Origin of the sequence: Bacillus sp. HU-1818 (genome assembly GCF_022695965.1) — a bacterium.
GTDB classification, from domain to species: domain Bacteria; phylum Bacillota; class Bacilli; order Bacillales; family Bacillaceae; genus Bacillus; species Bacillus atrophaeus.
Window position 1 is genome coordinate 346,030 of record NZ_JAAPBE010000004.1, and the last position, 115,343, is coordinate 461,372.

Annotated in this window: 99 protein-coding genes, 5 tRNA genes, 2 pseudogenes and 1 other annotated feature (2 of these 107 only partly in view); of the genes and pseudogenes, 42 read left to right on the plus strand and 64 right to left on the minus strand. The window is 42.8% G+C overall.

Annotated elements, in window-relative coordinates; all coding sequences use genetic code 11:
- The 6 genes from GXP75_RS16695 to GXP75_RS16720 all read right to left on the minus strand — a co-directional run.
- Positions 1-681, minus strand: partial view of an ABC transporter permease gene (locus GXP75_RS16695; protein WP_242557328.1) — the 5' portion only. The gene continues 12 nt to the left of window position 1, outside the view; only the first 681 of its 693 coding nucleotides appear in the window; its start codon is at positions 679-681; the stop codon falls past the left edge of the window.
- Between the two features lie 15 nt (positions 682-696).
- Positions 697-1,620: an ABC transporter ATP-binding protein gene (locus tag GXP75_RS16700; protein WP_242557329.1), complete on the minus strand. Its 924-nt coding sequence runs from the start codon at positions 1,618-1,620 to the stop codon at positions 697-699.
- 88 nt (positions 1,621-1,708) lie between these two features.
- Positions 1,709-2,644, minus strand: a complete 936-nt coding sequence (locus GXP75_RS16705) for a HAMP domain-containing histidine kinase (protein ID WP_242557330.1) — start codon at positions 2,642-2,644, stop codon at positions 1,709-1,711.
- Between the two features lies 1 nt (position 2,645).
- A complete protein-coding gene (locus tag GXP75_RS16710) occupies positions 2,646-3,326 on the minus strand; it encodes a response regulator transcription factor (protein ID WP_150224502.1) in 681 nt (226 codons plus the stop codon).
- 252 nt (positions 3,327-3,578) lie between these two features.
- On the minus strand, positions 3,579-3,869 hold the full coding sequence (locus GXP75_RS16715) for a hypothetical protein (protein WP_242557331.1): 291 nt from the start codon (positions 3,867-3,869) through the stop codon (positions 3,579-3,581).
- 84 nt (positions 3,870-3,953) lie between these two features.
- Entirely contained in the window at positions 3,954-4,115 is a 162-nt protein-coding gene (locus GXP75_RS16720; RefSeq protein WP_214917483.1) for a tryptophan RNA-binding attenuation protein, read from the minus strand.
- A 106-nt stretch (positions 4,116-4,221) separates the two neighbouring features.
- Positions 4,222-4,472 (minus strand) — a binding site (T-box leader).
- 198 nt (positions 4,473-4,670) lie between these two features.
- Between GXP75_RS16720 and GXP75_RS16725 the strand changes: the two genes are divergently transcribed.
- Positions 4,671-4,856, plus strand: coding sequence for a hypothetical protein (locus tag GXP75_RS16725; protein WP_061571026.1), 186 nt, complete (start codon positions 4,671-4,673; stop codon positions 4,854-4,856).
- Positions 4,857-4,900: 44 nt separating this feature from the next.
- On the opposite strand, the gene GXP75_RS16730 is transcribed toward GXP75_RS16725, so the two are convergent.
- The 9 genes from GXP75_RS16730 to glnK form a co-directional block, all read right to left on the minus strand.
- Positions 4,901-5,818 (minus strand): macrolide 2'-phosphotransferase, encoded by a 918-nt coding sequence (locus tag GXP75_RS16730; RefSeq protein WP_242557332.1) that lies wholly within the window; start codon positions 5,816-5,818, stop codon positions 4,901-4,903.
- Between the two features lie 319 nt (positions 5,819-6,137).
- A complete protein-coding gene (garD, locus tag GXP75_RS16735; RefSeq protein ID WP_242557333.1) occupies positions 6,138-7,673 on the minus strand; it encodes a galactarate dehydratase in 1,536 nt (511 codons plus the stop codon).
- A gap of 97 nt (positions 7,674-7,770) precedes the next feature.
- Entirely contained in the window at positions 7,771-8,472 is a 702-nt protein-coding gene (locus GXP75_RS16740; protein ID WP_003327965.1) for a FadR/GntR family transcriptional regulator, read from the minus strand.
- Between the two features lie 70 nt (positions 8,473-8,542).
- Positions 8,543-9,910 (minus strand): glucarate dehydratase, encoded by a 1,368-nt coding sequence (gene gudD, locus GXP75_RS16745; protein ID WP_242557334.1) that lies wholly within the window; start codon positions 9,908-9,910, stop codon positions 8,543-8,545.
- Between the two features lie 36 nt (positions 9,911-9,946).
- The gene (locus GXP75_RS16750; RefSeq protein WP_242557335.1) at positions 9,947-11,320 is read right to left on the minus strand and encodes an MFS transporter; all 1,374 of its coding nucleotides are present in this window, start codon (positions 11,318-11,320) and stop codon (positions 9,947-9,949) included.
- A gap of 93 nt (positions 11,321-11,413) precedes the next feature.
- Positions 11,414-12,880 (minus strand): alpha-ketoglutaric semialdehyde dehydrogenase GucD, encoded by a 1,467-nt coding sequence (gene gucD, locus GXP75_RS16755; RefSeq protein ID WP_242557336.1) that lies wholly within the window; start codon positions 12,878-12,880, stop codon positions 11,414-11,416.
- Positions 12,881-12,914: 34 nt separating this feature from the next.
- Complete coding sequence (gene kdgD, locus GXP75_RS16760) at positions 12,915-13,841, minus strand: 5-dehydro-4-deoxyglucarate dehydratase (protein WP_214917495.1); 927 nt, start codon at positions 13,839-13,841, stop codon at positions 12,915-12,917.
- Positions 13,842-14,084: 243 nt separating this feature from the next.
- Positions 14,085-15,041, minus strand: a complete 957-nt coding sequence (glnL, locus tag GXP75_RS16765) for a glutamine utilization two-component system response regulator GlnL (RefSeq protein WP_214917497.1) — start codon at positions 15,039-15,041, stop codon at positions 14,085-14,087.
- 8 nt (positions 15,042-15,049) lie between these two features.
- Positions 15,050-16,285 carry a two-component system sensor histidine kinase GlnK gene (glnK, locus tag GXP75_RS16770; RefSeq protein WP_242557384.1) on the minus strand — a complete coding sequence of 412 codons (1,236 nt, stop codon included), beginning with the start codon at positions 16,283-16,285 and terminating at the stop codon, positions 15,050-15,052.
- A 325-nt stretch (positions 16,286-16,610) separates the two neighbouring features.
- On the opposite strand from glnK, the gene GXP75_RS16775 reads away from it, so the two are divergent.
- From GXP75_RS16775 to mmuP, 4 genes are all read left to right on the plus strand, one after another.
- A complete protein-coding gene (locus GXP75_RS16775; RefSeq protein ID WP_214917499.1) occupies positions 16,611-17,594 on the plus strand; it encodes a glutaminase in 984 nt (327 codons plus the stop codon).
- A gap of 24 nt (positions 17,595-17,618) precedes the next feature.
- Positions 17,619-19,061, plus strand: a complete 1,443-nt coding sequence (locus GXP75_RS16780; RefSeq protein WP_214917501.1) for an alanine/glycine:cation symporter family protein — start codon at positions 17,619-17,621, stop codon at positions 19,059-19,061.
- Positions 19,062-19,204: 143 nt separating this feature from the next.
- Complete coding sequence (mmuM, locus tag GXP75_RS16785; RefSeq protein WP_242557337.1) at positions 19,205-20,137, plus strand: homocysteine S-methyltransferase; 933 nt, start codon at positions 19,205-19,207, stop codon at positions 20,135-20,137.
- Positions 20,138-20,268: 131 nt separating this feature from the next.
- The gene (gene mmuP, locus GXP75_RS16790) at positions 20,269-21,681 is read left to right on the plus strand and encodes an S-methylmethionine permease (protein WP_242557338.1); all 1,413 of its coding nucleotides are present in this window, start codon (positions 20,269-20,271) and stop codon (positions 21,679-21,681) included.
- A gap of 38 nt (positions 21,682-21,719) precedes the next feature.
- Here the strand turns inward: mmuP and GXP75_RS16795 are convergent, their stop codons facing one another.
- The 3 genes from GXP75_RS16795 to gamR all read right to left on the minus strand — a co-directional run bounded on the left by GXP75_RS16795 (position 21,720) and on the right by gamR (position 24,200).
- A complete protein-coding gene (locus GXP75_RS16795; protein ID WP_242557339.1) occupies positions 21,720-22,787 on the minus strand; it encodes a branched-chain amino acid aminotransferase in 1,068 nt (355 codons plus the stop codon).
- Between the two features lie 272 nt (positions 22,788-23,059).
- On the minus strand, positions 23,060-23,335 hold the full coding sequence (locus GXP75_RS16800) for a DUF1648 domain-containing protein (protein ID WP_242557340.1): 276 nt from the start codon (positions 23,333-23,335) through the stop codon (positions 23,060-23,062).
- 157 nt (positions 23,336-23,492) lie between these two features.
- Entirely contained in the window at positions 23,493-24,200 is a 708-nt protein-coding gene (gamR, locus tag GXP75_RS16805) for a transcriptional regulator GamR (protein WP_242557341.1), read from the minus strand.
- 219 nt (positions 24,201-24,419) lie between these two features.
- Between gamR and nagB the strand changes: the two genes are divergently transcribed.
- The 3 genes and pseudogenes from nagB (at position 24,420) to gltP (ending at position 26,845) form a co-directional block, all read left to right on the plus strand.
- Complete coding sequence (gene nagB / locus GXP75_RS16810; protein WP_242557342.1) at positions 24,420-25,175, plus strand: glucosamine-6-phosphate deaminase; 756 nt, start codon at positions 24,420-24,422, stop codon at positions 25,173-25,175.
- A 24-nt stretch (positions 25,176-25,199) separates the two neighbouring features.
- Positions 25,200-25,262, plus strand: a pseudogene (locus tag GXP75_RS21660) (PTS glucose transporter subunit IIA); the annotation flags it as partial.
- A 332-nt stretch (positions 25,263-25,594) separates the two neighbouring features.
- Complete coding sequence (gene gltP, locus GXP75_RS16815) at positions 25,595-26,845, plus strand: glutamate-aspartate/proton symporter GltP (protein WP_242557343.1); 1,251 nt, start codon at positions 25,595-25,597, stop codon at positions 26,843-26,845.
- 58 nt (positions 26,846-26,903) lie between these two features.
- Here gltP and trhO read toward each other — a convergent pair whose 3' ends face one another.
- The 5 genes from trhO to GXP75_RS16840 all read right to left on the minus strand — a co-directional run bounded on the left by trhO (position 26,904) and on the right by GXP75_RS16840 (position 33,780).
- Positions 26,904-27,872: an oxygen-dependent tRNA uridine(34) hydroxylase TrhO gene (gene trhO, locus GXP75_RS16820; RefSeq protein WP_061571011.1), complete on the minus strand. Its 969-nt coding sequence runs from the start codon at positions 27,870-27,872 to the stop codon at positions 26,904-26,906.
- A 199-nt stretch (positions 27,873-28,071) separates the two neighbouring features.
- Complete coding sequence (locus GXP75_RS16825) at positions 28,072-28,956, minus strand: helix-turn-helix domain-containing protein (RefSeq protein ID WP_242557344.1); 885 nt, start codon at positions 28,954-28,956, stop codon at positions 28,072-28,074.
- Positions 28,957-29,086: 130 nt separating this feature from the next.
- Positions 29,087-30,427: an erythromycin esterase family protein gene (locus GXP75_RS16830; protein WP_242557345.1), complete on the minus strand. Its 1,341-nt coding sequence runs from the start codon at positions 30,425-30,427 to the stop codon at positions 29,087-29,089.
- Positions 30,428-30,568: 141 nt separating this feature from the next.
- A complete protein-coding gene (locus GXP75_RS16835; protein ID WP_242557346.1) occupies positions 30,569-33,250 on the minus strand; it encodes a S8 family peptidase in 2,682 nt (893 codons plus the stop codon).
- 248 nt (positions 33,251-33,498) lie between these two features.
- The gene (locus GXP75_RS16840; RefSeq protein WP_242557347.1) at positions 33,499-33,780 is read right to left on the minus strand and encodes a hypothetical protein; all 282 of its coding nucleotides are present in this window, start codon (positions 33,778-33,780) and stop codon (positions 33,499-33,501) included.
- Positions 33,781-34,099: 319 nt separating this feature from the next.
- Between GXP75_RS16840 and gdhA the strand changes: the two genes are divergently transcribed.
- On the plus strand, positions 34,100-35,482 hold the full coding sequence (gene gdhA / locus GXP75_RS16845; protein WP_214917520.1) for an NADP-specific glutamate dehydrogenase: 1,383 nt from the start codon (positions 34,100-34,102) through the stop codon (positions 35,480-35,482).
- Between the two features lie 43 nt (positions 35,483-35,525).
- Here gdhA and GXP75_RS16850 read toward each other — a convergent pair whose 3' ends face one another.
- The 4 genes from GXP75_RS16850 to GXP75_RS16865 all read right to left on the minus strand — a co-directional run bounded on the left by GXP75_RS16850 (position 35,526) and on the right by GXP75_RS16865 (position 38,463).
- On the minus strand, positions 35,526-36,320 hold the full coding sequence (locus GXP75_RS16850; RefSeq protein WP_061571006.1) for a phosphatidylserine decarboxylase: 795 nt from the start codon (positions 36,318-36,320) through the stop codon (positions 35,526-35,528).
- Complete coding sequence (locus GXP75_RS16855) at positions 36,313-36,801, minus strand: DedA family protein (protein ID WP_061571005.1); 489 nt, start codon at positions 36,799-36,801, stop codon at positions 36,313-36,315. The genes GXP75_RS16850 and GXP75_RS16855 overlap by 8 nt, the downstream gene beginning before the upstream one ends.
- Positions 36,792-37,325, minus strand: coding sequence for a CDP-diacylglycerol--serine O-phosphatidyltransferase (gene pssA / locus GXP75_RS16860; protein ID WP_003327934.1), 534 nt, complete (start codon positions 37,323-37,325; stop codon positions 36,792-36,794). The genes GXP75_RS16855 and pssA overlap by 10 nt, the downstream gene beginning before the upstream one ends.
- A 265-nt stretch (positions 37,326-37,590) precedes the next feature.
- On the minus strand, positions 37,591-38,463 hold the full coding sequence (locus GXP75_RS16865; RefSeq protein ID WP_214917521.1) for an alpha/beta fold hydrolase: 873 nt from the start codon (positions 38,461-38,463) through the stop codon (positions 37,591-37,593).
- A 437-nt stretch (positions 38,464-38,900) separates the two neighbouring features.
- Between GXP75_RS16865 and GXP75_RS16870 the strand changes: the two genes are divergently transcribed.
- The gene (locus GXP75_RS16870; RefSeq protein ID WP_242557348.1) at positions 38,901-39,674 is read left to right on the plus strand and encodes a SurA N-terminal domain-containing protein; all 774 of its coding nucleotides are present in this window, start codon (positions 38,901-38,903) and stop codon (positions 39,672-39,674) included.
- A gap of 38 nt (positions 39,675-39,712) precedes the next feature.
- Here the strand turns inward: GXP75_RS16870 and purT are convergent, their stop codons facing one another.
- Complete coding sequence (gene purT, locus GXP75_RS16875; RefSeq protein WP_242557349.1) at positions 39,713-40,867, minus strand: phosphoribosylglycinamide formyltransferase 2; 1,155 nt, start codon at positions 40,865-40,867, stop codon at positions 39,713-39,715.
- A 114-nt stretch (positions 40,868-40,981) separates the two neighbouring features.
- Positions 40,982-42,037 (minus strand): iron-containing alcohol dehydrogenase family protein, encoded by a 1,056-nt coding sequence (locus tag GXP75_RS16880; RefSeq protein ID WP_242557350.1) that lies wholly within the window; start codon positions 42,035-42,037, stop codon positions 40,982-40,984.
- Positions 42,038-42,099: 62 nt separating this feature from the next.
- On the opposite strand from GXP75_RS16880, the gene GXP75_RS16885 reads away from it, so the two are divergent.
- The gene (locus tag GXP75_RS16885; RefSeq protein ID WP_233529657.1) at positions 42,100-42,828 is read left to right on the plus strand and encodes a LuxR C-terminal-related transcriptional regulator; all 729 of its coding nucleotides are present in this window, start codon (positions 42,100-42,102) and stop codon (positions 42,826-42,828) included.
- Between the two features lie 35 nt (positions 42,829-42,863).
- Here GXP75_RS16885 and GXP75_RS16890 read toward each other — a convergent pair whose 3' ends face one another.
- Positions 42,864-43,316 (minus strand): helix-turn-helix transcriptional regulator, encoded by a 453-nt coding sequence (locus tag GXP75_RS16890; protein WP_063638660.1) that lies wholly within the window; start codon positions 43,314-43,316, stop codon positions 42,864-42,866.
- Positions 43,317-43,519: 203 nt separating this feature from the next.
- On the opposite strand from GXP75_RS16890, the gene GXP75_RS16895 reads away from it, so the two are divergent.
- From GXP75_RS16895 to GXP75_RS16930, 8 genes and pseudogenes are all read left to right on the plus strand, one after another.
- Complete coding sequence (locus GXP75_RS16895; protein WP_242557351.1) at positions 43,520-45,475, plus strand: T7SS effector LXG polymorphic toxin; 1,956 nt, start codon at positions 43,520-43,522, stop codon at positions 45,473-45,475.
- A gap of 12 nt (positions 45,476-45,487) precedes the next feature.
- Positions 45,488-45,904, plus strand: a complete 417-nt coding sequence (gene cdiI / locus GXP75_RS16900) for a ribonuclease toxin immunity protein CdiI (protein WP_106273174.1) — start codon at positions 45,488-45,490, stop codon at positions 45,902-45,904.
- Between the two features lie 250 nt (positions 45,905-46,154).
- Positions 46,155-47,180, plus strand: a complete 1,026-nt coding sequence (locus GXP75_RS16905) for an ADP-ribosylglycohydrolase family protein (RefSeq protein WP_242557352.1) — start codon at positions 46,155-46,157, stop codon at positions 47,178-47,180.
- An 85-nt stretch (positions 47,181-47,265) separates the two neighbouring features.
- On the plus strand, positions 47,266-47,952 hold the full coding sequence (locus tag GXP75_RS16910) for an AraC family ligand binding domain-containing protein (RefSeq protein ID WP_214917533.1): 687 nt from the start codon (positions 47,266-47,268) through the stop codon (positions 47,950-47,952).
- On the plus strand, positions 47,943-48,110 hold the full coding sequence (locus tag GXP75_RS16915) for a hypothetical protein (RefSeq protein ID WP_214917535.1): 168 nt from the start codon (positions 47,943-47,945) through the stop codon (positions 48,108-48,110). Before GXP75_RS16910 ends, GXP75_RS16915 begins: the two co-directional genes overlap by 10 nt.
- 95 nt (positions 48,111-48,205) lie before the next feature.
- On the plus strand, positions 48,206-49,111 hold the full coding sequence (locus GXP75_RS16920) for a hypothetical protein (protein WP_214917538.1): 906 nt from the start codon (positions 48,206-48,208) through the stop codon (positions 49,109-49,111).
- 44 nt (positions 49,112-49,155) lie between these two features.
- Positions 49,156-50,039 (plus strand): annotated as a pseudogene (locus GXP75_RS16925) (glycoside hydrolase domain-containing protein); the annotation flags it as partial.
- Between the two features lie 67 nt (positions 50,040-50,106).
- The gene (locus GXP75_RS16930) at positions 50,107-50,535 is read left to right on the plus strand and encodes a hypothetical protein (RefSeq protein WP_061669504.1); all 429 of its coding nucleotides are present in this window, start codon (positions 50,107-50,109) and stop codon (positions 50,533-50,535) included.
- 153 nt (positions 50,536-50,688) lie between these two features.
- Here the strand turns inward: GXP75_RS16930 and GXP75_RS16935 are convergent, their stop codons facing one another.
- Positions 50,689-50,928 (minus strand): DUF2651 family protein, encoded by a 240-nt coding sequence (locus tag GXP75_RS16935; protein ID WP_214917541.1) that lies wholly within the window; start codon positions 50,926-50,928, stop codon positions 50,689-50,691.
- Positions 50,929-51,338: 410 nt separating this feature from the next.
- On the opposite strand from GXP75_RS16935, the gene glpT reads away from it, so the two are divergent.
- The gene (gene glpT / locus GXP75_RS16940; RefSeq protein WP_214917542.1) at positions 51,339-52,673 is read left to right on the plus strand and encodes a glycerol-3-phosphate transporter; all 1,335 of its coding nucleotides are present in this window, start codon (positions 51,339-51,341) and stop codon (positions 52,671-52,673) included.
- A 166-nt stretch (positions 52,674-52,839) separates the two neighbouring features.
- Positions 52,840-53,739 (plus strand): glycerophosphodiester phosphodiesterase, encoded by a 900-nt coding sequence (locus tag GXP75_RS16945; protein WP_214917544.1) that lies wholly within the window; start codon positions 52,840-52,842, stop codon positions 53,737-53,739.
- Positions 53,740-53,758: 19 nt separating this feature from the next.
- On the opposite strand, the gene GXP75_RS16950 is transcribed toward GXP75_RS16945, so the two are convergent.
- A complete protein-coding gene (locus GXP75_RS16950; RefSeq protein ID WP_214917826.1) occupies positions 53,759-55,384 on the minus strand; it encodes a Na/Pi cotransporter family protein in 1,626 nt (541 codons plus the stop codon).
- Positions 55,385-55,827: 443 nt separating this feature from the next.
- On the opposite strand from GXP75_RS16950, the gene GXP75_RS16955 reads away from it, so the two are divergent.
- Complete coding sequence (locus GXP75_RS16955; RefSeq protein WP_003327906.1) at positions 55,828-56,088, plus strand: hypothetical protein; 261 nt, start codon at positions 55,828-55,830, stop codon at positions 56,086-56,088.
- Between the two features lie 158 nt (positions 56,089-56,246).
- Here GXP75_RS16955 and cypC read toward each other — a convergent pair whose 3' ends face one another.
- On the minus strand, positions 56,247-57,497 hold the full coding sequence (gene cypC, locus GXP75_RS16960) for a CYP152 family fatty-acid peroxygenase CypC (RefSeq protein WP_242557385.1): 1,251 nt from the start codon (positions 57,495-57,497) through the stop codon (positions 56,247-56,249).
- A 266-nt stretch (positions 57,498-57,763) separates the two neighbouring features.
- On the opposite strand from cypC, the gene blaOXA reads away from it, so the two are divergent.
- On the plus strand, positions 57,764-58,567 hold the full coding sequence (gene blaOXA / locus GXP75_RS16965; RefSeq protein WP_242557353.1) for a class D beta-lactamase: 804 nt from the start codon (positions 57,764-57,766) through the stop codon (positions 58,565-58,567).
- Between the two features lie 49 nt (positions 58,568-58,616).
- Here the strand turns inward: blaOXA and GXP75_RS16970 are convergent, their stop codons facing one another.
- From GXP75_RS16970 to GXP75_RS16985, 4 genes are all read right to left on the minus strand, one after another.
- Entirely contained in the window at positions 58,617-58,808 is a 192-nt protein-coding gene (locus tag GXP75_RS16970; protein WP_003327903.1) for a YbxH family protein, read from the minus strand.
- Between the two features lie 35 nt (positions 58,809-58,843).
- Complete coding sequence (locus GXP75_RS16975) at positions 58,844-59,092, minus strand: sigma-G-dependent sporulation-specific acid-soluble spore protein CsgA (protein ID WP_010787490.1); 249 nt, start codon at positions 59,090-59,092, stop codon at positions 58,844-58,846.
- Positions 59,093-59,322: 230 nt separating this feature from the next.
- Entirely contained in the window at positions 59,323-60,711 is a 1,389-nt protein-coding gene (locus GXP75_RS16980; RefSeq protein WP_150224296.1) for an amino acid permease, read from the minus strand.
- 474 nt (positions 60,712-61,185) lie between these two features.
- Positions 61,186-61,620, minus strand: a complete 435-nt coding sequence (locus GXP75_RS16985) for a MarR family winged helix-turn-helix transcriptional regulator (protein ID WP_003327900.1) — start codon at positions 61,618-61,620, stop codon at positions 61,186-61,188.
- 205 nt (positions 61,621-61,825) lie between these two features.
- On the opposite strand from GXP75_RS16985, the gene GXP75_RS16990 reads away from it, so the two are divergent.
- The 3 genes from GXP75_RS16990 to GXP75_RS17000 all read left to right on the plus strand — a co-directional run bounded on the left by GXP75_RS16990 (position 61,826) and on the right by GXP75_RS17000 (position 63,922).
- The gene (locus GXP75_RS16990) at positions 61,826-62,230 is read left to right on the plus strand and encodes a CidA/LrgA family protein (protein WP_214917552.1); all 405 of its coding nucleotides are present in this window, start codon (positions 61,826-61,828) and stop codon (positions 62,228-62,230) included.
- Complete coding sequence (locus GXP75_RS16995; protein WP_003327898.1) at positions 62,200-62,892, plus strand: LrgB family protein; 693 nt, start codon at positions 62,200-62,202, stop codon at positions 62,890-62,892. The genes GXP75_RS16990 and GXP75_RS16995 overlap by 31 nt, the downstream gene beginning before the upstream one ends.
- Before the next feature lie 187 nt (positions 62,893-63,079).
- A complete protein-coding gene (locus tag GXP75_RS17000; RefSeq protein WP_242557354.1) occupies positions 63,080-63,922 on the plus strand; it encodes an aldo/keto reductase in 843 nt (280 codons plus the stop codon).
- 336 nt (positions 63,923-64,258) lie between these two features.
- Here GXP75_RS17000 and GXP75_RS17005 read toward each other — a convergent pair whose 3' ends face one another.
- The 3 genes from GXP75_RS17005 to GXP75_RS17015 are packed head-to-tail and all read right to left on the minus strand — an operon-like array spanning position 64,259 to position 73,778.
- Entirely contained in the window at positions 64,259-65,701 is a 1,443-nt protein-coding gene (locus GXP75_RS17005) for a pyridoxal phosphate-dependent decarboxylase family protein (RefSeq protein ID WP_242557355.1), read from the minus strand.
- Between the two features lie 55 nt (positions 65,702-65,756).
- The gene (locus tag GXP75_RS17010) at positions 65,757-72,767 is read right to left on the minus strand and encodes a non-ribosomal peptide synthetase (RefSeq protein ID WP_242557386.1); all 7,011 of its coding nucleotides are present in this window, start codon (positions 72,765-72,767) and stop codon (positions 65,757-65,759) included.
- 33 nt (positions 72,768-72,800) lie between these two features.
- Positions 72,801-73,778, minus strand: a complete 978-nt coding sequence (locus GXP75_RS17015; protein WP_242557356.1) for a SagB/ThcOx family dehydrogenase — start codon at positions 73,776-73,778, stop codon at positions 72,801-72,803.
- Positions 73,779-74,020: 242 nt separating this feature from the next.
- On the opposite strand from GXP75_RS17015, the gene GXP75_RS17020 reads away from it, so the two are divergent.
- Positions 74,021-74,851, plus strand: coding sequence for a MerR family transcriptional regulator (locus tag GXP75_RS17020; RefSeq protein ID WP_150224291.1), 831 nt, complete (start codon positions 74,021-74,023; stop codon positions 74,849-74,851).
- A gap of 5 nt (positions 74,852-74,856) precedes the next feature.
- Positions 74,857-75,864, plus strand: a complete 1,008-nt coding sequence (locus tag GXP75_RS17025) for a serine hydrolase domain-containing protein (RefSeq protein ID WP_242557357.1) — start codon at positions 74,857-74,859, stop codon at positions 75,862-75,864.
- Positions 75,865-76,094: 230 nt separating this feature from the next.
- On the opposite strand, the gene skfG is transcribed toward GXP75_RS17025, so the two are convergent.
- The 19 genes from skfG to GXP75_RS17120 all read right to left on the minus strand — a co-directional run bounded on the left by skfG (position 76,095) and on the right by GXP75_RS17120 (position 93,225).
- A complete protein-coding gene (gene skfG, locus GXP75_RS17030; protein ID WP_242557358.1) occupies positions 76,095-76,610 on the minus strand; it encodes a sporulation killing factor biosynthesis/export protein SkfG in 516 nt (171 codons plus the stop codon).
- A gap of 488 nt (positions 76,611-77,098) precedes the next feature.
- Positions 77,099-78,271 (minus strand): MFS transporter, encoded by a 1,173-nt coding sequence (locus GXP75_RS17035; RefSeq protein WP_242557359.1) that lies wholly within the window; start codon positions 78,269-78,271, stop codon positions 77,099-77,101.
- A 129-nt stretch (positions 78,272-78,400) separates the two neighbouring features.
- Positions 78,401-78,703 carry an ArsR/SmtB family transcription factor gene (locus GXP75_RS17040; protein WP_003234907.1) on the minus strand — a complete coding sequence of 101 codons (303 nt, stop codon included), beginning with the start codon at positions 78,701-78,703 and terminating at the stop codon, positions 78,401-78,403.
- Between the two features lie 216 nt (positions 78,704-78,919).
- Positions 78,920-79,282, minus strand: a complete 363-nt coding sequence (locus GXP75_RS17045; RefSeq protein ID WP_214917573.1) for a Na-translocating system protein MpsC family protein — start codon at positions 79,280-79,282, stop codon at positions 78,920-78,922.
- 59 nt (positions 79,283-79,341) lie between these two features.
- Complete coding sequence (locus GXP75_RS17050) at positions 79,342-79,632, minus strand: DUF6407 family protein (RefSeq protein ID WP_242557387.1); 291 nt, start codon at positions 79,630-79,632, stop codon at positions 79,342-79,344.
- A 62-nt stretch (positions 79,633-79,694) separates the two neighbouring features.
- The gene (locus GXP75_RS17055) at positions 79,695-80,228 is read right to left on the minus strand and encodes a carbonic anhydrase (RefSeq protein ID WP_242557360.1); all 534 of its coding nucleotides are present in this window, start codon (positions 80,226-80,228) and stop codon (positions 79,695-79,697) included.
- Positions 80,229-80,304: 76 nt separating this feature from the next.
- On the minus strand, positions 80,305-82,920 hold the full coding sequence (locus GXP75_RS17060) for a DUF2309 domain-containing protein (RefSeq protein ID WP_242557361.1): 2,616 nt from the start codon (positions 82,918-82,920) through the stop codon (positions 80,305-80,307).
- A gap of 14 nt (positions 82,921-82,934) precedes the next feature.
- Positions 82,935-84,452 carry an NADH dehydrogenase subunit 5 gene (locus tag GXP75_RS17065; protein ID WP_242557362.1) on the minus strand — a complete coding sequence of 506 codons (1,518 nt, stop codon included), beginning with the start codon at positions 84,450-84,452 and terminating at the stop codon, positions 82,935-82,937.
- A gap of 895 nt (positions 84,453-85,347) precedes the next feature.
- Positions 85,348-87,150 carry a glutamine--fructose-6-phosphate transaminase (isomerizing) gene (glmS, locus tag GXP75_RS17070; RefSeq protein ID WP_242557363.1) on the minus strand — a complete coding sequence of 601 codons (1,803 nt, stop codon included), beginning with the start codon at positions 87,148-87,150 and terminating at the stop codon, positions 85,348-85,350.
- Positions 87,151-87,581: 431 nt separating this feature from the next.
- Positions 87,582-88,928, minus strand: a complete 1,347-nt coding sequence (glmM, locus tag GXP75_RS17075) for a phosphoglucosamine mutase (RefSeq protein ID WP_061570982.1) — start codon at positions 88,926-88,928, stop codon at positions 87,582-87,584.
- Between the two features lie 23 nt (positions 88,929-88,951).
- The gene (gene cdaR, locus GXP75_RS17080) at positions 88,952-90,391 is read right to left on the minus strand and encodes a CdaA regulatory protein CdaR (RefSeq protein ID WP_242557364.1); all 1,440 of its coding nucleotides are present in this window, start codon (positions 90,389-90,391) and stop codon (positions 88,952-88,954) included.
- Positions 90,384-91,205, minus strand: a complete 822-nt coding sequence (gene cdaA / locus GXP75_RS17085; RefSeq protein WP_003327879.1) for a diadenylate cyclase CdaA — start codon at positions 91,203-91,205, stop codon at positions 90,384-90,386. Before cdaA ends, cdaR begins: the two co-directional genes overlap by 8 nt.
- A gap of 177 nt (positions 91,206-91,382) precedes the next feature.
- Positions 91,383-92,009: an anti-sigma-W factor RsiW gene (gene rsiW, locus GXP75_RS17090; protein ID WP_242557365.1), complete on the minus strand. Its 627-nt coding sequence runs from the start codon at positions 92,007-92,009 to the stop codon at positions 91,383-91,385.
- A gap of 13 nt (positions 92,010-92,022) precedes the next feature.
- On the minus strand, positions 92,023-92,586 hold the full coding sequence (gene sigW, locus GXP75_RS17095) for an RNA polymerase sigma factor SigW (protein ID WP_003327877.1): 564 nt from the start codon (positions 92,584-92,586) through the stop codon (positions 92,023-92,025).
- Positions 92,587-92,815: 229 nt separating this feature from the next.
- Positions 92,816-92,887: transfer RNA gene (locus GXP75_RS17100), tRNA-Gln, on the minus strand.
- Positions 92,888-92,891: 4 nt separating this feature from the next.
- Positions 92,892-92,976 (minus strand) — tRNA-Tyr (locus GXP75_RS17105).
- A 19-nt stretch (positions 92,977-92,995) separates the two neighbouring features.
- Positions 92,996-93,068 (minus strand) — tRNA-Thr (locus GXP75_RS17110).
- A 3-nt stretch (positions 93,069-93,071) separates the two neighbouring features.
- A tRNA-Val gene (locus GXP75_RS17115) sits at positions 93,072-93,147 on the minus strand.
- Between the two features lie 3 nt (positions 93,148-93,150).
- Positions 93,151-93,225: transfer RNA gene (locus GXP75_RS17120), tRNA-Glu, on the minus strand.
- A gap of 183 nt (positions 93,226-93,408) precedes the next feature.
- On the opposite strand from GXP75_RS17120, the gene GXP75_RS17125 reads away from it, so the two are divergent.
- From GXP75_RS17125 to GXP75_RS17185, 13 genes are all read left to right on the plus strand, one after another.
- Positions 93,409-93,864, plus strand: a complete 456-nt coding sequence (locus GXP75_RS17125; protein WP_214917608.1) for a 2-thiouracil desulfurase family protein — start codon at positions 93,409-93,411, stop codon at positions 93,862-93,864.
- Between the two features lie 15 nt (positions 93,865-93,879).
- On the plus strand, positions 93,880-94,362 hold the full coding sequence (locus GXP75_RS17130) for a GNAT family N-acetyltransferase (protein ID WP_150224280.1): 483 nt from the start codon (positions 93,880-93,882) through the stop codon (positions 94,360-94,362).
- A 107-nt stretch (positions 94,363-94,469) separates the two neighbouring features.
- Positions 94,470-95,387, plus strand: coding sequence for an N-acetylmuramic acid 6-phosphate etherase (gene murQ, locus GXP75_RS17135; RefSeq protein ID WP_214917613.1), 918 nt, complete (start codon positions 94,470-94,472; stop codon positions 95,385-95,387).
- A 12-nt stretch (positions 95,388-95,399) separates the two neighbouring features.
- The gene (locus GXP75_RS17140; RefSeq protein ID WP_214917615.1) at positions 95,400-96,251 is read left to right on the plus strand and encodes a MurR/RpiR family transcriptional regulator; all 852 of its coding nucleotides are present in this window, start codon (positions 95,400-95,402) and stop codon (positions 96,249-96,251) included.
- 27 nt (positions 96,252-96,278) lie between these two features.
- Positions 96,279-97,646 carry a PTS transporter subunit EIIC gene (locus tag GXP75_RS17145; RefSeq protein WP_214917617.1) on the plus strand — a complete coding sequence of 456 codons (1,368 nt, stop codon included), beginning with the start codon at positions 96,279-96,281 and terminating at the stop codon, positions 97,644-97,646.
- A 60-nt stretch (positions 97,647-97,706) separates the two neighbouring features.
- Positions 97,707-99,044 (plus strand): penicillin binding protein PBP4B, encoded by a 1,338-nt coding sequence (pbp4b, locus tag GXP75_RS17150; RefSeq protein ID WP_214917619.1) that lies wholly within the window; start codon positions 97,707-97,709, stop codon positions 99,042-99,044.
- Between the two features lie 45 nt (positions 99,045-99,089).
- The gene (locus tag GXP75_RS17155; protein WP_242557366.1) at positions 99,090-101,018 is read left to right on the plus strand and encodes a glycoside hydrolase family 3 protein; all 1,929 of its coding nucleotides are present in this window, start codon (positions 99,090-99,092) and stop codon (positions 101,016-101,018) included.
- Positions 101,019-101,033: 15 nt separating this feature from the next.
- A complete protein-coding gene (locus GXP75_RS17160; RefSeq protein ID WP_242557367.1) occupies positions 101,034-102,278 on the plus strand; it encodes an exo-beta-N-acetylmuramidase NamZ family protein in 1,245 nt (414 codons plus the stop codon).
- A 342-nt stretch (positions 102,279-102,620) separates the two neighbouring features.
- Positions 102,621-104,216: a bacillibactin transport transcriptional regulator Btr gene (btr, locus tag GXP75_RS17165; RefSeq protein WP_242557368.1), complete on the plus strand. Its 1,596-nt coding sequence runs from the start codon at positions 102,621-102,623 to the stop codon at positions 104,214-104,216.
- An 87-nt stretch (positions 104,217-104,303) separates the two neighbouring features.
- The gene (locus GXP75_RS17170; protein ID WP_010787453.1) at positions 104,304-105,257 is read left to right on the plus strand and encodes an iron-hydroxamate ABC transporter substrate-binding protein; all 954 of its coding nucleotides are present in this window, start codon (positions 104,304-104,306) and stop codon (positions 105,255-105,257) included.
- 18 nt (positions 105,258-105,275) lie between these two features.
- On the plus strand, positions 105,276-106,280 hold the full coding sequence (locus tag GXP75_RS17175) for a FecCD family ABC transporter permease (protein ID WP_214917627.1): 1,005 nt from the start codon (positions 105,276-105,278) through the stop codon (positions 106,278-106,280).
- A gap of 4 nt (positions 106,281-106,284) precedes the next feature.
- Positions 106,285-107,289: an iron ABC transporter permease FeuC gene (feuC, locus tag GXP75_RS17180; protein ID WP_242557388.1), complete on the plus strand. Its 1,005-nt coding sequence runs from the start codon at positions 106,285-106,287 to the stop codon at positions 107,287-107,289.
- Positions 107,290-107,292: 3 nt separating this feature from the next.
- Positions 107,293-108,045 carry an alpha/beta hydrolase gene (locus GXP75_RS17185; RefSeq protein ID WP_242557369.1) on the plus strand — a complete coding sequence of 251 codons (753 nt, stop codon included), beginning with the start codon at positions 107,293-107,295 and terminating at the stop codon, positions 108,043-108,045.
- 10 nt (positions 108,046-108,055) lie between these two features.
- Here GXP75_RS17185 and GXP75_RS17190 read toward each other — a convergent pair whose 3' ends face one another.
- The 5 genes from GXP75_RS17190 to GXP75_RS17210 form a co-directional block, all read right to left on the minus strand.
- The gene (locus GXP75_RS17190; RefSeq protein WP_242557389.1) at positions 108,056-108,976 is read right to left on the minus strand and encodes a bile acid:sodium symporter family protein; all 921 of its coding nucleotides are present in this window, start codon (positions 108,974-108,976) and stop codon (positions 108,056-108,058) included.
- A gap of 183 nt (positions 108,977-109,159) precedes the next feature.
- Positions 109,160-110,593, minus strand: a complete 1,434-nt coding sequence (locus GXP75_RS17195; RefSeq protein WP_214917632.1) for a SulP family inorganic anion transporter — start codon at positions 110,591-110,593, stop codon at positions 109,160-109,162.
- Positions 110,594-110,895: 302 nt separating this feature from the next.
- Entirely contained in the window at positions 110,896-111,942 is a 1,047-nt protein-coding gene (locus tag GXP75_RS17200; protein ID WP_214917635.1) for a zinc-dependent alcohol dehydrogenase, read from the minus strand.
- On the minus strand, positions 111,917-112,867 hold the full coding sequence (locus GXP75_RS17205; RefSeq protein ID WP_242557370.1) for an inositol monophosphatase family protein: 951 nt from the start codon (positions 112,865-112,867) through the stop codon (positions 111,917-111,919). Before GXP75_RS17205 ends, GXP75_RS17200 begins: the two co-directional genes overlap by 26 nt.
- Positions 112,864-114,132: an aspartate aminotransferase family protein gene (locus GXP75_RS17210; protein WP_242557371.1), complete on the minus strand. Its 1,269-nt coding sequence runs from the start codon at positions 114,130-114,132 to the stop codon at positions 112,864-112,866. The genes GXP75_RS17205 and GXP75_RS17210 overlap by 4 nt, the downstream gene beginning before the upstream one ends.
- 345 nt (positions 114,133-114,477) lie before the next feature.
- Here GXP75_RS17210 and GXP75_RS17215 point away from each other — a divergent pair, with 345 nt between their 5' ends.
- Positions 114,478-115,343: the 5' portion of an MFS transporter gene (locus GXP75_RS17215; protein ID WP_242557372.1), read on the plus strand. Its footprint extends 340 nt past the window's final position; 866 of the gene's 1,206 nt are visible here — the first part of the coding sequence; the start codon lies at positions 114,478-114,480; its stop codon lies off the right edge, out of view.

Below are 115,343 nucleotides of genomic sequence, written 5' to 3' on the forward strand. Positions count from 1 at the left end.
CGTTTTATCTACTTTTCTGACAGCCAAGTAAGCAAAAACGAAGCCCGCGGCAGCCAGGGATAAAGGAATATACACAATTGAGGACAGTGAAAATTCCGAGGTTGTTGAACTCATGGCCATGACAATAATAACAGACGAAATAATGGTTGCCGGAACAGAGTATTTACGCATCCCAAAAAAGATGGGCACTAAGCTTGTTCCAGCGGCGCCAAAGGCGAAAACCGCCATTTTCACAGCTTGCTGAGAGACCATATCCGATGTCACTTCCCCGGGAATCACATGATAGATTGAGTTCAAAAAAAAGAAAGCAAAAGCGACAAATGCATTTGATATTAAAATCGTGATAAAGGTCAGTCCGAACGCAATCATCAGCTTGGCTGCCAGCAGTTTTTTTCGGTTAACCGGATAAGTGAACAGCACAAGAATTGTTTTGTTTTTAAATTCCGAAATCACTAATCTTGCAATCAATACCGCCCCGAAGATGATGAAAACCCCTCTGACAAATGTCCCGATGATGAGGAACGATTCATCAATGGTTTGCATGGTCTCCTCGCCTTCCATTTTTTCTACATAGCAGACCATCCATAAAAATCCCAGAAGGATAAGATTTGCGATGATTGCTCCACGCGCATACCAGCCCAGCTTCATTTTCTTTAATTCGATTCTCATTAAATTCCACATTAGCTCCGCCCCTTTTTACGCACTGATGCTGTCACCGTTGATCAGGCTTAGGAAATAGTCCTCCAGCGAGGTATATTTTTTGTTGATTGACTCGATGTCTATATCATTTAGAATCAGTGCTTTTGAGATGGCTGCCTGTGATGCCTCAGAATCATAGATCCGTACGGTTTTATCATTCAATATTTTGAAATTGGCGATGCCCAGTTCATTCTCAAGCACAAAACACGCCTTCGTCCGATTTGTCGTCACCAGCTCAATGTATTCCGTATTTTGCCCTCTGATATTGTCCATGGAAACCTCTTCAAGCAGCCTTCCGTCCCGAATCACTCCGATTGTATCGGCGATTTGCTCTATTTCACTGAGCATATGGCTGGAAATCAGCAGTGTCATGCCATACTCTTTACTCAGCACTTGGAACAAATGTCGGATTTCCTTAATTCCGACGGGATCAAGTCCGTTAATCGGTTCATCTAAAATCAGCAATTCAGGCTTGGTGATAATTGCCCGCGCTATGCCGAGCCGCTGCTTCATACCAAGGGAGAAGGTTTTTACCGCCTTTTCCTCAATATTTTTCAAATTCACCATGCCGAGCACTTCTTGAATTGAATTTTTATTGTGATAACCCATGTACTCACAATGCAGTTCTAAATTCTCTTGTGCTGTCAGTTTTTCATAAAAAATAGGATATTCAATCATACTGCCTATTCTGCCCAGTACTTTGTATGACGTATTTGTCAATTTATGTCCTAGGATTTCAATCTCTCCGCCGGTCGGTTTTACAAGGCTCGTAAGCATTTTCATGACGGTTGTTTTACCCGCGCCGTTCGGTCCTAGAAATCCGTATATTTCTCCTTTTCGTATATGCATATTTACATTTGATACGACTTCTTTGCCTTGAAAGGTTTTGGTGAGGCCGTTGATATTCACAATATAGGTCATTATCTTTCTCCTTCCGTCTGAACCTGTTTTCTATTGTAGCCGTGAGCGGTGTCATTTTTATTTCCTGTTTCTTAAGAAAATCTTACGTTTAATACGTCATTCTTTTTAATGTGATGGTAAACACTGTCCGTTCGTATGGTTTGCTTTGAAGGGAAATAGCACCGCCCATTTGTTCAACAAGCCTTTTTGTAATCGTCAAGCCAAGCCCGCTCCCCTGAAATGATTTATTTCTTGATTCTTCAAGCGTGTACAGCCTTTCGAATACCCGCTCTTGTTCCCGTTCGCCAATCCCTTTCCCCCGGTCCCACACGCTGATATAGACATGCTGCTCATCGCTTGATAACGACAAACCGATAACCTTTCCGCCGCCTCCGTATTGAATCGCGTTTGATAACAGATTTTGAAAAATCCGATCAAGCGCTTCTTCATTCCCCTGCGCATACACCGGAATGTCAGGGATGTCGATTGCAGCCTCATAGCCTTTCGCCTGAACCACGTCATAGAAAGAAAGGATATTCTTTTTACATAGTTCATTCATATGTATTTTTGTAATCCGAATCTCTTTATCTCCTGATTCCAGTTTGGCTAAGTCGAAAAATGAATTCATCAGCCTGATAATTTCATATGTCTTTTGGTGAAGCTTTTCTAATAATGCCTTTCTCTCTGCATCTGCCAGATCCGAATCATTTTGAATCGCTTCGATATAGCCCAGAACGACTGTCAGAGGCGTTTTTAGATCATGTGACATATTGGTCAGCATCCGTTTCATAGAGTGTTCGGTTCTTGTAAATCGGGCTGTGATTTTTTGATTATCATCCAACAGCTGATTGATTTGCACCAAAAGCGCCTGGAGCTTCCGATCGTCAGTCACAAGCAAAATCTGCCCGGCGGAATGCTGTTCGGTCAGGCTGTTTAGTTTTTTTGTTATATACTCGAGGCTCCTGTCGCGGCTTCTCTTCATTTGGTATTGCGCCATATTGACAACCGCCAATATAATCACAGCGCCAATCAATAAAGCTGTCATGCTAAAACTCTCCCAATTTATAGCCGATTCCCCAAAGTGTTTTGATATATTGAGGCGATGACGGATCGTCTTCAATTTTCTCTCTCAGACGCCGCATATGGACGTTAATAATATTTTCGTCGCCATAGTAATCCTCATTCCAAACCGAGCGATAAATCTGTTCTCTCGTAAATACTTTTTTAGGATTAGTAAAGAATAGCTTGATGATCTGCCATTCTTTTGAGGTCAGCTGAATCACTTCATCATTTTTTGTGATAAGGACATTTTCAATATCAAGCGTCAGCTCATGTACGCGAATGATATTCGTTTCTGCCGGTTCATTTACGGCATACTGTGTCGCTCTTCGGATTGCGGCCTTTACTCTTGCGGACAGTTCGATCATTGAAAACGGCTTGGCGATATAATCATCCGCGCCGAACCCCAGACCCAGCGCCTTTTCCACATCACCGTCTTTAGCGGAAATGATCAAAACCGGAATCTTGCTTTGCTCTCTTATGATTTTCAACAAATCCATCCCATTCAGCTTAGGCAGCATCAAATCTAACAGGATCAAATCAAACGCATTCTGCCGAAACAGCTGAATGCCCTCTTCGCCGTCAAAAGCATGAACTACGCGAAACCCTTCCTTTGTTAAATAATGATCAACCACTTCACTGATTGACCGGTCATCCTCCACAAGCAAAATCTGCTGCATTTTCTCCACCAACCTCTTTAAAAATAAGAAACACACGTTTAATTACATTAAGTGTAATCAAAAACGTGCGTCTTTTATATAACATATTATGTTTTTTCTTGATCCGTTTCCAATATTCCATAAAGGTAATCACTATCAATACAACCAGACATCCCGTCCATTGAATTCGGCTGAAATGCCCGCCAAGATACAAAGCGCCCAGCAGAATTGTAATGACCGGTCCCGGGAGAAAATGCGCTATCAACGGAATAACCCGCCGCTGTTTTCGCCCCCAAATAAACAGCCCATCGCTATGCTAGCAGCAGACATTCCATAAGCATTCAGACGGATGCCTCTGATGTGATGGACTAGATGGCCGGAAAGGACCAAGCAGCATGCATATACCACTGAAGACAGGATGATCAACGCCGTACAGAACAGGTTCGATTTGAATAGCTGTGCCTGAAAAACAAAGCCGCGTCGGACGTTGCACCCTGAGCGTACGCCCGCTTCATCAAAATTGGCTTTGAAGCGAAACAGACGGTGCCGCAAACCAGAAGGGCCACTCCTATGACAGCCTGACGAACCTGACTCTCCTCAACTTGACTCATCTCAGCCCACTTACCTCCGTTATCTCTATTTGTTTAAATGTTTTTTGATAAAATGCAGCAGGGTGTTTCCTTGAGCGGTGAGAATGACGCCTTTTCCGTCGCATTTCGGACAAGGCTTTCCATCTTCCTCCCCCGTTCTTTTACAATGCGGGCAAGTTAATTCTAAATCATCTAAAGCGATTACCATGCTTATTCCTCCTTTTTGATTGATAAGTCTCCTGCACCTGTGTTTTTCCAGCCTTCTTCCATGGCCGTCACCTCCTTTAAAAACACAAAAAAAACCCCCATCCATATCAAAGGACGAGGGTTTCGCGGTACCACCTTTATTAACAGCTCAAAAAGCCATTCACTCATAAGTACAGAAAACGTAAGTTTCGATACTCCTCTCTTGGTAACGGGGAGAGAATCCCGGCAGCGCCTACTATTGTTTCGGCGATGCAATTCAGAAGCCCATTCGGTATCAGGGGAGGATCGGTTCTCAGCAGCCACCGACTCTCTGGACCCCGCACACTGATACGTACTTACTCTTCCTCCAGATTGTTGATCCGTTCTTTATTTGTAAAATTTATAATACTCCGTGAGTTAAAGGAAGTCAATCCGAAATTTCTTCGATCCTTTTGGTTTTTTTCAATATGGGCCGACTGCATATTTGATGTTTAAGAATACCAGTTTCAAGGAAACCAGTCATTACATAGGGTGATCATTTTAAAAAAATCACTACAACTGCAAAGAGGTGAAGCATATGAACGCTACAGCTAAAAAGTCGATGCTGAAAGGTGTCATTCTTGCGCTGGCAGTCTTGTTTTTAGTGTGTACGCACGTTGTAAATCTTTATGTTTGGCTTATTTTCATGTTTGCCGGCATAGTTGGTGATAAATTCATAACCGTTCAGGAAAAACGAAAAGAAGCTGAAATGGAATCCGATTAACCATCGCCCGGCCTCATGACCGCCCGCTTGCCGGAGCGATCATTTCATTGATCCAAGCCAAGCGCCCCCCGCGCCATTTCCATATGATCATCTTGTTTTGTCTGCAGCGCAAACTTTGCGATATCGATCGGATAGGCAGCCTGCATTTCTGTAATATGCTCCTGCATCCCCTTCCAGATTCCTCCTCCTTCCTCACCATAATGCCTCAGCAGGCGCGCTGTTTCTTTATCGCCTAAAATCATTTGATACGCGACAAAATCCTTGGCCGGATCGGCGACTTTTGCTTCCGTCCAATCCAGAAGACCTGTCACGCGCTGATTTTTCCCAATCAACATATGCGCGGGATGCAAGTCGCCGTGAATAAGGGCGGAGAACCCCGGCCAGTATGAATCGTCACTCATCCACTTTTGCCATCTTCGCCAAAGGTGATCGGATACGCCCAGCTCTCTCTTTATGTTATCCATGGATTCCGCTATTGACTGCCGGGTATTGTCCGGGCTTAACACTTCAATGCCGGCTTCAGCCGCGGCCGCTGGATCTGTCCCATGTAATTCAGCTAATATGCCGGCAAGCGATCGGACAAAATCATCTGAAGGCGGCTGATGGTCCATATTCCATACATATTGTTTCTCTTCTAGATCAATACCGGCAGCGGGTATTCCGTCAAGCCTTGGATAAGCAATCAGTTCCGGCGTATGAATTCGCCAATCCGGTACGGCGGCCGATAGATGTTTGCGGACAAAGACGAGTGCATTGCCTTCTGCGGCGGCTCTTTCAACCACATCATGCCGGCGCGGTTTTCGCAGTACCCATGGCACACCGGTGTCATCATCCGCAAATACAACTTGAAAATCCATACCCGTTTCATTTATTTGCGCGCTTTCACGGTTTACCATAAGGCCATTTTTATGTGCAAGTCTTACAATTTCCTCAATGGACTGTTGTTCGTTCTGATTTGTCATCTGCTTTTCCCCTTTTCCCTATTTGCTAACACATAAGGCTCCGCCTGCGGTTCAGGATAATGGAGAAGGATTTTTGAAGACACAAAAAAAGAAGGCAGCATAGCCTTCCCCTATTTCATACAATATTAGGGCTCCTAATTATAGGCAGGCCAATCCCGATTCCCCCGCACACAGGCAAAGACTTTGTTCACTATTTAATTAGTGTGACAAAGTGTGAAACGGAATCTTATGAATGCCATACCAGAACCCCTCCGTTCTTTATAAGTTAAGACCATTTTACAATACATTCCATTTAATAACTACTGTAAATCTAAATCAATCAAGTCACCGGCGATGGATTAAAGAGACACAAATCATTGTGAAGCCCCCAATGGTCGGCCCACGTTTGTTTGCGGCCGCTGGCGACGTCCACGATCAACCGGAATATTTCCCAGCCGATTTCTTCTATACTCGCCTCACCCGTTGCGATTCGTCCGGCATTCACATCTATTAAATCTCCCCATTGCTCTGATAACGAATGCCGGGTTGATACTTTAATCACCGGCGCTGCTGCCAGACCGTACGGCGTTCCTCTTCCTGTCGTAAATACCTGCACATTCATGCCGGCCGCAAGCTGAAGTGTTCCGCAGACAAAATCACTTGCCGGAGTCGCCGCGAACAGTAAGCCTTTTTGATCCGCCTTTTCACCGGGACCCAGCACGCCGGAAATAGGGCTTGTGCCTGACTTCGCCACAGATCCCAATGATTTTTCCACCACATTTGATAAACCGCCCTTTTTATTGCCCGGCGATGGATTGGCGCTTCGATCCGCTTCCCCACGCTGTAAATAGCTGTCATACCACTTCATTTCATGAATAAGTGAGTGCCCGACCTCTTCATTGATTGCCCGCGGCGTTAATAAATGGATGGCATCTCTTACTTCCGTGACTTCTGAAAATAAAACAGTCGCCCCCGCCCGAACCAACAAATCAGATGCATACCCTACCGCCGGATTGGCCGTGACGCCGGAAAACGCATCGCTTCCGCCGCATTGCAGGCCGATCACCAAATCAGAAACAGGACAGGTGACACGGGTTCTGCTGTTTAGTTTAATTAACCGCTCTTCCGCCATTTCCATTATGGATTGAATCATATTCGTAAAGCCTTGCTGGTCTTGTAATGAAATGATATTTGCAGGTTCGCCGTCAGGCACAATTCTTGCGGGAAGGAGTTTTTCACAGCCTAAGCCGACCACCATTACTTCCCCGCCGAAGTTAGGATGCTTTGCCAAGTTTTGAATCGTGCGGATGGGGATTACGGCATCCGGCGCATTGATCGCCACACCGCATCCATATTGATGATGTAACGGCACGACATCATCAACGTTAGGGTATTTCGGAAGGAGGTCTTCTTTGATGCGTTTTACCGCATAATCAAGGACGCCGATGACGCATTGAACACTGGTGGTAATTCCGAGGATGTTTTTTGTCCCCGCGCTCCCGTCCTCGTTTCGATAGCCATCAAATGTATATCCTTCAAGGGAGGGCAGCGGGCTGGGCACTCTGGTTGCAATGGGCAGGTCCTCTAATACCGGAGGGGCGGGCATTCTTACAAGTGTTTCTTGCAGCCAGCGTCCCCGATTGATCTGCCGGTCGGCATATCCAATCACTTCTCCGTAACGTACAATAGCAGCACCTTGTTTCAAATCAGTTAAAGTCACTTTATGACCCTGCGGAACATACTCCTCAAGCGTAAGGCCGCATGGAAAATCAGTACCTGCCGGCAGCCCTCTGTCATTTACAATAATCGCCACGTTGTCATTTGCATTCACTTTGATGTAAAGCGGCGATTGATTTTGTTTGAGGTTCAAAACCATTAGAAAAACACTCCTTCCATATATTCGTAAGCGCTTTCCACACTCCTTATAAAAAAAGCCGCAAAGATGAAATCCAATCTGCGGCTGGTGTGTACGGCTATTTTCCGTCCATGCCTTTTATGATCTTGTCACGCACAAATTTCAAATGCTCATACATGTGATAATGGGCTTGATAAGGATCTCTTTTGGCAAGGGCGTCATAAATTTGTTTATGATATTCAACCGTAACGTCCCTTTCTCTGTACGGGATTTGACTGTCTATTTTCGCATGGGTGATCAGCAAGGATTGAATCATTCCTTCGACAACCGGGTTATTGGCGCTCAAAGCAATAATTCTGTGAAATTCTTTATCCGCTTCACCGTAATTATTGTCTGTGCTATTGGCGATGTCGTCGATGGTTTTCTTTAAACGCTTGAGCTCATCTTCGTTTATTTTCTCCGCGGCAATCGTCACCAATCCAAGCTCTAATGCCATCCGCGCTTCTATGATAGCCGGCAGATTATCAAGTGCTAAAGCAAGCATGACGGAAAACGGGTGCATGCCGATTTTATCGTTGAAATAGGTTCCGCCGCGGGTTTTTCTCGTAATCACGCCAAGCGTTTCAAGCGAACTTAATGCTTCTCGAAGGACAGGCCTGCTGACATGTAAAATGTCCATCAATTCCATTTCGGTCGGTAATTTATCTCCTGCCTTCAATTGGCCGCTTGATAATAAGTGGACGATCCGTTCAATCACCTGTTTAGCTAATGTTTTACGATTGACTGAATCCACTTTCAGTTCTTCTAAACCTTCATACACGAACAACTCCCCCTTCAGTTGTTCAATTGTAAGACAAAATAAAACTTATTACAATATTTAGAATCAATTCTTACCGAACGAGACAAGGCCGTTTGTGGTTAAACTCCCAGTTATTGATCAAAAACTGCATAGGAACCGCGTCATTGCGCGCGCCTACATTCATTTTTTGATACAGCGCATTCGCCTTCTCCACTTGTTCCATATCAATGTCAATCCCAAGCCCCGGCTTATTCGGCACCTTCACATAGCCATCGACAATCTCAAATGGCTGTTTCGTTAAACGCTGCCCATCCTGCCAGATCCAATGGGTATCAATCGCAGTAATCCGGCCCGGAGCTGCGGCTGCCACATGGGTAAACATGGCGAGTGAGATGTCAAAATGATTGTTAGAATGAGAGCCCCACGTCAATCCCCAATCATGGCACATTTGCGACACCCGCACAGAACCCTGCATCGTCCAGAAATGAGGATCGGCTAACGGAATATCGACGGCATGCAATTGAATCGCATGCCCCATTTCCCGCCAGTCGGTCGCAATCATATTGGTTGCGGTCGGCAGCCCTGTCGCGCGGCGGAATTCAGCCATCACTTCGCGAGCGGAATAACCGTTTTCTGCCCCGCATGGGTCTTCGGCATACGCAAGCACGCCATGCTGTCCTTTACATAATTCGATCGCTTCGTCTAATGACCATGCCCCGTTCGGATCTAGGGTAATTCTCGCATCAGGAAAACGTTTGGATAACGCGGTGATGGCTTCCATTTCTTCCTCTCCCCGCAGTACGCCGCCTTTCAGTTTGAAATCCTGAAAGCCGTAGCGTTCATGAGCGGCTTCCGCAAGGCAGACAATAGCCTCAGGTGTCAATGCTTCCTCGTGGCGAAGACGGAACCACTTACAATCTGACTCATGATCGCTTTGATACGGCAGTGACGTCCGTTTACGGTCACCGATGTAGAATAGATAGCCGAGCATCTCCACTTTATCCCTCTGCTTGCCTCCTCCCAGCAAAGCCGCGACCGGTTCATTGAGAAATTTGCCCAGCACATCTAACAATGCCGCTTCCAATGCTGTCACGGCGTGAACCGTTGTACGCAAATCAAACGTTTGGATACCGCGGCCTCCGCTATCCTGGCCTGCAAACTGCTTTCTGACCGTTTGCAAAATCAACTGATACGCGCCGATTGATTTTCCGATCACAAGCGGCTTTGCCAGCTCCAGCGTGCGACGGATTTTTTCTCCGCCAGGCACCTCACCGACGCCCTGATTCCCGCTGCTGTCTGTTAAAATAACAATATTCCGGGTGAAAAACGGGCTGTGGGCTCCGCTTAAATTCAAAAGCATGCTGTCGTGACCCGCTGTTGGAATAACCTTCATTCCAGAAATTGACGGAACATTCGATCTATTTTCTTTTTGAACCTGCTCCTTTATTGGTGAACTCATTTTTCATCCTCCTCATGTAAAGCGCTTTCAAAATTGTTAGACAGGCAGTGATTGATCGGGGTTTTGCTCTTGTTTCTTTAACACGACCCGTTTGATCGGCCCGACAAGCAGCAAATAGCTGAGAATCGCCGCGATCGCGTTAGCGCCTACAAAGACGAGCGCGCCATTAAATGATCCCGTTGCGTTTACAATATAACCGATAATAATCGGGGTGGTGATAGAAGCGATATTGCCAAATGTATTAAACAAACTGCCGCTTAATCCCGCACACTCTTTCGGAGACGTATCGGAAACAACAGCCCAACCCAACGCGCCGAAGCCTTTTCCGAAAAACGCGAGTGACATGATCACAACGACAAGCCAAGCAGATTCTGTATAGTTGCAGATGATCATACTGCAAGACAGCAGCATCCCGATAATGATCGGCACTTTTCTGGCAAAAGTGAGTGAACGGCTTTTTTTCAGTAAAAAGTCAGATACGATGCCGCCAAGCACTCCGCCTGCAAATCCGCACAGCGCCGGCATCGAAGCCACAAATCCCGCTTCAAGGATGGACATTCCGCGGGCTTGAACCAGATATACCGGAAACCATGTCAGAAAGAAATAGGTGAGCGTTGTAATGCAATATTGCGCGATGTACACGCCGATTAACATACGGTTCGTTAATAATTGTTTGATATACGGCCATTTGGATTCCTTTTTCTGCTTGCTTTCTTCCCGACTGTCATCCATTGAAATCAGCCCGCCGCCTTTTTCAATATACTCGAGTTCAGCTTGGTTGACCTTCGGATGCTTTTTCGGTTCATACACCGTTTTAAGCCAAACAAAAGTTAGAAGGATTCCCGCGACACCCATGACAACAAAGACAGAATGCCAGCCGAAAGAATGGGTGAGCCAGCCCATTAAAGGAGAAAAAATAACGATAGCGAAGTATTGAGCTGAATTAAAGAAGGCTGAAGCCGTGCCGCGCTCAGCGCTTGGGAACCATGAGGCTACTACTCTGCCGTTCCCCGGAAATGACGGCGCTTCAGAAATTCCCACCAAAAAACGCAGTGTAAACAGCAGGATAATAGCAGTCCCAGCGGAAAAAAATCCAATCGCGCCTTGCAGCAGCGTAAAGAATGACCAAAAAAAGATGCTTAAGGCGATAATGGTTTTAGAACCGAAACGATCAAGCAGCCAGCCTCCGGGAAGCTGCGCGATGACATATGCCCAGCCGAAAGCGGAAAAAACATACCCCATGGCGACTGAATCCAATCCAAGGTCTTGCTGGACAGCATCACCCGCAATGGAAAGCGTCGCGCGGTCCGCGTAATTGATTGATGTCACAACAAACAGCATAAATACGATGAACCAGCGCACAGAAGTTTTTTTGCCCGCAGGTGAAAAATTCGCATTGTCTTTTTTCATAACATCTTCTCCTTTATCAATTTAGAGAAAAATATGCTGGCCGGTAATAGAGATTGGAAAGAGACAACCGCCCCTTTCCAACGCAAGGGATCATTACTGTTTAATAAAAACCGTTTTAATCGCCGTGAAAAAGTCTTTAGCCGCCTCGCCCTGTTCGCGGGAGTGGGAGCTTGATTGTTTGAGGCCGCCAAAAGGAGCCTGAAGTTCAACCCCTGCGCTTTCTGCGTTGACCCGAACAAGTCCTGCTTCAATATCATCTATAAAAGACAGCATATGGCCGATGTTTTGCGTGAAAAGCGAAGCACTTAGTCCAAACTTCACGTCATTGGCGATATCTAAAGCCTCTTCCATTGTGTCGACCTTCAATAAGGCGATGACCGGTCCGAAAATCTCTTCCTGGGCAATGGTCATGTCAGAGGTGACGTTGTCAAAGATTGCGGGCTGAACATAGTAACCATTTTGATAGTCTCCAGCCTCCAGCTTTTCCCCCCCGATCAAAAGGGAAGCGCCCTCTTGTATTCCTTTTTCGATATAGGAAAGGCAATGATCAAGCTGATTCTTGCTTGCGATCGGTCCCATCCATACATCTTCTTTTAAGCTGTTACCGATGGTAATGTCTTTAGTGCGCTGTATTAATTTTTCTTTGAATCTGTCGTAAACCTCACTTTGTACAATGACACGGCTGGTGGCTGTGCACTTTTGGCCGGTCGAACGGAATGCTCCGGTAATCGCGGCTTCCGCGGCGGCATCAAGATCGGCTTCATTTGTTACGATGATCGGATTTTTCCCGCCCATTTCAAGCTGGTACTTGGCTCCCCGTTCTAAAGCGGCTTGCCCGATGATTTTTCCAACCTGGTTCGATCCGGTGAATGTGATGCCGTTCACTCCATTATGCTCGGCAAGTCCTTGGCCGACGACTGATCCCCGGCCTGTCACCAAATTGATAACGCCCGCCGGAAGCCCCGCTTCTTCAAAGCATGTGATGATTTTCGTACAGGTAATGGCTGTTTCTGTCGCTGGTTTAATGACAACGGTATTGCCGTACACCAATGCCGGAGCCATTTTCCAAATCGGGATTGCGACCGGGAAGTTCCATGGAGAAATAACGCCGACCACCCCGAGAGGAACACGGGTTGTAAACATCAGGGCGTCTTTGTCAGTAGACGGGATGACATCGCCTGTTTTGCGCATGCCTTCTCCGGCAAAATATCGAAGAATGGCAATCCCTCTGGCGGTCTCCCCTTTTGCTTCCGGCAGTGTTTTACCCATCTCGTGTGTAGCGCAGGCTGCAATTTCATCCAGACGCTGTTCCATGATATCCGCCGTTTTGTACAAGTATTGGCCCCGCTCAGCGCCAGACAGCTTTCTCCATGCCGCTTTCGCTTCATTTGCAGCCGCTACGGCCCGGTCCACATCTTCAGCCGTCGAGTTTTGCACATAGCCCACAAGATCATGGATATCAGCCGGATTCTCGATCTTTACCATATCGCCTGAGTGGGATTTGACCCACTCTCCATTAATATAATTGAGGTATGTGTTTTTTTCCGTCATCACAGACATGCCAATTGCCCCTTTCCTGTTTTGAAATTGATCGTCACACCGTTGCGGCTTTTTTGGGAAATCGGTCTGCCGCCCGTTTTAAAATTGTTTCTAATTGTTGATAATGCTCTTTTTCTACCGGTCCGACTGGCGGTCTGGCTGTATTTCTTACATTCATCCCCATGATCTCCATACCGGCTTTAATCAAAGAGACAGCGTATCCATTTCTTTGTTTTCGAATATCGTTGATAGGCAGGATTACATGCTGATAAAGTTCCTTCACCAATTGCTGGTCTCCGTTTTTTAAGGCTTCAAAAAACATTCTTGAAATGTGCGGAATATAATTGGAGATTGCTGAAGAGTAAGAGTGAAAGCCGATCGGCATATAAGCCGGCATCGTCACTTCAGCCATCGGCATCCCGTTGAGCCAACCTAAACGGTCTCCTATCGTATAAGCGAGATTAATATTCAAATCCATGTTCCCCAGACCGTCCTTCACGCCCACAAGCTGTTCAAGCTCCGTCAGACGTTCGACCTGCCGGAGAGAAAGCACCGCGTTATCACGCTGATAGAGAATAGCGTTAAGGTCCGTGCTTTCAATAATCGTCTTCACATATTGGTATAAGCCTTCCTGCTCGCCATGCACCAGGTAAGGAGGCAGAATCAAATAACCGTCCGCGCCTTTTTTCTGAGATATTTCCGTCCAATCCAGCGCTGTACTGAGATTGCCTCCCACTCCTGTGTATACGGGGACCTTTCCGCCGGCTGCCGAAACCGCGACTTCCACCATTTGCTCATATTCTTTCTGACTGAGTGATTGAAATTCACCAGATCCGCAAGCGATAAAAATCGCCTCCAAGCCCTCTTCTAACAAAAACTCGATATTTTGAAAAAGGGCTTCCTCCTCTAATTTGCCTTGCGTGTTAAAAGGAGCAACTGGAAAACCTAAAATTCCTGTTGGTGCTTTCCTTATACGGCTCATCATATAACCCCCTATAGTTTGTGGTGATTTGCTTCAGAAATATGAAAGCGCTTTATAAACAAACCTCTGAAACTCTCTCCTTTCCCTTCAGTCTTTTGTTTTATTGTAAGACAAATAAACAATATGTCAATATCTTTATTTTCAGATTTCTTTGTCTTTGTGGGGAAAAGATCAGGGGAATTCTGTGCTCCAAGGAATATTCAGCACAAAAAAAGACAGCCGATCGAGACCGGCTGCCAGTGTTTACATCCTTCTTTCTCTTCCGTTTCTGAAATTCTCACACAAATACTTTGCTTCCAAAAAGAACACGTGAATGAATTTTTTTGTATTCACTCTTGCAGGTGCGACAGGTCTTTTATCATTGGATTGCATTTCTTTCATTTTCAGGCTGACGACCGGAAAATCAAAGAATTTCGATGCGTAGTTTTCAAACTTAGGATTTGAAAAATCTGTTGTGCCTAACGAGGCAAAATGGTGTAACGAATGGATAATGGCTCTGCGTATACGTTGTTCCGAAGCTTTCGTTTCCCGATTAATATCAGCCTGTGATGCCGCCGCCCCGAGTTTTCGTTCTGCGACATTTGTGAAGATCTGTTTTAAAGACGGCATGTTTTTTTCAAAAGGCGCGGCTTGTTCATACTCAAATAAATACTGAAGAATCGCCATTAAGTCGTGTGCTCCGCTTTCTCCCATAATGCCCAGCTCTGATAGAAGAAAGGTTCCGGTTTCTTTTACGCTTTTGCCATTTTTATTTTGAGGGCGGGCATTTGCAGGTTCATTCCGATTGACCAGCCGGCTTAAGGAGTTTTGAATATCTCCAATTGAGCGTTCCAATTCCACCCGTTCTCTCACCTTTCGCAGAACGCTTATCATTTCAATACGGTTAATGGGCTTATGGATAAAATATTCAATCCCGAGAGAATATGCTTCTCCTACCATTTCCTTTGCTTCCACTTGCGAAATCATCACCATTTTTCCAGAGTAGGAGTCTTTAAGATGGCGTATCGTCTCAATGCCGTCGCGTACAGGCATTAATAAATCAATTAACAAAATATCGACCTTTTTAAAATGCAGCGTATGCCCTTCCACTTGGCATCCGTCCTCTGCCTCACCCGCCACTTCTCCCAAATCTTCATCTTCTATGATCTGTCTCAGGATGGAACGAACCGCACGGTCATCATCCGCTATAAAAAAACGCATATATGGAATCACCCTTTCTGAATCAAATGCCGGGCCGGCAGCCTGATGGTAAAAACCACACCACCGTTTTGCTTGTTTTGAAACCTGATGTCTCCGTCAAGCTCTGTCACGATTTCCTTTACATATGAGAGTCCGATTCCTGTCGAGGGAGTGCCAAATTCGTCATATTTTGAGGTAAACCCGGGATCAAATACAATCTCTCCGATTTTCTCAGGAATGCCGGGACCATTGTCTTCCACCTGAAATTCTACCATACCTCCTTCAAGCTCACGAAGCCTAAGGACGACCATTCCCTTGCCCCCCATTGCTTCAACCGCATTAGCCGTCAAGTTATTAATAATAGAAAGAATGATAAATACATGATAATCGGTATGCTTTCCCTCTATCGAATAGTGAAACGCAATATCTTTTCCCAAAGATTCCGCATACTTTTCATTCATTCGAATGACAAGCTGAATTAAATCGGCGGCATTCATATAATCTCTGAGACTTTCATTTGAAATCAGTTTTGATAGACCGGCAAATATTCTCTGATTGTCTTTTTTCACTTCATGAATCTCACCGGCCAGCCTTAAGATTCTGCTGCTGAGCAGCTCATCTTTCCCAGTCAATTCCCGGTACAGCTGGTACGATTCGTTCGTCACGTGTTCTGTCGTTTTCAGCGTTTTTTTCAATTGAACCGTTTCCTCGTATAAATTCGATACGATCATCAGCATGTGCTCATTTTGTCTTCGGGTTTGCTTTTCCCTTGATTGCGCCTCATACAGCTTCATCACATTAAAAAAGCTAAGAACGATAAACGTGTGGGAAATGGAGATCACCGCAATATCTGTTATTTTTTCCGGTGTCACAACCGTCCGATAGATGAAAAATTGCACGGCCAGCTCGATGCAATCAGATGCAATTTCGATCATAAACCCAATAAAACCAAGCATAAACGGCCGATCACGAAAACGCTTTACCTTTAAGAAATAAAACAAACATGCATATGTAAGGTAAAAGAAAAAGCTGGACGATTGTTCACTCAAAACGGAAATCAATTCGGCATGTTCCCCGCCGTATAATTCAAGGAACACACGAAAGGCGACAACCGCTGTTCCTGTCAAAAGCCCCGGCAACACCGCCGGCACATGTCTTAACAGTAATAAGAAAAAGAAAAAAGCCGGTGCGCCGAAGCTGATTCGGAATTCTTCATTCAGTGGATAAAATTTCAGTTCGCCGGCAAGCGGCACGGTAATCAGCATGAGAGCCAAAATATAACCGTCTTTTTTCAGAAAATACTCAAGTTTTATCGTGATCACTTCCTCCTTTTTTATTTTGGATAGTTAACTGAATACCTGCAAATCTCTTTTGACCCAGTATGGAAGCACGGACCTCCTTTTTATAAATCCATCGGCTTATTTTAAAAATGTTTTTGTCGTATTTTGTATGATTCTGTAGTTGTCATTATACAGTAAATATACCTTTTCCATTTCATGAAAACGTTTAACACCCTTCCGCTGCTGCTTCTCTCACATTTTGATCTGCTTCCCTCATATTAACGAACACATAATAGCTAGGAGGAATTTTATGAAAGAACTCGTAAAGGAGCGCCCTGAAACAACGGATTGGGCTGCACTTCTAAATGACTGGGTAAACCATTACCGCCCCTTTGCCGCCAATGGCCGAAGCGCGAATTATATCCCCGCTTTAGGAAAAATCAATGACTCACAGCTCGGCATTTGTATAACAGAGCCCGACGGAAAGATGATACATGCCGGCGATTGGAAAGTCCCTTTCACGCTGCAAAGCATCTCAAAAGTGATCAGCTTTATCGCAGCATGTATGAGCCGCGGTATTTCCTATGTGCTCGATCGTGTTGACGTTGAGCCGACCGGTGATGCGTTTAATTCCATCATCCGGCTGGAAATGCACAAGCCGGGAAAACCATTTAATCCTATGATCAACGCAGGCGCCATTACCATCGCCTCTCTTCTTCCCGGAGAATCGGCACACGATAAATTAGAGTATCTTTACTCCATTATCGAGAGAATGATAGGCAAACGGCCCGGAATTCATGAAGAAGTCTTCCGGTCTGAGTGGGAAACCGCCCATCGAAACAGGGCGCTTGCCTACTATTTAAAAGAAACAAACTTTTTGGAAGCAGAGGTTGAAGAGACATTAGAGGTGTACCTTAAACAATGCGCCATGGAAGGCACTACGGAAGACATCGCCTTGATCGGATTGATCCTCGCCCATGACGGCTATCACCCGATCCGGCAACAGCAAGTAATTCCGAAAGACGTGGCAAAACTGGCCAAGGCATTAATGCTGACATGCGGCATGTATAATGCCTCAGGCAAATATGCGGCATTTGTCGGCGTGCCCGCCAAAAGCGGTGTATCCGGCGGAATCATGGCCTTGGTTCCCCCAAGCGCGAGAAGAGAGCAGCCCTTTCAAAATGGCTGCGGGATCGGCATTTACGGTCCGGCCATTGATGAGTACGGAAACAGCCTGACAGGCGGAATGCTGCTGAAGCATATCGCACAAGAGTGGGAGCTCAGCATTTTTTAAAAAATCAAAACAAGAGGTGATAGGATGCAGCAAATTCTTCAAGAATTCATTGGGTCAACAAATGATTTTCTTTGGTCGAAACTTTTAATTGTATTGCTTCTTTCCTTAGGACTGTACTTTACGTTCAGGCTGAAATTCTTACAAGTCCGTATGCTGAAAGAAATGGTCCGCGTTTTAAAAGAAGGCGCGGCGGCTCGGTCTAAAACCGATATTTCTCCATTCCAAGCGTTTTGTATCAGCATGGCGGCCCGTGTCGGAACAGGAAATATCACGGGAATTGCCATTGCGATTGCTTTGGGCGGACCCGGCGCCATCTTCTGGATGTGGATCATTGCGGTCATTGGTTCGGCTTCAAGCTTTGTTGAAAGTACGCTGGCGCAAGTGTATAAAGTGAAGGATCAAAACGGTTTCCGCGGCGGCCCGGCTTACTATATGGAAAAAGGGCTGAAAAAACGATGGATGGGCGCACTGTTCGCTATTTTAATCACCTTATCGTTCGGTATCGTATTTAACTCGGTCCAATCCAATACGATCAGTATTGCATTTGAAAACGCGTTCGGAACGGACCGCCTCACCTTGGGAATCATCTTAATCATTGTCTTCGGCGCTATTATTTTTGGCGGTATCAAACGGATTGCAAAACTATCTGAATATATCGTTGTTGTGTTAGCCGTGTTATATATCGGAGTAGCTTTCTTCGTTATTCTCACAAACATTACACAACTGCCCGGAGTGCTGTCACTGATCGTGAAAAATGCGTTTGGGTTTGAACAGGCGGCAGGCGGCGCTTTGGGCGCTGCGTTAATGCAAGGTGTCAGACGCGGGATATTTTCAAATGAAGCAGGGATGGGAAGCGCGCCGAATGCAGCCGCAACCGCAACAACAAGCCACCCTGTAAAACAGGGCCTGATTCAGGCATTCGGTGTTCTGACAGATACGTTAATCATTTGTACAAGCACCGCTTTCATCATTTTGTTTTCCGACGCTTATCACCAGCCGGGACTAAGCGGAATCGCATTGACCCAAGCCGCCCTTAGCTCGCACATCGGGCCGTGGGCATCAGGGTTCCTTGCCATCCTGATATTATTATTTGGATTCTGTGCGTTAATCGGAAACTACTATTACGGAGAAACCAATATTGGGTTTTTAAACAAAAATAATAATAAAATATGGTTATTTATCTATCGAATAGGTGTACTGGCAATGGTCGTATTCGGTTGTGTTTCGAAAGTCCAGCTAGTCTGGGATTTGGCTGATTTATTTATGGGCTTGATGGTGGTTGTGAATTTAATTGCCATTTTCTTATTATCAAAAGTTGTTTTTGCTGCATTGCATGACTATATGCGTCAGAAAAAAGCAGGAAAAGATCCCGTGTTCTATAAAAATGTGCTGAAAGACCATGACGGCATTGAATGCTGGGAGCACTCTGAAGCTATAATAGATCCAAAAAATAAACACATATCATAATATAAAGGTGTTCAGATATGACCAATCTGAACACCTTTTATTACTTTAATGGGATGAAAACCTTCATTGACAAATAAGAAGCTGTCCATTACCATTTTCATATATTTTTAAAAAATCAGAAAGGAAGCGTTCAGGTGCATACCATGAATCCTATTACACACATTTTAGATACATTTCCCATGCTCATATTAGACGGCGCAATGGCTACTGAGCTTGAACGCAATGGCTGTGACTTGAATGACAGCCTCTGGTCTGCAAAAATCCTGATGGAGCAGCCCAATCTTATTAAACAGGTTCATACCGATTATTTCGCGGCTGGGGCGGACTGCGCGATTACCGCCAGTTATCAGTCCACGATTGAAGGCTTTGCAGCACGCGGGCTAAGCAGAGCGGAGGCATTGCGGCTTATTCAGAAGTCTGTCCATATCGCGGCGGAAGCAAGGGACGAGTTTTGGGAACAACACAAAAGTTCAGACCGGCCGAAGCCTATTGTCGCCGCGTCGGTCGGCCCTTATGGCGCCTTTCTTGCTGACGGCTCCGAATATCGCGGAGATTACCAGCTGACAGAGGATGAACTGATGGATTTTCATCGGCCGAGGATGAAAGCCCTTATTGAAGCCGGAGCTGATATTTTGGCTTGTGAAACCATTCCATGCCTCTCAGAAGCAAAAGCCATTGTCAGGCTGCTGCAGGAATGTCCCGGAACGTATGCCTGGATCAGCTTCAGCGCAAAAGACGAGGAGCATATCAGCGACGGAACCCCGGTTGCCGAATGTGCAAAATGGATCGATCAGCACGGCCAAGTGGCAGCAGCGGGTATCAACTGCACCCCGATCCAATACATTCCTTCATTAATCAAAGAATGGAAAAAGAATACAGCGAAACCGATCATCGTCTATCCGAATTCGGGCGAGCATTACGATCCGGACACCAAAACATGGAACGGTGCGGCATGTGCAGAGCCATACGAAAAAAGCGCCCGAAACTGGCACAAGTGCGGCGCACAGCTCATCGGAGGCTGCTGCAGAACGACTCCTGAGGACATCAAAGCCATTGCTGACTGGGCGAGGTCTTAAAATCCGCTTGACTTATCGGAATAGTTTGTATATTCTATGCTAAAAGTTGTTTCACCGAAGTCTCGTGTCACCTGACATGAGATTTTTTATTAGATAGGTATAAAAATCGTTCTAAAGAAAGTTGGAAAAAGATGAAATCCGCTAACAACAAGAATGAGACAAACTTTCAGAGAAGTATGAAAAGCAGACATCTCTTTATGCTGTCACTGGGAGGCGTCATTGGCACCGGGCTTTTCTTAAGTTCCGGCTATACGATTCATCAAGCTGGCCCCGCGGGAACCATCCTCGCATATTTAGTCGGTGCCGGAATCGTATATCTTGTGATGCTGTGCCTTGGAGAATTATCCGTTGCCATGCCGGTTACAGGCGCATTCCATACTTACGCAGCGAAATACATAGGACCCGGAACGGGGTTCACTGTCGCATGGCTGTACTGGCTGACATGGACCGTGGCATTAGGCTCTGAGTTCACCGCCTCCGGGTTACTGATGCAGCGATGGTTCCCCCATACCTCAGTCTGGATGTGGAGCGCTGTTTTCGCCCTGTTGATCTTTTTATTAAATGCGTTTTCTGTGAAATTTTTTGCTGAATCTGAATTTTGGTTTTCAAGCATTAAGGTGTTAGCCATTTTATTATTTATCATTTTAGGCGGAGCGGCGATGTTTGGCATCATTCCGATCAAAAATTCAGAATCCGCGCCGATGCTTTCAAATTTCATGGGAGAGGGTGGACTCTTTCCGCATGGTCTTCTTCCAATTTTTATGACCATGCTCTCCGTCAATTTTGCATTTTCAGGCACGGAGCTGATCGGCATTGCCGCCGGAGAAAGCGTTGATCCTGAAAAAAACATACCGAAAGCCATTAAAACAACTGTTTGGCGGCTCGCGCTTTTCTTTGTCGGGACGATATTTGTTCTTTCAGGAATGATTCCCATTAAAGAAGCGGGCGTCATCCAAAGCCCGTTTGTTGTCGTCTTTGACAGAGTCGGCGTCCCCTATGCCGCTGATATCATGAATATCGTGATTTTGACCGCGCTGCTTTCCGCCGCCAATTCCGGGCTGTACGCTTCATCACGTATGCTGTGGTCACTATCTAAAGAGAAAACACTGCACCCTTCCTTTGCGAAGCTCACCTCCAAAGGAATTCCGTTTAACGCTTTGATCTTCAGTATGATCGGCGGTATTTTATCATTATTTTCCAGCGTGTTCGCACCCGGCACTGTCTACCTGGTCCTAGTATCCATCTCAGGGTTTGCGGTCGTTGTGGTCTGGATGGGCATTGCCGCATCCCAATTCATGTTCAGAAAACGTTTTTTGGAAGAAGGCAACAAAGTCACTGATTTAAAATACCGGACTCCTTGTTATCCCGCTGTACCGATCGCCGCGTTCCTATTATGTCTCACGTCCTGCATCGGCATCGCGTTTGATCCGAATCAAAGAATTGCCTTATATTGCGGTGTGCCGTTTATGGCCTTGTGTTATGCAATTTATTACGCGAAGAACCGAAAAAGCCGTTCAGCTGCCAAAGTGACTCATTCAACATAAAAAGAAGAACCTGTGCCGTGCAGGTTCTTCTTTTTTCATCATACTTCCACTACCCAATGAAATGCGTCTTGCTCTTTTCCAAGCTGGATACCGGTGAGGGTCTGATACAGTTTTTCTGCGATTCTTCCGATCTGGCCGTCATTAATCGAAAGCTTCTTCCCATGCCAATTCAATTCCCCGACAGGTGTAATAACAGCAGCCGTTCCCGTTCCAAAAATCTCTGTTATGTCTCCCCGAACCGATGCATCGTAAATCTCTTCTATTGAGACCCGCTCTTCTCTGACAGGAATATTCCAGCTTCGCAACAGATCAATAACGGAAGCGCGTGTGATCCCGCTCAAAATGCTCCCGTTTAACGCCGGGGTGACAACCTCCCCGTTGATAACAAAAAAGATGTTCATGCTCCCTACTTCTTCCACGTATTTCTTTTCAATAGCGTCCAGCCACAATACCTGATCGCATCCTAATTCGTTCGCTTTTTGCTGGGCCTGCAAGCTGGCGGCGTAATTTCCGGAAGTTTTGGCATTGCCCACTCCGCCGTTTACTGCTCTGACGTACTCATCTTCCACATAAATCTTAGCCGGCTCTAATTGGGATGAATAATATGAGCCGACAGGAGACAGCACGATCATAAATGTATAACTCTTTGAAGGCTTGACGCCTAAACATGGTTCTGTCGCAATAACAAAAGGCCGAATATATAGAGACGTTCCCCTTTCCCTCGGCACCCATTCTTTTTCCAAATCAATTAACTGAATCAGCGCCTCCAGCACGACGTCCTCATCCAAAGAAGGCATACTCATTCGCCGGCATGATCTGTTTAATCTTTTTATATTTTGATCGGGACGAAACAGCAAAATCCGGTCATCCGCCGCTCTATAAGCCTTTAGCCCTTCAAAAACCGCCTGGCCGTAATGAAAAACAGAAGCAGACGGGGCTAACGTGACTGGCTCATACGGAGCGATCCTAGGACGATGCCATCCTTTCCCTTCCTCATAATCCATCACAAACATATAATCAGTGAAATATTGCCCGAATCCAAGTGAGGATGGGTCCGGTTTTTCTTTTCTTTCAGTCACCTTAACTCTTTCAATAAGCTTATTCACGATACGCACACCTTTCCATTCGTAGTTGTTTAAATTTTCTGTTAATTTAGATTAACAGATCCTGACCGCCTCTCCTATCAACAGGCTGCTTTATCACCCGGCAGTTTCACTTACTCTCAACCGAGAAGATGATCTTATACTGGATTGCAACAAAGTATTTTCACAATATTCAGTATGATATTTGTTCATTATACAATACATGATTTGTAAGATGAAGGGTGATTAGGGAAAAGAATAAAGAAAAAACAGCCGGGCTCCCTCCGGCTATTTCATTAACGTAACGCTAACCACAAAACAACAATATGAAGGATTAGCAAAACATACACCACATAGCAAAGCCGGGCAGCCGTGTTTCTTAGAAACATAAAAACAATCATAAGAACGGGCAGAACCAAGACACCTATTATCTTATTTATCAACATATCCGGTTGAATAGTTACATCATAATGAATGGGCATATCAGCCGGAAGATACGGATAAAAAGCAATCGACAAGATAAAAGCAATAACAACCGATCCCCACAGCACTCTACTATTCATTAAAAACATACGCACACCTCTTCGTTTTAAAGATTCATACCGCTCGTTGTTTTACTTATCCGCTTTTAAAACTTGCTTTAAATACGAATCACATACTAAAGGGAGTTAAACGATTAAAAATCTGTCGAGCACCGGCACTTAATAAGCGGTTTCTTTCTTCTGAATATTATAAACGATACGTTTGTTCCACCATAAATTTGGTCCGGTCGCCCCTTGTGATAATTTGGGCGTATTCCACGACTTCCTCATTTTCATCATATGTAAGGGACTCTGATAAAAATGCCGGTGTTCCAACGTTGGTTAATAGATGGCCGCTGATCGTTTCATCCGTTAAAATCGGTTCAATAGACTCCGTGCCGCGGCTGATTTGTATATTGTATTTTGTCCTCAGCAAAGCAAACAGCGATCCCGTGCATTCTTCCTGACCCAATCCCGGAGCGGCTTTCCACGGTATATACGACGTGTGATATTGCAAAGGCTCATCTTCCGCATATCTTACTCTGACCAGTTTGTTAACGGGATCATTTACCTCCACTTTCAGAAGCTCCGCGATGGAGTGATCAGCGGGTATCACAACAAGTTCAAGCACCTTTGACTCTGAACGAAGCCCTCTCATTTGTTCTGCAAAACTCGTGATCTTATGCGGAATCGGCGCTTGGATTTTTGCCGCTGACACAAATGTTCCTTTTCCTTGGATTCTCTTAATATACCCCTCCAGCTCCAGCTGCTGTAAAGCCAGTCTCACAGTGGTTCTGCTGACATCATATTGCTCGCAAAACTCACTTTCTGTCGGCAGCTGATCATTTGCCTGGTATTTGCCTGACTTGATCAATTCAATGATTTTAAACTTGATAACTGAATATAGAGCCGTCATAGCGTTCCTCCCTATCCTGAATACATAACGATCTTATATGGTTGTCCCCATAATATCATTTACAAATGATTTATAAAAGATTGGTATTATCCTTTCATAACAAGTATTCTGAAAATGATATTGACAATTCCCTGTTTAAGGTGCTAAATTCGTAGTAACAAATATTCAATTTTCTAATACAAATTTTATATTTTTCTATATCAAAATAGGAGGTGCCACATGAATATTATCATTGCAGATCACTATGATAATCTTTGTAAAGTAAGCGCTGACATTGTAAAGAAGTGCGTTCGAACACAAGAGGCGGCGGTTCTCGGACTGGCAACCGGCAGCACGCCGATCGGCTTGTACAAAAAGCTCATTCTGGATTATCAATCCGGGGATGTTGATTTTTCAAATGTTACTACATTTAATTTGGATGAATATGTCGGGCTCTCTCGCTCGCATCCTGAAAGTTATAACAAATTTATGAAAGATCATTTTTTTCAGCACGTCAATATACACTCGGACAACATTCACATTCCTCAAGGGGATCACCCTCATCTTGAAGCTGAGTGCAAGCAGTATGAGGATCTCATCCGCTGCTCAGGAGGGATTGATCTTCAAATTCTCGGGATCGGCTCTAATGGCCATATCGGCTTTAACGAACCAGGTTCTGATCCGGAAGCCAGAACACGAGTAGTCCGGCTGTCAGAAAGCACAATCCAAGCAAATGCAAGATTTTTTGGCGATACTGCGCTCGTTCCCAGACTCGCGATTTCAATGGGTATCAAAACGATTATGGAATTCAGCAAGCACATTGTCTTATTAGCAAACGGTGAAGAGAAAGCGGACGCGATTCAGCAAATGGCTGAAGGCCCCGTCACTCCGGACATGCCGGCCTCCATTCTGCAAATGCATCAAAATGTAACCGTTATCGTCGATAAAAAAGCAGGGCAAAAATTAAAGAATCAATCTTTATACCGCACATCATAACTTCATGTAGAAAAGGAGACTTCCGTGTTTAAAAAAGCATTCCAAATCTTACAGCAGCTTGGCCGGGCATTAATGACGCCAGTCGCCTGACAAAAATTCAAAAACAGCGGCTTTTAACGTTCGATTTGAATGATATAAAAGAACACGCGGCTTCAGGCGGTTACACCGATGATCTATCCGAATAGAACCGAAGAAGAGATGAAGCGTATACGCATGAACTAATCCCCCTGTAAACGGGGGATTTTTTGGTTCCTCTGTATTCCCTATCATAATGTAAGCGTTATCAAAATAAAATAGTAAAATCCTTTCGACTTGTCAGAAAAATTACACAACTTTAAACAATTAAGGAGGTGATTTCAATCAAATAACGAATGTCCCTACTATGGAAGTTAACACCAGTTTATATGAGGGGGATTGCTTTGAAAAAATTTATTGCTTTTCAGATTTTAATCGCGTTGGCTATCGGAGCAGTTATCGGACACTTTTTTCCTGATTTCGGTATGGCGTTAAGGCCGATCGGAGACGGTTTTATCCGCCTGATTAAAATGATTGTAGTGCCGATTGTATTTTCTACGATCGTTATAGGGGCTGCTGGAAGCGGAAGCATGAAAAAAATGGGCAGTCTCGGTGTGAAAACGATTATCTGGTTCGAAGTCATTACCACCATCGTGTTAGGTCTCGGACTTGTTTTGGCCAACGTATTAAAACCCGGTGTCGGACTTGATCTCTCTCATCTGGCGAAAAAAGATATCGGAGAACTGTCTGGCTATACTGAAAAAGTCATTGATTTTAAACAAATGGTCCTCGACATCATCCCCACTAACATTATTGATGTCATGGCGAGAAATGATTTGCTGGCAGTCATTTTCTTTGCGATATTATTCGGTGTGGCGGCTGCCGGGATCGGAAAAGCCTCTGAACCCGTGATGAATTTTTTTGAAGCCACGGCGCAAATTATGTTTAAGCTGACTCAAATCGTTATGGTCACAGCGCCGATCGGTGTGCTTGCCCTCATGGCCGCTTCTGTAGGCCAATTCGGAATCGAGCTTTTAATTCCAATGCTAAAATTGGTCGGTACGGTTTTTCTCGGCCTGTTCATTATCCTCTTTGTGTTATTCCCGCTTGTCGGTCTCATCTTTAAAATCAAATATTTTGAAGTGCTGAAAATGATCTGGGATCTGTTTCTCATAGCCTTCTCCACCACCAGTACGGAAACGATCTTGCCGCAGCTCATGGATCGGATGGAGAAGTACGGATGCCCGAAAAGAGTGGTTTCATTTGTGGTTCCATCAGGATTGTCTTTAAACTGTGACGGTTCCAGTTTATATCTATCAGTTTCCTGTATATTTCTGGCTCAAGCTTTCAATGTGGATATGTCCGTCTCAGAGCAGCTGCTTATGATGCTTGTGCTTGTTATGACAAGTAAAGGCATCGCAGCCGTGCCTTCAGGCTCACTTGTTGTTCTTTTGGCCACAGCCAACGCCGTCGGGCTGCCGGCTGAAGGCGTCGCCATCATTGCGGGTGTAGACCGTATCATGGATATGGCCCGAACCGGTGTCAACGTACCTGGACACGCGGTAGCCTGCATCGTTGTCTCTAAATGGGAAAAAGTCTTCCGCGAAAAGGATTGGACACCGCCAAAAGATTACGGACAAACAGAAAGTCTCTGATACGAACGTATAAAAAAACCTCTGAGACAACCATGTCTCAGAGGTTTTAACATATATTTTATTCAGCAGACGCCTGATCTTCCGTTTCAATCGCTGCCAGTCTGGCGTTGATTTCTTCGGCAGTCATGCCGTGTTCTTTCACATATAAGTTTCGCGGATTTGTGCGGCATTCGTGGCTGCAGCTGCGCATATATTTGTATTCATTTTCCGGTGTGCAGATCATTTTCTTATTGCATGACGGGTTAGCGCAGTTTACATACCGTTCGCACGGCTCACCCGTAAAGCAGTCTTTCCCCACGATCACATGCTCCACACGGTTGACGGGCACGCTGATTCTTTCATCAAAGACGTAGCATTGACCGTCCCATAGCTTCCCTTGTACTTCAGGGTGCTTCCCGTACGTGACGATTCCGCCGTCAAGCTGGGACACATCCTCGTAGCCCTCTTTCATTAACCAGCCAGAAAACTTTTCACAGCGGACTCCGCCTGTGCAGTAGGTCAGAATTTTTTTGCCTTCGAGGACTTCTTTGTTGTCTTGAATCCAATCCGGCAATTCGCGGAAGGCTTCAATATCCGGTCTGATGGCTCCTCTAAAATGACCTAAGTCATACTCATAGTCATTACGGGCATCAATGACAACCGTATCATCTGACTGCATTTGCTCAAAGAATTCCGGCGGGCTCAAATGTTTGCCTGTGATCTCATTCGGGTCAACGTCATCTTCCAAACGAAGGCTGACAAGCTCATCCCGATGGCGGACATGCATTTTTTTGAACGCGTGGCCGCTGGCTTCATCAATTTTAAACGGCATATCAGCAAACCGCGGGTCCGCTTTCAGCGCCTGCATATATTGCTCAGTTTGTTCGAACGTGCCGGAGACTGTGCCGTTAATCCCTTCTGCTGAAATAAGGATACGGCCTAACAAACCAAGTTCTTTACAAAACGACAAATGCTGAGCCGTAAATTCCTCCGGCTCTTCTATCGGAACATATTTATAATAAAGTAATACTCTGTATTGATTTTCCATTTCAAACACCCTGTTCAATTATAATTAAGTTCTTTGCATACTCTACTATATCATACAGGAAAACACCATAAAGTTGAACATATCAGCCCACGCTCTATTTTTACGCAGAATGGCTGATACATGGGGGCAGAAAAGGATTTTGACCATTTTCATATGATTTTTCCCATTAATTTACTAATAGGTCGATTTGCTGTTTCTCTTACTCCATCTCTTCTTCAAACGATAAATTCACGGGTTCTTCCAAAAGTTCAGAAGCCATTTCCATGTTCGTCGACGGTACATGTTCAGCCACTTCTTCAAAAGACACTTGATCAATCCAAATCTGGCCAGGGCCGGATAATAAAACGCCAAATGAAATCACAGCGCTATTTTCCGGAACATCTAACACAACAGAATAATAATTCCAATTCGTTGTGCCGGTAATCGGCCTATTACTCATATTGTCGAATTGAAGAATATCTCCCGCTGCACTATCCACCCTCATCCAAAGTGAGGAAAATTGCTGAACCTGTTTCGTCTGAATAAACCCAGAGAGCCTGATTCTTTTTCCTATATAACGCCCAGCTTTAAACTGCTGCATCATCGTAGCAAATTCATCGGCATCCTGCACTGTTTTAGACTTTACATACCCCGACGCCTTTCCTTGATGAACATTTTCATGATCAACCCCCATTTCATAATGAAACGGGTGGCTTCCGCTTAATACCCAGCCTTTCACTTTCCTTTCCATCCATGATTCCCCCTTTTTCGATATGATACTCTTCATGATTTTTCGATATTTACCGGGCGGCAGATGATATATTTTCTTAAATGCCCTTGTGAATGCTTCTTGTGATTCAAATTGGTAATGCAGCGCAATATCCAAGATCCGATGGTCTGTATGCAGCAAGGCAGCCGCTGCGTTTGCGAAGCGCCTCCTCTGAATGTAAGAAGTGACAGACATCCCAACCGCAGATTGAAAAATCCTGTGAAAATGGTATTTCGAAAACCCGGCGACATGCGCTATATTCTCGGCCGATATCTGCTCGTGTAAATGAGATTCAATCCACTCGATCGTCTTTTGAATGATTTGTTCATGATACATACAGGTTCACGGCTCCTTTCTTTATTAGAATAAATGACAGCCAGAATGTTTTTTTGATTATTTTTGCGGATATCATAAAAAAATCCCCTGTTGTTGGACAAGGGACTTTAAACTTTGCTAGTATGTCGGACTAGATAATAACAGAAGGAGAAATATGTTCAATCCAAATCACACCGTCATACTGCTCCTTTAATATCATCTCTTCTTCATTGTTCCCCCAGTACAAAGCCGTACGCGGGGTGTAAATCCATGATGTGCCTTTGCGGTTTTTCGTATGAAGGAAATCGACGAAGGTGTATGGGTGCCGGGCACTTTTGAGTAAGGCTTCCAAGCTTGTTGGCTGATGCGAGCTATTGACTGGCGCAATGGTGCCGTCATTACCTAAACTCTCTCCTGAATACGCATAGATGCCAATGGTGTAGGTTTGCTTTTTGATACGTTCCGGCAAATAATCACCCATATTGGGACCATTGGTTTGGATCCAGTCTTTGATTACCTTTGTGTTTTGCTTGCGCAGGTGGTAGTTATGCCCCCATACCATGATTTTTTTATCAGGATATAACTCCTCTGCCACCCACTCCAATTGCTCCGCCATCATCTTGTCGCGCAAAAAGAAAGTCAAATTCTCCATCTGGTCTGGCTCTGGATATATCTCCAGCTTTTCTCTCATTTCTTGTAAAAGATACGTCTCCATGATCTCCATCCTTAATTGGAGGCTATGTTTTACGATATCAAGAGACTTTGGGTGGCGGGGATTTTTAAATGCTGAAGAATGGCTGTCAACAAACTTTAATAACTCACTATATTCCTTAACCAACGCTTCTTTTTTCTTAAGAAATTCTTCAAGAGTGCTGCTGTCGGAAACAAGTTTGAAATACTGATTCTCCGCTTGAGTCAGCTGCTCGGCTTTCACAGGATCAATTTTTTTAAACAAATCATGAACAGACTTGTTGAATTTGCCCGGCATATCTTGAATATCAAAACCGGTCAAAATGAGAGGGTCTCCTTTTTCTTTTTGTTCTTTGATATATTGAAATAATTCCAGCACATCTTCAGTGTGCCAAACACCAAAAATAGAATCCTTCATTAGGCCCCTGGCAGATAATTGATCCATATTGCGATAGGAGGCATTTGTATCGGAAAACCCTGATTCAAATGCAATCACATCATAGCCTAATTGTTCATGAAGATATTTGATCAGACGGACTTTTGTTTGGTTCATTTCGGCGGCGCCATGTGTGGTTTCTCCCAGTTGAACAATTCGTTTATCTTTTAAAACGTTCTTTAAAAATCGCAAATCTTTCTGTGAAGAATCTGACATTTCTATAGGATGCGCGTTTCGTTTGATCCATCGCTCCCAATGTTTGATATCCTTCTCTCCGGCAGCGGCTTGGACTGAGGCAGTCAAGGGGGTGAACAACAAACAAACAGTGAGCAGCAGCATGGTCACTTTCAATAACGTGTTTTTCAATTGAAACCTCTCCTTTTTGATCAATCTATCTTCCTCTTTGTTACGAGATAGATATAACAAAAGTTTCCTTCCCCAAATAAAAAAGCTTGTTGACCTGCCTCAAAAGGCCCGATCAACAAGCTGATTCCAATCAAGCTATCTTTAACTTTCCACTACCACTTTTACAGGTTCACTTTCCTTTTTCGTGGTATCGGTTGCTGTAACGTACAGCACTGTTCCCGCTTTTTGCTTTGCTATCTTAACAGAAAATTTGCCTTTGCTGTCTGCTTTAGCTGATGCCAATCTTTTTTTCGATTTATCCATCACTTTAATATTGGCATTGGCGCTTGCTTTTCCTGTGACAGCCATGTCATTTACCGTGACTGAGTTGACTTCCGGCTTGGCCGGGGGCTGTCCTTCTTTTACGACTGTCTTTATTGATGTTTCAGCTTTTCCTTTTGTTCCTTTCACATGAAGAACCGTGTTTTTCTTTTGCAGCGGGATTTTGACTTGATATGTTCCCTCTGCCCCGGCAGTTGCTGTGCCCAATGTCTTGGTCCCGCTCACCACTTCGATTTTTGTGCCTTCTTTTGCAGAACCTTTGACCTTTTGCTGATTATCGTTCACCTGATTGACTGCCATATCTAATTCAACCGCGCTTACCGCATGGAACGCGTTCAGACGCCCGTTGCCTGAGTACCAGTCAATGCCGGGGATTTTCGGATCTGTAATCGGATCACCGTTTTCATCTGTCGGAGCTTCTCCCCCGCCGTCCACACTGTCAAATGTGATATTATCGGCCGTTTCATCAAGGATTTTTTCAACTTCACTTGGTGTTAAGCTTGGATTTTGAGAAAGCAGCAAACCTGCCGCGGCTGTGACATAAGGAGTGGCCATAGAAGTCCCGCTCATGTATGTCACATTTCCGTTTGGAACAAGGCTTGGAATATCTGATCCAGGCGCCGCCAAATCTAATCCTTCGCCATAATTAGAGAATTCTGATATGACATCAAGCTTATTTGTAGCCCCGACGGAAATGGCATAGCGTGATGAAGCTGGATAACCAACTTCCGGCGCGGCTTCATTTCCGCTCGCTGCAGCCACTGTGACACCGTGAGACGCCGCATAATTCAATGCATACTCAAGCACGCGGCTGTATCCGCCGCCAAGGCTTAGGTTAATGACTTTCGCACCTTGATCGACCGCATATTTAATTCCCAAAGCAATTTGTTCTGTATCTCCCATTCCTGTAGAATCCAACACTTTTACCGGAATGATCTGTGCATGGGCATTCAATCCTGCCATCGAGTAACCGTTATCCTGCTGTGCCGCAATAATTCCGGATACATGTGTGCCATGCCCTTGATCGTCGAGCGCATTATCGTTCCGGCCGACAAAGTTTTTGCCTAAATCTGTACGGACTTTTCCTTTTAAATCAGCTAAAGTGCTGTCGACTCCCGTATCGACAACCGCGATCAGCGTATCTTGTAATGTTTTATTGCCGAGAAGATTTTGCATCGCCTCAAATCTCACATCAGATCCGCTATTTCCGCCATCTTTTCCCGAGTTATGAAGCGGCCATTGATGAGGATATTGAACATCGTTAGAAAGGCTGCGATAGGTTTGCACAGGCTCCGCAAATTCAACATCCGGCATGTCGGACAGCTTCTCCGCCGTGCTTTCTGCTTGAGCTTTAAATGCGCCGTCAGATTCTTTTTCACCATTGATATCCACTGAATACATGTCATCAAACAGCTCATCACTCTTATCCGGGCTGGATACCTCATTTGATTGGATGCCGTAGCCCTTCATGCTTTTTTGCAGAGAGCTCAGGCTTTTTCCATGCTTCATTTTGACAATGACTTTACTCGTTTGGCCGGCGCTTTCCGGCGCGAGCTTTTGTTTGGAAATCAAATAGCCTGACGATTTCCCTTCAAGGTTTGTCAATCCGATCTTTTCAGCCTGTTTTTCCATGTCTTCTTTTATAAAGTCAGGCACAGACTGCAGCGTCAATTTGTAGAGGCTGTTGATCGCTTTTTGTTCTTTTTCTGTTACTGTATGCGAGCTGTTTGCGCCGTTTTCCGCCACGTCTTTAAAGAGCGGCTTTAACGTCACAAGGTTCTGATAAACAGCGTTTCGGTCATCCTTGTTAGCAACCAGATGGGAGACAAGGAATGGCGCTGTTTTATAGTAAAGCCCTGACAGCTTCTTGCCCTCCTCCGTCTTGTTCAGCCATTGGTCTCGAATGGTGCGCAGCTGCGACAGGATCGTCTTTCCTGACTTTTTTTGATCCACACTCAGTTCAACCGGGCACTCTTCCTGAGAAGCCGCCTCTTGATCTGATGGCTGAATTGTGATCCCGTCATAGCTGATCGTATATGTCGCTTTTCCCGGTGCTTCGGATTGCACCTCGCCTTCCGGAGGTTCTTCTTCACCGAGATATTCCACCTTTATGTAGTAAGGCCCTTCCCACGCATGGGGAACGTTAACTTCAGCCTTATGTTCCGCGGCCGTGCTCACTCGATATTGATCAAAAGTGTCATCTTGCTTCGCCTTTTCTTTACTGGAGTAAACAGAAACTGCCAGAAGCTCATTGCTCTTTACTTTCAGCTTCATGTGAGAATCCTTGGAGATTTCCTCTTTTGAAGGAGATATTTTATACATTTGTGACTGCTCAGGTTTTTCTAGTGTTCCCTCTGCTTCTTTGCCTTTGGTCAGGCTGACTGCTTGGTCAATTCCGTTTTCCGCAGCGGCTTTGCTTGCTTTAGCAGGCATAAACAAGCCGAATAGCAGCATACCTGTAAGAACCAATACCAAAAGCGGACTGATTTTCTGATTTTTCATTTGATAACCTCCTGAAAAATTGAATCTTTTAGCAGGTTATCATGAATGCGAATACGCCTTAAACAGTACATAGGACTAGTTTCGAATAGAAGAATAGAGCCGTTTTTTCAAGAGAATCGGTATTCTATGATGGTTTTGTAATCTAATCAGTCTATAATTTATACTGAAAGATAGATAGAAAAAAACACGTTTATAGGACCTGAGAAATCCGAATCTTACATCAAAATTTATGTAAAAAGCGCCTCATTTTATTTTTCTCTCATGACCTGCTGAAAATAAAACCGATACGTATTCCGCAAAAACGTCTCAATAGGCAATTGCACCTCTTGCCGGTACTTACCTATGATAAACGGAAAACGTTCCATTCCTTTTTGCCGCAGCTCATCTGCTTTTTCCGGCTCATTCTCTTTTACAAGCTCACGAATGAGAGTCTCTACAACCGGCCAGCACGCTTCCCGAAGGTTCAGGAGGGCTTCGTGATCGCCCGTATTCTGAAAACGCTGTATCCAGTTCATCAGTTGTTCTTCCATTATTATCACCCCTTACAATGATACGCCGCCCGAAATCATCTGCCAAACTGTTCGTTTATCGTTTGTCAGATTTTCTACATGCGCTCCTGTTTGCATTTGTTTCTATTCTCCCGCATTTATTGAAGCTTTTTTCCCTGTTTTTTCATTTGAATGGTAATTCATCTCATACCAGCATCAGTTTCATCTATTTTCCATATTGATTAGAGATAGCCAAACTTGTAAAATGTACCACAATATGAAATCTAACAAAACATATCAACTTATTTGTCAGATTATCTCCATTATTTTTTAATACTTGATGGAAAAGGAGAACTGAAACATGCCTACCTTAGAAGATGTAAAACAATCCGACTTACAGGCCGCAGCAGATTATGTGAATAAAGTGTATAAAGCTGTGGAGCAGCGCAACCCTCATGAAGCAGAGTTTCTTCAAGCAGTAAAAGAAATATTCGATTCCCTCCCGCCAGTCTTAGCCAAACATCCAGAATACATCAAACACAATATCCTTGAAAGAATCGCAGAACCTGAACGAATGATAACGTTTCGCGTCCCATGGGTTGATGACCAGGGCTGCGTTCAGGTCAACCGCGGGTTCCGTGTACAGTTCAACAGCGCGATCGGTCCTTACAAAGGCGGTTTGCGGTTCCACCCCTCCGTCAATGCCAGCATTACAAAATTTCTGGGATTTGAGCAAATTTTCAAGAACTCCTTAACGGGCCAGCCGATAGGAGGAGGAAAAGGGGGATCAGATTTTGATCCAAAAGGGAAATCAGACGGAGAAGTGATGCGCTTTAGCCAAAGCTTCATGACCGAGCTCTGTAAATACATAGGACCGGATCAGGATGTGCCTGCTGGCGATATCGGTGTCGGGGCGAGAGAAATCGGGTACCTGTTCGGACAGTATAAGAAAATAAAAGGCGGCTATGAGGCCGGCGTATTAACAGGGAAAAGCCCCGGCTTTGGCGGAAGCTTAATCCGCACAGAAGCTACCGGCTACGGCACGGTTTACTTTATGCAAGAGCTATTGAAAGACAATGGACTTACTTTTGAAGGCAGTACAGTTGTTGTTTCCGGCTCTGGAAATGTGGCCATCTACGCGATGGAAAAAGCCGCAGAACTTGGTGCGTCCGTTGTGGCATGCAGCGATTCAAACGGCTATATTTATGACGAAAACGGCATCAGCCTTGATACACTGAAGTGTTTAAAAGAGGTTGAACGCCATCGGCTCAGCGAGTATGTGAAAGAGCATCCGCAAGCGCAGTATGTCGAAGGCGGTTCTGGTATATGGTCCATTCCATGTGACATCGCTTTGCCGTGCGCCACACAAAATGAAATTGACGAGACAGCCGCAAACATTCTCGTGAGAAACGGCGTAAAGGCTGTTGGAGAAGGCGCGAACATGCCATCTACACTGGAAGCCATCGAGGTTTTTAGAAGCAATCAAATTCTTTTCGGCCCTGCGAAAGCAGCCAATGCGGGCGGTGTCTCCGTGTCAGCCCTTGAAATGGCGCAAAACAGCGCCAGATTGTCTTGGCCGGCGGAAGAAGTAGATGCCAAACTGCACGATATCATGGTCAATATTTATCGTGACAGTATGACGGCGGCTGAAAAATATGGCCAGCCGGGAGACCTGATCGCAGGCGCGAATATTGCCGGATTCCTAAAAGTAGCAGACGCCATGGTTTCTCAAGGCGTTATATAAAAGCAAAAAGGCGCCGGGCTTATCAAAAGCCGGCGCCTCTTTATTATTTCACATAGCCAATTGCCTGTCCCACTTGCACTTCCCGTCCTTCTGTCAGGTCAGCGGCCGGCTCAAAAGCATGTTTTTCAAAAATTAAAATGACTGTCGAGCCAAACGAAAAATACCCCAGTTCCTCTCCCAGTTTCAAATGATCCTTGGCACTGGTTTGCACAATGGTATTAATATTCATGGCTCCCACAGGAATCATCAGCATTTTCTGCCTCTCTCCAGTAAGCTCATACACGTAACGATAGTTTTTAGAAAGCACATCCTTGCCATACGTCAGACCTAATTGGTTCACCGGATATGATCGCTTCCCAAGCTCCGCTAACTTTTGATAAGTACAGCTGATCGGGGAGTGAAACCGGTGATAATGTCTGGGACTCAAATACAGAACCGCAAAATAGCCGCCGTTGTAATTGTGTTCCATACTATTAAATCCGGTCAGCTCAGCGAATGAGTAATCCTTCCCTTTCACTCTGTATGTCTGATTCGAATTGATTTTCCCCACTGTCTGAACCACACCGTCAACTGGGCTGACAACGGCGTTTTCCTCTTGAGCAACAGGCCGAAGCTCCAGATTAATATTACGTATAAATAAGGCTGAGAGCGTCTCATATTCAGCCGCAGACCCATTTACGTCATTCCAGTTAATATGATAATACTTTGAAAATAACGGTATCATCGGTTTGCTCATTTTCGATTCACAAAAACGCTTTAATAGCCTGGAGGTTAAAGGATTATTTGTCAGTTCAATGAATGATCGGTAAAAAATCTTTAAGGCTGCATGTTTAAACATTGATAACTCCTATACACTTTCCGATAGTAATAAAAATAAAACACCACAAAAAAGCGCCAATCGCCGCAAATGAGAGATACGTTTTAAACTCCATTTTGCCAATTCCGGAGAAGTAACAGGTCACATGTCTGACACCCGGAATAAAATAACCCAAAATAATCGAGTACGGACCGTATTTCTTCATCCATCTTTCCACTTTCACCATTCTTTTTTCTTTCAGCCCAACCCATTTCCCATACTTGTCTATGAACGGGCGCCCCGCTTTTTTGCCGATAAAATAACTGATAATCATCCCTGCCAGCGCGCCGACAAAGCTGCATAACAGGGCAAGCTCATAATTCAATACATCACTGTTCGTAAAATATCCAACGACCGTCATCATCACCTCATCAGGAATCGGCAAGCCGATAATCCCTAACGTCAGCATAAAAAAAATGGCAATGTAGCCATATTGAGATAACAGATCTTGGACTAACTCCATCTTCTTCTCTCCAAATTTTCAGCTGCATGTTTTTTAAAATGAGGGAATTTTACTCTGCTGACCATTAAGTAAGATAGTATGCATGTACCCAGCACCAGCAATATTGAATTGTTAATAAAACTTAAAATCGTTAAACACATTCCCGCAAAGGGAATCGGCATCCCAATAAATGTCGGCAATTTACTTTGCTCCACATTAAATTTCGATAGGCGAATCATCCCGCAGACGCTGTACGCCAAGGCACAAAAAATGCCGAGAAACGGCAGCGTATACAGTGACACAGAATAGGCCAGCATTGACGGCGCCACACCAAACGTCACCAGATCGGCAAAGGAATCCAGCTCCCTGCCGACATCCGAAACGGCATTCAGTTTTCGAGCTGCCATACCGTCAAAAAAATCAAGAAACATACCGGTAAAAATGAATATGACTGCTGAATGAATGTTATGAAACAATAGGGAATGAATAGCTAAAAGCCCGCAAATAAAATTTCCAATTGTAATCATACTAGGTATATAATTCACAGTTTATACACACCTCCGCTAAAAGAAACCGTTTTATATAAAGCCTTTGATCCTGAATATTTCAAAAGAAGGCAATTGGTTCATAAAAAAGCTTAAATTTATGGAATTCAATTACTTTCATAGAGACTCATGAAAATACATACACCAAATTCTTTCATTATACTACATTTATTAGGATTTGGACAAGGGCAGTCTTTCATTCCGCATACCTATTGGCCAATCTTTCTTACAATCTATAACACTCTCTGGCGTGTTAAAGGGGAAATCATTCCCCCAAAAACGCCAAAACACGTTTATTGACGTACTCAGGCTGCTCCATTGACAGTACATGGCCCGCCCCTTTCACCATCTCTGTTTCAATATGGGGAACTAGTGCCGCGGCCCGCCGCAAAGCCAACTCTCGATCACAAACCACCTCATATTCCCCAGTCATCAACAGCATCGGAACCGTTACCGATTTTAATTCCTGATCAGAAAACACATATGGAAAACCATTTTCTTTCGGCTTCAGTCCTCTTTGCGGATCCTGCCACATGATCCCCGCATGAAACTGCTTTTCAAAGGCGGGATGCAAATCATACCGATCCGCCATCATCCATTGTAAAAACGCTTCAACTCCGTCAGGCTGAGCGAGGCCCATTGAATATTTGTAAAAGTCAGGGTGAAACGGTATAAATGCCTCAGCCGGACTCATGATGACAGCGCGCTCTACTCGCTCAGGTGCTTCCATGACAAAATTCACGGCATGAAGCCCGCCTAGCGAAAGCCCCGCAACATGAGCCTTTTCTAATCCAAGACAATCAAACACCTCCGATAACCAGACGGCATAATCTGTCCTTGTAATGCAAGGCTTGTCAGGCATGCTTTTATTCTTATCACCTATGATATCAACCGCATACGTCCGATAGCGGCTGCTCCAATCCGCTATATTCGGATACCACATCACCGAGCTGAACAAAGCGCCGTGCAGCAATATAAGCGGCGGTGCATCGTTTGGACCGCTCGCTATAATATGAGTTTGGCCGAAACTTGTAGAGACATGGAAAGTGTCATATGCCACTGGCCACAAAGAAAGACTCTCATCATAAGCCTGATAAAAACGCGCACCGCTTTTACTTGTAATTTTATTATGTGACATTGAAATTCCCCTTTCATTTATAAAAGAATTCGAAATGCTAATGCAGGAGACACAATGTTACCCGCAGTATGCATGAAAATACTTATGTACATATTTTTCTTCATCGGAAGTAAAGCCGGCAGCCCCGAAAACAGGTTTCTTCAATAATAAACGGCTTCCAATCCCCTTAATAAAATAGCTGCTATGAAAAGCGCAAGATTGACCCCAGAGCGAGTGCTGCTCTAATCTCTCACGATTTCATATAAGAAAATATACCTAGTTATTATCTCATATTCGCTTTTTCCAGTATATAGTCTTCTAATATAGATTAAAAACATTACGAAACGTTTCAATCCGATTACAAATTGGAAAATTACGCCCAAATGGTTTCTTTTTCACTCAAGATCATTTAGAATGCGCACTAGATCATTTTATTGATTGATGAAAGGAGATACACGATGAAATCATTGATGTCCCCTCTATTAATAGGTGTAATGGCAGTGGCTCTAACAGCTTGCGGATCAAATGACGAAGGAAAAAAAGAAGCAAACGCTGCGGATCAAACAAAAACAGCTCAGACTGAACAGCAGCAGGATCAGGCAAAGCAGATGGAAGCCATGCAGAAAAAGCTGGATAAGCAGAAAACAGATGATGAGAAAACCGTTGCCGTTGTCAATAATGAGAAACTGACGGGCAGTGACTATAACAGCGTGCTGACGTCCGCGCAAACGCAATATCAGCAAAGCGGGCAGGACCCGACTTCAAAAGATGCAGCAAAGCAAATCAAGAAACAAACCATCAACAGCCTCGTCGGGCAGACACTTCTGCTTCAAGAGGCCAATAAAAAAGGCTACAAAGCATCTGATAAAGAAGTCGACAAACAGCTCGCCGAAAGCAAAAAACAGTACAAAAGCAATAAAGAATTTAACGCTGCCCTTAAAAAGGCAGGTTTGAATACAACGAAACTGAAATCAGAACTGGCGGACAACATCAAATACGAAAAATATGTTGAAAAAGAAGTACCGAAAGATAAAGTAACCGATAAAGAAGTGAAAGACTACTATGATCAATACGCTGCCAAGCAAGGCAGCAGCGAAGGCCAAAAGCTTCCAAAGCTGTCTGAGGTAAAAACGCAAATCAAGCAGCAGCTTGAGCAGCAAAAGCAACAGGAAAAGCTTGTGAAACAAGTGGAAAAACTCAAGAAAAACGCGAAAGTGGAAATTAATATATAAGAAAAAAGGCGGTTCCCTTGGGAAACCGCCTTTTTTAATTATTCTACAGTCAAATGATCCAGTGCTTGCTTCGCGTTTTCTCTCGCTTTTTCGACTGTGTCCGCGGCAGAAAGCGCAACCGCCATGCGGCGCCCGATTTTTGTGAGAGGTTTTCCAAATACGCGAACTTGGGTATTCGGCACTGCCAAAGCTTGTTCCAGTCCGCTTACTGTGTAATCCGCCAGCTCTTCCGGCGCTTTCAGCGGGCGGCTCGCTCCCGGCGAAAGCTGTGTAATTTCCGGGATCGGAAACCCTAAGATAGCCCGTACGTGCAGCGCAAATTCTGACAGCTGCTGTGTGACGAGCGTGACCAGCCCTGTATCATGCGGACGGGGGGACACTTCGCTGAAATAAACTTTATCTTTCGCAAGGAAAAGCTCTACGCCGAACAAACCGTATCCGCCAAGTTCGTCCGTAATCGTCTTCGCAATATGCTTCGCCTCTTCAATTTGCTGTTCTGTCATTTGATGAGGCTGCCATGATTCAATATAGTCTCCGTCCTTTTGGACATGTCCGATCGGCGCGCAAAACGCAGTACCGTTCACCGCACGTACAGTAAGAAGCGTGATTTCTGACTCAAAGGGAATAAACTCCTCCACAATGACTCTGCCGTTTTTCACTCTTCCGCCTTCCATTGCCATTTCCCAGCAGCCTTCCAAATCGGCTTCTGAGCGGCACACACTCTGCCCTTTGCCTGAAGAGCTCATAAGCGGCTTCACAACACAGGGAAAGCCGATCTGACCTGCCGCTTGGGTGAATTCTTCATATGTATCCGCAAACTCATAGCCGGCCGTTGACAGACCCAAGGTTTCAGCCGCCAGCCTTCTGATGCCTTCCCGATCCATCGTAAGCTTTGCCGCACGCGCATTCGGAATGATGCGGAATCCTTCTGCCTCAAGCTTTAACAGCTCATCCGTGGCGATTGCCTCCACCTCTGGCACAATCAAATCCGGTTTTTCTTTCTCAATCACTTCTCTGATCTGCTCCCCATTCAGCATATCAACAACATAGCTTTTATGCGCAACTTGCATGGCCGGCGCATGCTCATAACTATCAACCGCCACCGTCTCCACCCCAAGACGCTGCGCTTCAATGACTACCTCTTTCCCCAATTCGCCTGAACCCAGTAACAAAACCTTCTTTGATTGATACATGTCTTTAGCCCTCCTCTATTCACCCACCATTATAAACTGAAATATTAGAAAAATGAATTTTCCAATTAAAAAAGGCAAGATAAGAAACTGCCCTTATTTTGCCTTTTTCACTCTTTATTCTAAAGATTCGATCGCCGCAATGACATCCGCTTCACTAAATGCCCCCATTAAGCATAAAGATTCCTCCGGCTTACAAGCATGTGCGGCAATGTCCCGTTTCGCTTGCTCCTGATTTTCCAGTATGCCTAAATCGCTCAGCTTTACCGGGAAGCCAAGCTTTTGATAAAACGGAATGATCTCCTGAATTTCGTTTGTCCGCGCTTCTAGGGCAAGCTGCACCAATATTCCATACGCGACCTTTTGCCCGTGCAGCACATGATGGGTTTCTTGAATAAAGCTAAGCCCGTTATGAATCGCGTGAGCCCCTGCCATTCTGCCATAGCGCCCCGCATAGCCGCCCACAGTGCCCGCAAGTGTAATAATCGTTTCCAAGACATTCGTTAAGGAAGAGGAGGACTCTCCTTTTTCAATGCTTTCCACCGCCTGAAGGCCTTCGTTCAATAAGATATCGCGAATATAGACGGATTGCCTTAAACCCGCTTGGACCATCAAGGAAAGAGAGTCCTTTGTGTTCCTGACAACCGCTTCCGCTTCATACCACTTGGCGAGAGTATCACCGATTCCGCTTTTGACATATTCAATCGGTGAAGAAAGAAGTAATAACGGATCAACGAGCGTCACATAACTTGAGCGCTTATGATAATCCACCCTGATAAAATTACCTCGTTCATCGTAGATTACGCTTAACGGCGTGCTCGCCGCGCATGTTCCGGGAATCGTCGGAATGGTTATCACTTCTATATCTAAACGATCAGCCGCCGCTTTCGCCGTGTCTAAAACCGTTCCACCGCCAATTCCGATCAAGACATCTGCTGCACCTGCTTCCTCAGCAATCCCGCGGATCGCTTCAGGCGAACTATATCCCTCATGCTGAATCACTTTCCATTCTGAAGGGAACGCCGTATACGTTGTAAACGCTTCATATGATTTATTTCCTGTGACCACGACAGGATGGTGAAATCCATTCAAAAACTCCTGAAGCTCTTTTACGATTCCTTCCTTACATACGTATTGATTCGGACCGCTTCGCACAATATCTTCAGGCTGCATATGAATCTCTCCTCTTTTTTCTACCCATCATCTCACTCTCATGAAAAAGTTGTCAAACATCTATGACGAAAGAATCGCTGATCAGCGCCCCGCCGGATTGGAGGGACGAACTACGTGCCGTTTTGATGAGTAAGGGTAAATGCTGGGGATATATCACACTGCTTCGGTGCAGCGGCGAGCCTTTTTTTCAACCAGAGGAACGCGACCTCCTCGCAGCAGCGGCGCCGGTAATCGGCAATGCCCTGCGGCAGTTCAGGCTGGCACTCCCAAACGGAACAACGCAGCGCATACAAGACACCGGAATTCTGATCATGTCCCGTACACTTGGAATCGTCTCACACAATCAAACAGCCCGGAAATGGCTTACCGTCCTGCGTCAATGGGAGAAAACAGACTCGGAAACACTCCCAAGACCCATTCGGGCCGTCTGCACAAACGCACTGGAGAACTCAACGGCTAAGGTTCTGATCACCATCCCCGACCACCCTTATCTCCTCCTGAAAGCGAGCCTCTTGAAAAGTACGGCTGAACCCGGCCAAATCGCGGTCTCGTTTGAACCCGCCGCTCCGCCGGATACCATGCCGCTCCTGATAGATGCCTGCGGTCTGACCGAACGGGAGACAGACATTACGGACCGCATTATACGAGGGCTTTCAACAAAGGAGATCGCGGAGGTCTTGCACATTTCCGCCTATACAGTGCAGGATCATTTGAAGTCAATTTTTGCAAAAACGGAGACAGGAAGCCGCCGCGAGCTGATGTGGAAGATGCTCTCTTATGTACTGGAATAAGCATTATGCCTGCCGTTCGATCAGCGGGATATCCATTATTCTTGAGCAAGCTCATCCAGGCGCTCAATGGCATCCCGTTTTTCAAAAGTGCTGAACCACAAATCATCATAGGAATCTAAAATGCGATAATGCTGAGAAATCAAATTTTGCTGTAAACGGAAATCTCCCTTTGCCTTCATCTCTCTCCACCACACTTTCCCGCCCATCGTCTTTCCTTTAGGCCGGTCAATACTCCGATGGGCAACTGTTTCAATCACCTCTAACGGCTCATCCCCTAACACCGATTGCAGAACTTCGCTGTTTTTAAACAAAGCACACACAGCCACCACATGCGCCCATCCAGCAAGTGTCCTCTCCTTTTCAATCTGAACAAGTGTTTTCTTTGAAATCCCAAGCACTTCTGACATTTTTTCTTGCGTATAGCCTCTTTCCATTCGAATTAATTTCATTTTAGACGAGACAAGCTCAATCATGTAATCTTGATCCATCTTATCCTCCGAAGCTCAATGTAACGTTTAGTGTAATTTTACACTTTTTGTTCCCTTTTTCAATACTTCTTTTTGCAGATGTTCTAAACCAAAAGAATCAGTAAAAAAGAACTGTTTTTTCTATTTTTTTCAATTTTAATCCATTCTTCTCAACCCTCATGGTAATATATTTACAGCAAAAAACAGGCGAAAGGACATAGCACATGAAAATACTAGAAGCACACTCCCTCTTGGAATCTGCCGAAACACGTCTTAAAGCCTATGAAAATATGAGAGAAGAAATGGCCGCTCTGAAGAAACAGTTTAAGGGAATGGCGAACTTGGACGATGCCATGACAGGAAAGGGCGCAAACGCAATCAAAGCCTTTTACAACGAACAAGCGGAAGGCGCGGGCTTATGGCTTGATCTCATCGACATGAAGATCGCTTTTTTCAAAAGCGTTCCAAGAGAAATAGAAAGCGCCAAGTTTGATGACAATGCATACGTCGAAGAATCCTATCTCGACAGCGAACTCAATAACGCCATCCAAAAAGCAGACGGCATCATAGACGCACACCATAAAGACATGAAATCAATCTTACATTCTATTGATGGCATCATCTCATTGACGCTTTTTGACAAATCAACAGTAACTGATCAATTGGATAAAGCTGATCACAAACGAAAGAAAACCATTACAGATTTACATAAACTTGATGAAAAGCTAAAAAGCGATTATGAAGCCGCTGAAGCCCTCGAACAAGAGGTTCAGGCGTTTTTTGAAACCTTGACCGGCTCCACCAATAAAGGCAAAAGCATAGATCCCATAACCTTTAACGCAAAAGCGTTTCACGAAACCGATGCCTACAAAAAGAAAGCCGACATCCAAAAACAAGCCCATCAGTATCTAAAGGTTAAACAGCAGGAAGAAATCAAGCATCTTCAAACAAGGCTCGACAAAACCACAGATCCTGACGAGTATTTAAAGATCGCTGATGAGCTTGGGGCTGACAACCTGACAGCGGAACAATTACAATATTACTCAAACCTTGTCTACATGAAAGGGCTGCAGGAAACTGGAAGAATATTAGCAGACAGCACAAAAGGCTTTGTCGTCGCACTGTGGGATGCAGGCAAGGACATCGTCATCGGCGCTTACGACCTGGCCGTCGGTTCATATGACCTCGCTGTTTGGTCCTACAGAGCAAGCGGAAAAATGGGAATCAAAGAACAAGTCAAAGCCGGACAGGAATTTCAAAACGTCATCTACAGCGCGCCAGAGACATTTGATTATATGGTCGAATCATTCAAAAAATCCTGGAACGACAATATGATTCACGGAGACGCCTACAGCCGCTCCCACTACGTCACCTACGCCATCGCCTCCCTCTTCGGAGCCAAAGGGCTCGGAAAAGTCTCATCAACAACCAAGGCCGGGAAGTTTGTGACGAAGGAAACGAAGGCATTTTTGAAGGATCAGAAAGATGTCGCAAAAAACATTACTGAAAAAGCGAAACCTTATTTCAAAGGACCAAACGTCAATCAACTAGAACCATCTTTACAAGGTGCCGGGGGTTTTGAGAATCCTGTTTCGAAGCTTAATAAAGAGTTGGATAAGAAGCAGGAGAGTGTTGTGCGGATTGATAGCAGAGAAAGTGAAGTTTTGGGTGGAGGAAACCTTAAATATAAAGAGGGTTACTATATTGAACATTTAACTGGAGAAGTAACAAAATGCACCAAACGACATGGCGTAAGCGGCGGACATAACTACGAAGAGTTTAAAAAGTACTTTCATAATAGTGAGCAATATAAACTGGAGGAAGTCAAAAAAAATGAGCATCCTAACATTAAAGGCATATACGATATAGAGTATAGATTAAAAATTGAAGTAAAAGATTATCGAGGGCAAGGAACTGGGAAGTTTAAACTTGAACCGAAGGAAGGAAAAGATCCCTTACGTAAAACGATATATGATCCTAGTGTAATTTCAGATGAAGAAATTATCAAACTCGGTAAAGAAGCTATGGAAAACGGTCTCTTAAAAAACCAAGTAGATGAATTAGGATATCAAGATAAAATAAGGGGAACATCAAGTAATGGATTAAAGTTTGAAGGATTTAGAAACAAAGAAACGGGAGAGATTAGTAACTTTTATCCAGTTATTGAATTTAGTAAATAAAGGAGGAAAATAATGAACAACGAAAACTTCACATCAGAACGAAAAATTTTTAGAGATACTTACTTTAATAAAAATTTTAAAAAACAAAATGTAATCAATGTCTTAGTAGAATTAACTCTAGATTATAACTTTATAGAAACATTACAAAGATTTTTAGTTGAAAATGTTGTAAGAAGAGATACATTAGGCGTTGTGTATTCTGATGAATATGATCCTTATGAGGAGGAATATTTCGGGGAGGATAAGGTTCTTTTCTATTATTATTATGGGTTAGATGAAATAAAAGAGGACATTGTTACTCATGATGAACTTTGTAACTACTTAGAAGTGGCGTGTGACTTCTATATTAAGAAACACCCTAATAAAAAAATAGAAGTGAAAAATCTATTAGAACAAATAAAAGAGAAATATCAGATTAAAGAAAATTAAAGTCTTCTCTTCCTTGATCGGCTAAATGCCTTTCAAGGTTTTTTTCAGGCAATATACTGGTGTCGATTATAAAAAATTAATGATTATTTAATAGGGAATAGTGATTTTTAAGATGATATAGATTTAGATACTATTTATGATATAAAGAATAGATTGGATAAAGCAAGAGTTCCAAACAATATGCAAGTTTATAGAGGGTTCAGATCACAGACCTTTAGAATCATTAATTTAATAAATAGTGGGTGAAAAAATGAGAGGCAGAAGAATGATAGATAGATGGGAAGATGACAATAAAAGTTTTGTTAAACTTAATATAAAAAACAAAGTACTACCGACTATATACGGTGGAATTATTGGGGATATATTAGGTGTTCCAGTTGAATTTAAAAAAAGAGGAGAGTTTCATATCCAAGATATTGTTGGATATGGAACTTATAATCAACCTCCTGGAACCTGGTCTGACGATACATCATTGACCTTGTGTCTGATGGAGAATATGGTTGAAAAAGGTAATGAGAATGACTTAATGAAAAAATTCAAACAATATCAAGACGAAGGCTATTGGACTCCCTACGATGAAATGTTTGACATCGGCAGAACAACCGTTGAAGCAATTACTAGATTCAAGAAAGGCGTTCTGCCCGAAAAATGCGGAGGTCAGTCTGAATTTGATAATGGAAATGGCGCATTAATGAGAATTTCACCATTGGTATTTATTTTACAAAGGGAATTTGATTTTGTGAAAAAAACAGAGATGATTAAGAAATATACTGAAATAACTCATGCCCATCCCCGTGCTATAGTTGGTTCAATTATTTATATTGAGTTATTACTAAGGCTATACCATAACAATTCAATTGAAAAATCTCTACGTGAAGTACAAGAGCTGTTCGATGAGAATTTTGAAAAAAGTCATATATATCATGAAGAGTTAACAAAATATAAGAGAATTTTCAACAAAGATTTCTTCAATACACCTAGAGAAGAAATTCAATCAGACGGATATGTTGTTCATACTTTAGAAGCGGCGATATGGTGTTTCGGGACTACATCTTCATTTACAGAAGCAGTACTAGAAGCAGTAAACTTAGGAGAAGATACTGATACCGTAACATCAATAACAGGTTCAATAGCAGGAATTTATTATAAGATGGATGGAATCCCTGAAGAATGGTTAGAAAAAATTGTTCGCAAACAAGATATTGATAAGTTAATAAAAAATTTCTACGAGTATTGCGCAAATAAAGCTATTATTGAGGAGTATGGAAATCTCTAAAAATCTCCAAAACAGCTAATGCTATTTACACTTGATGGGATAAGAAAAATGCAACACTCTAAATATTGTATAAAGCAGACCAATAATGGTCTGCTTTCTCTACTTTTCAAACAGCAACATCATACAAGAAATCCCCAATAACCATGCTACACTTAACCCATCAACCATCACACCACCGACAGGAGGTATCATCCCATGCAAAACGAAACCCGAACACCCGCATCTTAATATAGAAGCCTACCGTTTTAAGGGGATTATGCAAAAATTCCCGAATCACTTTCACGATTATTATGTGATTCGTTTTATTGAAAAAGGGAAGCGGTATCTGGCCTATCAAGATCAAGAATATATCATCAATCCAGTTGACCTTCTTCTCTTTAACCCCCGTGATACGCACAGCTGTGAGCAGATTGACGGGCGCACGCTCGATTATGGTGTATCAATGTCATGCCGGATGTCATGGAGAAAGAAGGAGATTACCGGTACGGGGCATCTCCCTTATTTCTCCAATCATGTTCTATACCAACACAAACTGACGTCCAACCTTCAGGAATTGCATGTCCTGATTTCTCGGGGGGAGAACAGGCTTTGCAGAAGGAGGAGCTGTTCTTTCATCTGTTGGAATGGCCATTATTCAGATGTCACTGTTCACAGCGGCTTGCCTGAACCGTCCAACGAAGTCAAAATGGTTTGCGGATTTTCGGAAGAGCATTATACCGAAAAATGTACAAGGGAGTACCAGTTACATCTCCTGAGAGTGAATTGGCATTAGACTGGAACTCTTATAATCAATATTTATTTCCTGTAGTAGGAATTGCCGCATTGGTTGTTGTTGGACAACTTGGTAAATTAACCGATAATAAAGGAGAAGAAGCATCGGCTAAACTTGCTGCGTTATTATTCGCGGTTTTCTCTTATATTTCTAGCTAATAAATAATAAAAACTGCATGAATATCATTTATGATCATTCATGCAGTTTTATTTTTTCATACTAATTAATAATCATTTTTGGGGGACTAACAGAAATGAAAACAGATCAAATTATTTTTGATAAAGCTAAAAAAATCGCTGAACATGTTGAGCATTTGAAAAATGATCAGGATATTATAGATTATCTATACAAACATGATTCAGTTACACTCAATCAATTAAAGCAATACTATTCTACTCCCTATTTGCCGCTGCAATTTCTTGTGAAAATAGCCGTTTCGTGTATGTTTATCGCTATGGCACTAGCCTCTTTCTTTTTCATCCAGGTCAAAACCTTTTTTGCCGTCCCTATATCGGATGTACTACCATTTGCATTTACAATTTTTACAGTTTTAATTATCATTCTCACTTATTTAAAGATCATAAGAGGAAAAAACAGAAAAAATACAACTCATTTCCTCCAACAAACCAGATCTTACAAAATGAAAAACTTAGTTAATGCAATACTGTTAAAAAAATACACAAATCAACAACAGACCATGGAGTTTGAATCTAATTACACACATAAAGAAGATACACATCAGAACTTAGATGCTGTTGCAAAACAAGTACTTACATATTGTAAAAATGACAAAGACCTTTTTAACTTTTTGTATTCTCAGGATGATGAAGTGTTAAGCAATTTAAGAACGTATTTTTCTCCTCAACCATTAACTGTTTCTGAATATATAAAATGGATGTTTATTGGAAGTATAATTGTCATCTATGCAACTACTTTATTGTCAGGTCAAATTAGTTACATTGATATACCATATTTTTTTTCTGTTCTTTTAATCTTTATATTCCTAAAAAACTTAATCAACGTGGTTAGACTCTTAAGTATAGTAAGAAAAGGACAATTGCACTCTGTTTTACATTTTGCAAAAAGAGCCGAATATTTACGAATTACAGGAATAATAGATTTTATTTCAAATGAAAAATACAATACACTGATTAAGTAAACTGATATTTTCACCTTTGGAAGCATAAACTTTATTTTTTTACAAGAGGATATATATTCCGAACAGCAGAGGCAGAGTTACCAAAATAGAGTTTTGTCGCAAATATGTCAACAGGTTTCAGCGGCAACCTCGGCTACCCAATGCCGGATAACTGGGCGTTTGATCAATTTTATGAAGGAACAATCGGAAGCGGAGACGGAAGCATCGCGATTGATAAAGATAGCTTTTCCGGCAGAGATAAGGCTGTTGCAAGCGTTGAACCTCCATCTGACCCCGTTTACGACGCTCGATTACGTACATTAACGAATATCCTGTCTAGCATTCCGGCGTTAGACAATTTAACGGGGCTTGCTAATGCTATGTTTGAATTTGATACGACTGAAACGATTTTCACATCACCAAATTTGGATATCATTTTATCCACTTCACTTTTAGCTACAATACCTAGTGAAGGGTCGCCAAATACGATAACCGTTACAAACGGGAAACCTGGGACATATATTACTGGTTTGTTAGGGGATACACAAACGTCATTAACAGCATCACAAATGGATTCTTACCAAAATTTATTAAATAACATCAGTCTATCAGTTAGAGATGGTTTTATAGAAATATATATTCATCCATCCGTGATTCACTAGATATTCAATTTAAAGTATATACACCAGACATTCCGACAGGAGACGGGGCTACAACCGGACTTACTACTATTACATTTAAAATAAAACAAAAGCATTTTCAATTACCGGAAACAGAAACAGTTTTTTCACCAGATTGGGAATCAATTCTTACTGGCACGGCTATAGGAGCGGGTGTGGTATTAGGAGTTATTGTCTTAATAACCGCTGCTCCTGAAGCAGTAGTAGGAGGAGGTGCTACAGCGTTTATAAGTGCATTTTTAGCTTTATTCCCTTCCGCAAATAAATAATAGCTTAGCACTACATGATAACGATACAGTTAATCATGTAGTGCTCTAATTTTTAGGAGGTCACTGTATGAATCTAGATCAACAAACATACAAAGAAACCCAAAAAACAGCAGAATCTATTTTACTACAGTATAGTAAAAATGATAATGAACTACTGGCTTTTTTAAAAAAACAGGACTCTTTCATGCTTAATCAATTAAAAATATTCTTTAGCGAGCCTCAACTGACACTTATCCATAGTATAAAAATCGTAGTCTATGGAACATTGGTTACTTTATTTATGTATTTTGTAACTAATGAAATGCCCCATGTATGGAGTTTATCTTTTAGATTATTTCTTGTCGTGATAGGATTCATCTGGCTCGCCTCTTGCTTTAAAAACGCAAAAGCCATTCAAATTTCCCAAAACTTCAAAAAGAAATCTGAACACGCTAGGATTGTTGGGATGATAGAATTCATTTTAGAAAATAAATATAAAGACAGCATTAATAAATAAAAATGAGAAAAGCAGATCCACGTCCGATCTGCTTTTCTTTATGTTCTTATTTAGATACAGCTGCAGTTTCCTTTCCAGATCCCTTCCCATCATCAGGATCTGGCAATAGAACATGCTACATTTATGACAGCTCTTTTTCAATAACTGCTGATTTCATAATGATTTTCTTTTTATCACAGCCATCGTAATGTACGAAACAACAAGCGAGGCCAAGCTATAAATAACAGCCCATCCTAAGAAAGAAACATTAAAAACAGTAAAAGTGAGAACAAGAGAAATAATCAAACTGAACAACGGCATAATGTAGGCTTTTTTAAATAAATACGTCCCCACGATGGATAATACAATAATGCCAAGCGGCAAAACGACAAACGCAAGATCTAACTCATCCATTAAAGAACCTCCTCTTATATCACTTCATCATATGTTTGCTTAAGGATATGATCACTAAAAAGATATTGTTTACACAAACATTTCACAAAACCTATACATCATCCCAGTATATTCCTTACTACTTACCCTTTCCTGTCCCTGAAAAACCAGTCTTGCACCTCTGCCTCACATCTCACATCTTCAATCTAAAAAACTTTAAAATTCAAATGTGACAAACTATTTACATTTTCTGCGGACTGTGATAATTTAAGAAAGCGCTATCACATACAAGTTAATAAGTTGGACGGAGATGAGGAGAGCCAGAAGATACCGCCCCTTTTGACAGGGGGATTTTCTGGCTCTTTTTGTTTTTTGAAGGACGGAATGTCGTACAGACATACTGAACTATTTCCAATAAAGGGGAGGATTATATGTTTAATATTTTCAAACCGGCTCCGCATATCGAGAGACTGGATGAATCAAAGACGGATGCAGCTTACAAGCGTTTAAGACTGCAAGTGTTTATGGGGATTTTCATAGGCTATGCAGGCTACTATCTGCTGCGGAAAAACTTCGCTTTTGCGATCCCTTACCTTCAGGAAGAAGGGTTTTCAAAAACCGAACTGGGCTTGGTGCTTGCCGCTGTGTCCATTGCTTACGGATTCAGTAAGTTCATCATGGGGATGGTGTCTGACCGCTGTAATCCGAGGTATTTTCTCGCGACTGGCTTATTTTTATCTGCCATTGTCAATATTTTGTTTGTTTCTATGCCTTGGGTGACCTCAAGCGTCACCATCATGTTTATCTTTATGTTTATCAATGGTTGGTTTCAAGGAATGGGCTGGCCTCCATGCGGAAGGACAATGGCCCATTGGTTTTCCATCAGTGAACGCGGCACCAAAATGTCGATATGGAATGTAGCCCACAATATAGGCGGCGGTATTCTTGCGCCTCTTGTCACTCTTGGAATCGCTATGTTTGTAACTTGGAAAAGCGTGTTCTTCTTTCCGGCTATCATCGCTATTATTATCTCATTTTTGATTGTTCTTCTTGTTCGGGACACGCCTCAATCTGTCGGTCTTCCGCCAATTGAAGAGTATCGGAATGATTACCCGAAACACGCTTTTAAAGATCAAGAAAAAGAGCTGACAACCAAAGAAATCCTTTTTCAATACGTTCTTAACAACAAATTTCTTTGGTATATCGCATTTGCGAATGTGTTTGTATATTTTGTGCGGTACGGTGTCGTCGACTGGGCGCCTACCTATTTAACCGAAGCAAAAGGATTTTCTCCGGAAGATTCTCGCTGGTCTTATTTCCTTTATGAATATGCAGGAATTCCGGGAACCATCTTATGCGGCTGGATCAGTGACCGCTTTTTCAAAAGCCGCCGCGCACCGGCAGGCGTTTTGTTTATGGCGGGCGTTTTCATCGCCGTGTTGGTGTATTGGCTAAATCCTGCGGGCAATCCGTTGGTAGATAACATTGCTCTCATCAGCATCGGCTTCTTAATCTACGGACCTGTTATGCTGATTGGTTTGCAAGCGATTGACCTCGCACCGAAAAAAGCCGCCGGAACAGCTGCGGGTTTGACCGGATTCTTTGGCTATATCGGAGGATCAGCCTTCGCCAATGCGATAATGGGATTTGTCGTTGACCAGTATGACTGGACTGGCGGCTTTATCATGCTTATCTCTTCTTGTGTGCTGGCTATTGTGTTCTTGGCGCTAACATGGAATACAGGAAAAAGAGCGGAGCAAGTTTAAGAAAGAATTATGATTTGAAGCTCGTCCATACAGCAGCAAAAATTGAAAAAATCTTAACGAAAATAAATAAAAGATTAATATTTTCTAAAAACGCTATTCATATCGTTTTTTTATGATGGGGATGGATCACAATTGCTGCACTGTTTAATTTAAGGGGGATTATAGAATGAGGAAAAATAGATTACTAGTTTTGGTATTGTTATCTTTTAGCTTGGCGGCATTTATTTGTCCGCCTGTCTCTGCCAAGTCAAAGGGGAACCTGCTGTCTCCTGATCGTATCCTGACTGTCGCTCACCGGGGAGCTTCCGGCTATGTGCCGGAGCACACAATATTGTCCTACGAAACGGCTCAAAAAATGAAAGCCGATTATATTGAATTGGATTTACAGATGACTAAAGACGGCAAGTTAATTGTGATGCATGATGAAAAATTAGACCGTACCACAAACGGAGAAGGCTGGGTCAAAGACCACACGCTTGCAGAAATCAAGAAGCTTGACGCGGGATCATGGTTTAATGAAGCTTATCCGGAAAAGGCAAAGGCTCGGTACGTCGGCCTTCAAGTTCCTACATTGGATGAGGTATTAGACCATTTCGGAAAGCATGCCAACTATTACATTGAAACAAAATCGCCTGATACGTATCCTGGTATGGAAGAAAAACTGATCGCTTCCTTACAAAAACATAAACTGATAGGAAAACATAAAAAGCCGGGACAAGTTATCATTCAATCATTCAGTAAAGAAAGCCTGTTAAAAATTCATCAATTGAATGCTAACTTGCCGACTGTTCAGTTATTAGAAGCAGAACAGATTGCATCTATGACAGATTCTGAGTTAGCAGAAATCAAAACATACGCGGTTGGGGCGGGACCGGATTATAAAGCGCTTAACGCTGAAAATGTCCGAAAAATCCGCAGCCACGGCCTTCTGCTGCACCCTTATACCGTGAACACAGAACCTGATATGCGCCGCCTGCTTGGCTGGGGTGTTACCGGAGTGTTCACAAACTATCCTGATGTATTTCAACATGTTAAAAAAGACTACAAAAAAAGCTTTGAATCCTAGGATTCAAAGCTTTTTCTCATCAATTTTCACCAAGTACAGCCTCCGCAATATTCACCGCATGGTCGCCGATTCGTTCCAGGTTGCTGATCATATCGACAAACACAATACCAGCTTGTCCTGTACACAGTCCATCATTAAGACGGATAATATGTTTTTTGCGAAGCTTCCGTTCCATCTTGTCAATTTCATCTTCTTTTTCAACCACTTGTGCGGCTATCTCGTCATCATCATGCTTCAGGGCTTCCATAGACGTCTTCACAGTGGAAATCGTCAGATCCAGCATACTCGTTAAGTCCGCCATAGCTGACTCTGTAATGATGACTCGATGCGCCTGCTGATATTCCACCAGTTCAATCACATTTTCGAAATGGTCGCCGATTCGTTCAATGTCTCTGACTGTGTCCATAAGCATATGATGTTCCTCTGACTCATGGTCTGAGAGAGAGCTTGAAGAAAGCTCGATCAAATAATCTGTAATTTTTCGGTCAAGATTGTTGACCGCATCCTCTATCTGATATGCGCTAGAAGCGTGTTTCGGCTGTTTTGTCACTAGAAATTGTTTTGTTACTTCCAGCCCTTGCACTGCGAAATTTCCCATTTGCAGAACTTCTTCTTTTGCTTGTCCGAGAGCAATGGATGGAGATTGCTCAATGAAAATCGGATCAAGATGTGATTTGTATTCTAACATTGTATCCTTGCCCGGTATCAATTTTGTTACAACTAAAGCTAACAAGCCCACAAAAGGAAGCTGAATGAGCGTATTTGATGTATTAAAGATTCCGTGCGCAAAAGCAATCGTCATTTTAGGATCAAGTCCCATCGAAGCCTGGAACCATAAAATTAAGGCTGTAAACGGCTTAAGCAAAATCAAGAATATCGCCGTCCCGATCAAGTTAAACAGCACATGGGTCGCCGCAGCCCGTCTCGCTGCGACTGAAGCGCCAATAGACGCAAGAATTGCAGTGATGGTTGTCCCGATATTGTCTCCAAATAGAACGGGGAGCGCACCCTTGATATCAATCAGCTGATCCGCAAATAACCCTTGCAGGATACCGATTGTGGCGCTGGAACTTTGCACGAGAACGGTAAACAAAGTACCGATGACAACGCCAAGAACCGGATTCGAACTCATATTAACCGTTAAATCATGAAAAGCCTCAAGCGACCGCAGCGGTTTCATCCCGCCGCTCATTAATTCCAATCCATAAAACAGTGCCCCAAAGCCAAAGACAATCTGGCCCGCATTTTGCACTTTTTTTTGTTTAAAGAAAAACAGTAAAAATCCGCCGGCGGCTATAATCGGCAAAGCGTACGCCCCAACGTTTATACCAATAATAAACGCTGTAACCGTTGTTCCGATATTGGCCCCCATAATGACCCCGATGGCCTGTCGAAGCGTCATAAAGCCCGCGCTGACAAGGCCAACCGTTATGACAGTCGTCCCGGAACTGCTTTGAATTAAGACCGTCACAATGATTCCGGCCAAAACTCCCATCAGCGGGTTGCTTGTAAAGCGATCTAAAATATTTCTTAATCTATCTCCAGCCGATTTCTGAAGGCCTTCTCCCATAAACTTGATCCCAATCAGGAAAATACCGAGACCTCCGAGAAATTCAAACAATAATGTCTGTACATCAATAGTCAACGCGTTCACCTCTGTTTACGACATTTATCAACAAACTCTCTATGATTATGTTTGAAGTCCCTAGGATTGTAAATAAGTCACCGGTTAATTTTACAATAACTTAACAATCAGTCTGATAGACCTAATTCGAATTTACATTTGTGTAACATTTCGTATATTTGATGACTGTCAGACTAGAAAAAAACACCCGCATCTGCATAAAATCCTCATTTCTTCCTATTATCCTCTGATACCACTGCCGTATGAGACGCCGATGGTTCACCTCCATCTCATCGTTCAAATATGAATACAGGCAGCACGTTCGGTACGAACGACGCAAGGTTGCGTCTTTACCGTCCGGTCACAGCTGCAGAAACACCTTTTGCTACTGGAAGGTTTAGTTTCAAGGATGGCGGGAATATAATATGAAACATTACCTTTAAAATAGAAAGGAGTTCATCAACATGAAACAAAAACTGTTAATCTCAGGTCTTGCTGTTTCTACTGTCGGCATCACTTCTTATCTATTGAAAGATCAATCAAACCGACAAAAGGTTAAAAACTTTATTTACGATGTGAAAAGAAAATTTTCCAGTGAGCCAAACATTGATGCTTTCCCCGTAAATAAAGCAGGCAATCCGCACCCCGAGGATATTGAAGACAACAAAATGGTGTCCGAAGGCTCTATGTTTCCCGTGCAATACCACGATGAAAAGACAAAATAAAGAGCGAGGCAAGACTGTTGGCGGTTTATTGACCCAGCAGTCTTTTTTGCAATCTTTTGCGTCCTCTTTTTTACCGTCCTGCCACGCTTTATAACTCGTATGTAAACTCAAATCGAATCCAACCAAAAAATGGCCTGCAAATGATTTGCAGGCCATTTTCATTTCCGTCTAATACGGCTCATAACAAATCCGCTTTCAGGCAAGGACGGCATTCTGACCAAGCTGTAACTTAGATCTTGCTCAGGAACTTCATATGCAATGCGGTTAACGAGAAAATCGAGAGTTACTTTCATAACTTCAATCGTAATGCCCTCACCCGGACAGCGGTGTCCCTTGGCAGGATCGCCGCCTCCTTGGGGAATTAAATCAAATAACTGCTCCTTCCGATCCCTAAATCGTTCCGGACGGAATTCATTCGGGTCTTCCCACAGGCGGGCATCATGATTCGTACCGTATAGATCAAGCAAAACCAGCATTCCTTCTTTGAATTCGCATTGATTCCAAACAAAATCATTTCGCACCTGGGCACCGAGAAAAGGACCAAATGGATAGAAGCGCCGTACTTCCTGGACAAACATTTCAAGATCATCGCCATTTCCTGACTTCAGCTTTTCTTTATACTCTGGATGATTATGTAATGCTAAAGCAGAAAACGTGATAAAGGTTGAAATCGCCACAATAGGCCGCAGCACATTGATGAGTTCAACCGCAGCCATTTGGGTATCCAGCCGGCTTCCATTCAGTTCAGTGTGAAATGCCATTTCGTAAAGCGCCGTACCTTTCTCAGCTTCCGTCTTTCCGGCTCGCACATTTTCAATAATGTCCCGAATCCACTCTTCAGCTCTCGGTCTCGCTCTTCTGCCTTTCCAGTGCCGCGGCCCAACAGCCCCAAATGCATCCACCATCGCACTGAAGTCATCCGCACGCTCTTTGACTTCCGATTCCTCTAGGGGAACCCCGGCCCACTGGCAGGCAATTTTGCATAACACGTTCTTGGCTTCCTCAAAAAGCTCAACCTTCTCTGCACCTTCCCATTTACTGAGAGCTGCAAGCCACTGCTCCATGGCAAGCTCGGCTAATCGTTTTTGATGCGGCGGCGTCATTAATGACATAAAAAGAAGCTTTCGGTGAGTATGAGCATCACCATCCATTGTCTGAATGGCATCTACCCCAAATAACGTCTTCAGTAATCGCTTCGGCAATGCGCCATTTCGCTTCATTCGCTCAGGATCATAAAATACCTTTGCCGCTTCTTCCCCGCTCATACAAATCGCCTTTTGCCCCAGCAAGCGCGTTTCAAACAGGTCTGACTGATATCTGTCAACCCTATTTTTAATAAACAAATATCCTTCCCGCATCATAGCCAGACTGTTGTCCAGAGCTTTATCATGCGGGACCTGTTTATCCATTGACATCACTATCTACTCCTTTTGTCTTGTCTGGCAGTTTATACAATGAAAGCCTTTCCTTTCTTTTTTTCACATTATAAAACGAATTAAACATCATCTACCCTTTAAGTATTGAAACACCCAGCCGATTTTATGCGCATCAACCCTATCAGCCATTCGGATAAAAAATTCTTACAAATATATTGGCTGAAGCAGTACACTTAGATAAAAGGCAATACAACAGGATACATAGAAATGTTCAAAGAAAAACAAAGGGAGGCAACGGTATGAAAAAGTGGTTGTATGTATTCATTATATTTTTGGTTACAGGGTTAGGAATCACATCATCAGCTGATGCAAAAATGCCTGGTGAAAAGAGTGTGAATGTAAGCAAACTGAACGTAGACGAATTCTTCAAAGACCGCGACGGAACTTTTATTCTCCATGACGTACAGAAGGACAAAACATTTATATACAATGAATCAAGAGCCAAAGAAAGACAAACCCCGCAGTCCACATTTAAAGTGCCGAACGCTTTAATTGGATTGCAAGTAAAGGCGGTTCGTGATGAATATGATGTGAAACGATGGGACGGGACAGAGCGCGAATTCGAATCATGGAACCGGGATCATACCCTCGGCTCAGCGATGCGCGATTCTGTCATCTGGTATTATCAAGAGATGGCCAGGGATATCGGCGAAGACCGGATGGCCGATTGGCTTCATCGTATCTCTTACGGAAATGAAGACATAAGCGGCGGAATCGACCAATTTTGGTTACAAAGCTCCTTGAAGATTTCTCCATTGGAAGAGAAAGATTTTATAGAGCGCCTGTATAAAGAAGATCTACCTTTTGACAAGCCTATTATGAAAACAGTCAAACGAATGATGATCCAAGAAGAAGACGATCACTATACACTGTACGGCAAAACAGGAACAAGATTAACAGACTATGGATTGGGCTGGTTTGTTGGGTTTATTACAACGGATAACCATTCCTATATATTTGTCACAAATGTAGATGCCTCAGGAACCGCAGCGAAAAACATCACAACCGATATTTTAAAAAAGTATCATCTGATAACAAACTAAAAGACGCCTAAAAGTCCTGTATACGGAGTACAGGACTTTTTAAGCTTGGCTATATATTATGTTCAAAGCAATAATGATTCACTAATTCTTCTATCTCATCATGATCAGGAAATTCACCATTGAATTCAAAACGAATCTCCTCCACAAACTTTCCGTGATGATAGACATGAATGGCCCCGTTTTGTCTGATTACACTAAATTCCGGCTCAAACGTATAGCCATTTCGTTCAATGGCACCCATTCCGCTTCCCGCCTTTCCTTACTGCCCTCACATCATCAGAACAGCAATTCATAAACCTCGTTTAACTCGCTTGCCCGCTGTTGGTCTTGTTCATTTTGGGCGTACTTGATTTCTTTTTCTAATATAGTGTTCAGATAAGACATTTCATCATCATTTAAATCCTTTACAAAGTTGCCTTCCCCCGTATAATGCCGAGTTAACATCTTCTTGTAAATTCGCTGGCATACATCGTTATCAAGATGATTGGAAAGCGATTCCCGTAAATAACCCAAGGTTTTATCCATTCAATGATCTCCTTTGCTTCAGATCTATATTCTATAGGTTGCTGAAATGAGCATAATTCATACAAACAATTTCAAAAACCCCAGACACTTTACCTCCAAATTGCACCTTCGTAAACAAAACATACAGCAAGACATCACCAGACTGGATAAAACCCAAAAAGAAAAACCTGTTTATTGAAAACAGGTTTTTGGTCAGTTTATATGTTTTATCAAAATGAATGATGAGTTCGTCAGTTCGACAATTTATCATCGATTTGTGCATCTAGCGGGACACGCTTGCCAATCCCGAATGCATAATAACTAATGACCACAAGGCCAAGAAAAATAATCCCTACAATCAGAGAAATACGTGTATCATCATTAAATCCCATACCGATTAACACCATAATTAAGAATGCAATCGTTAAGTAGTTTGTCACAGGCGCAAAAGGCATTTTGAATGGATGTTTATCTATCTCAGCACCTTTTGCTCTTCTGAATCCAATATGGCTGAACAAAATGATAAACCATGGAATCATACCCGGAAGCACGCTCGCACTGTATACGTACACAAATATCTTCGGCGGCGCAATATAGTTTAAAACAACACCAACTGCCAAACCGATAAGTACAGCAATCGTACCGTATAACGGCACACCATTACGAGAGATTTTCGCAAAGAATTTCGGCGCTTGTCCATTTACTCCCAATGTATAAAGCATACGTCCCGCACTGAAAATACCGCTATTACAGCCTGACATTGCCGCTGTAATCACGACAAAGTTAATAATACCAGCCGCTGCTGTAATCCCAATTTTTGCGAAAGTTGAAACAAACGGGCTTCCAAGTGAATTCAACTGGTCCCAAGGATAAACTGTGACAATCACAAAAATAGCACCGATATAGAAAATTAAAATACGCCAAATAATACTGCGAATTGCGCTTGTTAACGTTTTTTGCGGATTTTGCGCTTCGCCGGCTGTGATCCCAATCAGTTCAACACCTTGATAAGCAGCGATTACAAGAGATAAAGCAAAGAAAAATCCAGAAAAACCGCCTGTAAAGAAACCGCCATGTGCCCAAAGATTAGATAAACCGATGGCATGTCCGCCGTTACCAAAACCAAAGAAAATAATACCGAGCCCAGCAATAATCATTAATACAATCGTAACGATTTTAATCATCGCAAACCAAAATTCAAATTCACCGAATGATTTAACCGAAATTAAGTTTGCCGCTCCAAGAATTGCCATGGCGATGATACCGGGTATCCATGCAGGCAGATCCGGAAACCAGTACTGCATATATGAACCAACAGCTATAATTTCAGACATTCCGACAATCACCCACTGGAACCAGTTACTCCAAGCAGTCATGTAACCGGCTAATGGATGTATATACTTATGGCCAAACGTCGCAAAGGAACCCGTACTTGGCTCTACATACAACATTTCTCCCATCGCACGCATCACAAAAAAGATAAATATTCCGCAGATTGCATAAGCAAGCAGAACAGACGGACCCGTCCATTTAATCGTGCTGGCTGAACCCATAAATAAACCAACACCAATTGTACCGCCCAACGCAATCATCTGAATATGACGCGCTTTTAATCCTCTCTTCAACTCTTTATTTGCCACTCCGCTTCCTCCTCTTAACCGCGCTGATATATTTGAAATAATGAAGCAGAAGGTGCACCTTTTTGAACCTGACTCACTCTTCATTTCTCGCAATATTGGAAATTTTCTATTTTTCTATTGTTATAAAATCTCCAATTTCCTTTTCTCATCATAATAAATTTCCGTGGAAAATACAATTGTTTTTTTCAGGTAAACACCTTCCGATCTTAAGATGACCACTCCGAATGAAATCGCTTTCATTTTATTGAATTACGAATATTAAGATAATAAATGATAGACAGCCGCGAAAATAATAGTCACTCGCTTTTCATCTCATGCCCCCCTGTCTGAAAGAAATGTATCAGGCGAACCACGCCAGTCGTCCCCGTTTTTCCCAATTCAAAATAGGTGAAGCGATTGAAACCTCCTCACCTTCTTTCATTCTCCTTCAGATACACCATAATCCTGCTTGTCCGGCACAAATTTCCATTCTTTTTATGAATCAATAAATCCTTCATTCAACCGTATTAACAACTTGCCGAACAGTTCTTTTTCATCACCTGACCAATCTTCAAGCATACGATGATACCGTTCAAGCCGCTTCTGTTTATCAGCTTTTAATTTCTGCTTGCCGAGCTTTGTAATTGTAAACAGGCTGACCCGTCCGTCAGAAGGATCGGAGAAGCGATAAATCAGCTCTTTCGCCTCCAAGGCCGCGGCTTGTCTCGAAATCGTGGAAATATCCAGCTTAAAGGAATCTGCCAATTCTTTGACACGCGCCGGCCCAAACTCGTCTAACTGCCTTAATAACAGATACGCGGCCCTTTCCAGATTCCCGATTTTCCGGTCCGAGGTATCCAGATAAACAGCCCGCCTGATAAAAGTGGTAAGCTCATATTCAATTAATTCAATCGGATCTTGTTTTTGCAAATGGAATCTCTCCTTATAATTGACAACAGCATAATTAGTTGTATAATACAAACATATAAACATTCACTCTGCAAACATATAAAACAGGTTTTTTCTACATATATTTGTATATTACAAATATACGAACAAAAAGTAAAGAAAATCACCGGGACACCGGCACCAAGAAAGGGGGAAGCTGTTCTTTTTCAAAGAACAGCACCTTGTTGTGAAAGCTATACGCATCATTTTACAAATTTTGATTTTATACGCTTTTTCCATGATCGGAGAGGCCGCCCATCAGCTGTTTCATCTTCCTCTTCCGGGAAGCATCATCGGCTTAATCTTCATGATCATTTGTTTAACAACTAAGATTGTTCCAGTGAAAATCATTGAAGACGGCGCAGGCTTTTTACTGTCTTTTCTTCCGTTATTATTTATACCGGCAATGGCGGGCGTGATGAACTATCCGTCATTGTTTTCCGCAAGCGGAGCCGCTTTGCTTGGCATTATTGTGCTGAGTACCGTCGTCACAATGATCGCTGCGGGATACGCCAGCCAGCTGCTGGAACATAAAGCTAATAAACGAAAGGAGAAAAAGAAGTGCAGCAAGCATGTATCGCAATCCTTATAATTGCAGCAACCGCTGCCGCTTATTTGGCAATGGTAAAATTATATATACGCTTCTCCTATCCATTTCTCATTCCGGTACTGACTACGACGATTTTGATTATTGTGCTGCTGCTCGCCTTTCACATTCCGTATAAAGACTATATGATCGGCGGAAAATGGATTAATTCACTGCTCGGCCCCGCTGTCGTCGCATTAGCTTATCCGCTTTATAAGCAGCGCCGCATCTTACTCAAATACAGCTTCCCGATCATAGGAGGCGTATTGGCGGGCTTATTTTCAGGAATGGTGAGCGGCCTGCTATTCGCAGAACTGTTTGGCATCGACCGGAATTTGATATTGTCTATTATTCCAAAATCCATTACGACCCCTGTCGCCATTCAGATCGCCACCGGACTGGGCGGCGTTCCATCCATGACAGTGGTGTTTGTCATGATCGCGGGCTTTTCAGGCGTCATCCTCGGACCGCTGCTTCTCAAATGGATTCGCATCCACAGTTCACTCGGAAAAGGAATCGCATTCGGCAGCGCCTCACATGCGCTCGGAACCTCAAAAGCGATGGAATACGGGGAATTAACAGTGTCCATGAGCTCCGTTTCCATGACGCTATGTGCAGTATTAGGCTCTGTATTCGGCCCGGTTGTGGCGTGGATGTTTCAGATTTAACAGCAAAAAAGCTGACGGCCTATTGTCAGCTTTTTTATATGCGCACACCCAGCTGCTGCAAAGAGCCATTTTTGCAACTCAATTTTTCCCTTATCACCAACTCATCTATCACATTCACTCTCATTTCCATTATCATGTTTTAATTGTAAGAATAATGGTAAATTAGAGTGAAAGGGAGGGATTCATAATGGATAAAGCAATACCGGAAATGACACTTAATGATGGTACAACCATTCCCGCTATCGGCTTTGGTACATACGCTCTTAACGGGAATGAAGGAGTTAATGCCATTAACAGCGCCATAGATATTGGCTATCGTTTGATCGACACCGCTTATAACTACGAGAATGAGGGAACTGTCGGAGAAGCCATTCGCCGCAGCTCAGTTCCCCGGGAACAGTTATACATTACATCCAAACTTCCCGGACGCTATCATGAATATGACAAAGCCGTCACAGCTATCCAAGAGTCTTTATACCGGGCTGACTTGGATTACTATGACTTGTACCTTATTCATTGGCCAAATCCAAAACAAGGTCACTACACAGAAGCTTGGCAAGCATTAATTGAAGCCAAAAAATGGGGTCTTATTCGTTCCATTGGCGTTTGCAACTTCTTGCCTGAACATATTGAACAGCTTTACCGTGAAACAGGCGTTAAGCCAAGTATTAACCAGATTGAATTGCATCCCGCTTTCAATCAAGAACACCAGCATAAATGGCATGAAGAACAAGGCATTCAAACAGAATCTTGGAGTCCTTTAGCCCGTGCCAGTGAGATTTTGAAAAATAAGCAGCTTGTGCAAATCGCAGAGAAATATAATAAAACAATTTCACAAGTGATCTTACGATGGCACTGCCAGTTAGGTGCTATTCCAATTCCAAAATCAGCATCACCAGAGCGTCAGCTTGAAAACATTTCTATTTTCGATTTCTCACTTGATGAAAAGGATATGAAGGAAATTGCTTCACTTTCTCGTCCGGATGGAAGAATTAACGACCAAGATCCGGCGGTTTATGAGGAGTTTTAAGGTAGAACGGACAGAAGCAGGACCACGGCAGCGATAATGCCAAATAAGATTTTTAAGACGAAAAAAGCCGAATTTCTCATTTATAATGCTGAGAAATCCGGCTTTTAATATTGGAATTTCCTTAACGTTGTAAATCCGCATTTTCCTGAACTCCTCGGCTTGGGAGGGAAGTAATGATATGGATGTCATGAATGAACAGGGAAATAAAAATATGGATCTTTCTCATAAGAAAGAAGCGCTTGCAAGCTTATCTTTTAATGAAAGCACGCGTTTGAATATAGCAAATAACGATCTAATGAGTAAAGAGAAAATAAGTAAGAGAAGAAGTGTCCAGCCTTATTCAGCAACGCATGGATACGATGTGCTTACTTCCTCTGCCAATGCTTTGATTTTCATCATGATGTGGAGCATTTCTTCTGTTGTCGTCCTTGGGTTGATGGAACAAAGTCGAATAACCACTTTCTCTTTCAATTCGGTCGTACTTAACATGGCAAATCCGCTGTGAGTAATTTCTTTCACCAGTTTTTTGTTTATTTCATTGATTGTATCTGTTGATGCTAATTCACTAGGGATATAACGAAAGGTAACAATTCCTAACTGGGCAGGCGTTACTACCTCCCAATCTTTCGCTTTCCCTAAAAACGCTTCAACTTGTTCAGCCAACATGATGCCATGATCAATTGCCTGGCGAAAAGCTGCGACTCCAAACACTTTAAAAGACAGCCACACCTTTAACGCCCTAAATCTGCGCGAAAGTTCAATTCCACATTCTCCAAAATTGATTTCTCCTTCTATATTGGTTTCCGAATCCTTAATATACTCTGGGATCATACGAAATGTTGTGCTTAAGTATTGGCTGTTTCTAATGAGTACACAGCCCACATCGTAAGGCTGAAAAAGCCATTTATGAGGGTCCAACGTCAAGGAATCGGCACGATGAATTCCTTGAAGCAAAGCACTTCCTTTTTCACTGAGAATGGCCGGGGCACCATATGATCCATCCGCATGCAGCCATACATCTTCGTCATTACAAAGATCAGCCAACTCATTGAGGGAATCAACCGCTCCGCAATTAGTTGTTCCAGCATTAGCAATGACACAGAATGGTTTTTTTCCTTTTGTTCGATCTTCTTTTATTTGCTTTTTCAAAGCACTGACTGAAATTCGTAAATGTTCATCCGTTTCGATTCGGCAAATTTGATGGTGTTTGAAACCCAATACTTTTAGTGCCCGATCCACAGAAAAATGAGTCTGGTCGGAATAATAAACAACCGCATTTTCTATGTCATTATTAAGCTTGACCTGTCTAGCTACTGTAAGCGCGGTCAAATTAGCCATGGAACCTCCGCTTACAAATAGCCCTTCAGCCGAATCAGGGAATCCTAACATCGATTTTAACCAATTGATTGTCGTTAATTCGATTTGCTCAGCACCTGCGCCTGCTATCCAAGCTGTCGGAAATACATTAAATCCACTTGCTAAAAAATCTGCTACTACTCCAACATAATTATTGGGACCGGGCACAAATGCCAAAAAATGAGGATGATCCACATGGGTAATCTGATTAAACACGTTTCTATTAAGAAAATGAAGGAGCTCTTTCGGATCGGATCCGTTTTCTGGGATCGACTCTGTCAGCTTGTTTCTGAGAATATCACTATCAATCGTTTCGGATACTGGTTTGCTTTTCAAATGAGTCATATGATCAATGATCAAATCAACTGCTTGATATCCTAACTGACGCATCTCTTCGGCTGATAACTGCAGGTTTTCCGACACTTGTTTCACTCCTATTCAATTTTAAGAGGCGAGTTGTTGCTCGCCTTTTCATTTTTTATAATTGGTAATCGTCGATTGTCTGTGTTGGATGATGAACGATCGTATTGATTAACGTATGGAGGTGATTCAATATTTCCTGTATTTGCTCCGCTTCATAGATATTTTGATCATATCCAAACTTTATTGTAAGTTTCTCTTCTGGGAAGCATATAATTCCGTACTTCACATGCGGCTCATCAACGACTTGGTAATCTGTGATGGCAAAATTTCTGTTCTCATTTGAAGAGAAAATGGCTGGGTTGGCCGGATAGTTTTCAAACACCCACAGATGGTCGGTCAACTGATCGTTCAACTCACTTTGCTTTTGGATCTCAACAAATGAAAAGTAAGCATACTCATTACATTTCAATGTTTCTTGTTGAACTATTTGCAGGAGATCCACAAAAGATTGCGTTTCTGCCCAGGCTACTCGGATAGGCAAAACATTTGTGAACAGACCAAACATATTTTCAATCCCTTCCACTTTGGGAGGTCTGACTGATACCAGATTGGGTAATACTACTTCTTTCGTTCCATTGTATTTGCCAAGCAATAAACCCCATACAGCTAGTAAAGCCGAATTCATGGTTACATGGTGTTTGGTTACAAATGTCCGTAACTGATTGGTCATATCCTCATCTAACGTTAAATCCATAAATGTGAAGCTTAATCCTTTACTTTGAGTTGGTACTTGCTTTTTGGGAATGCTGATTTTCCGATTGTAGCCTGATAAATAATCGCGCCAAAAATGGCGTGCTTTCTCATGGTCTTGAGCTAAAGTCCAGTCAATGAATGCTTGAAAAGGTTTTGCTGGAGGTAATTCCACTGTAGTTCCCGCATTTTTCGCTTCATAGAGTTGGAATAATTCGTCTAACAAAATACTGACACTCCAACCATCACACAATAGATGATGGGCACTCCAAACTACCTTATGCTCGTCATTCCCTAGTTGAAACACACAGAGACGGGTCATGAGTTCATCATGATTGAATCCTCGACCTGAATTTTCACTCATCCATTGGTCCAAGTATTCCTGCTGCTCCTGTCTCGTCATTTCAATCAGGCTTTGTACCTCTGAAATCATTTGAACATCTTGTAACACAGCTTGCCAAGGCTGTTCTTGTTCATCTTGCACAATAATCGTTCTTAGAGAATCATAACGGTCAACTAATTGGTGAAAACACTGAATAAAGAGATCTACATCCAGTTTCCCCTCAAGTGTCCAAATCGTTTGTTCAAAATAAGCATTGGTATCTGGTTCAGCTACAGCATGTTCATAAATAACTTGTTGGAAGGGTGCCAATGGATAGATTCGTTCTATTTTTATATCCGGCATTTTTTCTTGTATTTTGTTAAGCGTATGTTGATTAAGCGGTTTATCACTAACATTCAGTGATGTAACTTTATTTTCTTTCTTTTTGTTTATATCATCTGTTTGTGAGTGTGAAGGATGGTCTAGTTTCTTAACAGAATGAACCATATCACCTAATACAGGGAAGTCAAATAGACTTTTAGGGTCTAACTGAAATCCTTGTGCATAAAGTCGTACAGAAACTTGAATGGCCTTAATCGAATCACCACCCAAGGCGAAGAAATGATCATTTACTCCGATTTGGTCTACTTTGAGAACTTCTTGCCATACAATGGTCAAGGCTTTTTCCATTTCAGTTTTTGGAGCAATATATACCTCATTTGTTTGTTTCTCCGGAGCAGGAAGCGCCTTTCGATCTAATTTTCCATTAGGGGTCAAGGGCAGTTGCTCCAAATAAACAAAATAAGAAGGGATCATGTACTCTGGCAAGTGGTCTCGCAAATGTTTTCGCAGTTCTGTTGTACTGATATCTTGCTCAGTTACCACATATGCAACTAAAAATTTCATCCCATTCTCATCTGTCTGATCAATCACTACAGCTTGGTCTACTTGTTTGTAAGTGAGAAGGCAATGGGCGATCTCTTTTAACTCCACTCGGTATCCTTGAATTTTGACTTGGTAATCTTGACGTCCTAAAAATTCAATATACCCCTCGGGATGCATCCTGCCACAATCCCCTGTCTTGTAAATAAGACCAAGGTCTGGATGTGACACAAACACTTCGTTCGTTTTCTGTTCATCATTCAAATATCCTTGGGCAAGACCCACTCCCCCAATATATAAATCACCGATCACACCAACTGGGCACATTTTCTTATCGTAGTTCAGCACATAATACGTTTGGTTTGCCAAAGGCATCCCATACGGAATGCTGTTCCAGTGTGCTTCCACCTGATTGACTGGATAGTAAATCGACCAAATTGATGCTTCTGTTGCCCCTCCCAGTGAAATGACTTCAGCAATCGGGAAATGTCGTTTTATTTTTTCTGGTAAAGGAAGTGGAATCCAATCCCCGCTATGTAAAACCAAACGCAAGGAAGAATTTTCAAAATGAGAACCTACCTGATCCAATGCCAAATCCATGATTGCAGGTACTGTATTCCAGATCGTAATTCCTCTGCGCTCGACCGTACGGATCAATTCTTGCATGTCTCTCGGATCACGAATCATTACCAACATTGCACCTGTACTTAACGTTCCAAAAATATCGTATACAGACAGGTCAAAACACATGGAGGAGATACCAATAATGCGATCGTCTTCATTCACCTGATATTTTTGATTGATATCTTGAATGGTATTTGCAACCGCTTGGTGAGTAATGACCACTCCTTTTGGTTTTCCGGTACTTCCTGAAGTATAGATAATATAGGCAAGATCTTCCGGACCAGCAATGGCAGGCAGATCTTCGGCTGCATATGATGACAACTGTTTCTCTTCATAAAGACCAGATTCCAACAAAAGTTTGCATGAGCTATTTTCTAAGATATATGTTTGTCGATCTGGCGGATGATCGGGATCGATGGGTACATAAGCAGCACCTGCTTTTAATATCCCCATCATATTAACAATCGTATCAACCCGTCTCTGTGCCAAAAGACCAACTCTGTCACCTAGACCAATCCCTTGTTCTTGCAAATAGTGAGCAACTTGATTGGAGCGTTGATGAAGGTCCAAGTAAGTCAACCACTCTTGTTCAAAGACCACTGCCACTTGATCTGGTGTGCGCTGTACTTGGTCTGCAAACAATTGATACAGGGTAGCGGAAGGTATCTCTTCTGCTGTCTGATTGTACTGCTCAATTAAAGTCTGATCCGATTTTTTCACTTGCAAAGAGGTTACATCTCTTTGTTTCACCAATTGTTCCAACAGATCGACAAATTGAGAAAACATTGCTTCCATCACATCAACATCAAACAATTCTTCTACATAGTTCCAGCTAATCAATAACTCTCCATTTTTTTCAATTACCACATTATCCAAATATACTTGCGGAGTCCGAGCGTGAATACGGCGGAGAGAGCCGAGCTGCTCCCAAGCAAAAGCACCTGCGCCTGCGAGCATCGAGGTGAAAACAATTGGCATGACTGCTTTTGGTCTCATTTGGTGATAACGAGTAAAATCTCGGATAAAGCTAACTCCATCATAATGACGATGTTCAAGTCCATCTAACAAAGTCGATTGAGTTTGCTCCACTTTGGTAAAGAAAGATTGCTCCGGGTTCACATCCACGTCCAACAAAATGAGTGACGTGAAGTCTCCCACAATCTGCTCTACTTCTTCATGAACAGGATAACGGTTAAATACAGTCAAATTAATTGCCAATCGACGTTGATTACTCCAATATGCCAACACTTCCCCATATATCGTACAAAGAAGGGCGGAAGGAGTTACTTCTTTCTCTTGTGCCAGCTTTCGTAACTTCGTCCATTTGTCTTTGTCCAAAATCTTAGTAAGTGATTGAAAGGTAGGTGTAGCAATCTCTGCGGGATCCTTTTTTAACAGCAGAGTAGGGGCAAATGGAAAGTCAGGCAGCTTGCTTGTCCAATAATCTTTTGCTTTTTTATATTCTTTGCTTTGTTCCATTTCATCATAGATGAACATGTAATCTTGAAAATCAAAAGAAAGAGGTTCCAATCTTTGATCCGGTTTGTGATAATAATGCAACAAATCATGTCCAACGATATTCATGCTTGCCCCGTCCATCAATAAAGCATCATATCGAAAACATAACAAATAAGTGTCTTCTTTTAAAAGAAAGGCTTTCAATTCAAACAAAGGCCATTGCCCCAAAGGAAATACATGGTTGGTCATTCGAGAACGTTCTTCTTGCAATCGAACATTTTGTTTTCCATCATCTAAACCAGTGAGATTTTCTATTTCAATCTGATAATCAGGAACGTCTTGTAAGATTTGCTGTTTTCCCTCTGGCAAGATCACAGCTCGTAACATAGGATGGCGCTGAATTACCTTTTGGAAACTTTGCGAAAGCCGATTGATATCCAATTTTGTTTCATATTCAGAATACGTTTGAGGTGAAATGCCGCTTAATTCAAACTGCGGATTACGCCCTAACATGTAAGCTGTCTGAACTTCTGTTAAGGAAAATGGCTTGGACAAATCTTTAGCACGGGTTGGTGTTTTATCTAGGCCTTCTTCTTTCTGCTCCACTTCTACACAAGAACTAAGTTGAGCAATCGTGAGATGTTTGAAAATATCCCTTGTACTTACTTTCAGATGGTCTTTTCCTAATAAGTTGATAATCTGTAGTGCCTTAATTGACTCTCCTCCTAAGGCAAAAAAGTTATCATGAATACCGATCCGCTCGATCTCCATCACTTTTTCCCATGCTTGCACCAATTTCTGTTCGATTTGATTACGCGGGGCCGCATATGGGATGGATATTTGATCTGCTTGAGTTAAATCCAACAACCTTTTTCGATCCACTTTCCCATTTGGATTCAGTGGAATCTCTTTTACCTGAATCATTTTTTCGGGAACCATAAACTCAGGCAATTTATTGTTTAGATATTTTCTGAGCTCTTCAAAAGGGATCTTCTTATCCGATACATAGTAAGCAGCTAACAATTTTCTATTTCCATCTGCCTGATCAACAACCACAGCTCGGCTTATCTCTGGATGTCTCTTTAGCTGAGCCTCGATTTCCCCTAATTCAATCCGATATCCCCGTATTTTCACCTGATGATCCATTCGGCCGAGATATTCAAGTTCTCCATTAGGTAACCATCGGACGAGATCACCAGTACGATACATCATTTCTCCAGCCACAAAAGGATTCGGGACAAATTTTTCATCTGTCAATTTAGATTTGCCAAGATAACCCCGAGCTACCGCCACTCCGGCAATACAGAGCTCTCCCGGCATTCCCCAAGGTTTCATTTGACTATATTTATTCAATACATAAGCACGATAATTGGGATTCGGTTTCCCTATCGTCACTTCTTTGGCGGTACTCAAATCTTTTAATGCAGCACAAAGGGTTGTTTCTGTCGGACCATAGATATTTAAAATTTGCGCTTCGCTGATGCTGCGAATTTTTTCAATCACATCAATCGAAAATGCTTCTCCTGCTAACAAAATGGCCTTTAAATCTCTTAGAAACTCTGCCCCTTCTGGATCACTCAAAATCAATTCCATTCGCGATGGGGTCGATTCCCATAAATCCACCTTATGTTCTTTAACCAAATGAGCCAATTCTTTTGTTGCAAACTGTCCCTCTGTAGCAATGACTACCTTCGAGCCTTGAGTTAAAGGGATACATACTTCTAACAGAGATATATCAAAAGAAACACTGGCAAGAAACAAGAACGACTGATTATCTTTTAGCTTTTCTCTCATAATACTTAAGAAATGGACGAGGGACCTCTGTTCCACCATTACGCCTTTTGGATTTCCTGTTGATCCTGATGTGTAAATAACATAAGCCAAATCATTAGGTTCACTTTCTCGATCTAGATTGCTTTCTTCACCTTGAAAGAGATGTTCCTCATCAAGATACAACACCTCACCGGCAAATTGCGGCAATTCTTTCTCTGTTCGCTTGCTCAGTAACCATTTTGCTTGACTATCTTGTAACATATATTCAATTCGTTCAATGGGATAGTGAGGATCGATTGGCAGATAAACCCCTCCGGCTTTTAAAATCCCCATCATCCCAATAATCACTTCCAATGATCGATCTACCATAACTCCAATAATACTTTCTTTGGATACACCCTTACTTTGAAGAACAGAAGCCAATTGATTTGCTTTCTTATTCAATTCTCTATATGTCAAAGATTGATCATTACAAACAACAGCAATTTGATCTGGGGTTTTCAACACTTGCTCCTCAAACAAATCCTGAAATGTTTGAGACAAGTCTATGCCCATCTGAAATTGATTAAATCCTTCCAGCAACTCTTTTTCTTCTTCCGAAATGATACAGATGTCTTTCACAGCCAGATCAGGATTTCTCAACACTTGCTTTAAAACATAAAGATAAGATTTGGCAAACTGTTGCAAAGGAAAAAGAGAATGAGGCTTGCAAGAAATTTGAAATTCACATTCATTATGATTTTCATTCCATTTTCTTTGTACCCAGATGGCTAATTCATTCTCTGAGCATTCTTCTATTGAACTCTTATTATGTAATCCTTCCATCCCCAAAACGATTTGAAATGGAGTTGAATGGAGCTTCGCTAATAATTCAGAGAGTGGATAACGCTGATATTCATAACCAAGTAAAGTCGTTTGTTGAACCTGCTCCACTACTTGCTTAAAGGAGTGATGGGGATGGATTTCAGTTCCTATAGGAAGCAAATCATTCAGATGCTCTCTTTGTTCGTGATCTTTTCCGATTACAGGAACCCCGATTGTGATCCTTTCTTGGTCTGTATAATGTACCAAGCAAACTCTTAAAGCAGCCTGTAACCAGTTAAATAAAAATAAATCCTGTGACTTACTTACTTTTTGTAAACGTTGACTAAGCTCTGCATCCATTACGAATTGAACATGGTCGCATGGATTGTCTTTATTCATTTGATAACCGTTATTAAATAACGAATAATCGGGTACATCGGAAGATAATTGCTCTTTCCAAAACGATTCTGTCACTTTATACTCATGAATCGAACTCAGATCTTTAATTTGCATTTTTATCTTCAGCCCCTCAACATTAATTTCCATCTATTCGCTGATTTTCAACCCAACTTCAATCCCGTGGAGAAATACTTGATGGTTGTCCAAACTTAAAAAGCGATGAATCTCCTCAAATTTCATATGCCCAACGGAACAAATTCCCAAGTTTAATGTCTCAGCCACCATATTTAACGTAGCAGTGATGATGCCTGATTCAATGCAAGCAAACAAATAGCCATCTGAACCATATTTAGGAATGGAAGCGTTTGCACTATAGACTAGATAAACCGAAAAGGCGGACTGGGTAAATAATTCCTGGTTAATCATCTCATGGTCACTCTTGATCACTTGGTCAATGTTGTTTACAAGCAAAAGACTATTTTCTGATGGGCTATAATAATAAAAACCAGCTTTCATACCTTCTACACGTTTCGGTTTTATATAGACAAAAATATCAATGGGATAAACTCCGCCCGCACTGGCGTAATGGTAATAGATTTTTTCTTCTTTCCTCTGTTTGAAAGTTGAAAACAGTTGTGAAATTTCTGAAAAAGGCACGGGATTTTTCATATCAAATTGGCGGCAAGATCTGCGCTCCCTGATCATGGCGGGAAGCTCATCTTTTGGTTCGAGCTGAATTCCGGTTGACCGCACAGCAGGATGCATTCGATTTAATTGTTCACTGATATACTTATCTAGATCATCTTTAGAGAAGCGAATCTGATCGCTGTATGGATTCGGAAAAATTTTTTCTTGTGTGGAGAATACTTCTCTTGGATGTAATATGTTACTTACTAACACCCGATTCTTTATCATAAGTTCTGCTATTTTTTGTGCCTCTTCTTCACTCCCTACCGAAAAGCGCTCTAATAGCTGACTAATCGTCACCCCCTTTTGAGCAAGAAAATAAAACTCAGGAAACCACTCAGACACAACACCTGTATATCTCGTTTCCCCTATCAAAACTCCGTTATCCCACTTCTCCCAATGCTTAATAGGAGACCAATAATAAATTTGCTCGCTCATATTCCCCTCCATAAAAAGGTTAATTTATTTTAAAAATGCAATCTTCCAACCCACAAAAAAACAACCTTTACATCGTACATAAAACTATTCTATAAATATGATTCTATTCCCTGCTAAAAAATAACTCTATCAATCCATGAATTTCTACTTCGATATGAAAATAAATAACTGGAACAGTTTTATTTTCATATTTGACTTTGCCCTTACGGAAAGGTGTACATTTGGAGCATGGAGGTGATCGTTTGCTATCAATCGGTGAATTTTCGAAGATATGCAAAGTATCTACAAAAACATTGCGATACTATGATGAAATCGGATTAATCCACCCCGAAGACATTAATCCTGAAAATGGATATCGATATTATTCGATCAGGCAGCTGAAAGAAATGCTCTTGATTAATCGCTTAAAGTCGTATCATTTTTCTCTGGAAGAAATCAAAAACATTCTCGATGTAGAAGAGGATCAGGCAGAAGAAAAGCTTGGTTCTGCCCTTCATCGAAAAAGAAAAGAAGTACAGGAAAAGATCAATGCTTATGAATATACCCTTACACAATTGAACTACGATATTCTGCGTGCAGAGAAAGGCAAACCAATGATGTCATGGCTTGACGATATAGAAGTAGAGCTTTCCGAAACTCAGCCAATAAACATCCTTTATGTACGCCAAATGATGAGCAGTGATGACTACACCCTAGGGTATGAGAAGTATTTCAGCAGGCTATATGAAAGAATTGCCGTTGATAAACTTACCTTGCTCGGTACGCCCATGACAATTTATCACAGCCCTGAGTACAACCCTGCCGGCAATGATACAGAGTTTGCGATTCCAATAGAGGAGACTGTAAAGGGTACGAGAGATCTGCCCGGAGGCCTTTGTGCGAAGTCTGTTTTAAAGGGGCCATATGCAGAATTGACCTCGGTATACGCTAAGCTGAGGGAATGGGTCGAAGATGAAGGCTATGAATTGGCGAAATCACCCTATGAAGTGTATGTAACCGATCACCTTCATGCCGCCGTTTCAGAGGATATTGTGACCGAAGTGTATTTTCCAATAAAGAAAAAAGAGAGGTAACTGTCATGCAAAGAAACGACTGGCCAACTGCAAACCGGGCAGCCTTGGGGATGGATGCCGAAAAACTGTCTGAGCTTGATCCTAAGATAAAGTCCGAATACAGCAATATAAACAGTATTGTGGTTGTGAAAAATGGCTGCATCGTTTATGAGCGCTATTATCATGGCTATGGCCCGGAAGATGCGCATCATGTGGCATCTGTAACGAAAAGCATCATATCCGCCCTCATCGGGATCGCCATAAATGCAGGATACATTAAAAACATCGACCAAAACGTTCTCGACTTTTCCCCGAAATATATACCCCATCCTGCCGACAAACAGAAACGAGACATCACCATACGCCATCTTCTCACAATGACGGTTCCCTATCCATTTGAAGACTGGCACGAACCGCTCGACAAGATGTGTATGCAGCCAGATTGGATCACCTATACGCTGGATATGCTGGGCCAAGGAGGAACAACCGGCACATTTAAATACTCCACCGCAGGCGCGCACCTGCTGTCAGCCATCATCACCCGCAGCACAGGCAAAAGCGCCCGCAAGTTTGCCAACGAACACTTGTTTAAACCGATCGGCATAAAAGAAATCCCTGATTATGAAATGAAATCATTTGGCTTTGACGATTTGTTCGGGAAAAACGTGAAAGGTTGGGTGAACGACCCGGACGGCAACTCAACCGGAGGATGGGGGCTTACACTGACTCCACGGGATATGGCACGGTTTGGTTATCTTTATTTGAATCATGGTACTTGGAACAATCAACAAATCATTCCGAGATCATGGATTGACGAATCAACAGCGATGAACCCCAATAACTACGGTTATCTATGGTGGCTGCGTGATGAGGACGGCGTTTTCTCATACTCAGCACTGGGCGATGGCGGCAATGTGATTTGCTGTGTTCCAGAAAAAGACCTGGTCGTAGCGATCGCATCAGAATTCACCATGAATGCTCGTGATAGGTGGCAGTTAATTAAGGAGTACATTGTCCTGCCTATGAATGGTTAAACTTAAAATGGAGAAGAAAAGTATCGAAATAAGCGGCAGCCTTCTCAATATCTGTCTCCTTGGAGAAGGCTTCCAATAACCGCCAATGAGAAAATCTCGTCCCGTCAATTTTCTAGTTTCATCGCGAACTAAATAGAGAATGAGAGTTCCTTATGATTATTTTTACTAAAAATCCCTGAAGGAGTTATTTTCTTAGTCATACAAAACTTTCCACACCTACTACCCTACTTTCAATCCTCCTTATCCTTCAGCTGAAAAGCAATCAGCTTTCCTAATGCCTCTTCAGCCGCAAACGGCGCAACCATTCCTGAAGGATGTTCATGCTCACGTTTTAGGCATTCATACATCTTCGGTTCAATGTAAGAAGGATCGATCCATGCAATACACCAAGACGCCCAAAAGCATGATTGCTCTTCACTTTCTTGAGCGATTTTGATGACAAAGGGCAGACTGGGCTTCCCGATTCTCATGAGTGAAATGGCCGCAGCCATTCTTGTATCTTCAGCATGACTTTTTAATAAATATGACAGCTCCTCCGCTGCTTCACCCGCATCTTCCCCAAACTCACCTAAAACAGCCGCAGCGATATTACGCAAAGAGCCTTCCTCTTTTAAGGCCTCAACCAAAACAGGTATTGCATCTTTTCCTGATTTCTTTAACTCCCCTATCGCTTGAACAATCGTGATCTCATTTGTGTTCGCTAAATTCTGAACAGACAGCGACAATTCATCCCCATTTGATTTCATAAAAGAGCCCCTCTCTCGTTTGATAACAGACACTCAGCATATATATTTTCCCGCAAATATATACCAGCAAGGTATCACCTTCCAATTAACATATAAATACTACAAACACTGTAAATAATCCTGTGAGGAGCCAATAAAACGTCTAACAAGCTGACCGTTTTGACATCATATACTAATGTTAACTTGTTTATCAGTTAGTATCAGTCCTACTATAAGAAACTCGGCTGCCTTTTTAAATGTAATCTCGCAACTTCCTTGACGTTTCCGCGGATGCCTGTTGCCAGTGCGAATACTTAAGTACTTTGTTCGACAAGACAATCGTGCCGCGCTTCAGCTCTCCGTCGGCAAAAATCTCTTTCGCCTTCAGTGGGCCTTCTACATGACGGACTTTGAACAGCTAGTAAAAAAACATCCGCTTGCATTGACGAGCGGATGTTAGATCTTTCAAAATGAACCTATTGCATTTTTAAAAGTAAAACAAAGCAGTGTTATTGATTGATATCCTTTAGCGCCTGTTTCGGTTGTGAATTAAATATCATCAATGATGCAATAATTGCAATCATAACCCCTAATGCACCAATCCAGGTAATCGAGGCCAATGATACGTTTTCTACAAAAACCCCTCCTATTCCTGCGCCGACTGCCATGGCTAATTGCATCATTGAATGATTAATACTAAGCAAAACACCTGACATTTCCGGTTCTATTGTAGCCAGGTGAAATTGCTGTGTCGGACCGGTAGACCATGCGGCAAACGACCATAATATCAGAATCACCAACACTCCGATATAGGAATGGCTGACAAGTGACAGCAGAATCAGTGTGACGATATGCAATGTCATCCCGCCAACGAGTGTAAAGGGCACTCCCCATTTATCGGTGCTATATCCCCCAAACTTTGATCCAACCAAACTGGCAATTCCAAATATAAGCAAAACACCGCTAAGCAGCTTGCCGCTTATTCCTGAAATGTTCAAGAGATACGGTGACAGATAGGTATAAGCAACAGAATATCCCCCGAGCCAGAAGAAAGTGATTGATAATCCCATCACTACTTTTCGTTTTTTAAAAAGAGAAAGCTGTTGAAGCAAAGGTACGGGCTTATCCCCTTCAGTATGCGGAAGAGTATAGAATATAACTGCCATTGCGATCAATCCCAACAAAGCAATTGCACCAAATACAGACTTCCAGCCTAATGCTACTGCTATCATTCTTCCAAGCGGAACACCAATGATTAAAGAAGCGGTAAATCCCATAACGACCGTAGCGATGGCACTGCCCTGCTTCCCTTCCGGCGCAATCTTAGCGGCAATCGTTAATGCGGTGACAACAACAACACCTGCTCCCATCGCCATAATGATCCGCGCTGCAATAAACCATCCATAACCAGGCAGGACAAAGGCCAAGATATTGCCGAACACAAACAAACCGAGAGCATAAATCATCAATCTGCGTCTATCCATACTTGCTGTCAACGCCATGAGTACGGGTGTGAAAAGAGCATATACAAGTGAAAAGATCGTAATAAGCTGGCCCGCGGCAGCCAAGGTTATCCCGAGTGTATGAGCAATGTGATCCAAAATACCGGAAATGATGTACTCTGAAGTTCCAACTAAAAAGCTGACAATGGCTAAAATATAAATTTTCCGAGTGTTAGACATAAACGTTCACTCCTTAATTATTAATATAACTACATATCACGAAGTATCGATATGTTAGCTTAAAAAATAAACACATCGTAATATGTCGATATGTATAGCGTAAAAATAAACATCTATTGATGTTTATTTTTATATCTCTGTTTTAAGAAAGTCAGCAAGTTTCCCAATGGCTTCTTCATCTCTTTTGTAATACGTGTACTTTCCGATTCGTTCAGCCTTAATCAGGCCGGCTCTTAAAAGGATGGTGAGATATTGGGAAGCCGTTGATTGCGTCATTTTCAATTTGTCTGTTATTTGACTGACACATACCCCGATTGTATTCATATCAATCCCTTCATGGGGTGCAAAATGACGATCAGGTTCCTTCAGCCATTGCAAAATTTGCAGCCTTGATTCATTTGATAAGGCTTTGAATACTTCAATTGGTTCCATATCGATTATTATATCGTTATATTCCGATATGTCAATTCGTTTTTTCATTTTTGATGACTGACTTCTTTTTAGACATTAAAAATCTGAAGACTTATTTCAGTCCCGTTGGAGGTATTACAGAACTTAACTTTCGCATATCTACTGCTAGATTGACCATTAGACAGCGCTGCTTTATATATACTTTGCTCTCATTCTGCTTGTTTATCTCCCCAAATATTATAGATTTTTCTCCAGATCATTACATAATTTAAATACCATCACTCGTTCACCTGTCCGAGAGCTTAAATCAGTATGAAAACTTTTCACTTTTTCTCCAGTTATCGTTAGGATGATATCCTTAAGACCATCTATACCTGATTCAACTAACTCCGAACGAGTTTGTTTTATAGATAACATACCCTCTTTTGTTCGACAAACTGTATATTCAGCTGGTGTTAAAATTCCCTTTAAATTAACGATGATCATATCCCGCAATATATCAGTCTTAACAGACACAGACCCGCGCCCAAGATAATCCTTTTCCCATTGCGTAATTGACTTACTGATCTCTGATTCATAAGAACCCTTCGATTTCTTCATATATAAAACATCTCCTGGCAAAATAATTAGCAGCATATTCTATTTGTTAGTTCGTCTCATTAATATTCTCTTACAACATGTCCTTCATATACACCTTCAATATCCAAATCAGTTTTACCGTTTCTTAAGACCACTATCATTTTGGATAACATATTTGCTTCCATCATAGAGTGTACATGCAAAATACGAATGCTCCCTAAATGGGTTTCCTCAACTTCTTCATAAGATTTTAAATGATAAAAATGAATTGCTTTTCTTATTACTTTTTTCAAACATTCCATATTTTCACGATCAAACGAGCTCATTTCCTCTATTGTTTTCGTGACAAAATCAGTTATATTGGCGCCCATTACATTCTCCTTAGAACTGCTTTCTCCCATATATGGGTGTAGAAGCTGACCACTTCACTCCATCATGACAAGCAATGATCAGGTAAGGCTTGACCTGTTTTACTAGAAGGAACCTCCACAATTGAGGATTCCCCATCCTTATGATCAACGATTAAACCTCTAACTTTAACATATGACGGCACTAGTGGATGATTACGAATGATATCAACACTTTTTTCGATAGCGTCATTACTATTTTCATCCCCATTTAGCCATTCATCGAATGTACCACCTGAAAATTCAGGCCTGCAATTTTGAAAAAGATAATCCAATGTTTGTATTTTATCTTTCATTGTTTCAAGTTGAGTTAGTACATGACCTGTTGAAGTCCTCTTATCTTTTGTTCCTACAACAAAAACCTCCTCAACATTTTCCTGATAAATTGCAATAATAACAGACCTCATTATTTCTTCATAAGGATGTGAGATAGCGGCACCATAGCTTTGTATAATCAGCATATTTTCTGCTGGAGTGTTAGTCACTTCTTGTAAAATAGGCTCCAAGCCGTTTTCAATGTCCGTCAAAAATAATACTTTTTTATTTTTATTTACATTCATATAGCACACCTCTTCTTTATGTTTATCATTTTTATATTGAGTAACAAATCCATTTGATAAATGTTTCTATTAATAGTTACCAGCTTTCCCAACATCCTTCTGGATCAATACTAGCCAGTCGAACCCATCCATTTTGAACTTTTTGCAGAAATACTGAGTCATTATTTAATAACCGTTCTACATGTTGTCTAGGTGCTTGGATGACAATCAACAAACGAAGAGGAGAATGATAAGCCTCATGATCTGATTGCATGACGGATTGCCAAGGCAGTCCGGCTAACAAGTCACTTGCATTCCCCTGCATAACTCCGAGACCTGCAGTAACGGTTTGAGTTGCTTTATTTCCGCTGCCATAATAATGAGGTGCTACTGTTGATGCGTAATATTGTAAATTAATCCATTGGGCCACAGTTCCAGGTCCTGCAATAATATTTGCTAGGAGTTCACCGCTTTCATCCTGCTTCCAATCATAGTTATGAAGAAAGGCTCTTCCTTCCAAATCACAATCCTGAGTGAGTTCACGTTGTCCGATAATAAAAGCGGCATTACGAGCCAGTCCCCATTCCGGACGTATCTCACTCCAATCTTCCGCAAATCGGTGTGCCTCAGCCTTCGGATTTTTAAGTTTCGATTGGAAATTCGGTAATTGGGCTAGACGTTCTGCATTTACGTTATGTCTCACTTTCGGCATAATAGCTTCGATATGGTCAAATGCTTCCTGTGCAGCTTCTGAAAGCTCTGGTACATAAAGCCAGTGTAATTCATCCACCGTTGTATTATGTTCAGCGGCGGCAAAAACCGTATCCTCAGGGATTTTCATTCCTTCAGTTAAAAGAACTTCTCTTACCTCTGAAAGATTACATAAAGCAGCTAAAACTCTTGCATTAAATCCGCCGGCCGCTCCACCGCAGGCACCACAATCAAGGGCTGCCGCATAAGGATTATTGGTACTTTGACTGCCATGTCCGCAAATCACAACTAATGGTGCGAAATTTTCTGTTAACCCCATCATTTTTAGCGCTTGGCGAGCATAGTTCACTTTTTCTTCTTCAGTAAAACCCACAGGTATTTCTGCCTCTTTGTCATCATGATGAAGTGAGAGTTTTGTATCCGGTTTGCGTAACCAAGACTCACGAAGATTACGAATGAAACGATCCGCTTTTCTTGGCACAAAGCTGCGTGCCACCATTTGCAGACTAAGCCAAGGTCCGCTTAGCTCAGGCAGAAGTAAGCTCGTAAGTACATTCTGTTTCATCGTTTTAAATGTATGGCTTACGGAATGAACTGCCTGCTTGCGTTGGTTGTATTTTTCGAGTACATCTTCATCTACGAACTCTTTTATTTTATGTTGTGGTTTTTGTATGACCGGCAAGGAGGCATGACTGTGTTTACTGCCAAGTTCGCAAGTTGCAATCGGCACCCCGAAGAAACCAGCAATACCAATCGTTTCAAACGGACCTTCTTTTTCTAGTTGACGACGAAAAGGTTCTGATCGTACATCGATGCAGAATGCTAATTGAGCTAATGCAGATTTTTTACCATTGGTTTCACGTTGTTTCGAGATGATCTTCTGACTTAATCGATCAGTGTATGTTTGTTCCCAAGCTTCTAACCAAAGTTTCCTGCGAAGTTTCTCATCAAAGCTGTAGGCAAATGATAAATATTCGTTTTGTTCATCGGCCGACATCTGTGACCATTCCTCTAATGTAATTCCCCCCCAGTGAATCCAAGCTGCTAAAAGGGGAGTAATCGAAACGTTTTTCTCAGATCGTTTATGAGTGAAAGGTAAATATGGCTTTATAAGGGCCCACTCCATGGATATTCGAACCGCTAAATATTCTGTTAGGAGCGCATGTTCATGGCTCGATTGTTGGGAGCGCCAAAGCATCATCCCTGCCCATCCAGGTAAGGAAAGTAAATGGCCTTCAAGATAACGCTGGATTTCTGATTCGGGAATTTCTAGTGCGAATAACGCTTTTTGTAAAGCCAAATGTGCCTCTTGCGGCCAACCTTTTAACCTTTCACGCTGCTTTTTACTAAGTGCTGGATCATACTGAATGAGATGCTGCCAGGCACGATAGAAACCTTCCTCACGATTGGGCATTGTCCAACCTGCTTGAGAGTCATCAAGATATAATTTACACCACTTAATGACATGATGATCCAGTATATTGACTAACCTTTCACCATCCTGATTCTCTATATACGAACTGATTGGCTGCATAAAAACATTCTCGATATGATCCAATCCACTGCATTCATTCACCAATTGCTCCAGCTTATGTGATGATAAAAGGTTGGAAGGCAGTGGTTCTAATTTTAATCCAGCATGACAAAATCGCTCTGCCACGTCCCGCGGGATGTTAAAGGAATGTGAATCAAGCCAACGCTGCAGCCCCATTTCCACAAAGTCTTCATCAATCTCGCCTTTATTCTTTGCTGAACGGATCATAGACACACTAGGGTATATATCAACATCACGAGTATTTTTCAGCCAGCTTGCAACCTGATCAAAAGGTTGGTTTTCAAGTCCCATCCACGGATTACGTGCAGCAAAGGTAGAAATAGGCCAGAGTGGCGCAATGACTCGGCTGGCAGATGTAATTAAAACGTGAATATCACACTGTTGAACATCAATATCTGTATCTTTGTTTTTTACATTTTCTTTCGTTAATACGGATGTAATGCCCATCTCTGATTAGCTCCTTATGATAAATATTGTTTAAGGTAGTCTGGGTGACTCTCTACTGACTTTGGTTTTGCTTCACCTAATCGCACTAACCAAAGATAGATTACCGCGGAGAAAACTGAAGAACGATGACGAGCAACCCAAGTACCTAAAGCACTGCCAAATAGTAAGAGACATACGACAATGATGACAGCTGACATTGGAGGTTGAACACTTTGAAAAACGCTTGTATGCAGCCACTTATAGAAGAGGTTATGAATGATAAAATATACAAAGGCTGCTCCTCCTAAAAATGTTAAGCCAGCAATTCGACCCATTCTCCCCTCTCCAAAAGCTACGAGCTGAGTCCAAGAAACGGACAATGACCACCCTAAGATCAGCGCACTAATGAATTGATACCCCTCTCCAGGAGCAGCGAGCCAAAAAGCAACGCCTATACCTAAGGATAAAATCCGACCAGCCATGATCCATAAATAGGATGTTCCTTTATTAGCGCGAGCTGATACTTCATGACGCCGTACTGCCGAACCGGCCTGTAAAAACAACGTAGCTTTGAATAAACCATGTAAAATAAGATGAATAATGGCTGCTATATAGGCTCCTAATGCACACTGAATGAGCATAAACCCCATTTGTGCAATTGTGGAACCTACTAACTGGCGTTTATAGTCAACCTGGACTAAACTAATACCCGTTCCTATCAATACAGAGATGCTAGCAAGCATAAGTAAAATAATCGAAGCTATACCTCCATTAAATAGAGGTGAAAATCGAGCCAGTATGATCCCGCCTGCATTTACTAAACCTGCGTGCATAATCGCAGAAACAGGAGTTGGAGCAACAATAGACTCAATTAACCATCTTTGGAATGGCCATTGAGCTGCAGGAATGATCACCGCTAATACAATCAATAGATTAATCCCTGTTTTCTCCCATCCTCCCAGTTGAGCTAAACTTTCATTTGTTAAAACCAATGATAACTGCCATTGGCCTGTAGCTTGAAAAAGCCAAACCATCGCGAAACACAAAGAAAACCAGCTTACCAAAAATAATCGACCAGTAACCTTGGCTGCTTCACTAGCGACTTGCCAAGCACTGTTTAACCTTATAAGCAGGATTAAACCGACAAGAGTTGCTCCCCAAGAAATAACCATCAAGCGGATATCACCACTTAACCACGCAATTGAAGCAGCACCTGTAGTAAAAGTAAAAAGTGTAAAATATTTTCGATAAGATCGGTCTCCCATTAAGTAACGTACAGAAAAACGCTGAATGATTAAACCAATTGTCAAAACAAAGAAAGTCATTAACCAAGCTAAGGAATCGAAGTGCCAAGGGCCAACATTTCCTTCCACACTCCTATTGGCAAGATTCACTAAGGAAACCAAAGGCGGTAAAGCCAAGATACCAATATGAATGCGGACATAACTCAAGGGTACGCGTGGATGTAAAAACAATAGTCCACTTATCCCAGAAGCAATAAGCGTAATAAAAAATAATGTTAATAATGATGATAAGCTCAGCGAAACTAACATTCTAACTTCTCCCTTTTTTAGATCTCGTTATTGTTCAAAAGACCTTTAAATCAGATCATATATTTCTATTATTTAATACAATTTTTATTTATCTCCATTTTTTCCCAACAAAAAAGCCGACAACTTCAAAATTTCAATGATTATGTTAGATCATTGAATCTTGAAAATTGTCGGCTTCACTTCAACTAACTTCTGCGAAGTTTTTTGAAGAGCTACCTTATTATTGGTCATTTGCTTTATACAATGTTTTAACTTCCTTCTAAAGGAATGAAATTATCGCTATTTAATATAGTTCTTGATTATAAAATAAATCGACTTATGTTACTCTTGTTTTTTTATATTAGGATACTTTTTCATCCAGTCAAGATTAGTTGAAAGAATGCTAAAGACCTAATAATTTAACAAATGAAAATAAACATCTTCGCCGATTATTAAGTTAAGTATAAGATATGCTAAATTTTAAACATTGTCAACAAAAACTCATACTCTAATTTAGTGGAAATCAAATTTGGTGTTGGAGTACAGAGAATATAGTATCAAATCTTCCTTCCTTCATGGTAACGACATTTCTCTCTAATAGATTTGGAAAAATGCTTGTACCTTTTGTTCGGATGTATAGTAAAATTCCCTCAACATGAACATCTTGGAAAGTGAGTACAGCTTCCATGAATAGGCTTATTCTCCTGACCAATGGCACATATTTTTTTGAATCTTGACGTGATTAAAATGTTTCGTTGCTGCATCTTATTATAAGGCACCTGTCCTCATCATTGTTAAATGAGGGCCATACAAAATCACCTGTAAAATAAAGATATCCGTTCACTTATAAACGAACAGATGTTAGCCCTTATATAAAAAACCCCCTTGGCTAATAACCAAAGGGGTTAAACATGTATTACTCCACAGTAACACTCTTCGCAAGGTTACGTGGCTTATCAACATCACAACCGCGATGCAGCGCAGCATAGTAAGCGATCAGCTGCAATGGCACAACAGAAACCAACGGAGCAAGCGCTGGGTTTACTTCCGGTAATACGAATCTGTCATCCGCATCATCTAAGCCTTTCAGCGAGATGATGCACGTGTTGGCACCGCGGGCGGCAACTTCTTTTACATTCCCTCGGATGCTTAGGTTGACGTGTTCTTGTGTCGCCAATGCGAAGACAGGTGTTCCTTCTTCGATCAAGGCAATCGTTCCGTGCTTCAATTCACCGCCGGCAAAGCCTTCTGCCTGAATGTAAGAAATCTCTTTCAGCTTCAGCGCGCCTTCGACACATACGAAGTAGTCAAGGCCGCGTCCGATGAAGAAAGCGTTTCTGGATACAGTCAGGTATTCACGGGCGATCATTTCCATTTCGTCCTTCTGGTCGCAAAGGGCTTCCATTGTGTTCGCTGCAATTCCCAGCTCTTGAACGAGGTCAAAACCAATGTCAACGCCGTTTCTTTCAGCAGCCACTGATGCAAGGATCGCCAGAACGGCAATTTGTGCAGTGTATGCTTTTGTTGATGCAACGGCAATTTCAGGGCCGGCATGGAGAAGCAATGTGTAATCCGCTTCACGGGAAAGAGTTGATCCCGGTACGTTCGTAATCGTCAGGGCTTTGTGGCCCATTGCTTTTACCTGTACAAGAACTGCTCGGCTGTCCGCTGTTTCTCCGCTTTGAGAAAGGAAGATGAAAAGCGGTTTTTTCGATAGAAGAGGCATGTTGTATGAGAATTCGCTCGCAACATGAACTTCCACAGGCACGTTTGCCCACATTTCGATGTATTGTTTTCCGACAAGTCCCGCGTGGTAGCTCGTTCCGCAAGCAACAATATAAATGCGGTCCGCTTCAGCTACAGCGTCAGCGATATCGCCTGCCACTGAAAGCTTGCCGTTTTCGTCTTGGTACGTTTGGATGATTTTGCGCATGACAAGCGGCTGTTCATCCGTTTCTTTCAACATGTAGTGAGGGTATGTGCCTTTTTCGATATCACTGGCATCAAGCTCAGCGATATAAGACGCACGTGTCATGATCTCACCGTCAAGGTTTTTAATCACGACTTGGTCATCAGTGACGATCACCATTTCTTTATCCATCAGCTCCACATACTCATTCGTTACTTGAAGCATCGCCATCGCATCAGATGCAACAACGTTAAAAGTCTCTCCAAGTCCGACCAATAGCGGGCTTTTGTTTTTTGCGACAAAAATCGTTTCTTTGTTCTCGCTGTCGAATAAAGCAATTGCATAAGAGCCTTTTAACAGTGTAAGTGTTTTGCGGAACGCTTCTTCTGTCTCAAGTCCTTCGTTTACAAATTGCTCGATTACTTGAACGACAACCTCCGTATCTGTATCGCTTTTTAATTCTGTGTTCTGTAAATACTCGCGCTTCAGCTGAACGTAGTTCTCGATCACGCCGTTATGAACAAGTGTAAAGCGGCCTAATGCGCTTTGATGCGGGTGGGCATTCAGATAACTTGGTTCGCCGTGAGTTGCCCAGCGTGTATGTCCGATACCTGCTTGAGAAGCGACGTTTTGATCTACGACTTCACGAAGATCGGCGATGCGTCCTTTTTCTTTGTACACATGTACGCCCTGTTCATTCGCAACTGCAATACCGGCGGAATCATAGCCGCGATACTCAAGCTTCTCCAACCCTTTTAACAAGATTTCCTTCGCATCAAGCTGACCGATATAACCTACAATACCACACATTTTTCTTCCTCCTAAGTTATACAAGGAGACGAAGAAAGCCAATTTCATGGGGACTTTCAGTCGTCCCCTCATACATGTTATTTTGGAAGACCATGTGATTTCTCTTTGTTCAAGGAGTCGCCTCCTTGGTTTAAAGAAATCCTTACGGCTGTGATCTTGATAAATCAGCCGGGAGGCATCCGCCGAAATTTCGATAACCTCCATCCTCGTCAACTAAGCCGTTTTTCGGGCGCTTAGTCCGGGCGCTATAATTATAAGTACCTTACTATCCTGCCTTTCCTGTTGAATGAAAAACAAAGACAAGACAAGCTTGATTTTACAACATGTGCCAAGAATGGTCAATTGATTTATGAACCGTCTTTGCAACAAGTCTCACAATCATTCTATGCCAATCGCGCTTGTCTCGTTCTCTTCTCTGTTTATACGTTTCGTTACTCGATTCCCATTTCTGACCGGACGACATTAACAATTCTTGTGACATATTCGTCACAAAGTTCTTTTGTCCGAGCTTCAGCCATGACACGAACGAGCGGCTCCGTACCCGATGGGCGCACTAAAATACGGCCGTCACCGTTCATTTCTTTCTCGACTTCAGAAATGACTGCCTTTACTTTTTCGTTTTCTTCCACTTTATACTTATCAGATACTTTTACATTCACTAAAAGCTGCGGGAATTTTTGCATTTCTGCCGCAAGCTCTGACAGCGGTTTGCCGGATGCTTTGAGTGTGTTCATCAGCATGATCGCTGACAGCAGTCCATCGCCGGTTGTATTGTAGTCAAGGAAAATTAAGTGTCCTGACTGCTCGCCTCCGACGTTGTAGCCTTCTTTTCTCATTGCCTCTACGACATAACGATCGCCGACTGCCGTCTGGATGCTTTTGATTTCTTCTTTCTCAAGGGCTTTGTAGAAGCCGAGGTTGCTCATTACTGTTGAAACAACTGTTTCTTCCTTCAGGCGCCCTTCAGATTTCAAGTATTTCGCGCATATGTACATGATTTGATCGCCGTCCACGACATTTCCTTTTTCATCAACAGCAATCAGGCGGTCGCCGTCACCGTCAAAAGCCAGGCCGATATCGGCATTTTTCTCTTTTACGAAAGCACTTAACGCTTCAGGGTGCGTTGAGCCGACTCCGTCGTTGATATTTAAGCCGTTCGGAGAGGTTCCCATTGTGGACACGTCCGCATCCAAATCTGCAAACAGATGTGTCGCGAGCGATGACGTGGCACCGTGCGCACAGTCAAGCGCTACATGAATGCCAGTGAAATCCTCGTCCGCTGACTGTTTTAAGAACTGCAGATATTTCTGCCCGCCTTCAAAATAGTCATTAACAAGGCCAAGATCAGCTCCAACCGGTCTTGGCAGTGTATCCTCAGGCTCATCCATCAGACGCTCGATTTCCTCTTCCTGTTCATCTGAAAGCTTAAACCCGTCTCCTCCGAAAAACTTAATGCCGTTGTCCTGTACTGGATTATGAGAGGCGGAGATCATGACGCCCGCCTCGGCATCCATGGCTTTGGTTAAATAAGAAACTCCCGGTGTTGAAATGACACCCAAACGCATCACTTCAGCTCCGATTGATAAAAGTCCGGCGACAAGGGCTCCTTCCAGCATATGTCCGGAGATGCGTGTATCGCGGCCAATCAGCACTTTTGGACGTTGTTTATCTTTTGTCAGCACATACCCGCCAAAACGACCGACTTTAAAGGCCAGCTCAGGTGTAAGCTCACTGTTGGCAACACCTCTTACACCATCTGTTCCAAAATACTTGCCCATTTATAATCGCTCCTTTTTCATTCTCATGAAGATTGTGAATCTGTATCTGATTCATCTTCGTTTTGATCATTGTTTTGATCTTGGTTTTTGTCTTGTTTTTGATCCTTGCTCTTGTCACTGTTCTGATTCTTTTTTTGGTCACTCTCTTTTTCATCTGTCTGGTCACTTTCATCCTGATTGCCGGACGTACTGTTGTCTTTCTTCTCAGTTGAAGAAGTGCTGTTTTTAGATGTAAGCCTTACTTTGGCGTTTTTTTTCGCCAATGACCAAGTTACATTTTGCGGACCGTTGACTTCGAGCTTGACGCTGTGTTCCCCGTCGTCCAGATCTGAGACATTAACATACAGCTCGACGTCTGATTTCTTCAGGCTGTCTATAATACTGGGAGAACCTTTTGCAGTGACATTCATCATTTTGGATTTCGGATCAAGAAATTCAATATTTTGCGTGCCGCTCAGCCCCACCGTTTTAATGGAAACTCCGTCAAAATCCTTATCGGCCTCGCTGTCCACTTTAATATTTAATGTGATTTTTTCAGGCGATATTTTTTTCACTCCGTCCGGAAGCGGAATATCTGCCTCCATCTCTGTGTCCTTACTAATTTTACTTAAATCAACGTTAACTCCGTCGATAAATTCAAGCGAATCCAATACATCCTGCGGGCCGTAAACGGTCACCTCGCTCGGACTTGACTCTATATTAGAAATGCTGACACCGTCAGGAAGGCTGCCCGTACGCTCCACTTTAAAGGGTACCTTTTTGCTCGGGCTTGTCACCGGGACCGTGATTTTGATCACTGATGGCTCAACATCCACAGGGAGCGCATTCCCATCTTTATCATAGACGGTCACTTTAGCTTCCTTTTCAATCGTCTCATCTGCATTCTCAAGGTTAATTGACGCTTTGACAAGAGAAATATTATCAATTACGTCTTTAGAACCGGTAATCTGAACATTTTTCGGACTGACAATCGGCTGCTGCGGAGAGTAGCCTTCTTTCATTTTATTTTTATTATAATATTCGACTTCCACGGGGAAGCTTTCCGACGTTTTTTCCTGAATCGTCACCGTTGTCACGGATGGATTGATCGAAACCGTCAGCCCTTCGGCAACATTCTTGGCTTTCAGTTCTACTTTATGTGTGCCGGTCTTCAGCTTCTCCATATCGGCGTAAATTTCGAAATTCTTTGTCTGTCTCGCTTTTTTGACAGCGCTTGTTGTGCCTTTTATTGTTACATTCACCGTCTGCGGAACACCTGTGACGACGTAATTTTCTTCATCATAATACGATTTGACGGGTATATCCGTCAGTGTTGCTTCATCAGTTGTCGATGTCGGAAAAAATGATTCCCCTGGTTTTTTTGGAGTCGGCGCTTGTTCGCTGTTCACCGCAACATATAGCAAGAGTGCAAAAAGCAGCGCGATGATCTTCACAGCCCAGCGGTTGTTTAGGAACTTATCCATTTTTCTTCGCCCTCCAATACCAGCGATTCGAAGAAGTGTCTCTGGAATTTTTCTTAAACTCGGCTTCAAGCATTTCTTTCAACTCTTCTTCTGTCAATTCTCTGTGAAGGTCTCCGTTCCTCGCTACACTGATGCCGCCGGTCTCTTCGGACACAATAATCGTTAAACTGTCCGTGACTTCACTGATGCCGACAGCGGCTCTGTGCCGCGTACCCAGTTCCTTAGAAATGAACGGGCTTTCGGAAAGAGGCAAATAACAGGCAGCCGCCGCGATTTCATTATTCTTCATAATGACGGCCCCGTCATGAAGTGGGGTATTCGGAATAAAGATATTGATTAAAAGCTCAGAACTCACTTGAGCCTTTAACGGAATACCCGTTTCAATATAATCCCCCATACCTGTATCCCGTTCAATTGTTAAAAGGGCTCCAATCCGGCGTTTTGCCATATAATTAACCGCTTTTGTAATCGCTTCGATTTTCTTATGCTGTGCTTCCTCCACAGGAGTGCCGCTTCTTGAAAAAAAACGGCCCCGGCCAAGCTGTTCAAGCGCTCTTCTCAGCTCCGGCTGGAATATAATGATGATTGCTAAAAATCCCCATGTTATCGCTTGGTCTGTCAGCCACAATAGTGTGCTGAATCCCAAATATGAACTGGCGGTCCGGACTAACACGATGACAACGATCCCTTTCAAGAGCTGGACCGCTTTCGTGCCCCGTATCACCATAATTAATTTATATATCACATACCAAACAAGGAGAATATCAACGGCATTGCCGAGGTACTGCAAAAAAGGGATATCCTCAAAAGCCATTTCCTCGTCCTCCAAGAATTCAGTCATTTCGTTTCTTATGTCAATTTTCGTTCAACAATGGCATATGTACTTTACATAGCGAGCCCATTATACCACATTTTGTTTTCTCAAGTGAAATCACACAGCCGCCCAAAACTTGTTATTGCTGTTATAAAAAAAGAGTAAAGCAAAAATGCTTTACTCTTCTCCGTTCGGGTTTACGGCGTGTACTACACTTTGTCCCGCTGACTTCATTTTATACCAAACCCAGTCGAATAATTCATCAATCTCCTCGATCTCACCGGTAACTTGTCCTGCAGACGCCATGTATTTCTCACCGTTTACCACTGTCACGTTGCCATCTATTTTCCCTTTAATAATAAGCTTGCCATTTTTTACAGTGACATCGCCTTTCACCGTCTCGCCCTCAGGCACGATGACAGTGCTGTTATGCACCAGGAGATTTGGCTGCTTTGACACGCTGAAATTGTGGTCACTGTGCCAGCTGTTGAAAAACCCTCCGCCCATCAGGATAATGAATACCGCCGCGGCCGCGATAATAGGATGGGATCTGAACCATCTTTTAACTGACGCTCTTTTCTTCTCCTTGGGCAGTTTCGCCATCACATTAGCGGTAAAGTCGGCAGGGGCCTCAACATGCGATGTGCTCCGGACAAGCGCTATGGATTTCTCCATGTCATAAAAGTGCTTTCTGCACCCTTCGCATAATCGCAAATGGTCTTTTAATTCTTTTTCATCTTTCGGAAGGATATCTCCATCAAGATGTTTATGCATAAGCTGAACAATTTGTTCCGGACAGCTCATTTCATCACCCCACTTAAAGATCCCTTAATTGTTTTCTGAGAGCCTCTCTGCCTCTGTGAATTCTTGTTTTCACCGTTCCCACAGGAATGTTCAGAATCTCGCCGATTTCAATTAATGAGAGTTCATCAATATATTTTAATACGATGACAGTTCTGTACTTGTCTGGAAGCTTTAATATTTTCTGCTGAATGGTGCTCGACAGCTCAAGCGACAGTACTGCGTCTTCCGGGAGAACCCCGTCTGCGGCGATCTGCGAATACATAGTCAGGCCTTCTGTGCCCGCCACCTCTGCATCCAGGTAATAATCCGGCTTTTTTTTACGGATACGGTCGATGGTCAAATTGGTTGCGATTCTGTAAAGCCATGTTGAAAATTTCCGGTTAATATCAAAACTGTCGATATTGACGTACGCTCTGATGAAAGCCTCCTGTGCAATATCCTCCGCCTCATGCACATTGCCAAGCATACGGTAGCAAAGCTGATAAATTTTGTCCTTATAAATATCTACGATGTCTGCGAATGCGTTTTGGTCGCCTTTTTTTACTTGCTTGATTCTTTTTTTGATCATTGTTTCCATGTTTTATCTAACCTCTGCCTTCACCGGTCTGTATGTATACGAACTTCGTTTCAAAAGGTTTCATTTTTTATTATAAAAATAGTTTATCAAATTTTTGGCAGGGTGTAGATGGAAAATTGACAATATACTACCTTAATATATGCTTAAAAATAGTATATATAGTTAATAATCAAAAAACGAAAAGATTCAGCATAGAAAAAGACACCTTTTGTTAAAAAGGTGTCTGTGACTGGGCTAGCTGGATTCGAACCAACGCATGACGGAGTCAAAGTCCGTTGCCTTACCGCTTGGCTATAGCCCAAAAATGGTGGAGGGGGGCAGATTCGAACTGCCGAACCCTGAGGGAGCGGATTTACAGTCCGCCGCGTTTAGCCACTTCGCTACCCCTCCATATTCATTTGGAAAACAGTGCCGGCCAGAGGACTTGAACCCCCAACCTACTGATTACAAGTCAGTTGCTCTACCAATTGAGCTAGGCCGGCAAATGGTGGAGGATGACGGGTTCGAACCGCCGACCCTCTGCTTGTAAGGCAGATGCTCTCCCAGCTGAGCTAATCCTCCATTTGGTGACCCGTACGGGATTCGAACCCGTGTTACCGCCGTGAAAGGGCGGTGTCTTAACCGCTTGACCAACGGGCCGTTTTTGTTTCCGTTAAGCTGACAAAAGTTATTATATACAGGATGTACACCTTTTGTAAAGAGAAAATTTATTTTTTTTATTTTCAAACTTTTTTACCCCTTTTTTAACTGAAAAAGTCCTTCAATTCGCGGGCATTTATTTTATGATAGAGCTATATCACGCTATGAGAGGAGACCATTCATATGATATTAGTCAGCTCATGCCTGGCGGGTATTGAATGCCGATATAACGGCTCCCATGCGGCTTCACAAAAAATCCGGCGGCTTATCGAAGAAAATAAAGCGGTGATGGCTTGCCCCGAGCTTCTCGGCGGCTTCACGACTCCGCGCGAACCGGCAGAGATCATTGGGGGCACGGGCGAAGACGTACTTTCAGGCAAAGCAAAAATTATCACCGCCTCAGGCGAGGATGTAACCGGTTTATATGTGGAGGGCGCTGCCAAAACATTGGCCTATGCTGAAGAGATACAGGCTTCTGCTGTTATTTTGAAAGAGAACAGTCCGTCCTGCGGAAGCAGTTTTATTTATAATGGAGATTTCTCAGGCCGAAAAATCGCCGGCAATGGTGTGACCTCCGCTCTTTTAAAGCAGGCAGGCTACCTTGTCATTTCCGAACATCAGCTAGACGACATCATGTAAAAAGGGGGCAAACCTATGAACAACGATGTATCTTTATCCTTATACAAGCCGGAACACTTATCAGAGCTTGCTGATTTTGATCTAAAGGAGACCGATAAACGCTTCACGGCACTGCCTAAGGATGTGCTTACGCAAGCAATAACGATCCAAGACCGTTATCCGGTCGTTATTTTAAAAGAAGATCTTCCAGTCGGCTTTTTCATTTTACATACATCTAAAGAAACCATCGCTCCCTATTCCAATAATCCGTACGCCATATTACTCAGCGCCTTGTCGATTAATTCTGTTCATCACGGAAAAGGCTATGCAAAACATGCAATGCTCAAGCTTCCCGCGTTTGTAAGCGCATATTTCCCTTGGAGTGATGAAATTTTGCTTGCGGTCAATCACCTTAACGCCCGTGCGAAACATCTTTATCTGAAAACAGGTTTTTTGGATAAAGGGCGCAGAAAAATCGGACCGATCGGCGAACAATTAATTCTTCATTATTACCTCTAAAATGTGATGACTGAAATAAAATTTTATAATTAACTGATTGTTATTGAAATATCATTCCAAAACATCATATACTGAATAGTAAGAATTATTCATAAGGAGGCATGTAAATGTCAGAAAAACCGAACATTCATCATCTAACAACCGAATCACGAAACAAACAAACCTCCAGTATTCATACAGCCAAAACACTGGAGATTTTACAAATGATCAACAATGAAGACTTTAAGGTCGCAGAGGCCGTTCAACAAGTTCTTCCTGATGTAGAAACCGCAGTCGACTTTGCATTTGATTCGTTTCAAAATAAAGGCCGGCTCATTTATGCGGGGGCAGGCACGAGCGGCAGACTCGGCGTGTTAGATGCAGTGGAATGCCCTCCCACCTACAGCGTAAGCCCTGAGAAAGTCATCGGATTAATGGCGGGCGGCGCGGACGCATTTTTGCGGGCATCAGAAGGCATTGAAGATCATGAAGAGGCCGGAGTCGAAGATTTGAAGAAGATAGGGCTCACCCCAAACGACACACTCATCGCAATTGCGGCAAGCGGCAGGACACCATATGCCGCCGGCGCGCTGAAATACGCCCGAAGAATCGGAGCAAAGACAGTAGCTCTCACCTGCAATAAAGATTCAGTTATCAGCAAAGAAGCGGACCACAGCATTGAAGTTCTCGTCGGCCCTGAAGTGATTACAGGCTCTACACGCATGAAAGCGGCAACCGCTCATAAAATGATTTTAAACATGATATCAACTGCCGTGATGATTCGGATCGGCAAGGTGTATGAAAACCTGATGGTAGATGTCAAAATCAGCAACAAAAAACTAAAAGAACGCGCTATCGGGATTATTCAAAGCGTCACAGGAGTTTCATATGAAATAGCTAAAGAAACACTCGAAATTGCCGATCTTCACGTCAAAACAGCCATTGTCATGCTGAAAACCAATACAGACCAACACCGCGCGACGGCTTTACTTAACAAAGCAGACGGTTTTATCGACAAAGCAATTGAACACTACCATTCAACATAAGGAGAGAGTCATATGGCTACCGGCGGATTGTCTATCATTCAATCAATGAAGCAAAAACTCCCTCAATCAGAACGAAAACTTGCAGACTACATATTAAAGCATCCCCATGAAGCCGTAAACAGTACTGTCAATGAAATCAGCACCTCAGCCGACACGAGTGACGCGGCAGTCATCAGGCTGTGTAAATCACTCGGTTTAAAAGGGTTTCAAGATCTCAAAATGAGAATAGCGGGAGATCTTATGAAGCCCTCTCTTCAAGGCTACAGAGACATCGCTCCCCACGAGCCGCTATACTCGATTGCTGAAAAGACGGCAGGCAATGCCATTCAAGCCATCCAAGATACCTCTGATATGCTCGATTATCAAGAGCTGGAACGAGCGGTTTCTATGCTTTCCCAAGCCCACACCGTTCACTTTATCGGTGTCGGCGCCTCAGGTATTGTCGCTAAAGACGCTCAGCAAAAATGGCTCCGCATTCATAAACAGGCGACAGCTTTTACAGATACACATCTGGTGGCGTCTTTAATCGCGAATGCCGATGAGCACGACATAGTCTTTGCCATTTCTTTTTCAGGAGAAACACAGGAAATGATTGACCTTCTTTCTATGGCGCGGGAAAAGGGGATTACCACAATGAGCCTTACACAATTCAGCCAGACCTCTGTATCCTCTTTAGCTGATGTTTCCTTATATACCGCTCATTCAAATGAAGCGCCATTTCGCAGTGCCGCCACATCTTCCCGCCTCGCTCAGCTTTTTATGATTGATATGCTATTTTTAGGCATGGCAGCGGAGCGATATGAAGAAACAGTCGGTTATATAGATAAAACAAGAGAAGCCATCCGATCCATGAGAAAGACATAAGCTTTTCAAAATTGGGAGGGGTTTTGCATGAGCAAAGAAGAATATTACAGCACTTTGGCGGAAAAAATCCTAGAGTATTGCGGCGGTAAAGCCAATATCTCATCCTATACCCATTGCATGACACGCTTGCGGATCACGCCTTATGATTCTGACCAAACTGATATTAAGGCTTTAAAACAGCTTGACGGCGTTCTTGGCGTTGTCGAAGCCGAAACCTTGCAAATCATCCTTGGCACAGGAGTCGTCAACCATGTCACTGCCGCATTCTCTAAGCTCCTGTCATCAGGCGAAGATTTCAATTTAAAAGAAGCGGCCTCGAATAAAAAAGCAGCCATTAATAAAAAGAATGCGACTCCGTTTAAACTGTTTTTGCGGAAAATCGCCAGCATCTTTATCCCTCTTATTCCCGCACTTGTCGCATCAGGACTGATCACCGGAATTACCAAAGCCGTCGTTCAGGCGGGGTGGCTCCCTAAAGAATCTCAAATAGCGCTTATTTTAACGGTTATCGGTTCCGGGCTGTTCACCTATCTCGGCATCCTCGTCGGCATCAATGCAGCCAAAGAATTTGGCGGGACACCCGCGCTTGGCGCTCTGGCAGGCATATTGATTATCAATCCAGAGATTGCGAACATCAGTTTATTCGGTGAACATCTGCTTCCAGGCAGGGGAGGTCTGATCGGCGTTTTATTCGCAGCTATATTCATTGCCTATACAGAACAATTCGTTCGCCGTTTTATTCCTCAATCACTTGATATCATCCTTACTCCTACTATCTCGTTGCTTCTAACCGGCATTTTGACATATGTAATCTTTATGCCCGCCGGAGGATTCATTTCCGACTTGATCACTTCGGGTCTGTTAGCCATTTTACAAGTTGGCGGTGTGTTTGCCGGGTTTATACTGGGCGCAGCCTTCCTCCCGCTTGTCGTAACAGGCCTTCATCAAGGATTAACGCCGGTGCATCTTGAATTAATTCAGTCCATCAAGGATGACCCGCTCCTTCCTATACTTGCCATGGGAGGCGCAGGACAGGTCGGCGCAGCCTTTGCCATTTTCATCAAAACAAAAAAGACCGCGTTAAAGAGAGCGATCGCGGGCGGGATTCCGTCAGGTCTGCTCGGTATCGGCGAACCGCTTATTTTCGGTGTGACACTTCCGCTCGGCCGCCCATTTTTGACAGCTTGTTTAGGAGCAGGCGTCGGCGGCGCCTTTCAAGCCCAATTTCAAATTGCCACGACATCAATTGGAGTATCAGGACTGCCTCTTACTTTTCTCGTCCATACACACCAAATCGTTCTGTACTTAATAGGGCTGTTGATTGCATACGCGGCTGGCTTTTTGTTAACGTACGCATTCGGTTTTAAAGATGAGATGGCGGATGAATTCGATTAAGGCCGGGCTTTTTTGGGATAGTAAACGGCATGGCGACACTTTTATAGCAGGAGCGATCTTATGAAAATCATGACTCTGGCGATACTCAGCTCATTATTGACAGTCTCAGTTTTGACGCCGCATGGGGCGTTGGCACAAACATCCCTCCGACAAACAGCCGATCCAGTCTATACAAAACCATTAAATACAGAAAAATCACACTTTTCGTCCAAGAAATTAAGGAAGGTTGATCGAATGATTGAACATGACATTGCAGCAGGCTTTCCAGGAGCCGTTCTTGTCGTCGTCAAGGACGGACGCATCATCAAAAAGAAAGCATATGGCTACAGCAAAAAATACGATGGGGACACACTTTTGCGTCATCCAATGAAAATGAAGACCGATACGATGTTTGATTTAGCTTCTAACACCAAAATGTACGCAGCCAACTTTGCCCTTCAGCGATTAGTCAGCCAAGGGAAACTGGACATTTATCAAAAGGTTTCTGCCTACTTGCCTGAATTCAAAGATCACCCAGAAGATAAAATCAAAGGAAAAAGCCTTGTTCGTGTGATTGATGTCCTTCAGCACCGATCAGGGCTGCCATCCAGCTTTTATTTCTATCGACCGGATTCTGCCGGAGACTATTATTCACAGGATCGTAAAAAAACGATTCAGTACCTTACTCAAATCCCCTTAGAATACGAAACCGGGACAAAACACGTATATAGTGATATCGGATATATGCTGCTGGGGTGTATCATCGAAAACATCACCGGCAAGCCAATTGATGTCTATACGGAGCAAGAGCTTTACAAGCCGCTCGGACTGACACATACGGTATATAACCCGCTCCAAAAAGGTTTTAAGCCAAAGAACTTCGCTGCAACCGAGAGGCTGGGCAATACAAGAGACGGCGCTATACACTTCCCCAATATCCGATCCGAAACCCTGCAAGGGGAAGTACACGATGAAAAAGCATTTTACTCGATGGGCGGCGTTTCAGGCCATGCCGGATTATTTTCACGGGTGGATGATATGGCAGTTCTTCTGCAAGTCATGTTAAACGGCGGAAGCTACAAAAAAGTATCATTATTTAACCGGCAAACCGCAGATCTATTTACGTCTCCATCCGAAACAGATCCGACATTCGGACTTGGCTGGAGAAGAAACGGCAGTAAAGATATGGAGTGGATGTTCGGTCCTTTCGCAAGCGAGAAAGCTTACGGCCATACAGGCTGGACCGGCACGGTTACAATCATTGACCCTGAATACAACTTAGGCATCGCGCTTTTAACAAATAAAAAACATTCACCTGTAGTTAATCCCAATGTAAATCCGAATGTGTTTGAGGGAGATCGATTTCCAACCGGCAGTTACGGAAGCGTGATTACCGCGATTTATGAAGCAATGGAATGAAATTACAAGTCTTTTGTCTAGACTACAACGATAGGAGGACGTTTTATGAAGTCAATCATTTCCATTACTCTATCAACCGTTTTATGTCTATCAGCGTGCCTTGTGGCAAGTCCGGCCTCAGCAGCAAAACCTTCCGGGACCACAACAGCTAAACAACTGACGGCACAAATGACATTAGATGAAAAGCTGGGCCAGATGCTGATGCCTGATTTCAGAAACTGGCAAAAAGAAGGCGCGGCATCTCCTTCTGCACTCACTGAAATGAATGATGAAGTCGCCGGTCTTGTTAAGAAATATCAATTTGGCGGAGTCATTCTCTTTGCAGAAAACGTAAAAACAACCGAACAAACCGTTCGCCTTACAGATGCATTTCAAAAAGCGAGTCCCGATATTCCGCTGTTACTCAGTATTGATCAAGAGGGCGGGATCGTGACAAGACTCGGAGAGGGAACTAATTTCCCAGGCAATATGGCTCTCGGTGCAGCGAGGAGCAGCAACTATTCGTATCTTACGGGGACTGTGATCGGCAAGGAGCTCTCAGCCTTGGGTATTAACACTAATTTCGGACCTGTTCTGGACATTAACAACAACCCCAATAACCCAGTCATCGGCGTAAGATCTTTCAGTTCAAATCGAGAGGTAACCGCAAAGCTTGGGGTGCACTCAATGAAAGGCTTACAAAAACAAAATGTTGCTTCAGCGGTTAAACATTTCCCGGGACATGGAGACACAGATGTTGATAGCCATTACGGATTGCCGCTCGTCTCTCATAACAAAGAGCGTCTTCGTGAGGTGGAACTCTATCCTTTTCAAAAAGCAATAAATGCTGGTGCGGATATGGTGATGACAGCACATGTTCAATTTCCTGCCTTTGACGATACGACCTATAAAAGCAAGCTGGACGGAAGTGATATCCTTGTCCCCGCAACACTTTCACGTAAAGTCATGACAGGGCTTCTCCGTGAGGAAATGGGATTTGACGGCGTCATCGTCACTGATGCACTTAATATGAAAGCCATTGCGGATCATTTCGGCCAGGAAGAAGCCGTCGTCATGGCAGTTAAGGCGGGCGTCGATATCGCATTAATGCCTGCCGCAGTCACTTCTCTCAAAACAGAAAACCGTTTCGACAGCGTTCTTCAAGCCTTAAAAAAAGCAGTTACTCAAGGAGATATTCCTTTACAGCAAATTAACCAATCGGTTGAAAGAATCATTTCCCTGAAAATAAAACGCGGTATTTACCCCGCTCAGAACAAAGGCAGTATAGATAAAAAAGTTGCAAAAGCCCTCAAAACCGTAGGAAGGAAACAACACCGGAAAGCTGAGAAACAAATAGCTGAAAAAGCAGTGACGATTCTTAAAAACGAGCAGCACACATTGCCGTTTAAGCCCAAAAAAGGAAGCTCGGTTTTAATCGCTGCACCTTACGAAGAACAGACAGAAGCCATCGCGCAAACCATTACCGATCTTGTCCAACGAAAGAAAATCAAATCCGTTTCCCTCAATAAACTGAACTTTGAAGGCCGAGTATTCGATGCTGAAATTGAGAAACAAATCAAAGAGGCTGATTATGTGATTACCGGCTCTTATGTCGTAAAAAATGATCCTGTCATCAACGATGGTGTCATTGACGACACTGTGACCGATTCAAGCAAATGGGCGACAGTTTTTCCGAGAGCCGTCATGAAGTCAGCACAGCAAAATCATAAGGAGTTTGTACTGATGAGCCTGCGTAATCCATATGATGCGGCCAATTTTGAAGAAGCCCAGGCCCTTATTGCCGTCTACGGCTTCAAAGGATATGCCAACGGCCGGTATCTTCAGCCGAATATCCCAGCAGGTATTGAAGCGATCTTTGGGCAGACCAAACCAAAAGGCACACTTCCGGTTGACATTCCATCTGTCACCAGACCGGGAGACATATTGTTTCCGTATGGCCATGGGGTAAACCTCAAAACCGGAAAACCGCTGTAATAAGGAGGGCTGAATATGAAAAAAACGGGATTAGCGCTTCTCGCAGGAATGCTTATGATCGGCACCATGACGGCCGCCTCAGCTTCCCAAAACCAAGAAAACCAAGCAGTCAAAAAACCCAAGGTCCAAACGGGCATCGACATCCTTTTATCCGATTATAAAAAACATCTGAAAGGCAAAAAGATCGGGCTGATTACCAATCCGACAGGCGTAAACGCCTCACTCAAAAGCAGTGTCGATATCCTCAGCCAAGATCCGGACATTCAGCTCACAACATTATATGGACCTGAGCATGGCGTCCGCGGTGACGCTCAGGCCGGAGACGAGGTTGCGTCTTATATTGATGAAAAAACAGGGCTGCCCGTCTACAGCCTATACGGCAAAACAAAAAAACCGACACCTGAGATGCTGAAAAATGTCGATGTCCTCGTATTTGATATCCAAGATGTCGGAACACGCTATTACACGTATATTTACACGATGGCTTATGCGATGGAAGCCGCCAAGGAAAACGGCATCCCCTTTATTGTGTTAGACCGTCCGAACCCGCAAGGAGGACAGCAAGTTGAAGGGCCGGTCCTTGAACCCGGCTTCTCTTCCTTCGTCGGACTTTATCCTATCCCTTTAAAACACGGGATGACGATTGGAGAGTTAGCCTTACTGTTTAACAAAGAATTTAAGATCAACGCCGACCTCACCGTCGTCAAAATGAAACGATGGAAGCGGAAGATGAATTTTGAAGATACAGGACTTCCTTTCGTCCTCCCTTCGCCTAATATGCCGACGATTGACAGCACGTTCGTTTACCCTGCAACAGGTTTAATAGAAGGAACAAATGTATCTGAAGGCAGAGGCACAACAAAACCGTTCGAATTCATCGGCGCTCCCTACATGAAAAGCACACAGCTCGAGGAAAAGTTAAACAGTCTCGGCCTGTCGGGCGTCACATTCAGAGCAGCATCCTATATCCCAACCTTCTCCAAGCATCAAGGCAAACTATGCCACGGGGTTCAAATGTATGTGACGGACAGAGAGAAATTCGAAGCAGTCAAAACAGGACTCTCGCTCATTAAAACCATACACGACCTCTACCCTGATGACTTTGAATTTCTGGCGACAGGCTCTTTTGACAAATTAATCGGCAACGGCTGGGTCAGAACAAAAATTGAAGAAAGCGCTGACATACAAGAAATTACAGATGCCTATCAGAAGCCTCTCAAGGAATTTAAGAAACTCAGGAAAAAATATCTCATCTACTAGCATAGCAATATAATGTTTCGTAAAAAGCAGATATGTTACACGTGTAACTTTCATGTATGCTATAGCTTTCCATCCCCTGCCTCACGAGCAAGGGGCTTTTTCCTATGATTTAGATAGGGTTATACTGCTCACTTTTCTTTCTCTGTAATATGAGAAAAGAGAGTGGTGAAAATGGATTTTTATATCATCGTTGCGGCCGCGGAAGAGACCACCTGATCGTTAAAGGAACTTGACTGTAATGTTTTCACCGCTTTTTATAGGAAAACATTCATTTATTTGGTACAATTTTATTGATAATGATTATCATTTAATTGAATGTTTTCAGAAAAGGTGGTCTTTCCATTGCATTCTTCACTTATTTATCAGCCTATACAAATAGAACTCATAAAAAAAACAAGTGAACTCCATACAGAACAACAGCTCGCCGACTCCTTCGTTCTGATTTTTCATTTGAAAGGTGACGGCGCCATTTCCATCGGAACCAGCAGCCTTTCGCTGCAGAAAGAGACACTTTATATTTGTCCTCCCTTTGAAACATTCGGCATTTTCCCCCATTCTGCAAAAGAAATCAGTATCTGTCTGGTCAGACTGCACACCTATTCTTATGACGCTGATCAAAGGACCTTGATTCCCAAAACGGATTGGGATGTTTTTTCTGATCTTCAGATGATGAATGTACAGCCTGTCGAAAATCTTGCAAGCCGCTTGCAACAGCTTGCTGATGTATGGCCCGCTTCTTCACCGCTTCAGCAGATGAAGTGCAGCATAGATGTTCAAAGCCTGGTTTATGACATCTTTTCAGCGAAAACCTACTGCCAAACTGATACAAAATCAGCAATCGTAAAAACAAAAGAATTTATCAAGAACCATGCCGATACAAAAATCACCTTAGACCAGCTCGCTCAAATGGCAGGTATCAGCGCGAAGCATTACAGCGAAACCTTTAAGAAATGGTACGGGCAAAGTGTGACTGAATTCATTACAGAAACCCGAATGACAAAAGCAAAACGGCTGATGGCCAAAGCAAACTACAAACTTAGGGAAATTGCCAACCAAACCGGCTATCAAGATGAATTTTATTTCAGCCGAACATTTAAAAAACATACGGGGTGTTCACCTACAAGCTATATGAAAAAAAGGCGAAAACAAATAGCTGCATACGGAAAGGGTACAATGGGGCAGCTTATCCCGCTCCATCTCATTCCGTTTGCGGCACCGCTTCACCCAAAATGGACAGCCCATTATTATAAACATTTTTCATCCGATATCCCTGTTCACCTTAGCGCATACCGTTTTAATGAACAATGGGAAGAAAATCTCCATACGTTATCGCGCGCGAAACCTGAAGTGATTTTCAGCATGGATTCCATTTCCCAGGAGGAACAAACACGCTTGAACCGAATCGCTGACGTTTTCTATCTTCCTTCACAGGAAAATTGGAGAACCCACCTGATGCTCACCGCTTCATATTTGGAGGAAGAATCTGAAGTCAGCAATTGGCTTGAGACATATGAGCAGCAGGCCGCAGCGGTCAGAAATTCTTTTCCCCATATGCAGGAGAAACGTTTTCTGTTTGTGCGCCTGCATAAACAACAATTTTACCTGTCGCATAACCGAAGCATTCAAGATGTGTTCTTTGGAGATCTTGATTTTGCATCAGCAAAACCCGAACACACACCTCCGGAACAAAAGATTTCCTTGGAAATGCTGACAAATTACCAACCTGATTGTCTTATGCTTTTGGTTTTCAAAGAACCGGAAACATTAGCTTATTTTCAGCAAATTCAGGAAACAGAAACATGGCAAAACCTAACAGCGGTGCGCAACAAACAGGTTTATCACATTACACCGGACCCTTGGTGTGAATATTCAGCTTGCGGCCATGAACGAATCATTCAACAAACCATTTCGTTACTTTCCGGTAAAAGTCCATCATAATGCCGGAAATTGTCCATGGTGTTATATCTATTCATTCTCTATAATCTCAATTGATAATAGTTATCAATTGAACAGGGGGCATTATAGATGAAAAAAATGTACATTGCGATATTGATTTTGCTTCTCGCATTGACTGCTGCGGCGTGCGGCAGTAAAGAGGAAACCAACGGCAGCAGCGCCGCTGGAACAAAATCAGAAAAAAAGAAAATAGAATATCTCGACAAAACGTATGAAGTGAAAGTACCAACAGACAAGATCGCCATTACAGGAAGCGTCGAATCTATGGAAGATGCGAAATTGCTCGATGTCCACCCAGCCGGTGCCATCTCATTCTCAGGCAAATTCCCGGATATGTTTAAAGACATTACAGACAAAGCGACCTCTACCGGGGAAAAAATGGAACCGAACATAGAAAAGATTCTTGAGCTTCAGCCTGACGTCATTTTGGCATCTACGAAGTTTCCGGAAAACACAATAAAAAAACTAAGTAATACAGCGACCACCATTCCCGTTTCTCACATTTCTTCTAACTGGAAGGAAAACATGATGCTGCTTGCCCAGCTTACAGGAAAAGAGAAAAAAGCAAAAGAAATTATTGCGGACTACGAACAGGATCTCAAAGACACAAAAACGAAAATAAACGGCAAAGCGAAAGATTCAAATGCTCTTGTCATCAGAATCAGACAAGGTAATATTTATATCTACCCGGAACAAGTATATTTCAACTCAACTCTTTACGGAGATTTAGGCCTCACCGCTCCTGATGAAGTCAAAGCGGCAAAAGCGCAAGAACTCATCTCGTTAGAAAAACTAAGTGAAATGAATCCTGACCATATTTTCGTCCAATTTTCTGATGATGAAAACGCAGATAAGCCTGATGCTTTAAAAGACTTAGAAAAAAACCCGATCTGGTCAAGCCTCACTGCGGTTAAAGAAGATCATGTTTATGTCAATTCAGTAGATCCTCTTGCACAAGGCGGCACAGCTTGGAGCAAAGTCCGTTTCCTGAAAGCAGCAACTGAAAAATTGACACAAGACTAACTTAGAGTAGGTTTTTATATGTATTCAAAACAGTGGACACGTATCATTTTGATCAGTTCTCCATTTGCCATTGCTCTATCTCTGCTGTTCTCTGTTCTATATGGCGCGAAACATCTTCATGCAGATATCATTTTCACATCGATTCTGCATTTTGATCCGCAAAATACAGACCATCAGATTATATGGCATTCACGTATTCCCAGGGCTGCCGGCGCTCTTTTGATCGGGGCGGCCCTAGCTGTTTCAGGAGCGCTCATGCAGGGCATAACACGCAACTACTTAGCTTCACCCTCTATCATGGGCGTATCTGACGGCTCTGCATTTATTATCACGCTTTGCATGGTGCTGCTCCCTCAATCATCTTCAATCGAGATGATCGTATATTCATTTATCGGCTCGGCGTTAGGCGCCGCGCTTGTTTTCGGTCTGGCCTCCATGCTGCCTAACGGTTTTACTCCCGTGCAGCTTGCGATCATCGGCACTGTCACGAGCATGCTGTTAAGCAGTTTGTCGGCTGCCATGTCGATTTACTTTCAAATTTCACAAGATCTAACCTTTTGGTACAGTGCAAGACTTCACCAAATGAACCCAGACATATTAAAGCTCGCCGTTCCTTTTTTCGTTATAGGAATAGTGATCGCCGCTTCACTCAGCAAAAAGGTCACGGCGGTCTCATTAGGAGACGATATTTCAAAAAGTCTGGGGCAAAAGAAAAAGGCAATCAAACTCATGGCGATGATTTCAGTGGTTATCCTGACTGGCAGCGCTGTAGCCCTCGCCGGAAAAATCGCTTTCGTGGGATTAGTCGTTCCCCACATAACAAGATTTCTAGTGGGTTCCGATTACAGCAGGCTGATTCCTTGTTCCTGTGTCATAGGGGGCGTCTTTTTAACACTATGCGATCTCGCCAGCAGATTTATCAATTATCCGTTTGAAACACCGATCGAAGTCGTCACATCCATCATCGGCGTGCCTTTCTTCCTTTATTTGATCAAAAGAAAAGGGGGAGAGCAACATGGCTAAAAAAATGACGGGAATGTATATCATCTTAGCTGTACTGATCCTTACCGTCGCTTATTTCAGCCTGACGAGCGGATCATTCGCTGTACGTCCGGGAGAACTGCTCTCCACTCTTTTTCAAATTAACCCTAATCCGCAATATGAAATCTTGCTGTTTGATTTAAGACTGCCCCGTATCGTACTGGCCGCCATCGTTGGACTCGGGCTCGGAATAGCCGGCGCCGTTATACAGGCCGTTACGAAAAATGGGTTGGCTGACTCGGGGATTCTCGGGATCAACGCTGGAGCGGGAGCAGGTATTGTCGGATTCATGCTGATCTTTCAAGGACAAGCGAAAACAACGACTCTCGCAGCCGCAATGGGAACACCTTTTTTCGGGCTGATAGGCGGCCTGTTAGCAGCAGCGTTGATCTATATGTTTGCTTGGCACAGGGGAAATCTGGATTCAGGCAGAATCATTCTTGTGGGAATTGCGATTAATTCAGGTTTTAGTGCGCTTACTTTATTCTTGTCCTTAAAAATGGACCCTCAAGACTATGAAATGGCCATGGTATGGAAAAACGGCAGCATTTGGTCGGCTAATTGGACGTACATCACAGCCATTCTTCCATGGCTTTTGGTGTTTATTCCTGTTCTCTTTGCTAAATCCAGACTGCTGGACACCATCCGATTTAACGAAGATACGGTCAAAAGCCTAGGCATCTCTTCTAATAAAGAAAAAACAATTTTATTGATTTCTTGCATCGCCATTATCAGCGCCTGCGTATCAGTAGCAGGCAGTATGGGATTCGTCGGTCTGATCGCACCGCATATTGCACGCAGACTGGCCGGTGTTGAACACCGCTATATTTTGCCGTTAAGCGGTTTGATAGGCATGCTGCTTGTGTTATGTGCTGATTTTGCGGGTAAACTGTTTTTCCAGCCGGCAGAGGTCCCGGCAGGAATCATTCTCGCTATACTCGGTGTGCCTTATTTCTTATACTTGCTTTTCAAGCAAAAAAAAGGCGGCTAACAAATGAATGGCTCTTGCAATGAACACATCTTCCGTACAAGAACATTCAAGCTTTACCTCCCGCCTTCATACCACCGCCGCCGCGCATCATTTCCGTGCGTATACGTGCAGGATGGCGGATCGCTGTTTGAAGAACACATCGAGTGTTTGGAGGAGAAATTTCACCATGGAAAGCTGCCCGAACTGATTATTGCCGGCATTGAGCCCAAAAACAGATTAAACGAGTATACACCTTGGCCTGCGGCATCACTTCATGAAGCCTTTGATGATTTTGGCGGAAAAGGGGATCAATATCTGTCCGAAATCACAGAACAACTGATTCCTTATATTGAGGAAAACTGGAACATAGACGGAAGCCCACAAACAAGAGGATTTATCGGCTCCTCCTTGGGCGGGCTGATCTCCATGTTTGCTCTCTTAAAACATCCGCACATGTTTGGAAACATCGGATCTATTTCCGGTTCTTTCTGGTATGAGAATGCGGCGGATATCATTAAACAATCCGCCATACAGCCTGCAAAACAACGGATTTATATGTCTGTCGGAAGTAAAGAAGGCCTCGGAAAGCAAACCATTCAAAAAGAAATGCTCTCCAAAACAGAACAAGTGTATAACAGCCTTAAAAATAAAGGCTTCACACCTGATCAGCTGCTATTCACAATTGAAGAGGACGCAGATCATCATCGCAAGTTTTTTATCCGGCAATTTGCAAACGCGTTAGAATGGCTTTACGAAAAAAACCGCTCATCCCTTTGAGCGGCTTTTTTTACGCTTTTTGCAATACAGGCTTTAATTCATAGCGCTTGAGCAAATGGCCGAACAAAGCGGCCAATATCTGTTGAAACAGCATACCGATCACAACAGGGACCGCGACTTGCGAAGGAAAAAAGCCAACAGCAAGAACAGCTCCCGCGCTGATGTTCCTCATGCCTCCGGTATAAATGAGAGCCACGATTTCTTCCTGTCTTCTTTTCATTACTTTTCCTATCATCCAAGCAACCGCATATCCGGTCAAAGCAATGCAAAATACCATCACAGCAATCCCGGCGAATCTCAAATCAATTACTTGAAAATAAGGGGCAATCACAGAACTGTTAATCGCAATGACTGCCATCAAGCATATTTTAGAAAAAGGAGAAAACGTCCGGCTTAAAACGGCTGTTCGTTCTGCAGGGGAAAACTGGTTGACAATCATCCCCAGAAATGAAGGAATCACCACCATAATGATAAGCCCTTTCATCATACCCCATACATCCATATGGACCTGGGCGCCTGCTAATAGAGAAAGGCTCACAGGTACAATCAAAGGCGACAAAATCGTATCCACAAGTATAATAGAAAGCGTCAAACCGACATTCCCTTTATACATCGAGGCCCAAATCAGGCTCGTAATCCCAGTCGGTATCACAACCGCTAATATAAGTCCGGTAATAGTCAAGGGGTCGCCTTTAAAAATGAGATGACCGCTGCCCCAAGCAAAAACCGGCATGAAGATATGGAGAACAAACAAAGCAAGAATCATAGGCAGGGGATGAGCCAGAGCATGTCTAAGCGATTGAAAATTGGCGCTCAGGCTGCCTGCAAACGTGATAAAAGCAAATATCCAAGGCACCGCGCTGTTCCATCCGCTTATATATTGAGACAGCAGCACACCGATCACCACACTAGACGGTGTTAATAACGGCATAATCCGGCCCAGCACTTGGTTCATCTTCTGAAGCATCATATATAAGTCTCCTATTAATGTGTTTTCATTCTATTATATCAATGACAATCAACAGTTTTAACCAAATATCTTATATTCTTATGTCCGGATCAATTTTTATATACAGTGAAAAGCCCAGACATTTATAATCTGGACTTTCATTCTTTACGCCATCTGTTTTAAAAGAGCCTGACTCGCTTCGTTTAAGCCCTTCAGTTCTGCTTCAATTCCTTGTTCTTTAAACTTCGCAACGATTTTACCAAGCGCGGCTACCCCGGAATCATCCCATACATGAGCTTCACTTAAGTCAATCACAACCCGTTCGATATCCTCTCGATACATAAACGCATTCATCAGATCAGATACTGAAGCAAAAAAGATCTGTCCTGTTACTTTATATGTTCGCAGCTTTTGCTCATCTGCATGAGAAACGATTTTCAATTTCGATATTTTTGCTACAAAAAACACCGCGCTTAATAAGACACCGGCAAAAACGCCTTTTGATAAATCATCAGTCAGAACGACTGTAATGACGGTAACAACCATAACAATCGAATCAGTAAGCGGCGATTTCCGTAAACCCTTCAGCGAAGACCAGTCAAACGTACCAATAGAAACCATAATCATAACGGCAACAAGCGCCGCCATTGGGATTTTCACAACCACATCGCTTAACACCACAATTAAAAACATCAGAAAAGCCCCGGCAACAAATGCAGATAGCCGGCCGCGGCCGCCTGCTTTCGTGTTAATCACAGATTGGCCGATCATAGCACAGCCCGCCATGCCTCCAAAAAATCCAGTCACGATATTGGCAATCCCTTGACCGCGGCTTTCTTTGTTTTTATCACTATCCGTATCCGTCATTTCATCAATAATCTGTGCTGTGAGCAGTGATTCAAGCAGCCCGACAAGCGCCAATGCAATAGAATATGGGAATATGATTTGAAGTGTTTCAAACGTCCACGGAACATCGGGAATCAAAAATCCCGGCAATGAGCTTGTTAACTCACCCATATCACCAACCGTCCGCACATCCACGTGAAGGGTAATAGCGATAATGGTCATTACAATAATCGCTATAAGCGGTGAAGGAATGGCATTTGTAAACCTAGGAAGGATATATATAATCACTAAAGAACCTGCAACCATGGCATACATCATCCAAGAAGCTCCTGCAAACTGCGGAAGCTGGGCTGAAAAAATAAGAATAGCCAGTGCATTCACAAATCCTATCATGACTGATCTAGGTATAAACTTCATTAGTTTCGCAATCTTACTTATGCCCAATATGACTTGTATAATGCCTGTCAGTATAGTGGCCGCAAACAAGTACTGCAGCCCGTAATCTGCAACCAAGGTTACCATAACAAGCGCCATAGACCCTGTGGCAGCGGAAATCATTCCCGGTCTGCCGCCAAAAATAGAAATAATAATAGCAATACAAAATGACGCATAAAGACCGACCATCGGATCGACACCGGCAATAATGGAAAAACCAATCGCTTCAGGAATTAAAGCCAATGCAACCAATATGCCGGCCAGAACATCTTTACGGACATTCCCGAACCATTGCTGTTTTAATGAAAAACCTTTCAAATATAACGACTCCTTTTTTAAATGTAAAATTCCGCATCATGTCAGTTGGGAGCTTTAATTGTTAATAGACGGGAAAGCAAGAAGCAACTTCTTCCGGAGAAACAGGGGAAACGTTCAGAGTATAGGATATAGGGGAAAGGAGTTATATACAAAGAGTATCATAATAAATTTTTTCAGGATATGCAAGGTCAAATTGTGGGCAGAAAACAATTGGATTATATTCCCTTTCTCTGTTACCAATCACATGCATCATCATACAAAAACGGCTCAAATCAAGGGTGACATGAGCCGTTCATTGTTGCTTACACCAGCTTCGGATCAGATACAAGGATCGTTTTTATAGCTGTTATATCTTTTCTTTCCTTTGAAATCGGATCTATGCCCATGAGGTTCTGAACAGCTTGTTCAAAGTTCTCTAATTCTACTTTCTCTGTGATCAAATCAGAGAGCTGAGGAAGGTCAATCGCACATGACAACGCAGTCTCCATGATCTGCCTTGCCTCTCCGGTTCCTACAATGGTCACTCCATTGGAGAGTAATTGATAAGGTCTGATTTTCATTTCATACGTATCATCAAAACCCATAGGCACAAGTCTTCCGCCTTTTTCTATTAACGGATAGGCCCAATCTAACTGATTGCCGATCGCATCAAAAATAACATCAAATTTTCTTCCTTGATTGATTCGCTCAACTTCTTCAACAGTCAATGTTTCAGGATGATAAACATAGTCGGATATATGTTGCGCCGCTTCCGATCTGAATTTTCCAATCTCGGTCGCAACAGTCAGCCTTGCTGATTTTTTTACCATCATCTGAACAAGGAGCCCGATCGGACCCGATCCTAAAACCAATACGGAATCATCCGGTTTTATCGCGGCCTTTTCCACAACATTCAAGACGCAGGAGAGAGGCTCAATTAAAGTTGCTCGTTCCCACTCCATAGATTCCGGTATTTTGTACATGAATCGATCCTCGCCCACATAGTAATCCGCAAAAGTTCCGTGTGCTCCGAGGCCTAACTGCCAATCTTCAAAAGAATCGCAATAACAGGTTAAACCCTTTCTGCAGTAGTAACATTTCCCGCAGAATTGGGTAGGATCAATGACTACACGGTCGCCCACCCTTACATCTCTGACGTGTTCACCAATTTCCACTACCTCACCAACTGACTCATGCCCCATGATCATGTTGTGAGTGGCATTCATTTTTCCTTTCAGTACGTTAAGATCCGTACCGCATATGCCGGTACCATATATTTTCACTTTTACATCATTCAGTTTCCGTATCTGAGGCTCGTCCACCTCTACATATTCAAGTTTGTCGTTAGGAGTCCAGACCAACGCCTTCATAGCTCTCTTCCTTTCTGTCCCAGCGGATTCGGTCTAACAACATTTGATGGAGTTCCTTTGTTGACGCTGCAATGCAAGATTGCTGGTTATCGTAGCTGAGATCAGTAAGAAGCGTGCTATCCAAAGAATTTCCATAGGCGTCTGTTATCATAACGCCGGCTTTTTTAGCCAAAAATACGCTGGCCGCAATATCGTATGGAAACAAATGCAGAACTTGTCCATTCCCTACATTCTGAAAATCGGATAGTAACCCAGGATTGTCTTTGAGTAAACGATTGCCTATATCCACATAAGCGTCCATCTGTCCCGTGATGATTCTGGAAATCGAGTAGGAGGCGCTATTAAAAACGAAGACTCCTCCATTATTTGCTGATTGGTCAATCAAATGGCCGTATGCATCAATCATAAGGTGAGCGGGGTGTCCATTGAACTCAAGACTCCAGAACATATTTTTTATTTCTTTTACCTCGCTTAAATTTGGCAGCTCTCCCTGAAACCCTTCATAGTGAATACAGTCGGAGTAGATATCGCCGTACATGTAGGCACCGGTTTTAAGCTCCAACAGAAAAGCAAATTCAATATCCTTAATTTGCGCATTCGGTTTGTACGCAGCTAATGCTATGGAGATACATGACATTTCAAGACCGGCAGCAGCCGGGCGGGTCCCATCAATAGGATCAACGATTAAAATGTATTGCGGATTCTCCCCAAACAACTTTAATCCGCCATCCTCCGTATAGAACGCGATCGGCACTTCTTGCTTTTGTATATATTCAAGTACGGCATCTTCAGCGGCTGCATCAATATTAAACTGTGCATCTCCACCCGGAGAATAACCATTGACCAACCGATTTTTCAATGTCCCTTTTTGATCTTTCACCTTTTGATAAACAAACTTCCCCATTCCAATAATATAGTCTCTCACTTTATATCCTCCAATAACTTACGGAGTTTGAAGCAAAGCAATTCAGCCTCACTGAGCGTAATCGTCAATGGCGGACGGATTTTGAACACATTTCCGAATCCATATCGAGAAGTACGAAGGATCAGTCCATACTCCATTGCTTTATCCGCAATGTAATTTGTCAGTTCTACATCCGGCACATTGTTTTCTTTAACAATCTCAACGCCGATCATCAGACCGACACCTCTTACATCTGCAATAAATGTAAAGTCTTCTTTCATTTTTTCCAGTGAATCCATAATGTAATTTCCAACAACTGTAACATTCTCTAAAAATCCAGGTCGTTGCATAATGTCAATGGTTTTACATGCAGCGGCAGATGCCAACACATTGGAGCCGTAAGTGAAGGAGTGGGTGTAGCCTGGCAATCCTGTATACTTTTCTTCCGTCAGGGTGGCGGCGACTTGGAATCCTGTACCTCCTAACCCCTTTGCGACAGTCATCATATTCGGTTTCACATCAAAGTGGTCGGCAGCAAACATCTTTCCGGTTCTTCCAAATCCAGTCTGGATCTCGTCAAAAATGAGGGCAATATCATGCTCATCACATAATTTTCTCAACTGTTTAAAGTAATCTTTAGGCGGAACGACATTTCCTCCGTTCCCGGAGATCGGTTCAACAATCATTGCGGCAACTTTCCCATTGCTGGCGTATTCAATAAAGTCATTGATTCTTTCTACGCACAGCATACCGCACGAACCTGGTTTCTGGTTATAAAAACAACGATTACAATAAGGATCGGGAACTTGCAAGCCAAAAGAGAATTGTGGAGGGAATGGTTCTTTTCGAAATGAATTTCCGGATAAAGCTGACATCATATAAGTTTGTCCGAGGTGGCTTCGAAATAGTGAGATGACATCCGTTTTTCCGGAGTAGTACTGAGCCATTTTTATGGCTCCTTCGTTTGCAGCGGAACCGCTGCTGACTTTAGGGTGTACTTTTGTGAGATTGTCGGGGGAAATTTCTACAAGTTTTTCAGCTAGTTTATTTACGGCGTCTGTTTGATAAGAAGAAGTGACATGAATAAGCTTGTCCGCTTGATCTTTAACTGTGTCTATCACTTCCTTGTTGCTATATCCCAAATTCAAGTTGAACGTGGCGGATGCACAATCAATATACTCATTTCCTTCTTGATCGTATAAATAGATTCCTTCTCCTCTTTCCATCACCACATCGTCCACTTTGTAATACAAACTGTCTGGATTTGTAATTTCCTTCGTCCCCACATTACCACCCCTAATTTTTAATAGAAACATGTGAAACTGTTAACTATCGTATTCAGTATTGAAAATAATGTCAACGATATTTTTGTTAAATATGTTAAATATCTGTTAACTCTGCGATTAGGGATGCGCGGCTGAAAATTGTATGATACGATAACAATAATTGTCTATAATGTAAAAAAAACCTGTATGCAATAGGTATTCGAAACTGACACCGAACAATATTTACTATTTTTAAAAAGGTTCTTCTGAACTAATCATCGCAGCCCTCCAATAAAATAGTGCTCCCATCGACTAAAATTATCATGTAGAAAATGGTACTTATTTTACTATTAAGGAGATTAAATGATGAAAACTCGTCTGCTGTGGATCGGTTGTGTTTCCTACGGATTAATTGCTTTTACACTCGTTATACTTGGAGCCGTATTGCCTGAATTACTTTCACATTACTCCCAAAGCTATAGTAATGGCGGGGTGTTAGTATTTTCTCAATTTATGGGGTTTTTAATAGGCGTACTGGGAATGCCTTTACTCGTTAAGAAACTGGGCAGAAAAAATGTGGTTGTAGTCGGCTTGGCCATGATTAGCTGTGAGCTGTTCATTTTCTTTTTACCGCCGTGGCCGTTACTCTTTTTGTTTGTAAGCATAGCGGGGCTTGGAGCAGGATTAGTTGAATCATGTGTAGGGACGATTATCCTTACAGCGATTAAAGAGAAACAAGCCGTTGCCATGAGTAAGATGGAAGTTGCTTATGGTTTGGGAGCGCTTTTTATGCCGCTATTATCAAGTTTCTTAATCAGCAACGGCCTATGGGCATTAGCATTTCTTGTGTTAGGAGTAAGCTCATTTCTGCTTATGATCGTTTGGAGACAAATGAGTTTTGGCAGTTTAGACCACTTACTTATTCGCAAAGAAAGCAATCCCGATATTAAAACACAAGGCCAGACAAGCTATCGCAGCAAGGGTTTCCTATTTATTGCTTTAGCAGCAGCCTATTTCTTCTTTTATGGCGGCAGTGAAGTATCCATTGTACACTTTATACCTTCCATTTTCGCTGAAAAATGGGATATTCCCAATTCATTAGCGACGATAACGGTAACAATTTATTGGTCCGGAATGATCATTGGACGATTACTGACAGGACCAGTTTCTGAAAAAATAACATACCATCGCTTTCTCCGTTTCATAAACATAGGCGGTCTGATTGCACTGGC

What these genes read in the sequence shown, in the direction of transcription:
- GXP75_RS16700 (WP_242557329.1), bottom strand. Translation starts at nt 1,620, where the DNA reads ATGACCTATATTGTGAATATCAACGGCCTCACCAAAACCTTTCAAGGC.
- GXP75_RS16705 (WP_242557330.1), bottom strand. Translation starts at nt 2,644, where the DNA reads ATGACAGCTTTATTGATTGGCGCTGTGATTATATTGGCGGTTGTCAAT.
- GXP75_RS16720 (WP_214917483.1), bottom strand. Translation starts at nt 4,115, where the DNA reads ATGGTAATCGCTTTAGATGATTTAGAATTAACTTGCCCGCATTGTAAA.
- GXP75_RS16725 (WP_061571026.1), top strand. Translation starts at nt 4,671, where the DNA reads ATGAACGCTACAGCTAAAAAGTCGATGCTGAAAGGTGTCATTCTTGCG.
- GXP75_RS16730 (WP_242557332.1), bottom strand. Translation starts at nt 5,818, where the DNA reads ATGACAAATCAGAACGAACAACAGTCCATTGAGGAAATTGTAAGACTT.
- garD (WP_242557333.1), bottom strand. Translation starts at nt 7,673, where the DNA reads ATGGTTTTGAACCTCAAACAAAATCAATCGCCGCTTTACATCAAAGTG.
- gudD (WP_242557334.1), bottom strand. Translation starts at nt 9,910, where the DNA reads ATGAGTTCACCAATAAAGGAGCAGGTTCAAAAAGAAAATAGATCGAAT.
- GXP75_RS16750 (WP_242557335.1), bottom strand. Translation starts at nt 11,320, where the DNA reads ATGAAAAAAGACAATGCGAATTTTTCACCTGCGGGCAAAAAAACTTCT.
- gucD (WP_242557336.1), bottom strand. Translation starts at nt 12,880, where the DNA reads ATGTCTGTGATGACGGAAAAAAACACATACCTCAATTATATTAATGGA.
- kdgD (WP_214917495.1), bottom strand. Translation starts at nt 13,841, where the DNA reads ATGAGCCGTATAAGGAAAGCACCAACAGGAATTTTAGGTTTTCCAGTT.
- glnL (WP_214917497.1), bottom strand. Translation starts at nt 15,041, where the DNA reads ATGCGTTTTTTTATAGCGGATGATGACCGTGCGGTTCGTTCCATCCTG.
- glnK (WP_242557384.1), bottom strand. Translation starts at nt 16,285, where the DNA reads ATGCTGATTACCGTGCCGCTTGCCGGCGAACTGAAATTTTATCCACTG.
- GXP75_RS16775 (WP_214917499.1), top strand. Translation starts at nt 16,611, where the DNA reads ATGAAAGAACTCGTAAAGGAGCGCCCTGAAACAACGGATTGGGCTGCA.
- GXP75_RS16780 (WP_214917501.1), top strand. Translation starts at nt 17,619, where the DNA reads ATGCAGCAAATTCTTCAAGAATTCATTGGGTCAACAAATGATTTTCTT.
- mmuM (WP_242557337.1), top strand. Translation starts at nt 19,205, where the DNA reads ATGAATCCTATTACACACATTTTAGATACATTTCCCATGCTCATATTA.
- mmuP (WP_242557338.1), top strand. Translation starts at nt 20,269, where the DNA reads ATGAAATCCGCTAACAACAAGAATGAGACAAACTTTCAGAGAAGTATG.
- GXP75_RS16800 (WP_242557340.1), bottom strand. Translation starts at nt 23,335, where the DNA reads ATGTTTTTAATGAATAGTAGAGTGCTGTGGGGATCGGTTGTTATTGCT.
- gamR (WP_242557341.1), bottom strand. Translation starts at nt 24,200, where the DNA reads ATGACGGCTCTATATTCAGTTATCAAGTTTAAAATCATTGAATTGATC.
- nagB (WP_242557342.1), top strand. Translation starts at nt 24,420, where the DNA reads ATGAATATTATCATTGCAGATCACTATGATAATCTTTGTAAAGTAAGC.
- trhO (WP_061571011.1), bottom strand. Translation starts at nt 27,872, where the DNA reads ATGGAAAATCAATACAGAGTATTACTTTATTATAAATATGTTCCGATA.
- GXP75_RS16825 (WP_242557344.1), bottom strand. Translation starts at nt 28,956, where the DNA reads ATGTATCATGAACAAATCATTCAAAAGACGATCGAGTGGATTGAATCT.
- GXP75_RS16835 (WP_242557346.1), bottom strand. Translation starts at nt 33,250, where the DNA reads ATGAAAAATCAGAAAATCAGTCCGCTTTTGGTATTGGTTCTTACAGGT.
- GXP75_RS16840 (WP_242557347.1), bottom strand. Translation starts at nt 33,780, where the DNA reads ATGGAAGAACAACTGATGAACTGGATACAGCGTTTTCAGAATACGGGC.
- gdhA (WP_214917520.1), top strand. Translation starts at nt 34,100, where the DNA reads ATGCCTACCTTAGAAGATGTAAAACAATCCGACTTACAGGCCGCAGCA.
- GXP75_RS16850 (WP_061571006.1), bottom strand. Translation starts at nt 36,320, where the DNA reads ATGTTTAAACATGCAGCCTTAAAGATTTTTTACCGATCATTCATTGAA.
- GXP75_RS16855 (WP_061571005.1), bottom strand. Translation starts at nt 36,801, where the DNA reads ATGGAGTTAGTCCAAGATCTGTTATCTCAATATGGCTACATTGCCATT.
- GXP75_RS16865 (WP_214917521.1), bottom strand. Translation starts at nt 38,463, where the DNA reads ATGTCACATAATAAAATTACAAGTAAAAGCGGTGCGCGTTTTTATCAG.
- GXP75_RS16870 (WP_242557348.1), top strand. Translation starts at nt 38,901, where the DNA reads ATGAAATCATTGATGTCCCCTCTATTAATAGGTGTAATGGCAGTGGCT.
- purT (WP_242557349.1), bottom strand. Translation starts at nt 40,867, where the DNA reads ATGTATCAATCAAAGAAGGTTTTGTTACTGGGTTCAGGCGAATTGGGG.
- GXP75_RS16880 (WP_242557350.1), bottom strand. Translation starts at nt 42,037, where the DNA reads ATGCAGCCTGAAGATATTGTGCGAAGCGGTCCGAATCAATACGTATGT.
- GXP75_RS16885 (WP_233529657.1), top strand. Translation starts at nt 42,100, where the DNA reads ATGACGAAAGAATCGCTGATCAGCGCCCCGCCGGATTGGAGGGACGAA.
- GXP75_RS16890 (WP_063638660.1), bottom strand. Translation starts at nt 43,316, where the DNA reads ATGGATCAAGATTACATGATTGAGCTTGTCTCGTCTAAAATGAAATTA.
- GXP75_RS16895 (WP_242557351.1), top strand. Translation starts at nt 43,520, where the DNA reads ATGAAAATACTAGAAGCACACTCCCTCTTGGAATCTGCCGAAACACGT.
- cdiI (WP_106273174.1), top strand. Translation starts at nt 45,488, where the DNA reads ATGAACAACGAAAACTTCACATCAGAACGAAAAATTTTTAGAGATACT.
- GXP75_RS16905 (WP_242557352.1), top strand. Translation starts at nt 46,155, where the DNA reads ATGAGAGGCAGAAGAATGATAGATAGATGGGAAGATGACAATAAAAGT.
- GXP75_RS16910 (WP_214917533.1), top strand. Translation starts at nt 47,266, where the DNA reads ATGGTCTGCTTTCTCTACTTTTCAAACAGCAACATCATACAAGAAATC.
- GXP75_RS16920 (WP_214917538.1), top strand. Translation starts at nt 48,206, where the DNA reads ATGAAAACAGATCAAATTATTTTTGATAAAGCTAAAAAAATCGCTGAA.
- GXP75_RS16930 (WP_061669504.1), top strand. Translation starts at nt 50,107, where the DNA reads ATGAATCTAGATCAACAAACATACAAAGAAACCCAAAAAACAGCAGAA.
- GXP75_RS16935 (WP_214917541.1), bottom strand. Translation starts at nt 50,928, where the DNA reads ATGGATGAGTTAGATCTTGCGTTTGTCGTTTTGCCGCTTGGCATTATT.
- glpT (WP_214917542.1), top strand. Translation starts at nt 51,339, where the DNA reads ATGTTTAATATTTTCAAACCGGCTCCGCATATCGAGAGACTGGATGAA.
- GXP75_RS16945 (WP_214917544.1), top strand. Translation starts at nt 52,840, where the DNA reads ATGAGGAAAAATAGATTACTAGTTTTGGTATTGTTATCTTTTAGCTTG.
- GXP75_RS16955 (WP_003327906.1), top strand. Translation starts at nt 55,828, where the DNA reads ATGAAACAAAAACTGTTAATCTCAGGTCTTGCTGTTTCTACTGTCGGC.
- cypC (WP_242557385.1), bottom strand. Translation starts at nt 57,497, where the DNA reads ATGGATAAACAGGTCCCGCATGATAAAGCTCTGGACAACAGTCTGGCT.
- blaOXA (WP_242557353.1), top strand. Translation starts at nt 57,764, where the DNA reads ATGAAAAAGTGGTTGTATGTATTCATTATATTTTTGGTTACAGGGTTA.
- GXP75_RS16970 (WP_003327903.1), bottom strand. Translation starts at nt 58,808, where the DNA reads ATGGGTGCCATTGAACGAAATGGCTATACGTTTGAGCCGGAATTTAGT.
- GXP75_RS16975 (WP_010787490.1), bottom strand. Translation starts at nt 59,092, where the DNA reads ATGGATAAAACCTTGGGTTATTTACGGGAATCGCTTTCCAATCATCTT.
- GXP75_RS17000 (WP_242557354.1), top strand. Translation starts at nt 63,080, where the DNA reads ATGGATAAAGCAATACCGGAAATGACACTTAATGATGGTACAACCATT.
- GXP75_RS17010 (WP_242557386.1), bottom strand. Translation starts at nt 72,767, where the DNA reads ATGCAAATTAAAGATCTGAGTTCGATTCATGAGTATAAAGTGACAGAA.
- GXP75_RS17015 (WP_242557356.1), bottom strand. Translation starts at nt 73,778, where the DNA reads ATGAGCGAGCAAATTTATTATTGGTCTCCTATTAAGCATTGGGAGAAG.
- GXP75_RS17025 (WP_242557357.1), top strand. Translation starts at nt 74,857, where the DNA reads ATGCAAAGAAACGACTGGCCAACTGCAAACCGGGCAGCCTTGGGGATG.
- skfG (WP_242557358.1), bottom strand. Translation starts at nt 76,610, where the DNA reads ATGAAATCAAATGGGGATGAATTGTCGCTGTCTGTTCAGAATTTAGCG.
- GXP75_RS17035 (WP_242557359.1), bottom strand. Translation starts at nt 78,271, where the DNA reads ATGTCTAACACTCGGAAAATTTATATTTTAGCCATTGTCAGCTTTTTA.
- GXP75_RS17040 (WP_003234907.1), bottom strand. Translation starts at nt 78,703, where the DNA reads ATGGAACCAATTGAAGTATTCAAAGCCTTATCAAATGAATCAAGGCTG.
- GXP75_RS17045 (WP_214917573.1), bottom strand. Translation starts at nt 79,282, where the DNA reads ATGAAGAAATCGAAGGGTTCTTATGAATCAGAGATCAGTAAGTCAATT.
- GXP75_RS17050 (WP_242557387.1), bottom strand. Translation starts at nt 79,632, where the DNA reads ATGGGCGCCAATATAACTGATTTTGTCACGAAAACAATAGAGGAAATG.
- GXP75_RS17055 (WP_242557360.1), bottom strand. Translation starts at nt 80,228, where the DNA reads ATGAATGTAAATAAAAATAAAAAAGTATTATTTTTGACGGACATTGAA.
- GXP75_RS17060 (WP_242557361.1), bottom strand. Translation starts at nt 82,920, where the DNA reads ATGGGCATTACATCCGTATTAACGAAAGAAAATGTAAAAAACAAAGAT.
- GXP75_RS17065 (WP_242557362.1), bottom strand. Translation starts at nt 84,452, where the DNA reads ATGTTAGTTTCGCTGAGCTTATCATCATTATTAACATTATTTTTTATT.
- glmS (WP_242557363.1), bottom strand. Translation starts at nt 87,150, where the DNA reads ATGTGTGGTATTGTAGGTTATATCGGTCAGCTTGATGCGAAGGAAATC.
- glmM (WP_061570982.1), bottom strand. Translation starts at nt 88,928, where the DNA reads ATGGGCAAGTATTTTGGAACAGATGGTGTAAGAGGTGTTGCCAACAGT.
- cdaR (WP_242557364.1), bottom strand. Translation starts at nt 90,391, where the DNA reads ATGGATAAGTTCCTAAACAACCGCTGGGCTGTGAAGATCATCGCGCTG.
- cdaA (WP_003327879.1), bottom strand. Translation starts at nt 91,205, where the DNA reads ATGGCTTTTGAGGATATCCCTTTTTTGCAGTACCTCGGCAATGCCGTT.
- rsiW (WP_242557365.1), bottom strand. Translation starts at nt 92,009, where the DNA reads ATGAGCTGTCCGGAACAAATTGTTCAGCTTATGCATAAACATCTTGAT.
- sigW (WP_003327877.1), bottom strand. Translation starts at nt 92,586, where the DNA reads ATGGAAACAATGATCAAAAAAAGAATCAAGCAAGTAAAAAAAGGCGAC.
- GXP75_RS17125 (WP_214917608.1), top strand. Translation starts at nt 93,409, where the DNA reads ATGATATTAGTCAGCTCATGCCTGGCGGGTATTGAATGCCGATATAAC.
- GXP75_RS17130 (WP_150224280.1), top strand. Translation starts at nt 93,880, where the DNA reads ATGAACAACGATGTATCTTTATCCTTATACAAGCCGGAACACTTATCA.
- murQ (WP_214917613.1), top strand. Translation starts at nt 94,470, where the DNA reads ATGTCAGAAAAACCGAACATTCATCATCTAACAACCGAATCACGAAAC.
- GXP75_RS17140 (WP_214917615.1), top strand. Translation starts at nt 95,400, where the DNA reads ATGGCTACCGGCGGATTGTCTATCATTCAATCAATGAAGCAAAAACTC.
- GXP75_RS17145 (WP_214917617.1), top strand. Translation starts at nt 96,279, where the DNA reads ATGAGCAAAGAAGAATATTACAGCACTTTGGCGGAAAAAATCCTAGAG.
- pbp4b (WP_214917619.1), top strand. Translation starts at nt 97,707, where the DNA reads ATGAAAATCATGACTCTGGCGATACTCAGCTCATTATTGACAGTCTCA.
- GXP75_RS17155 (WP_242557366.1), top strand. Translation starts at nt 99,090, where the DNA reads ATGAAGTCAATCATTTCCATTACTCTATCAACCGTTTTATGTCTATCA.
- GXP75_RS17160 (WP_242557367.1), top strand. Translation starts at nt 101,034, where the DNA reads ATGAAAAAAACGGGATTAGCGCTTCTCGCAGGAATGCTTATGATCGGC.
- GXP75_RS17170 (WP_010787453.1), top strand. Translation starts at nt 104,304, where the DNA reads ATGAAAAAAATGTACATTGCGATATTGATTTTGCTTCTCGCATTGACT.
- GXP75_RS17175 (WP_214917627.1), top strand. Translation starts at nt 105,276, where the DNA reads ATGTATTCAAAACAGTGGACACGTATCATTTTGATCAGTTCTCCATTT.
- feuC (WP_242557388.1), top strand. Translation starts at nt 106,285, where the DNA reads ATGACGGGAATGTATATCATCTTAGCTGTACTGATCCTTACCGTCGCT.
- GXP75_RS17185 (WP_242557369.1), top strand. Translation starts at nt 107,293, where the DNA reads ATGAATGGCTCTTGCAATGAACACATCTTCCGTACAAGAACATTCAAG.
- GXP75_RS17190 (WP_242557389.1), bottom strand. Translation starts at nt 108,976, where the DNA reads ATGCCGTTATTAACACCGTCTAGTGTGGTGATCGGTGTGCTGCTGTCT.
- GXP75_RS17200 (WP_214917635.1), bottom strand. Translation starts at nt 111,942, where the DNA reads ATGAAGGCGTTGGTCTGGACTCCTAACGACAAACTTGAATATGTAGAG.